Annotated in this window: 105 protein-coding genes, 2 tRNA genes and 1 riboswitch (1 of these 108 cut by a window edge); of the genes, 58 read left to right on the top strand and 49 right to left on the bottom strand. The window is 60.9% G+C overall.

Annotation, left to right across the window (positions count from 1 at the left end):
- Both UIA24_RS11545 and fhuF read left to right on the top strand, forming a co-directional pair.
- On the top strand, positions 1–1,231 hold the 3' portion of the coding sequence (locus UIA24_RS11545; RefSeq protein WP_102053256.1) for an ATP-binding protein. 383 nt of this gene lie to the left of the window's left edge; the window shows 1,231 of its 1,614 coding nt (coding positions 384–1,614); its start codon lies beyond the left edge, outside the window; the stop codon is at positions 1,229–1,231.
- Complete coding sequence (gene fhuF, locus UIA24_RS11540; protein WP_330522878.1) at positions 1,228–1,788, top strand: siderophore-iron reductase FhuF; 561 nt, start codon at positions 1,228–1,230, stop codon at positions 1,786–1,788. The genes UIA24_RS11545 and fhuF overlap by 4 nt, the downstream gene beginning before the upstream one ends.
- Before the next feature lies 1 nt (position 1,789).
- Here fhuF and UIA24_RS11535 read toward each other — a convergent pair whose 3' ends face one another.
- Positions 1,790–2,491: a 4'-phosphopantetheinyl transferase family protein gene (locus tag UIA24_RS11535; protein WP_330522877.1), complete on the bottom strand. Its 702-nt coding sequence runs from the start codon at positions 2,489–2,491 to the stop codon at positions 1,790–1,792.
- A gap of 84 nt (positions 2,492–2,575) precedes the next feature.
- On the bottom strand, positions 2,576–3,373 hold the full coding sequence (locus UIA24_RS11530) for a dienelactone hydrolase family protein (protein WP_330522876.1): 798 nt from the start codon (positions 3,371–3,373) through the stop codon (positions 2,576–2,578).
- Between the two features lie 415 nt (positions 3,374–3,788).
- Here UIA24_RS11530 and UIA24_RS11525 point away from each other — a divergent pair, with 415 nt between their 5' ends.
- The gene (locus UIA24_RS11525; RefSeq protein ID WP_102053260.1) at positions 3,789–5,111 is read left to right on the top strand and encodes a dicarboxylate/amino acid:cation symporter; all 1,323 of its coding nucleotides are present in this window, start codon (positions 3,789–3,791) and stop codon (positions 5,109–5,111) included.
- Between the two features lie 72 nt (positions 5,112–5,183).
- Here UIA24_RS11525 and UIA24_RS11520 read toward each other — a convergent pair whose 3' ends face one another.
- Positions 5,184–5,678 (bottom strand): SprT family zinc-dependent metalloprotease, encoded by a 495-nt coding sequence (locus UIA24_RS11520; protein ID WP_330522875.1) that lies wholly within the window; start codon positions 5,676–5,678, stop codon positions 5,184–5,186.
- Positions 5,679–5,806: 128 nt separating this feature from the next.
- Positions 5,807–6,406, bottom strand: a complete 600-nt coding sequence (locus tag UIA24_RS11515) for a Yip1 family protein (protein ID WP_330522874.1) — start codon at positions 6,404–6,406, stop codon at positions 5,807–5,809.
- Between the two features lie 269 nt (positions 6,407–6,675).
- Between UIA24_RS11515 and ttcA the strand changes: the two genes are divergently transcribed.
- A complete protein-coding gene (gene ttcA / locus UIA24_RS11510) occupies positions 6,676–7,500 on the top strand; it encodes a tRNA 2-thiocytidine(32) synthetase TtcA (protein ID WP_065761337.1) in 825 nt (274 codons plus the stop codon).
- Between the two features lie 24 nt (positions 7,501–7,524).
- Positions 7,525–8,196, top strand: a complete 672-nt coding sequence (locus UIA24_RS11505) for a DNA-3-methyladenine glycosylase I (RefSeq protein ID WP_099775571.1) — start codon at positions 7,525–7,527, stop codon at positions 8,194–8,196.
- Positions 8,197–8,224: 28 nt separating this feature from the next.
- Here UIA24_RS11505 and UIA24_RS11500 read toward each other — a convergent pair whose 3' ends face one another.
- From UIA24_RS11500 to arsC, 3 genes are read right to left on the bottom strand one after another with little or no spacing between them, the layout of a single operon-like run.
- Complete coding sequence (locus UIA24_RS11500) at positions 8,225–8,647, bottom strand: DUF2069 domain-containing protein (RefSeq protein WP_330522873.1); 423 nt, start codon at positions 8,645–8,647, stop codon at positions 8,225–8,227.
- Positions 8,640–9,245, bottom strand: a complete 606-nt coding sequence (gene wrbA, locus UIA24_RS11495; protein WP_065761847.1) for an NAD(P)H:quinone oxidoreductase — start codon at positions 9,243–9,245, stop codon at positions 8,640–8,642. The genes UIA24_RS11500 and wrbA overlap by 8 nt, the downstream gene beginning before the upstream one ends.
- Positions 9,242–9,595 (bottom strand): arsenate reductase (glutaredoxin), encoded by a 354-nt coding sequence (arsC, locus tag UIA24_RS11490; protein WP_102053264.1) that lies wholly within the window; start codon positions 9,593–9,595, stop codon positions 9,242–9,244. The genes wrbA and arsC overlap by 4 nt, the downstream gene beginning before the upstream one ends.
- Before the next feature lie 86 nt (positions 9,596–9,681).
- On the opposite strand from arsC, the gene UIA24_RS11485 reads away from it, so the two are divergent.
- On the top strand, positions 9,682–10,146 hold the full coding sequence (locus UIA24_RS11485) for a TlpA disulfide reductase family protein (protein ID WP_099775570.1): 465 nt from the start codon (positions 9,682–9,684) through the stop codon (positions 10,144–10,146).
- 87 nt (positions 10,147–10,233) lie between these two features.
- Here the strand turns inward: UIA24_RS11485 and UIA24_RS11480 are convergent, their stop codons facing one another.
- From UIA24_RS11480 to UIA24_RS11465, 4 genes are all read right to left on the bottom strand, one after another.
- Entirely contained in the window at positions 10,234–10,638 is a 405-nt protein-coding gene (locus UIA24_RS11480) for an META domain-containing protein (protein ID WP_065761446.1), read from the bottom strand.
- A complete protein-coding gene (locus UIA24_RS11475) occupies positions 10,635–11,072 on the bottom strand; it encodes a hypothetical protein (protein WP_099775569.1) in 438 nt (145 codons plus the stop codon). Before UIA24_RS11475 ends, UIA24_RS11480 begins: the two co-directional genes overlap by 4 nt.
- A gap of 31 nt (positions 11,073–11,103) precedes the next feature.
- A complete protein-coding gene (locus tag UIA24_RS11470; RefSeq protein WP_330522872.1) occupies positions 11,104–12,093 on the bottom strand; it encodes a 2-hydroxyacid dehydrogenase in 990 nt (329 codons plus the stop codon).
- Between the two features lie 67 nt (positions 12,094–12,160).
- Positions 12,161–14,926 (bottom strand): response regulator, encoded by a 2,766-nt coding sequence (locus tag UIA24_RS11465; protein ID WP_330522871.1) that lies wholly within the window; start codon positions 14,924–14,926, stop codon positions 12,161–12,163.
- Positions 14,927–15,141: 215 nt separating this feature from the next.
- On the opposite strand from UIA24_RS11465, the gene UIA24_RS11460 reads away from it, so the two are divergent.
- The 7 genes from UIA24_RS11460 to UIA24_RS11430 all read left to right on the top strand — a co-directional run bounded on the left by UIA24_RS11460 (position 15,142) and on the right by UIA24_RS11430 (position 23,387).
- Positions 15,142–15,858, top strand: coding sequence for a response regulator transcription factor (locus UIA24_RS11460; RefSeq protein ID WP_102053267.1), 717 nt, complete (start codon positions 15,142–15,144; stop codon positions 15,856–15,858).
- A complete protein-coding gene (locus tag UIA24_RS11455; RefSeq protein ID WP_330522870.1) occupies positions 15,859–17,271 on the top strand; it encodes a sensor histidine kinase in 1,413 nt (470 codons plus the stop codon).
- A 34-nt stretch (positions 17,272–17,305) separates the two neighbouring features.
- Entirely contained in the window at positions 17,306–18,208 is a 903-nt protein-coding gene (cysM, locus tag UIA24_RS11450) for a cysteine synthase CysM (protein ID WP_330522869.1), read from the top strand.
- Positions 18,208–19,566 (top strand): 23S rRNA (uracil(1939)-C(5))-methyltransferase RlmD, encoded by a 1,359-nt coding sequence (gene rlmD / locus UIA24_RS11445; protein WP_330522868.1) that lies wholly within the window; start codon positions 18,208–18,210, stop codon positions 19,564–19,566. Before cysM ends, rlmD begins: the two co-directional genes overlap by 1 nt.
- A gap of 100 nt (positions 19,567–19,666) precedes the next feature.
- Positions 19,667–21,907, top strand: a complete 2,241-nt coding sequence (gene relA, locus UIA24_RS11440) for a GTP diphosphokinase (RefSeq protein ID WP_065761442.1) — start codon at positions 19,667–19,669, stop codon at positions 21,905–21,907.
- Between the two features lie 83 nt (positions 21,908–21,990).
- Positions 21,991–22,821: a nucleoside triphosphate pyrophosphohydrolase gene (mazG, locus tag UIA24_RS11435; RefSeq protein WP_065761443.1), complete on the top strand. Its 831-nt coding sequence runs from the start codon at positions 21,991–21,993 to the stop codon at positions 22,819–22,821.
- A gap of 26 nt (positions 22,822–22,847) precedes the next feature.
- Positions 22,848–23,387: a DUF2058 domain-containing protein gene (locus UIA24_RS11430; RefSeq protein WP_065761444.1), complete on the top strand. Its 540-nt coding sequence runs from the start codon at positions 22,848–22,850 to the stop codon at positions 23,385–23,387.
- A 93-nt stretch (positions 23,388–23,480) separates the two neighbouring features.
- Here UIA24_RS11430 and UIA24_RS11425 read toward each other — a convergent pair whose 3' ends face one another.
- From UIA24_RS11425 to purM, 3 genes are read right to left on the bottom strand one after another with little or no spacing between them, the layout of a single operon-like run.
- A complete protein-coding gene (locus UIA24_RS11425; protein ID WP_065761445.1) occupies positions 23,481–24,191 on the bottom strand; it encodes a DUF3108 domain-containing protein in 711 nt (236 codons plus the stop codon).
- An 8-nt stretch (positions 24,192–24,199) separates the two neighbouring features.
- Positions 24,200–24,853, bottom strand: coding sequence for a phosphoribosylglycinamide formyltransferase (gene purN, locus UIA24_RS11420; RefSeq protein ID WP_099775565.1), 654 nt, complete (start codon positions 24,851–24,853; stop codon positions 24,200–24,202).
- The gene (gene purM / locus UIA24_RS11415) at positions 24,853–25,911 is read right to left on the bottom strand and encodes a phosphoribosylformylglycinamidine cyclo-ligase (RefSeq protein WP_099775564.1); all 1,059 of its coding nucleotides are present in this window, start codon (positions 25,909–25,911) and stop codon (positions 24,853–24,855) included. Before purM ends, purN begins: the two co-directional genes overlap by 1 nt.
- Positions 25,912–26,254: 343 nt before the next feature.
- On the opposite strand from purM, the gene UIA24_RS11410 reads away from it, so the two are divergent.
- The 20 genes from UIA24_RS11410 to UIA24_RS11315 all read left to right on the top strand — a co-directional run bounded on the left by UIA24_RS11410 (position 26,255) and on the right by UIA24_RS11315 (position 43,060).
- Complete coding sequence (locus UIA24_RS11410) at positions 26,255–27,307, top strand: DUF2066 domain-containing protein (RefSeq protein WP_065760511.1); 1,053 nt, start codon at positions 26,255–26,257, stop codon at positions 27,305–27,307.
- A 12-nt stretch (positions 27,308–27,319) separates the two neighbouring features.
- Positions 27,320–28,393 carry an AI-2E family transporter gene (locus UIA24_RS11405; RefSeq protein ID WP_099775563.1) on the top strand — a complete coding sequence of 358 codons (1,074 nt, stop codon included), beginning with the start codon at positions 27,320–27,322 and terminating at the stop codon, positions 28,391–28,393.
- 156 nt (positions 28,394–28,549) lie between these two features.
- Positions 28,550–29,254, top strand: a complete 705-nt coding sequence (gene hda, locus UIA24_RS11400) for a DnaA regulatory inactivator Hda (RefSeq protein ID WP_065760513.1) — start codon at positions 28,550–28,552, stop codon at positions 29,252–29,254.
- Between the two features lie 114 nt (positions 29,255–29,368).
- A complete protein-coding gene (locus UIA24_RS11395; protein WP_065760514.1) occupies positions 29,369–30,004 on the top strand; it encodes a C40 family peptidase in 636 nt (211 codons plus the stop codon).
- A 132-nt stretch (positions 30,005–30,136) separates the two neighbouring features.
- Positions 30,137–30,673: a C40 family peptidase gene (locus UIA24_RS11390; protein ID WP_099775561.1), complete on the top strand. Its 537-nt coding sequence runs from the start codon at positions 30,137–30,139 to the stop codon at positions 30,671–30,673.
- Positions 30,674–30,691: 18 nt separating this feature from the next.
- Entirely contained in the window at positions 30,692–31,339 is a 648-nt protein-coding gene (locus tag UIA24_RS11385) for an O-methyltransferase (RefSeq protein WP_330522867.1), read from the top strand.
- An 85-nt stretch (positions 31,340–31,424) separates the two neighbouring features.
- Positions 31,425–31,645: riboswitch (cobalamin riboswitch) on the top strand.
- Between the two features lie 179 nt (positions 31,646–31,824).
- Positions 31,825–32,436 (top strand): cob(I)yrinic acid a,c-diamide adenosyltransferase, encoded by a 612-nt coding sequence (gene cobO, locus UIA24_RS11380; protein ID WP_102053271.1) that lies wholly within the window; start codon positions 31,825–31,827, stop codon positions 32,434–32,436.
- Complete coding sequence (locus UIA24_RS11375; RefSeq protein WP_099775558.1) at positions 32,433–33,728, top strand: cobyrinate a,c-diamide synthase; 1,296 nt, start codon at positions 32,433–32,435, stop codon at positions 33,726–33,728. Before cobO ends, UIA24_RS11375 begins: the two co-directional genes overlap by 4 nt.
- Positions 33,725–34,372 carry a 5,6-dimethylbenzimidazole synthase gene (gene bluB, locus UIA24_RS11370; RefSeq protein ID WP_065760519.1) on the top strand — a complete coding sequence of 216 codons (648 nt, stop codon included), beginning with the start codon at positions 33,725–33,727 and terminating at the stop codon, positions 34,370–34,372. The genes UIA24_RS11375 and bluB overlap by 4 nt, the downstream gene beginning before the upstream one ends.
- On the top strand, positions 34,372–35,280 hold the full coding sequence (gene cbiB / locus UIA24_RS11365) for an adenosylcobinamide-phosphate synthase CbiB (protein WP_065760520.1): 909 nt from the start codon (positions 34,372–34,374) through the stop codon (positions 35,278–35,280). The genes bluB and cbiB overlap by 1 nt, the downstream gene beginning before the upstream one ends.
- The gene (gene cobD / locus UIA24_RS11360; protein WP_102053273.1) at positions 35,273–36,265 is read left to right on the top strand and encodes a threonine-phosphate decarboxylase CobD; all 993 of its coding nucleotides are present in this window, start codon (positions 35,273–35,275) and stop codon (positions 36,263–36,265) included. The genes cbiB and cobD overlap by 8 nt, the downstream gene beginning before the upstream one ends.
- Complete coding sequence (locus tag UIA24_RS11355; protein ID WP_065760522.1) at positions 36,262–37,716, top strand: cobyric acid synthase; 1,455 nt, start codon at positions 36,262–36,264, stop codon at positions 37,714–37,716. Before cobD ends, UIA24_RS11355 begins: the two co-directional genes overlap by 4 nt.
- 1 nt (position 37,717) lies before the next feature.
- The gene (gene cobU / locus UIA24_RS11350) at positions 37,718–38,239 is read left to right on the top strand and encodes a bifunctional adenosylcobinamide kinase/adenosylcobinamide-phosphate guanylyltransferase (protein WP_330522866.1); all 522 of its coding nucleotides are present in this window, start codon (positions 37,718–37,720) and stop codon (positions 38,237–38,239) included.
- A complete protein-coding gene (cobT, locus tag UIA24_RS11345; RefSeq protein ID WP_330522865.1) occupies positions 38,236–39,291 on the top strand; it encodes a nicotinate-nucleotide--dimethylbenzimidazole phosphoribosyltransferase in 1,056 nt (351 codons plus the stop codon). Before cobU ends, cobT begins: the two co-directional genes overlap by 4 nt.
- Positions 39,288–39,857, top strand: coding sequence for an alpha-ribazole phosphatase (gene cobC, locus UIA24_RS11340; protein ID WP_099775553.1), 570 nt, complete (start codon positions 39,288–39,290; stop codon positions 39,855–39,857). Before cobT ends, cobC begins: the two co-directional genes overlap by 4 nt.
- Positions 39,857–40,585, top strand: a complete 729-nt coding sequence (locus UIA24_RS11335; RefSeq protein ID WP_102053276.1) for an adenosylcobinamide-GDP ribazoletransferase — start codon at positions 39,857–39,859, stop codon at positions 40,583–40,585. Before cobC ends, UIA24_RS11335 begins: the two co-directional genes overlap by 1 nt.
- 86 nt (positions 40,586–40,671) lie before the next feature.
- Complete coding sequence (locus UIA24_RS11330) at positions 40,672–41,076, top strand: MarR family winged helix-turn-helix transcriptional regulator (protein WP_065760537.1); 405 nt, start codon at positions 40,672–40,674, stop codon at positions 41,074–41,076.
- A gap of 62 nt (positions 41,077–41,138) precedes the next feature.
- Positions 41,139–42,347, top strand: coding sequence for an MFS transporter (locus UIA24_RS11325; protein ID WP_099775551.1), 1,209 nt, complete (start codon positions 41,139–41,141; stop codon positions 42,345–42,347).
- A complete protein-coding gene (locus UIA24_RS11320; protein ID WP_256587517.1) occupies positions 42,344–42,466 on the top strand; it encodes a hypothetical protein in 123 nt (40 codons plus the stop codon). The genes UIA24_RS11325 and UIA24_RS11320 overlap by 4 nt, the downstream gene beginning before the upstream one ends.
- Positions 42,467–42,508: 42 nt before the next feature.
- Positions 42,509–43,060, top strand: a complete 552-nt coding sequence (locus UIA24_RS11315; protein ID WP_177442446.1) for a glutathione peroxidase — start codon at positions 42,509–42,511, stop codon at positions 43,058–43,060.
- 5 nt (positions 43,061–43,065) lie between these two features.
- Here the strand turns inward: UIA24_RS11315 and UIA24_RS11310 are convergent, their stop codons facing one another.
- Positions 43,066–43,326 (bottom strand): DUF2798 domain-containing protein, encoded by a 261-nt coding sequence (locus tag UIA24_RS11310; protein ID WP_099775549.1) that lies wholly within the window; start codon positions 43,324–43,326, stop codon positions 43,066–43,068.
- Positions 43,327–43,437: 111 nt separating this feature from the next.
- Here UIA24_RS11310 and UIA24_RS11305 point away from each other — a divergent pair, with 111 nt between their 5' ends.
- Positions 43,438–44,373, top strand: a complete 936-nt coding sequence (locus UIA24_RS11305; RefSeq protein WP_099775548.1) for a LysR family transcriptional regulator — start codon at positions 43,438–43,440, stop codon at positions 44,371–44,373.
- Positions 44,374–44,445: 72 nt separating this feature from the next.
- Here the strand turns inward: UIA24_RS11305 and UIA24_RS11300 are convergent, their stop codons facing one another.
- The 3 genes from UIA24_RS11300 to UIA24_RS11290 all read right to left on the bottom strand — a co-directional run bounded on the left by UIA24_RS11300 (position 44,446) and on the right by UIA24_RS11290 (position 46,824).
- Entirely contained in the window at positions 44,446–45,705 is a 1,260-nt protein-coding gene (locus UIA24_RS11300) for an OmpP1/FadL family transporter (protein WP_065760529.1), read from the bottom strand.
- 143 nt (positions 45,706–45,848) lie between these two features.
- Positions 45,849–46,331 carry a hypothetical protein gene (locus tag UIA24_RS11295; protein ID WP_065760530.1) on the bottom strand — a complete coding sequence of 161 codons (483 nt, stop codon included), beginning with the start codon at positions 46,329–46,331 and terminating at the stop codon, positions 45,849–45,851.
- 268 nt (positions 46,332–46,599) lie between these two features.
- A complete protein-coding gene (locus UIA24_RS11290; RefSeq protein ID WP_099776760.1) occupies positions 46,600–46,824 on the bottom strand; it encodes a hypothetical protein in 225 nt (74 codons plus the stop codon).
- A gap of 945 nt (positions 46,825–47,769) precedes the next feature.
- On the opposite strand from UIA24_RS11290, the gene UIA24_RS11285 reads away from it, so the two are divergent.
- Both UIA24_RS11285 and rmuC read left to right on the top strand, forming a co-directional pair.
- Entirely contained in the window at positions 47,770–48,198 is a 429-nt protein-coding gene (locus UIA24_RS11285; protein ID WP_065760531.1) for a tetratricopeptide repeat protein, read from the top strand.
- Positions 48,199–48,369: 171 nt separating this feature from the next.
- Complete coding sequence (gene rmuC, locus UIA24_RS11280; protein WP_177442445.1) at positions 48,370–49,758, top strand: DNA recombination protein RmuC; 1,389 nt, start codon at positions 48,370–48,372, stop codon at positions 49,756–49,758.
- Here rmuC and UIA24_RS11275 read toward each other — a convergent pair.
- Positions 49,730–53,206 (bottom strand): PAS domain-containing hybrid sensor histidine kinase/response regulator, encoded by a 3,477-nt coding sequence (locus UIA24_RS11275; RefSeq protein WP_099775546.1) that lies wholly within the window; start codon positions 53,204–53,206, stop codon positions 49,730–49,732. The genes rmuC and UIA24_RS11275 overlap by 29 nt on opposite strands.
- Positions 53,207–53,527: 321 nt before the next feature.
- Here UIA24_RS11275 and UIA24_RS11270 point away from each other — a divergent pair, with 321 nt between their 5' ends.
- Complete coding sequence (locus UIA24_RS11270; RefSeq protein WP_330522864.1) at positions 53,528–54,670, top strand: TDT family transporter; 1,143 nt, start codon at positions 53,528–53,530, stop codon at positions 54,668–54,670.
- A 137-nt stretch (positions 54,671–54,807) separates the two neighbouring features.
- On the top strand, positions 54,808–56,682 hold the full coding sequence (locus tag UIA24_RS11265; RefSeq protein WP_099775544.1) for an MFS transporter: 1,875 nt from the start codon (positions 54,808–54,810) through the stop codon (positions 56,680–56,682).
- A 15-nt stretch (positions 56,683–56,697) separates the two neighbouring features.
- Here the strand turns inward: UIA24_RS11265 and sugE are convergent, their stop codons facing one another.
- Both sugE and rdgC read right to left on the bottom strand, forming a co-directional pair.
- Complete coding sequence (sugE, locus tag UIA24_RS11260) at positions 56,698–57,015, bottom strand: quaternary ammonium compound efflux SMR transporter SugE (protein ID WP_065760536.1); 318 nt, start codon at positions 57,013–57,015, stop codon at positions 56,698–56,700.
- A gap of 1,066 nt (positions 57,016–58,081) precedes the next feature.
- On the bottom strand, positions 58,082–59,002 hold the full coding sequence (gene rdgC, locus UIA24_RS11255; protein ID WP_102053282.1) for a recombination-associated protein RdgC: 921 nt from the start codon (positions 59,000–59,002) through the stop codon (positions 58,082–58,084).
- 159 nt (positions 59,003–59,161) lie between these two features.
- On the opposite strand from rdgC, the gene UIA24_RS11250 reads away from it, so the two are divergent.
- The 3 genes from UIA24_RS11250 (at position 59,162) to UIA24_RS11240 (ending at position 61,123) form a co-directional block, all read left to right on the top strand.
- Positions 59,162–59,237: transfer RNA gene (locus UIA24_RS11250), tRNA-Val, on the top strand.
- 15 nt (positions 59,238–59,252) lie between these two features.
- A tRNA-Asp gene (locus UIA24_RS11245) sits at positions 59,253–59,329 on the top strand.
- A 105-nt stretch (positions 59,330–59,434) separates the two neighbouring features.
- Complete coding sequence (locus UIA24_RS11240) at positions 59,435–61,123, top strand: molecular chaperone HscC (protein WP_330522882.1); 1,689 nt, start codon at positions 59,435–59,437, stop codon at positions 61,121–61,123.
- A gap of 4 nt (positions 61,124–61,127) precedes the next feature.
- Here UIA24_RS11240 and UIA24_RS11235 read toward each other — a convergent pair whose 3' ends face one another.
- Together UIA24_RS11235 and UIA24_RS11230 are read right to left on the bottom strand one after the other, a co-directional pair.
- On the bottom strand, positions 61,128–63,794 hold the full coding sequence (locus UIA24_RS11235) for a J domain-containing protein (RefSeq protein WP_330522863.1): 2,667 nt from the start codon (positions 63,792–63,794) through the stop codon (positions 61,128–61,130).
- Positions 63,791–64,471: a DUF1266 domain-containing protein gene (locus UIA24_RS11230; RefSeq protein WP_099775541.1), complete on the bottom strand. Its 681-nt coding sequence runs from the start codon at positions 64,469–64,471 to the stop codon at positions 63,791–63,793. The genes UIA24_RS11235 and UIA24_RS11230 overlap by 4 nt, the downstream gene beginning before the upstream one ends.
- A gap of 338 nt (positions 64,472–64,809) precedes the next feature.
- Between UIA24_RS11230 and UIA24_RS11225 the strand changes: the two genes are divergently transcribed.
- From UIA24_RS11225 to UIA24_RS11190, 8 genes are all read left to right on the top strand, one after another.
- Complete coding sequence (locus UIA24_RS11225; RefSeq protein ID WP_330522862.1) at positions 64,810–68,874, top strand: sulfite reductase subunit alpha; 4,065 nt, start codon at positions 64,810–64,812, stop codon at positions 68,872–68,874.
- A gap of 267 nt (positions 68,875–69,141) precedes the next feature.
- Positions 69,142–71,700: a nitrite reductase large subunit NirB gene (nirB, locus tag UIA24_RS11220; protein ID WP_330522861.1), complete on the top strand. Its 2,559-nt coding sequence runs from the start codon at positions 69,142–69,144 to the stop codon at positions 71,698–71,700.
- The gene (gene nirD, locus UIA24_RS11215) at positions 71,700–72,065 is read left to right on the top strand and encodes a nitrite reductase small subunit NirD (protein ID WP_099775538.1); all 366 of its coding nucleotides are present in this window, start codon (positions 71,700–71,702) and stop codon (positions 72,063–72,065) included. Before nirB ends, nirD begins: the two co-directional genes overlap by 1 nt.
- A gap of 89 nt (positions 72,066–72,154) precedes the next feature.
- A complete protein-coding gene (gene pcaQ / locus UIA24_RS11210; protein WP_330522860.1) occupies positions 72,155–73,081 on the top strand; it encodes a pca operon transcription factor PcaQ in 927 nt (308 codons plus the stop codon).
- A gap of 153 nt (positions 73,082–73,234) precedes the next feature.
- Positions 73,235–73,957, top strand: a complete 723-nt coding sequence (locus UIA24_RS11205; protein ID WP_065761451.1) for an FKBP-type peptidyl-prolyl cis-trans isomerase — start codon at positions 73,235–73,237, stop codon at positions 73,955–73,957.
- A 285-nt stretch (positions 73,958–74,242) separates the two neighbouring features.
- On the top strand, positions 74,243–74,683 hold the full coding sequence (locus UIA24_RS11200; RefSeq protein WP_065761452.1) for a YkvA family protein: 441 nt from the start codon (positions 74,243–74,245) through the stop codon (positions 74,681–74,683).
- An 88-nt stretch (positions 74,684–74,771) separates the two neighbouring features.
- The gene (locus UIA24_RS11195) at positions 74,772–75,122 is read left to right on the top strand and encodes a helix-turn-helix domain-containing protein (protein WP_102053507.1); all 351 of its coding nucleotides are present in this window, start codon (positions 74,772–74,774) and stop codon (positions 75,120–75,122) included.
- The gene (locus UIA24_RS11190; protein ID WP_065761454.1) at positions 75,119–75,493 is read left to right on the top strand and encodes a hypothetical protein; all 375 of its coding nucleotides are present in this window, start codon (positions 75,119–75,121) and stop codon (positions 75,491–75,493) included. The genes UIA24_RS11195 and UIA24_RS11190 overlap by 4 nt, the downstream gene beginning before the upstream one ends.
- Here the strand turns inward: UIA24_RS11190 and UIA24_RS11185 are convergent.
- Together UIA24_RS11185 and UIA24_RS11180 are read right to left on the bottom strand one after the other, a co-directional pair.
- Positions 75,469–77,247, bottom strand: a complete 1,779-nt coding sequence (locus tag UIA24_RS11185) for a bifunctional diguanylate cyclase/phosphodiesterase (protein WP_065761455.1) — start codon at positions 77,245–77,247, stop codon at positions 75,469–75,471. The genes UIA24_RS11190 and UIA24_RS11185 overlap by 25 nt on opposite strands.
- Before the next feature lie 123 nt (positions 77,248–77,370).
- Complete coding sequence (locus UIA24_RS11180; protein ID WP_176717470.1) at positions 77,371–79,452, bottom strand: carboxy terminal-processing peptidase; 2,082 nt, start codon at positions 79,450–79,452, stop codon at positions 77,371–77,373.
- Between the two features lie 139 nt (positions 79,453–79,591).
- On the opposite strand from UIA24_RS11180, the gene UIA24_RS11175 reads away from it, so the two are divergent.
- Complete coding sequence (locus tag UIA24_RS11175; RefSeq protein ID WP_102053509.1) at positions 79,592–80,554, top strand: NAD(P)H-quinone oxidoreductase; 963 nt, start codon at positions 79,592–79,594, stop codon at positions 80,552–80,554.
- An 865-nt stretch (positions 80,555–81,419) separates the two neighbouring features.
- Here the strand turns inward: UIA24_RS11175 and UIA24_RS11170 are convergent.
- The 6 genes from UIA24_RS11170 to UIA24_RS11145 all read right to left on the bottom strand — a co-directional run bounded on the left by UIA24_RS11170 (position 81,420) and on the right by UIA24_RS11145 (position 86,702).
- Positions 81,420–82,073 carry an HAD family hydrolase gene (locus UIA24_RS11170; protein WP_065760423.1) on the bottom strand — a complete coding sequence of 218 codons (654 nt, stop codon included), beginning with the start codon at positions 82,071–82,073 and terminating at the stop codon, positions 81,420–81,422.
- Positions 82,074–82,097: 24 nt separating this feature from the next.
- Positions 82,098–83,087 carry an ABC transporter ATP-binding protein gene (locus tag UIA24_RS11165; RefSeq protein ID WP_065760422.1) on the bottom strand — a complete coding sequence of 330 codons (990 nt, stop codon included), beginning with the start codon at positions 83,085–83,087 and terminating at the stop codon, positions 82,098–82,100.
- A 1-nt stretch (position 83,088) separates the two neighbouring features.
- Positions 83,089–83,886 carry an ABC transporter permease gene (locus UIA24_RS11160; protein ID WP_065760421.1) on the bottom strand — a complete coding sequence of 266 codons (798 nt, stop codon included), beginning with the start codon at positions 83,884–83,886 and terminating at the stop codon, positions 83,089–83,091.
- A complete protein-coding gene (locus UIA24_RS11155; protein ID WP_330522859.1) occupies positions 83,873–84,715 on the bottom strand; it encodes an ABC transporter permease in 843 nt (280 codons plus the stop codon). Before UIA24_RS11155 ends, UIA24_RS11160 begins: the two co-directional genes overlap by 14 nt.
- Complete coding sequence (locus UIA24_RS11150; protein ID WP_065760419.1) at positions 84,712–85,518, bottom strand: alkaline phosphatase family protein; 807 nt, start codon at positions 85,516–85,518, stop codon at positions 84,712–84,714. Before UIA24_RS11150 ends, UIA24_RS11155 begins: the two co-directional genes overlap by 4 nt.
- Positions 85,519–85,637: 119 nt before the next feature.
- Positions 85,638–86,702: an ABC transporter substrate-binding protein gene (locus UIA24_RS11145; RefSeq protein WP_065760418.1), complete on the bottom strand. Its 1,065-nt coding sequence runs from the start codon at positions 86,700–86,702 to the stop codon at positions 85,638–85,640.
- 356 nt (positions 86,703–87,058) lie between these two features.
- Here UIA24_RS11145 and phnR point away from each other — a divergent pair, with 356 nt between their 5' ends.
- Entirely contained in the window at positions 87,059–87,772 is a 714-nt protein-coding gene (gene phnR, locus UIA24_RS11140) for a phosphonate utilization transcriptional regulator PhnR (protein WP_099775534.1), read from the top strand.
- Here the strand turns inward: phnR and UIA24_RS11135 are convergent.
- Positions 87,769–89,880, bottom strand: coding sequence for a mechanosensitive ion channel family protein (locus UIA24_RS11135; RefSeq protein ID WP_442963022.1), 2,112 nt, complete (start codon positions 89,878–89,880; stop codon positions 87,769–87,771). The two genes, phnR and UIA24_RS11135, sit on opposite strands and share 4 nt — an antisense overlap.
- Before the next feature lie 83 nt (positions 89,881–89,963).
- Positions 89,964–90,128, bottom strand: coding sequence for a hypothetical protein (locus UIA24_RS11130; protein WP_167524074.1), 165 nt, complete (start codon positions 90,126–90,128; stop codon positions 89,964–89,966).
- Positions 90,129–90,395: 267 nt separating this feature from the next.
- Between UIA24_RS11130 and UIA24_RS11125 the strand changes: the two genes are divergently transcribed.
- The 3 genes from UIA24_RS11125 (at position 90,396) to UIA24_RS11115 (ending at position 92,429) form a co-directional block, all read left to right on the top strand.
- A complete protein-coding gene (locus tag UIA24_RS11125) occupies positions 90,396–90,833 on the top strand; it encodes a hypothetical protein (RefSeq protein ID WP_330522857.1) in 438 nt (145 codons plus the stop codon).
- Between the two features lie 60 nt (positions 90,834–90,893).
- Positions 90,894–91,631 carry a hypothetical protein gene (locus UIA24_RS11120; protein ID WP_330522856.1) on the top strand — a complete coding sequence of 246 codons (738 nt, stop codon included), beginning with the start codon at positions 90,894–90,896 and terminating at the stop codon, positions 91,629–91,631.
- Between the two features lie 234 nt (positions 91,632–91,865).
- Positions 91,866–92,429 carry a hypothetical protein gene (locus UIA24_RS11115; protein ID WP_330522855.1) on the top strand — a complete coding sequence of 188 codons (564 nt, stop codon included), beginning with the start codon at positions 91,866–91,868 and terminating at the stop codon, positions 92,427–92,429.
- A 218-nt stretch (positions 92,430–92,647) separates the two neighbouring features.
- Here the strand turns inward: UIA24_RS11115 and UIA24_RS11110 are convergent, their stop codons facing one another.
- The 5 genes from UIA24_RS11110 to minC form a co-directional block, all read right to left on the bottom strand.
- Entirely contained in the window at positions 92,648–93,937 is a 1,290-nt protein-coding gene (locus tag UIA24_RS11110; protein ID WP_065760414.1) for a M18 family aminopeptidase, read from the bottom strand.
- 133 nt (positions 93,938–94,070) lie between these two features.
- Positions 94,071–94,706, bottom strand: coding sequence for an RluA family pseudouridine synthase (locus UIA24_RS11105; RefSeq protein WP_065760413.1), 636 nt, complete (start codon positions 94,704–94,706; stop codon positions 94,071–94,073).
- Between the two features lie 90 nt (positions 94,707–94,796).
- Positions 94,797–95,051 carry a cell division topological specificity factor MinE gene (gene minE, locus UIA24_RS11100; RefSeq protein ID WP_065760412.1) on the bottom strand — a complete coding sequence of 85 codons (255 nt, stop codon included), beginning with the start codon at positions 95,049–95,051 and terminating at the stop codon, positions 94,797–94,799.
- A 3-nt stretch (positions 95,052–95,054) separates the two neighbouring features.
- Positions 95,055–95,867, bottom strand: coding sequence for a septum site-determining protein MinD (gene minD, locus UIA24_RS11095; protein ID WP_065760411.1), 813 nt, complete (start codon positions 95,865–95,867; stop codon positions 95,055–95,057).
- Positions 95,868–95,963: 96 nt separating this feature from the next.
- A complete protein-coding gene (minC, locus tag UIA24_RS11090) occupies positions 95,964–96,704 on the bottom strand; it encodes a septum site-determining protein MinC (protein ID WP_065760424.1) in 741 nt (246 codons plus the stop codon).
- Positions 96,705–96,824: 120 nt separating this feature from the next.
- On the opposite strand from minC, the gene UIA24_RS11085 reads away from it, so the two are divergent.
- Both UIA24_RS11085 and UIA24_RS11080 read left to right on the top strand, forming a co-directional pair.
- A complete protein-coding gene (locus tag UIA24_RS11085) occupies positions 96,825–97,757 on the top strand; it encodes a lipid A biosynthesis lauroyl acyltransferase (RefSeq protein ID WP_099775532.1) in 933 nt (310 codons plus the stop codon).
- A gap of 42 nt (positions 97,758–97,799) precedes the next feature.
- Complete coding sequence (locus UIA24_RS11080) at positions 97,800–98,951, top strand: patatin-like phospholipase family protein (protein WP_330522854.1); 1,152 nt, start codon at positions 97,800–97,802, stop codon at positions 98,949–98,951.
- On the opposite strand, the gene UIA24_RS11075 is transcribed toward UIA24_RS11080, so the two are convergent.
- Entirely contained in the window at positions 98,952–99,737 is a 786-nt protein-coding gene (locus UIA24_RS11075) for an MlaA family lipoprotein (protein ID WP_065760408.1), read from the bottom strand. It abuts the gene before it with no gap.
- Positions 99,730–101,028, bottom strand: a complete 1,299-nt coding sequence (locus UIA24_RS11070) for a serine/threonine protein kinase (protein WP_065760407.1) — start codon at positions 101,026–101,028, stop codon at positions 99,730–99,732. Before UIA24_RS11070 ends, UIA24_RS11075 begins: the two co-directional genes overlap by 8 nt.
- Positions 101,029–101,264: 236 nt before the next feature.
- Between UIA24_RS11070 and UIA24_RS11065 the strand changes: the two genes are divergently transcribed.
- Positions 101,265–101,636, top strand: coding sequence for a hypothetical protein (locus UIA24_RS11065; RefSeq protein ID WP_330522853.1), 372 nt, complete (start codon positions 101,265–101,267; stop codon positions 101,634–101,636).
- 1,173 nt (positions 101,637–102,809) lie between these two features.
- Here UIA24_RS11065 and creD read toward each other — a convergent pair.
- From creD to rloA2, 4 genes are all read right to left on the bottom strand, one after another.
- Positions 102,810–104,150: a cell envelope integrity protein CreD gene (gene creD / locus UIA24_RS11060; RefSeq protein WP_102052205.1), complete on the bottom strand. Its 1,341-nt coding sequence runs from the start codon at positions 104,148–104,150 to the stop codon at positions 102,810–102,812.
- 96 nt (positions 104,151–104,246) lie between these two features.
- Positions 104,247–105,680, bottom strand: coding sequence for a two-component system sensor histidine kinase CreC (creC, locus tag UIA24_RS11055; protein WP_330522852.1), 1,434 nt, complete (start codon positions 105,678–105,680; stop codon positions 104,247–104,249).
- Complete coding sequence (gene creB / locus UIA24_RS11050; RefSeq protein ID WP_099776048.1) at positions 105,680–106,360, bottom strand: two-component system response regulator CreB; 681 nt, start codon at positions 106,358–106,360, stop codon at positions 105,680–105,682. Before creB ends, creC begins: the two co-directional genes overlap by 1 nt.
- 180 nt (positions 106,361–106,540) lie before the next feature.
- Entirely contained in the window at positions 106,541–107,044 is a 504-nt protein-coding gene (gene rloA2 / locus UIA24_RS11045; RefSeq protein WP_099776050.1) for a retropepsin-like aspartic peptidase RloA2, read from the bottom strand.
- Positions 107,045–107,223: 179 nt separating this feature from the next.
- Here rloA2 and UIA24_RS11040 point away from each other — a divergent pair, with 179 nt between their 5' ends.
- A complete protein-coding gene (locus UIA24_RS11040) occupies positions 107,224–108,111 on the top strand; it encodes an acyltransferase (protein WP_330522851.1) in 888 nt (295 codons plus the stop codon).
- Position 108,112: 1 nt separating this feature from the next.
- On the opposite strand, the gene UIA24_RS11035 is transcribed toward UIA24_RS11040, so the two are convergent.
- The 5 genes from UIA24_RS11035 to UIA24_RS11015 all read right to left on the bottom strand — a co-directional run bounded on the left by UIA24_RS11035 (position 108,113) and on the right by UIA24_RS11015 (position 111,484).
- Positions 108,113–109,270 (bottom strand): glutathionylspermidine synthase family protein, encoded by a 1,158-nt coding sequence (locus UIA24_RS11035; RefSeq protein ID WP_330522850.1) that lies wholly within the window; start codon positions 109,268–109,270, stop codon positions 108,113–108,115.
- Positions 109,271–109,279: 9 nt separating this feature from the next.
- On the bottom strand, positions 109,280–109,984 hold the full coding sequence (locus tag UIA24_RS11030; RefSeq protein WP_330522849.1) for a DUF1190 domain-containing protein: 705 nt from the start codon (positions 109,982–109,984) through the stop codon (positions 109,280–109,282).
- Positions 109,985–109,999: 15 nt separating this feature from the next.
- Positions 110,000–110,428 (bottom strand): DUF350 domain-containing protein, encoded by a 429-nt coding sequence (locus UIA24_RS11025; RefSeq protein WP_102052209.1) that lies wholly within the window; start codon positions 110,426–110,428, stop codon positions 110,000–110,002.
- Between the two features lie 74 nt (positions 110,429–110,502).
- Positions 110,503–111,072 (bottom strand): DUF2780 domain-containing protein, encoded by a 570-nt coding sequence (locus UIA24_RS11020; RefSeq protein WP_099776059.1) that lies wholly within the window; start codon positions 111,070–111,072, stop codon positions 110,503–110,505.
- Between the two features lie 97 nt (positions 111,073–111,169).
- Entirely contained in the window at positions 111,170–111,484 is a 315-nt protein-coding gene (locus tag UIA24_RS11015; RefSeq protein WP_330522848.1) for a DUF3077 domain-containing protein, read from the bottom strand.
- Between the last annotated feature and the right edge of the window lie 1,271 nt (positions 111,485–112,755).

The following is a 112,755-nucleotide window of genomic DNA, read 5'->3' as shown; positions in this document are numbered from 1 at the left end:
GCAGATCAGTGAGCAGTTGGCCCGCGCCACGATTTACCTGCTGGCGGATGAGTTGGTGCGTTATCCGGTTGCGGAGCAGCCTGGACGGCTTGCGCAATTGAAGGAAGCCAAGGGGTTTGGCTTTGACCTGCGCTTGCTTTCGATGACCAAGGCTGACCTGGATGACGACCAGCGTCGACGGGTCGAGGAGGGCGACACGGTGATGGCCCTTGGCAAGGACGGTGACTCGATTCGTGTATTTTCCGGCCTTGCCGGTACGCCCTGGGTGCTGGAGCTCGGCCCGCTGTATCAGATGAATGCCTACCCACCCCAGTTGCTGGCAGTGATTGCCGTGCTGGGCTTGTGCCTGATTGGTTTGATCGTCTATTTGCTGGTGCGTCAGCTGGAGCGTCGCCTGTCGACCCTGGAGTTTGCTGCCACACGCATCGCCCAGGGTAGCCTGGAAACCCGTGTGACGGCCGATGATGATGACTCGGTTGGACGCTTGGCTGCGGCTTTCAATGGCATGGCGGAGCATTTGCAACGGTCGTTGAGTATTCAGCGTGAGCTGGTGCGTGCCGTGTCCCATGAGCTGCGCACGCCAGTGGCCCGTTTACGTTTCGGCCTGGAGATGATCGCCGGGGCCAGCAACGATCAGGCTCGGGAAAAGTACCTGGAGGGCATGGATGGTGACATTCAGGACCTCGATAAACTGGTCGACGAGATGCTCACCTATGCCCGTCTGGAGCAGGGCTCACCGGCGTTGCATTTTCAGTTGATCGACCTGGATGCGCTGCTCGACCAGGTGATCGCAGAGCTGGCGCCATTGCGTCGCGAGGTGAGCGTGGTTCGCGGCCCCTGCCAGAGGGCCGAAGAGGCTGACGGCGCATGGGTGGAGGCGGAGCCACGCTACTTGCACCGGGCTTTGCAGAACCTGGTGAGCAACGCCATGCGCCATGCTGAGTCACAGGTCTGTCTGAGCTATCAATTAGGTGCCCAGCGCTGCCGGATTGATGTGGAAGATGATGGTCCTGGCATCCCCGAGCCTGCCTGGGACCGAATCTTTACCCCCTTTACTCGCCTCGACGACAGCCGCGCCCGGGCTTCCGGTGGGCACGGTCTGGGCTTGTCCATCGTACGCAGGATTATCTATTGGCATGCAGGGCGGGCCTCGGTCAGCCGTAGCGAGCGCCTGGGTGGGGCGTGTTTCAGCCTGAGTTGGCCGCGTAGCCAGGCCTCTGGTGCATCATGAAGCAGACCGTGACGCTGAGTGAGCTGCTACGTCCGGCGTACTTTCACAGGCTGCTGCTGGCGCTCTATGGGCCTGAGTTGATGCCAGCCCAGTTGCCTGTGCTGGTGTCGCAGTGGTCCAAGTATTATTTCGCGCTGTTCTGGCGCGAGGCCGTGTCAGCCCGGTGTGCCGGGCGAGGGCTGACGCTGCCGAACAATGTCGGCGTGAGCCTGGACGATCGTGGTCTGCCGTTGGCGTTTGAGCCCCTGGCCGCAGGCAGCGATAGCTTGCAGGCCCTGTTGGAGCACCACCTGACGCCATTGGTTCAGCAACTGGCAGCCTTGGGCTCGGTGCCGGTTGCCGTGCTCTGGGGGAATGCTGGCGATTGCCTGGAGCAGTGCCTGCAGGCCCTGGAAGTCGACCTCGTTGAGGCGCGTGACCTGCTGGATCGCCCTGGCGGCCCGTTGTTTGCGGCAGTCAGCTACGATGCGCACGGCCTGCGGCGTCGGCGAACCTGTTGCCTGAGTTACAAGGTGGCGTGGGTGGGGCACTGTACGCACTGCCCGCTCAACCCCTGACTCAGAGGCTGATCAAGGTCAGTACCTGGTCATTCTGTATGCTGAACTGGCCTTCCAGCTCGTGGCCCTGGCGCCAGTCAGTGGACAGGTCTTTCAACAGGCGCAGGCGTGCATGGCCATCGGTGGACCATTCCAGTACCTCCGCGTGTTCAAAGTAGAAGCGCTGCTGCACGATAGGGTAGAGGGCCTTGAACAGGCTTTCCTTCAGGGAAAAGGTCAGGGTGACCGCCAAGGCAGCCAGGTCCGGGTCCATTCGATGAAGTTCATCGGTTGTGAGGATCTCTGCGGCCAGGCGCTGAGCGCGTTCGTGGCTGAGCAGGGTTTCCTGATCCAGGCCAATGCCCGCGCACTGGTGACTAGGGGCAACCACCGCAGCGGCCCAGCCGTGGCTATGGGTGATGGATCCGCTAATATCGCTTGGCCAGATCGGCGCACGGTCTTCGCCGGTACCGGGGATGTACTCCCGACCATCCAGCGCTTGCAGTGCTGCGCGGGCGCAGACCCGGCCAGCGAGGTACTCGGCCTGACGCTTGGCCACTGAGCGTTGCAGGCTGCTGGTGTGTTCTATACCCGCCAGGACGAAGTCATCGGCAGCCAGTTGAGCGGGGTCGAACGAGCAGCTGACCAGTGCTGCGCCGGGTACTGCGCGAGGCAGGGGCCAGTGGTACTGGAGTGGTGCGCAGCAAGATGGGAGTCGTTTCATGGCCGTATTGTGCCGCGATCCATGGCGTCAGGCCAGCGCCCCTTCCAGCCCATCGTTTCTGCCAAAGCACCGTCCCTCAGCACTTCAGTTCAGCGTAAACACCTTCTTCAAGAAAACCTGCAGGTCTGCCCAAGCGCTTTCGTCGGCGCTTTTGTTGTAGGCAATGTCTGGTCCGCCGTGCTCGCCGTGGCTGAGGCGGTCAGCATCCGGGTTGGTGAAGCCATGCTTGGCGCCCTGGATGCTCACGAATTCATAGGATGCACCGGCCGCATTCATCTCGTCCTTGAATTTATCCACCTGTTCTTGGGGGACCATGCTGTCTGCTGCACCGTGCTCCACCAGAATCTTGCTCTTTACGCTACCGGGTGTTGCCGGGTTGCTGGTTGCCAGCGGGCCATGGAAGCTGACGACTCCGAGCAGAGGCTCGCCTCGGCGGGCGGCATCGAGCACCACTTTTCCGCCGAAGCAGTAGCCGATGGCGGCAATTCGATTGTTGTCGGTTTGCGGTTGGATTTTTAACAGCTCTACACCGGCATCGAAGCGTTTGGCTGCAGCGTCAGGGTCTTTCATGGCCGCCTGCATGAAGGTCATGGCGTCTGCCGGGTGCTCGGTGTGCTTGCCATCGCCGTACATGTCGATGGCCAGTGCGCTGTAGCCTAGCCCCGCCAACTCGCGCGCACGGCGTTTGGCATAGTCATTCAGGCCCCACCACTCGTGCACCACCACCACGCCTGGGCGCTTTTCCTCGACGCTGTCGTCATAGGCGTAATAGCCAACCAGGCGCTTGCCGTCGGCATCCTGATAGGCAATTTCGCGGGTCTGTACAGCGGCCTGGGCCAGGCTTGTGGCGCCGATCAAGGCAAGTGCGAGCAGGTAACGCATGGCGGGTACTCCTCGTTTGAGTCGATCCATCGTGTTCAGCCGCTGTTTGGACAGCGCTCAGCGACGGTTCAGGATGTCCTGCTTACTCTAGCTTCCGCACTCCATCCTGCAACGGGGTGAGGGCGAACCCTGGCTGCGTGGGCGGATTACCGCCATTGGTTAGGTTTTTTCGCCGGTTGCGTGCGGAAATCCGCCAATGCACAGCGTTTTTTATGCCACCTCCTAGTGCATGCAAGCCCCGAGAAACGGCGGTTCGCACCCAGAAAGCGCACGTTGGCATCGTGATTGCTAAATAGCCTTCAGAGTCCTGCCAGGCAGCTCGACAAAACAAATCCCTCCAGTGCAGGAGGGTTCGCGCTTTTGGTACCACCGCATCCTGGGAAGGATGATGGTCGGTACGCTTGAGGAATTAGCCATGACGACGCGTCAGCCGCTGTACAAATCGTTGTATGTCCAGGTGATCGTAGCGATCACCATCGGTATCCTGCTGGGTCACTTCTATCCTGAGACCGGCGTGGCGCTCAAGCCACTGGGTGACGGGTTCGTGAAGCTGATCAAGATGGTCATCGCCCCCATCATCTTCTGCACCGTGGTCAGCGGCATTGCGGGTATGCAGAACATGAAGTCGGTTGGCAAGACCGGCGGCTACGCGCTGTTGTACTTCGAGATTGTCTCCACCATCGCACTGATCATTGGCCTGGTTGTGGTCAACGTGGTCAAGCCGGGTGTTGGCATGCACATTGACGTGTCGACCCTGAACGCCAGCAGCATCGCGGCCTATGCCGCAGCGGGCGCACAGCAGACCACCGTTGGCTTCCTGCTCAACATCATCCCGAACACGGTCGTCGGTGCCTTCGCCAACGGCGACATCCTGCAAGTGCTGATGTTCTCGGTGATCTTCGGTTTCGCCCTGCATCGCCTGGGCGCTTATGGCAAGCCACTGCTGGACCTGATCGACCGCTTCGCCCATGTGATGTTCAACATCATCAATATGATCATGAAGCTGGCACCGGTCGGTGCGTTCGGTGCCATGGCCTTCACGATCGGCCAGTACGGCGTGGGCTCGCTGGTTCAACTGGGCCAGTTGATGGTCTGCTTCTACATCACCTGTGTGGTGTTCATTCTGGTGGTGCTTGGCGGTATCGCCCGTGCCCACGGCTTCAGCGTGGTCAAACTGATCCGCTACATCCGTGAGGAACTGATGATCGTGCTGGGTACTTCGTCTTCCGAGTCGGCCCTGCCACGCATGCTGATCAAGATGGAGCGCCTGGGTGCGAAGAAGTCGGTTGTCGGCCTGGTGATCCCAACCGGTTACTCGTTCAACCTTGACGGTACTTCGATCTACCTGACCATGGCTGCCGTGTTCATTGCTCAGGCCACCGACACCACCATGGACATCACGCACCAGATCACCCTGTTGCTGGTGCTGCTGGTTGCCTCTAAAGGTGCTGCTGGCGTGACCGGTAGCGGCTTCATCGTTCTGGCCGCTACCCTGTCGGCCGTTGGCCACCTGCCGGTTGCCGGTCTGGCGCTGATCCTGGGTATTGACCGCTTCATGTCCGAAGCCCGTGCTCTGACCAACCTGATTGGCAACGCCGTGGCGACAGTGGTAGTGGCCAAGTGGGTCAATGAACTGGACGAAGACAAGCTGCAGGCCGAGTTGGCCTCTGGTGGCACGTCGATCATCGACACCCGTCCAGTCGATGACCTGGGTGTGGCTGAAGGCGCTGCCCGCTAAGCATTCTGGGGTGTGCTCATCGCCGGCAAGGGCGGCTCCTCATGCAGGAGCCAGCCTTGCCGGCGATGTCGTTTATTCCACCCGTGTTTCCCCACTGAACACCAAGGTCTGCCGACAGCGTCTGCACAGATAGCGCCGCCCTTGGCGTACCAGGCCATGGCGCTGGGCAGAGAAGGGGAATTCGCTACCTGCGCAGGGGCAGCGGTAGATATAGCGGGTCATGCTACGGCGCTTTATCGCGTAGTTGTGACAGCGATTCGGCGGCAGTTCGTAAACCCCGCGCATGATCAACTGCCACTCTTCGCCATGGGGCTGAATGCTGCCTCCGAACAGTTGGTGGGCAACCAGGTGGGCCACTTCATGGGCGACAGTCTGTTTCAGGAAGTCTTCACGGTTTTCCATGTACAGCTGCAGGTTGAAGCGCAGCAGGTTCTCATGCAGATGTGCCACGCCGGCCTTCTGCCCACGCAGCTTGAAACTGACTTCGGGGCGCTGGAAGGGGCGTTTGAAAAAGGCTTCAGCCTGCTGGAAACAAGTTTCGACGCGGGATTTGAGTTGCTCGGGCATATCGGGGAACACTCCTGACCGGCGATTATGCCGCAACCTGAGCATTACTGCCGAGACCGCCGGTCCATGCACGGCATCAGGCCGCCTTGCGGCGGCCTGAGGTTTGTTGCACCTATGTTGCTGTGTTTCTAGTTGGTATAGACGGGGCCCACGCCCAGTCCCCAGACGATTACCGTGAAGGCCATGATGGCTACCAGCACCACCAGTCCCACCGCCAACACTGAACTCGAAAACAGGAAGCCTTCGTCCGAGGGTATGTTCATGAAGGTCGGCAGGCCTACATAGAGCAGGTAGACCGTGTAGCAGATGGCTGCCGTACCGACAATCATCCCCAGCCACAGGTGTGGGTAAAGCGCCGCCAGACCCCCGACGAATAGTGGGGTGGCGGTGTAGGTTGCAAACGCGATGCATTGCGCCAGGCTGGGGTTGGCATCATAGGTGCGGGCCATCCAGTGGACGAACGCGCCCATGACGGCAACACCGCCAAGCATGGCCAGGTACGACATGATGCTCATCCAGAGCGCGCTTTCCATGGTCAGCATGACGGGCGCACGCTCGCCGATGACCCAGCCTACTTGGGTAGTGCCGATAAATGCCGATACGGCGGGAATGGCCGCCAGTATCAACGTGTGGGTCAAGTACATGTGGCTGATGCTTTCCTCTTCGCCACGAATCTCTCGCCATTCCTGATCGGGATGGGTAAACAGCCCCAGAACGTGATGGATCATGCCAGTCACTCCTTTCGTTGTTGCCATCGCCCCCCAGAGGAGCGCTTGCTGGCCCGAGGTTCGGGCCATACGACCAGGTCACATACACGGTGGCCCTATGTGGCAGTATAGGAAGGAGTTCGCTGCATAAAACCGGGTTTTTTAGAGCAAATTGCGCTGTCAGGCGATGTATTAATCACGATGCAGTCTTTATCGGATTGGCCTACGCCGCCAGTCGGTTTATGCGTAAAATAGCCGGCTTTTGTCATACCTCGCGGATTCCAAGCGCTATGGGCACCCTTTCGGTCAATCAGAACAAACTGCAAAAACGCCTTCGCCGCCTGGCGGGTGAGGCTGTCACCGACTTCAACATGATCGAAGACGGTGACAAGGTCATGGTCTGCCTGTCGGGCGGCAAAGACAGCTACACCATGCTCGATGTTCTGCTGCACCTGCAGAAGGTGGCACCGATCAAGTTCGAGATCGTTGCGGTGAACATGGACCAGAAACAACCGGGGTTCCCCGAGGACGTGCTGCCGGCCTACCTCAAGACCTTGGGTATCGAGTACCACATTGTCGAGAAGGACACCTACTCGGTGGTCAAGGAATTGATCCCGGAAGGCAAGACCACCTGCTCGCTGTGCTCGCGCCTGCGTCGTGGCACCCTGTACACCTTCGCTGACGAAATCGGCGCGACCAAGATGGCCCTGGGTCATCACCGTGATGACATTGTCGAGACATTCTTCCTCAACATGTTCTTCAATGGCACGCTCAAGGCCATGCCGCCAAAACTGCTGGCCGACGATGGCCGCAACGTGGTCATCCGGCCGTTGGCCTACTGCAGCGAGAAGGACATTCAGGCCTACTCGGACATGAAAGAATTCCCGATCATCCCGTGCAACCTCTGTGGTTCGCAGGAAAACCTGCAGCGTCAGGTCGTCAAGGACATGCTTCAGGAGTGGGAGCGCAAGTCGCCGGGGCGTACCGAGAGTATCTTCCGTGGCCTGCAGAACGTGGTGCCGTCGCAACTGGCCGACCGCAACCTGTTCGATTTCGTCAATCTGCGCATCGACGACACCGCGACGCCGCGTTTCCTCGACGTGCTGAACATCTGACGAACCACTCGGCAAGGAACCGCCATGCGTGATTATCAATGGCTGCATGAGTACTGCCTGAACCGATTCGGCTCTGCCGCTGCACTGGAGGCGTATCTGCCGGTGCCGCGCACCCCGGCGCAGTTGCGTGCGATCAGTGACGACCGTTATCTGTCGACCCTGGCCCTGCGCGTGTTTCGTGCCGGGCTCAAGCACAGCCTGGTCGATGCCAAGTGGCCGGCGTTTGAGCAGGTGTTCTTCGGTTTCGACCCGGAAAAGGTCGTGCTGATGGGCGCTGAGCATCTGGAACGGTTGATGCAGGACACCCGCATCATCCGTCACCTGGGCAAGCTCAAGAGCGTGCCTCGCAATGCGCAGATGGTGTTGGATGTGGCAAAGGAGAGGGGGAGCTTTGGCGCCTTGATCGCCGACTGGCCAGTGACTGACATCGTCGGTTTGTGGAAGTACCTGGCCAAGCATGGCAACCAGCTTGGTGGCTTGTCGGCACCCCGTTTTCTGCGCATGGTCGGCAAGGATACGTTTATCCCTACCGACGACATGGTTGCGGCCCTTGTAGCTCAGGACATCATCGACAAGGCGCCGACCAGCCTGCGGGATCTGGCGCGGGTGCAGGCGGCGTTCAATCAGTGGCACGCCGAAAGCGGGCGGCCACTGTGTCAGCTCTCAGTGATGCTGGCGCATACCGTTAACCATTGAGGTCAAGGCGGGTGGGGGATCGCTGGGCTCAGTGTTGCGCCGAGCCTTCACCCGCCAGTTTGCGGTCATACTGAAACCGCCAGCGCACATACAGCAAGGCGCTGATGAACAGCGCCAGGCTCAGCAGCACTTCCAGCCAGCCGAACAGTGCCCGGTCCGGGACGAAGGTGGCCTGTACACCGCTGATGAAATACAGGTTTACCACGAAGCAGATCCAGGCATGAGCGCGCGCACTGCCCAGCAGTATGCCCGGCATCAGTATCAGCAACGGTACCAGTTCGACGCCGAGAATCACCCAGGAGCGCGCGCCATGCAGCTCGGCGAACAGCAGGGTGTTGACGCTCAACAGAGCGATCAAGCCGACGAATGTCGCCAGGCTCAGCGCCCGGCTGATACGCACACGTGGAGCCAACCACTCCAGTGGGGGCAGTATTTTCGGCTTCTTAGCCACGGCCGTTCTCCAGTAGCGTAGCGGTGCTCGCCAAGCGTTGGCCGAGCGCCCGGCACAGGGCGATTTCATCGGCGTCCAGGGCGCGCTTGCCGTCAGCTCCGGCGTGGTGGCTGGCGCCATAAGGGGTGCCACCTCCACGGGTTTCCAGCAGCGCCGACTCGCTGTAGGGCAGGCCCATGATCAACATGCCATGGTGCATCAGCGGCAGCAGCATGGACAGCAGCGTCGATTCCTGGCCGCCATGCAGGCTGGCAGTGGAGGTGAACACCGCGGCGGGTTTGCCGACCAGGCCGCCGCTCAGCCAGAGGCTGCTGGTGCTGTCGATGAAGTACTTGAGAGGTGCGGCCATGTTGCCGAAGCGAGTCGGGCTGCCCAGTGCCAGGCCGGCACAATTACGCAGGTCGTCAAGGCTGGCATACAACGCACCGTTTTCCGGGATGCTCGGGGCAACGGCTTCGCACTCGCTGGAAATGGCCGGTACGGTGCGAATACGGGCTTCCAGGCCGCCCAGTTCAACGCCACGGGCAATCTGCCGGGCCATCTCACTGGTGGAGCCATGGCGGCTGTAATACAGAATGAGGATGTAGGGCGTGCTCACGAAAGGATCTCCAGCACCTTTTCGGGTGGCCGGCCAATCACGGCGTTGTCGCCCGCGACCAGAATCGGTCGCTCGATCAGTTTCGGGTGGCTGACCATGGCGGCAATCAGTTCATCTTCGGATAGGGCAGGGTTTGCCAGGTCGAGGCTCTTGTACTCGTCTTCGCCACTGCGCAGCAGTTCACGGGCTGTCATTCCCAGTTTGCCGAGCAGGCTGCGCAGCGTCGCCGCGTCGGGTGGTGTTTCCAGGTAGCGTACTACGGTTGGCGCCAGGCCGCGGGCCTCGAGCAGTTCCAGCGCACCACGGGATTTGGAGCAGCGTGGGTTATGGTAAAGCGTCAAGTCGGTCATGTTCGGGTCGCATCCAGCATGAAGTGGCGGCTATTCTAACCGCAGCGACTTCGCATTTTGCTTGAATATTCAATAAGGATTGACCCATGACAAGGCGATTGGCAGCAGTACTGGCGATCACTACGAGCCTGTTGCTCGGCGGTTGCGGCGCAGACTATGGGCTGGATCAAAATGGCCGCAAAGTGGCGGCCGAACACGTGGATGGGCGTTGGCTGGTGCTCAACTATTGGGCTGAATGGTGTGGCCCGTGCCGTACGGAGATTCCGGAGCTCAATGCAGTGGCCAAAGACCTGCAGGCCAAGGGCGTGACGGTGCTCGGGGTGAATTTCGACGGCCTGCGCGGTGATGAGCTGAAAAAGGCCAGTGATGCGCTGGGGATCGGGTTCACCGTGCTTGCTGACGACCCGGCCGAGCGCTTTGAGTTGCCGCGCAGTGAGGGTTTGCCGGTCACTTACATCATTGACGACAAGGGCAAGGTGCGCGAGCAGTTGCTGGGTGAGCAGACCGCAGCGGGCATTACCGAGAAGCTGACCGCACTCAAGGGCGCCTGATCCGTCGGTATCCCGCGCAGCCAGGCAGTGGTTTGCGCGTCCCTGCAGGGGCCAGCAATGCCGGCCCCTGCAGAACATGACGGGTACTTAGCCTTCTTCAGGCCAAAAACGCAGTGGCTTGCCTTGTGCTGGCCAGAACCGTACCTGTTCGATTGGCGAGATGTCCCAGCGTTCGACCTCTCCCAATGCCTGCAGGAAACGTTGCTCCTGTTCCATCAGTGCCGGTGCGCAGCGCTTGCGGGTGCTGCCAATTTTACCGAAGCTCAGTTTGTTTCCGTCCAGCTGATACGGCGCGAACCAGTGGTTGCAGCCCGCATTGCCATACGCCCGGCCATCGGCTGCCAAGGTCAGCGTCAGGTGGCTGTAGTCCATCAGTGGCCGTTCGCCAATCCATTCCAGTATGTAGCTTTGCTCCTGCTCAAGCTTCATTGGCTCGGCAGCGCAGCCGACCAGGCCTGCGGCTGCCAGGGCCGATAACAGAAGTTGTTTCACTGCGCCTGCCCCCGGCATTTCGGGCACGTATGTTTGTCGCCCTGGGTGGTCCAACCCAGTTCGGCAATACGCGCCACGGCGGCGGGTTGTTGGGCCTTGTTGCCCAGCTTGGCGTCTACCGCGAACTCGAAGTCGAGGCTGGCTTGGCAGCTGTCGCAGTTGACTTGCCACTGATGGATCGCCAGTTCGCCGAAGACCGGGCCACTGGCCACGGCTACCCATTGACCGGGCGGGTTGATCAGGTGGCGTACTTTTTCCACGGTAAGGCGCATTGACAGGGTCTTGCTGCCCTTGAGGGTCACCAGCAAGACATCGTCATTGTGGATTGAGCCACCATTGCCAGTGACCTGGTAGCGACCTGGTGCCAGAGAGCGGCATTCGATCAGGGTGTGTTGCGGATTAAACAGGTTGTAGCGGAAATCGTGTTCGACCATGGGTCCTCCAAATCTGCCGCGTATCCTAGCATCAACCTTCGACCAGATTCTGCGGATTCCCGACCGCCCAGCGGGCAATGTTTTCCAAGGTGGTCTGGGCAATGGCGGCCAGGGCTTCATGAGTAAGGAACGCCTGGTGGGCGGTGATGATCACGTTGGGGTAGGTCAGCAGCCGCGCCAGCACATCATCCTGTAGAGGTTGGTCGGAGCGATCTTCAAAGAACAGCTGTGCTTCTTCCTCGTAGACGTCCAGGCCCAGGTAGCCGAGTTGGCCGCTTTTCAGGGCATCACTCAGAGCTGGGGTGTCCACCAGCGCGCCACGGCCGGTGTTGATCAACATCGACCCGCGTTGCATCAACGCCAGGCTCTGCTGATTGATCAGGTGGCGGGTTTGCTCGGTCAAGGGGCAATGCAGGCTGACGATGCGTGCCTGAGCCAACAACTCCGGCAACGGTAGGTAGCGTGCGCCAAGATCCTGCATTTGAGGGTTGGGGAAGGGGTCGTAGGCCAGTAGCTGGCAGCCGAAGCCGGCCATGATTCGTGCAAAGGCCAAGCCTATCTGGCCGGTACCGATCACCCCGACGGTTTTGCCGTAGAGGTCGAAGCCTGTCAGCCCATGCAGGCTGAAGTCGCCTTCGCGGGTGCGGTTATAGGCCCGGTGCAGGCGTCGATTGAGGGCCAGAATCAATGCCACGGCGTGTTCGGCGACGGCGTGCGGTGAATAGGCTGGCACGCGCACCACGCTCAGCCCCAGGCGTTTGGCGGCCTTCAGGTCAATATGGTTATAGCCGGCCGAGCGCAAGGCGATCAGCTGCGTGCCTCCGGCCGCCAGATGCTCCAGCACCGGTGCTGACAAATCATCGTTGATGAAGGCGCAGACAATCTCATGGCCTGCCGCCAGCATGGCGGTAGCCTCGGTCAGGCGCGCAGCCTGGAAGTTCAGGGTCAGCCCTTCCATGGCGGGCGCGGCACGGAAACTCTCCTGGTCGTATGTCTGGCTGCTGAAAAATAGTGCGCGCATGGCAAAGCTCCTTGGCATCGAATGCCGCCAGTTTAAACAACAGCCACGCCGCTGGCTTTGTCTCAGGTCAGACGCTCAGCCGCGCCTGGGCGCTGAGCCGGGCAAGGGCGCGATCCAGTTCGTCGAGGGCCTGTTGGGCTTGCGGCGCATTTTGTTTAAGTAACGTCTCGCAGCGCTGGCAGGCGGCGCGCAGTTGCGGCACACCACAATAGCGGGTGGCGCCATTGAGACGGTGAACCCGTTCGATCAGCGCGGTGCGGTCACTCGCATGGCGTGCGGTACGGATGGCATCGCGGTCGGCGTCCAGTGAGGCCAGCAGCATTGCCAGCATGTCAGCCGCCAGGTCCGGTTTACCTGCGGCCAGACGCAGGCCTTCTTCCGGGTCGAGTACTTTGAGTTCGGCACTGTCGACCGGGCGCTCGCTGAAACGTTCTACAGGCGGCTTGGCCAGTGAGAGCCCCGTCCATTTCAGCAGGACCTGGGCCAATTGCCGCTCACTGACTGGCTTGGTCAGGTAGTCGTCCATACCGCTGTGCAGCAAGGCGAGTTTTTCGTTGGCCATCGCGTGGGCGGTCAGTGCCACGATCGGCAGCGCTGCGCTATCGTTTTCGGTTTCCCAGAGACGTATTTGTTCGGTGCATTCGCGCCCGTCCATGCCCGGCATCTGTACGTCCATCAGAACGAGGTCGAAGCAGTCCTCCTGTACCGCCTTGATCGCCGCGCTGCCGCTATCGACGGCCTCTACCGAGGCGCCAAGGTCTTCCAACAGTGTTTGTACCAGGAGCAGGTTGGCAGGGTTGTCGTCGACACACAGCACTTTGGGTTGGCGCTGCCCCGGCACTTGACGCGTCAGTTCTGCCTCACTGCGTCGTGGTTCGGTCAAATCCAGCAGGGCGCGGCGCAGTTTGCGGGTACAGGTTGGTTTGACCTGCAATTGGCTGTGCGGGTTCGGCAGGCAGGCTTGAAACGCGCGTTGCTCGGTGGTCGGGCACAGCACCATGGTCTGGCAACCCTGTTTTTCGAGGGTTTGCACGTGCTGACCAAGTCGCTCAGGGGACAGGTTGGCAAGGCTTACGCCGAGCACCGCCAACTCAAATGGCTGGCCGGCCAGGCGAGCCGCATCAATGCCATTGAGCAACTGATCGAGCGTGTTGAACACCGTAATGCTCAGCCCGCAGTCCTGCAGTTGGTGCTGCAGGGCCTGGCACGCCAGGGGGTGCGGGTCGATTATGGCGGTGCGGCGTCCCTGCAGCGACGATGGCGGCAGGTCTTCAGCATCATCCAGGGCTTTAGGCAAGCGTAGGCTGACCCAGAACTGAGAGCCTTCGCCCGGGGTACTGTCGACACCAATTTCGCCGCCCATCTGTTCAATCAGTCGCTTGGATATCACCAGCCCTAGCCCCGTTCCACCTGGCTGGCGGGAGAGGGAGTTATCGGCTTGGCTGAATGCCTGGAACAGGGCACGCACGTCTTGCGGCGACAGCCCGATGCCTGTGTCCTGAACGCTGATGCGCAGGTGGACACTGTCCTCCTGATCATCGTCGTCATCCTCTAGCATCACACGTGCGACGATGGTGCCCTCACGCGTGAACTTGATGGCGTTGCTGACCAGGTTAGTGATGATCTGCTTCAGTCGCAGCGGGTCGCCAACCAGCGACAACGGGGTGTCGCGGTAAATCACGCTGACCAGTTCAAGCTGCTTGGCGTGGGCCGAAGGGGCGAGAATGGTCAGGGTTTCCTGAATGACGTCGCGCAGGTTGAACGGAATGCTGTCGAGCACCAGTTTCCCAGCCTCGATTTTCGAGAAGTCGAGAATCTCGTTGATGATGCCCAGCAGGTTGTCGGCAGACTTCTCAATGGTGCCCAGGTACTCAAGCTGGCGCGGGCTCAGCTCGCTTTTCTGCAGCAGGTGGGTAAAACCGAGGATGCCATTGAGCGGGGTGCGGATCTCATGGCTCATGTTGGCCAGAAACTCTGACTTGATCCGGCTGGCTTCCAGGGCTTCCTTGCGCGCCATATCCAGTTCGATGTTCTGGATCTCGATGGTTTCCAGGTTCTGACGAACATCCTCTGTTGCCTGGTCGATGCTGTGCTGCAGTTCTTCATGGGCGTTTTGCAGGGTTTGGGCCATGCGGTTGATGCCGTCGGCCAGCTCATCCAGTTCGTAACTCCCCAGCCTAGGTAGGCGTTGCTCCAGGTTGCCGTCCTTGAGCTGGTTCACCGCATGCTTGATCTGCCCTAGAGGGCCGTTAATGGTCCGGCTTATGCGCAAGGCAACCAGGGCGGTTACAACCAGGCCGATGAAAATCAGCAGCATGCTGGCAAAGAGGCTGCGGTAGCCCCGTAGGAGTGTGCCGTCATGGGACAGTTCGACTTCCACCCAGCCGAGCAGGCGGTGGGATTCGCCGGGAATCAATTCGCCCGCCAGATCGCGATGGCGGCCAAATACCGGTAGCAGATAGCGCGTCGCGTCGCTGCCGCTGCGCTGCAACAACTGGGTTGTGTCGCCATTGGGTGCCTGGTTGAGCATGCTCGGTCCGGCATGGGCAAGGCTGCTGCGGTCGGGCGCAAGAAAACCTACCGCACGTACATCGGCTTGTTCCAGTGCCTGAGCGGCGATGCGCTCCAGTTGTGCGGGGTTGTTGCTGACCAGTGCCGGTGCCACCAGAGGGGCCAGTTGCTCCGCAATCATCTTGCCGCGTTGCAGCAGTTGGGACTGCAACTCGTTTTGCTGCAGCCAGGTGAAATAGCCACCCAGTACCAGCGCCATCAGGCTGGTCGGCAAGAGCGCGAGCAACAGCACACGGCTTCTGATACCCAATCTATTCAGCACGCCACTCTCCTGTGCTCAGGCAATTGCTGTAAGACGCCGTAAGATCCAAGTGGCGGCCCAAGTCGGAAAATTACCGCGACTATCGAAGCAATGCACTCATTTGTATCTACTTTTATCTTTTTGTGGGAATTTTCCTAGATGTTTGTCGGTAATTGGTTGCTTGATGCGTGTGTAATCTGAATAATCATGTTATTGAGAATTACTAGCGTCTACCAATGAGTCCCGTAATTACGCCTGTCCCCAACATTCTTGCAATCGAAGACGACCCGATCCTGGGTAGCTACGTGCATGAACAGATGCAACGCAGTGGCTTTCGGGTGACCTGGTGCCGGGATGGCGGTGAGGGGTTGGCGCTGGCAACGCGTGAGCCTTTCGATGTCGTGTTGATGGATATCCTGCTGCCGGGATTGAATGGCCTGGATGCCTTGTCGCAGTTGCGTGCGTGCAGTTCGACACCGGTCATTCTGATGTCCGCCCTGGGCGCGGAGGCCGACCGTATCAGTGGCTTTCAGCGAGGCGCGGACGATTACTTGCCCAAGCCTTTCAGCATTGCTGAGTTACGGGTGCGGGTCGAAGCGATCCTGCGCCGGGTTGCACTGGAGCGACGCCACCAGCAACCCGAGCCGATGCTTTCAGGCGGGCTGCTGTTCGATGAGCGGATCACTGATGTGTGTTTCGAGCAGCGCTGGGCCGGGCTGACCCCCAGTGAATATCGCCTGCTGGAAACCCTTCAGCGCAATGTCGAAGAGGTACTGAGCAAGCCGTTCCTCTACCAGCAGGTACTGCAGCGCGGTTACTCCCGGCACGACCGTAGCCTGGATATGCATGTGAGCCAGATTCGCCGGAAACTGAAGCGCATTGGTTACCTGGAGCGGCAAGTGCTGACTGTTTGGGGCAAAGGCTACCGGCTCAGCGCTGTCGAGGCCGGTTAAGTGCCCGGTCGTTATTCACTGTTCTGGAAGCTGGCCGTTCTGCTGGTGGGCTTCTGCCTGCTGATGATCGCGTTGAGCTGGACCTGGGGCCGTCAAATGGAGACCCGTACAGCCTTTCTCTCAAGCACCGCACGAGCAACGCTCGAGGCGTATGCAGCAGACGCCGAACAGGCCTGGCGACGCGGCTCAGAGGCGGCGGTCGACGATTGGCTGGAAGGTGTGCGTCGCCGTGAAGGTGTCTGGGTCGGGGTCATTGGCCGTGATTTGCAATCCCTTGGCAGCCTGCCTTTGAGTGACGCCGAAAGCCAGCGCCTGACCGCCCTGCGCGGGGTTGATTGGCCGATCAGTCGCCGCGCCACGCAGCCCCCCTGGATCAAGCTGCCTTTTCCCCTGGACGCCACTCAGGGCAGTCTGGTCATCGAGTTGCCGCAGCGATTGATGCCCCAGCGCCATGTCACGTTGCTCTGGGCCGTGGTTATCAACGGGCTGATTCCTGGTCTGTTGACGTTACTGTTCTGTGTCGGGCTCTACCGCATGTTGATCATGCCGTTGAACCAACTGCGTCACCAGGCCAACGCCTGGCGGGCCAATCAGCTTTCAGCGCGGGTAGCCAGTACGACCACCAGCCGGCGTGATGAACTTGGCGAGCTGGGGCGTGCATTCGATGATATGGCCCAACGGCTACAACGCACCGTTACTCTGCAGCAGCAGTTGCTGCGAGACTTGTCTCATGAGTTGCGTACGCCCCTCAGTCGGTTGCGTGTTGCCTGTGACTCGGAGGTTGATGAGCGGGGCTTGCGTGAGCGCTTGAGCCGCGAGGTCGACGGCATGCAGCGGCTGGTTGAAGATGCGCTGCAACTGGCATGGCTTGATGCTGAGCAAAGCCCTCTGACCAGAGAGCCGATCCAGGTACAGGCACTGTGGGAGATGCTGGTCGAGGATGCCTGTTTTGAAAGTGGCTGGTCGGCGGATCAACTGCAGTGCTCGCTGGACGGCTCCTGCTGGGTGCTGGGTAACCTCAACAGCCTGGCCCAGGCATTGGAAAACATTCTGCGCAATGCCATCCGGCATTCACCTGCCGAAGGTGTGATTCGCCTGAGTGGACGCCATAGCGGCAGCCTGTGGGTCCTCTGGATAGACGATCAGGGGGGCGGCGTGGCCAAGGGCGAACTGGAACGTATTTTCGATCCTTTCGCCCGGTTGGATGGTTCACGCCCCGGTGATGGCGGCTTTGGCCTGGGGTTGAGCATCGCCCGCAATGCGCTGACGCGCCAAGGCGGGCAGCTATGGGCGCAGAATACTGATGAAGGTCTGCGGCTGCTGATGCAATTGCCTGCTGCAACCGAGCTTATAGCTCAAGGCTATAAGGAGCATACATTGCGTGATATGGGCGCACGCCGTTTGCCGGTATGATGAATACCCCCGCAGTCTGGATTGCGAATACGCCATGACCTTGCAGTACCCTACGATCGCCGATTGCGTCGGCAACACGCCCTTGGTTCGCCTGCAGCGCATTGCTGGCGATACGAGCAACACCCTCCTGCTCAAGCTTGAAGGCAATAACCCGGCAGGTTCGGTCAAGGACCGGCCAGCGTTGTCGATGATTACCCGTGCCGAACTGCGCGGGCAGATCAAGCCGGGTGACACCCTGATCGAAGCGACCTCGGGTAATACCGGGATTGCCCTGGCCATGGCAGCGGCGATCAAGGGCTACAAGATGATTCTGATCATGCCGGACAACTCCAGCGCCGAGCGCAAGGCGGCCATGACCGCCTACGGTGCCGAGCTGATCCTGGTCAGTAAGGAAGAGGGCATGGAAGGTGCCCGCGATCTGGCCGGGCGGCTGCAGGCCGAAGGCCGTGGCCAGGTGCTCGACCAGTTCGGCAATGGTGATAACCCTGAAGCCCATTACGTCAGCACTGGCCCGGAAATCTGGCGCCAGACCCAGGGCACCATTACCCATTTCATCAGCTCCATGGGTACCACCGGTACCATCATGGGCTGCTCGCGCTACCTGAAGGAGCAGAACCCGGCGGTGCAGATCGTCGGCCTGCAGCCGATGGAAGGCTCTGCTATTCCTGGCATTCGCCGTTGGCCGCACGAGTACCTGCCGAAAATCTTCGAGGCCGAGCGCGTTGACCGTGTGGTCGATATGGCCCAGGCCGAGGCAGAAGACACCACCCGCCGTCTGGCCCGTGAAGAAGGTATTTTCTGTGGCGTGTCCTCTGGCGGTGCCGTGGCGGCCATGTTGCGCCTGTCTCGCGAGGTAGAGAACGCGGTCATGGTGGCGATCATTTGCGACCGTGGCGACCGTTACCTGTCGACCGGCATTTTTGACGCTGGTAACTGATGTCCAAGAATAAACGTAATAGCGGCCTGCGCTTTCAGCCGGCCGGCGGCAGCCGTACCCCACAGGTTCCTGTTGGCAAGAAGCAGCGCCTGACACTCGAACGCTTGTCCGGCGACGGCCGTGGCATCGCATTTGTTGAGGGGCGTACCTGGTTTGTCAGCGGTGCGCTGGCGGGTGAAGAGGTCGAAGCGCGGGTGCTCAGCGCCCATGGCAAGGTGGTCGAGGCACGTCTGGAGCGTGTATTCAGCGCCAGCCCGCTGCGGCGTACGGCCCCTTGCGCGCATGCGGCCCGTTGCGGTGGCTGCAACCTGCAGCACCTGCCCCATGCCGAGCAGTTGGCGCTCAAGCAGCGCCTGCTCGCCGAACAGTTGCAGCGTGTAGCGGGCGTTGAGCCTGAGCACTGGGCACCGCCGCTGAGTGGGCCTGAGTTCGGCTACCGGCGGCGTGCGCGCGTTGCAGTGCGTTGGGATGCCCGCGCCAAACACCTGGAGGTTGGTTTCCGTGCCGAGGCCAGTCAGGATATCGTTGCGATCGATGAATGTCCGGTGCTGGTCGACGCCCTGCAGCCGATCATGCAGCAGTTGCCTGCCGTGTTGCGCGGCTTGCGCAAACCTCAAGTGATCGGCCATGTCGAATTGTTCAGCGGTACGGCGCTGGCGCTGTTGCTGCGCCATACCGCTCCGCTGGCGGAGGGCGATCTACAGCAACTGCAGGCGTTCTGTAACGACGCTGGCGTGCAACTCTGGTTGCAGGGAGAGGGTGAGCCGACCGCGGTTGATCCGAGCCAGGCGTTGGGTTTTGTTCTTGAGCCGTGGGGCCTGGAGCTGGCTTACCGCCCAGGTGACTTCGTTCAGGTCAATGCCCAGGTCAATACCGCGATGATCGAACAGGCACTGGCCTGGTTGGCACCGCAGAATGACGAGCGTGTGCTTGACCTGTTCTGCGGCCTGGGTAACTTCGCTTTGCCACTCGCCCGACAAGCCCGCGAAGTCGTGGCGGTGGAAGGGGTGCAGACCATGGTCGAGCGTGCCGCGGAAAACGCCCGCAGTAATAATTTGCATAACGTGCGCTTTTTTCAGGCCGATTTGTCCCAACCTCTGGCAGGCATGGAGTGGGCCGGTGAGGGCTTTTCTGCGGTACTCTTGGATCCACCACGGGACGGTGCGCTTGAGGTGGTCAGAAATATTGCGAACCTGGGTGCCAAGCGTCTGGTCTATGTTTCGTGTAACCCGGCCACTCTGGCGCGCGATACCCAAGCGTTGCTCGGGCAGGGTTACCGGTTAAAGTGTGCCGGGATACTCGACATGTTTCCTCAGACGGCCCATGTCGAGGCCATGGCGTTATTCGAGGCGGGCTAGCGTAGCAAGCCCGTTCGGCGGTTGCCCCTTGGATCCGGCAGGGGCAACGCCTGTGATTTCAAGCGCATTACGTATGCGCGGTAGGGAAAGGTAAACAAAGATGGTACAGGTGAGAGTGCACCAGCCGGTCAACACCGACGGTAGTATCAATCTCGAGGCATGGCTGGATCATGTGGTCAGCGTCGATACGGCGCTGGACCGGGAAGCCCTCAAGGCCGCCTGTGAGTTCACCCAGGATGTCGAGAAAAAGGGCAACCCGGCCAAGCATTCCTGGGCCGACGGTACGTCGAGTTTTCAGGCCGGGCTTGAGATCGCGGAAATTCTCGCTGATCTGAAGCTTGATCAGGATTCTCTGGTGGCCGCGGTCATCTATCGCTCTGTGCGCGAAGGCAAGGTAACCCTGGCCGAGGTGGGCCAGCGCTTTGGTCAGGTCGTGTCCAAGCTGATCGATGGTGTGCTGCGTATGGCGGCCATCACCGATAGCCTCAATCCGCGTCATTCCTTGGTACTTGGCTCTCAGGCGCAGGTTGAAAACCTGCGCAGGATGCTCGTGGCCATGGTCGACGATGTGCGCGTGGCCCTGATCAAGCTGGCTGAGCGCACGTGTGCGATCCGTGCGGTGAAGAGTGCCGACGACGAGAAGCGCCACCGGGTCGCCCGCGAAGTGTTCGATATCTACGCGCCGTTGGCGCATCGCCTGGGTATCGGGCATATCAAGTGGGAGCTGGAAGACCTGTCCTTCCGCTACCTGGAGCCTGAACAGTACAAGCAGATCGCCAAGTTGCTGCATGAGCGCCGGCTGGATCGCGAGCGCTTCATTTCTGATGTCATGAATCAGCTGCAGAACGAACTGCTGGCTACCGGGGTCAAGGCTGACATCAGTGGCCGTGCCAAGCATATCTATTCGATCTGGCGCAAAATGCAGCGCAAGGGCCTGGAGTTCAGCCAGATCTACGACGTGCGGGCGGTGCGCGTGCTGGTTCCGGAAATGCGCGACTGTTATACCGCGCTGGGTATCGTGCATACCCTTTGGCGGCACATTCCCAAGGAGTTCGACGACTACATCGCCAACCCCAAGGAGAATGGTTACCGCTCCCTGCATACTGCGGTTATCGGCCCAGAGGGCAAGGTACTGGAGGTTCAGATCCGTACCCACGCCATGCATGAAGAGGCCGAGCTCGGCGTCTGTGCGCATTGGCGCTACAAGGGCACGGATGTCAAATCCAGCTCCAACCACTATGAAGAGAAAATTTCCTGGCTGCGTCAGGTCCTCGAGTGGCATGAAGAGCTGGGCGATATTGGTGGCCTGGCTGAACAGTTGCGGGTCGACATCGAGCCGGATCGGGTCTATGTCTTTACCCCGGACGGGCATGCCATTGACCTGCCCAAGGGCGCGACCCCGCTCGACTTCGCCTACCGCGTGCATACCGAAATTGGCCACAACTGCCGCGGCGCCAAGATCAATGGGCGGATCGTACCCCTCAACTACAGCCTGCAGACCGGTGAGCAGGTCGAAATCATCACCAGCAAGCACGGTAATCCGAGCCGTGACTGGCTGAACACGAACCTGGGCTATGTCACCACCTCGCGGGCACGGGCCAAGATCGTACACTGGTTCAAGCTGCAGGCCCGTGATCAGAACGTTGCCGCAGGCAAGACCTTGCTTGAGCGTGAACTCACGCGGCTGGGCCTGCCTCAGGTGGACTTTGAGCGCCTGGCGGAAAAAGCCAACGTCAAGACCGCCGAGGATATGTTTGCTTCGTTGGGCGCCGGCGACTTGCGCCTGGCCCATTTGGTCAACGCCGCACAGCAACTGGTGGAACCGGAGCGTGTTGAGCAACTGGAGTTCATCACCCGCAAGGCGACCGGTATCAAACCGGGCAAGCGCGGTGATATCCAGATCCAGGGCGTGGGTAACCTGCTGACGCAGATGGCGGGTTGCTGCCAGCCGCTGCCGGGGGATGCCATCGTTGGCTATATCACCCAGGGCCGCGGCGTGACCATCCACCGTCAGGATTGCGCTTCGGCGTTGCAGTTGGCCGGGCGTGAGCCGGAGCGGATCATCCAGGTAAGCTGGGGGCCGGTACCGGTGCAGACGTATCCGGTGGATATCGTCATCCGTGCCTACGACCGTCCGGGCTTGCTGCGTGACGTCTCTCAAGTGCTGCTTAACGAGAAGATCAACGTGCTGGCGGTCAACACCCGCTCGAACAAGGAAGACAACACTGCGCTGATGTCGCTGACCATCGAAATTCCGGGGCTTGATGCACTAGGACGCTTGTTGGGGCGTATTTCGCAATTGCCGAACATCATCGAGACGCGGCGTAATCGTACTTCCTGAGGTGCTTTCGCCTGCACTGCCAGTTTCCCCGGGAGCTGCAGTGCGGGCGATGATGCCAGGCCCTCCGACACAGAGAACCCAAGATGTACACCCTAGACGACTTGCTTCATCTCATGGCGCGCCTGCGTGATCCGCAGTACGGTTGCCCGTGGGACCTCAAGCAGACCTACGCGAGCATTGTTCCCTACACGCTTGAAGAAGCCTACGAGGTGGCTGATGCCATCGAACGCAGTGATTTCGAGCACCTGCAAGGTGAGTTGGGCGATCTGCTGTTTCAGGTGGTGTATTACAGCCAATTGGCCCGGGAGGAGGGGCGCTTCGAGTTTGAGGCTGTAGTCGATAGCATCACTCGCAAACTGATTCGTCGTCATCCCCATGTGTTTCCAACGGGGGAGCTGTATGCGCCGCTGGATACGCCGCGCCTCGATGAAGGCCAGGTCAAGCAGCGCTGGGAAGAAATCAAGGCTCAGGAGCGCGCCGAGAAGGCCGAGCCTGAGCAGTTGTCGCTGCTCGATGACGTGCCGGCAGCCTTGCCGGCCTTGTCGCGAGCGGCCAAGCTGCAAAAACGTGCGGCTCAGGTCGGCTTTGACTGGCCTGATGCCTTGCCTGTGTTGGACAAGGTCCGTGAGGAGCTCGATGAAGTGCTCCAGGCCATGGCCGACAATGACCCGGCGGCATTGGCCGACGAGGTGGGCGACTTGTTGTTTGCCGCCGTCAATCTGGCGCGGCATGTGAAAGTCGATCCGGAAACCGCGCTGCGTGGCGCCAATGGCAAGTTCGAAAGACGCTTCCGTTTTATCGAACAGGCATTGCGCGATATGGGCCGTCCGATCGAAGATTGCACCCTCGAAGACTTGGACGCGCTCTGGGGCGAGGCCAAACGTCAGGAAAAGAACCTGTCCAGCTGCGGCTGAACTGTTGCATAAGTGAGTAAGCATCCATGAGTCTTTCCCTTCGTGACCAATTGCTCAAGGCCGGTCTGGTCAACCAGAAGCAGGTCAAGCAGGTCACCAAAGAGCAGAAGAAGCAAAAACGCCTGGAGCATAAAGGCCAGGTAGAAGTTGATGACACCCAGCAGCGTCTGGCCAAGGAAGCCATGGCCGAGAAGGCCAAGCGCGACCAGGAGCTGAACCGTCAGCAGCAGGAGAAGGCCGAGCAGAAGGCCCGTGCTGCTCAGGTCAAGCAACTGATTGAAGTGTCGCGCTTGCCCAAGCTGAACACTGAGGACTACTACAACTTCGTGGACGACAAGAAGGTCAAGCGCCTGTCGGTCAACGCCCTGATGCGGAGCAAGCTGAGCAGTGGCTCGTTGGCTATCGTTCATCACGGTGGAGGTTACGAAGTGATTCCACGTGAAGCTGCGCTGAAGATCCAGGAGCGTGATCCCAAGCGTATCGTCCTGCTCAACACTCAGGTTGAGGAGCCGGATGCCGATGATCCGTACGCGGCCTATCAGATCCCTGATGATCTGATGTGGTAAAGCGACAAACCCCGCTTCGGCGGGGTTTGTCGTTATTGGCGCTGATACTAAAAACCCCGCACAGCGCGGGGTTTTCAGGTGTGCTGTCGGGCTTCAGTTGCCTTTGACAGGTTTTCCGTCGACCGTACCGTCCTGCAGTATGATCACGTATTCCTTGCCGTCGGTTTCAACCTGGCGCAGTTGTACCAGCAGGTAGTCCCAGTCCTTGGCGAACCACAGTTCAGTGATGCGCTTGCTCTGGCTTGGGTCGCGTACGCGCTCGACCTTGATGGCGTCAACCTGGCCGGCCTTGGTCGAGACTTTCTCTGTGCCCAGGACGCGGAAGTCGTAGGTGTCGATCTCGTCGCCATCGACCACTTGGTAGCTGATGCTTTTCTTGCCAGCGGCAACGTCATGTTGCAGTGCAAGCTGATACGAGGACTTGTCCAGCACGCCACGGTTGAGTGGCAGCTTTACGGCATCTCCACGGTCGGTGCCGGTGATCATGTTGCTTGACCAGTCGAAGTCCAGATCAACTTTTTTCGCCTTGCCCAAGCCGCCACGTTCGAAGTGGTAGGTTTGTGGCAGCAGGGTGTCCTTGTCCATGCGCAAGGTGCTTTGCTCGGTCAGGCTGGCGATCATCATCGCGGCCTTGAAGTTGAGGCTCCAGGTACCGTTGGCATTCTTGACCAGGCTGCGCTCGGCGGTGCCGCTCATGGGCAGCTGTTTCCAGTCGGCGGTGTAGCTGGCCGAGTAGGGCTTCAGCTCGGCTGCCTGAAGCGGTAACGCAAGCACGGCGAGGGCGAAAAGCAGGGCGCGACGCATAAAATCTCCTAGGGTCGAATCAAGTGGCCGCTGGCCGCCAGAGGCTGGCCATCCATTAACGCACCGGTTTCGCCCAAGCGTAAACGACCTTCAGCGAACCAGCGAACAGCCAGCGGGTAAATCTGATGTTCCTGGCGGTGAACCCTTTGTGCCAGGCTTTCTGGCGTGTCGTCCAACTCTACCGGTATTACTGCTTGTACGACCAGTGGTCCGCCGTCGAGTTCCTCGGTGACGAAGTGGACACTGCAGCCATGTTCGCGATCGCCGGCTTCCAGCGCGCGTTGATGGGTGTGCAGGCCCTTGTACTTGGGCAGTAGGGAGGGGTGGATGTTCAACAGCCGGCCCTGATAGTGGCGGACGAATCCGGCACTGAGAATGCGCATGAACCCGGCCAGTACGACCAGTTGCGGTGAGTAGCCGTCGATCAGCTCGATCAACGCCGCATCGAACGCCTCGCGGCCATCGAAGGCCTTGTGGTCGAGTACGGCGGTGTCGATGCCTGCATCGCGGGCGCGTTGCAGGCCGTAGGCATCGGCGCGGTTGGAAATCACCGCGCGGATCCGCACCGGGTTGCCCTCGGTGCGGGTGCTGTCGATCAGCGCTTGCAGGTTGCTGCCGGAACCCGACAGCAGTACCACTACATCACAGAGCGTGCTCGGCATTAGTGCGCCTTGAGGTTTTTCAGCTCGACCTGGGCAGCGCCCTCGGCAGCGGCGGCGATCTGGCCGATCACCCATGGCTGCTCGCCGGCTTCACGCAGCACGTCCAGCGCGCGCTGGACATCGTCCTGAGCCACGCAGATGACCATGCCGACGCCGCAGTTCAGTACGCGGTGCATTTCGGTCTCGTTGACGTTGCCTTGCTCTTGCAGCCAGTTGAACACGGCTGGACGCTCCCAGCTGGCGACATCGACAACCGCCTGTGCGCCTTTTGGCAGTACACGCGGGATGTTGTCGAGCAGGCCGCCGCCGGTGATGTGCGCCATGGCCTTGACCGCGCCAGTCTCCTTGATCAGCTTGAGCAGTGGCTTGACGTAGATGCGGGTCGGGGCCATCAGCAGGTCGGTCAGCGGTTTGCCGTCGAGCTGGATGTTCTCGATGTCCGCGCCAGCGACTTCGATGATCTTGCGGATCAGCGAGTAGCCGTTGGAGTGCGGGCCGGACGATGGCAGGGCGATCAGCGCGTCGCCGTTGGCAACACGGGAGCCGTCGATGATGTCGGCTTTCTCGACCACGCCGACGCAGAAGCCTGCCAGGTCGTAGTCTTCGCCTTCGTACATGCCCGGCATTTCGGCGGTTTCACCACCGACCAGCGAGCAGCCAGCCAGTTCGCAACCCGCGCCAATACCGGTAACCACCTGGGCTGCGGTGTCGACGTTGAGCTTGCCAGTGGCATAGTAGTCAAGGAAGAACAGTGGCTCGGCGCCACAGACCACCAGGTCGTTCACGCACATGGCGACCAGGTCGATGCCGATGCTGTCGTGCTTGTTCAGGTTCAGCGCCAGACGCAGCTTGGTGCCGACACCGTCGGTACCCGAGACCAGAACCGGCTGTTTGTAGCCGGCCGGGATTTCGCAGAGGGCGCCAAAACCGCCCAGGCCGCCCATGACTTCCGGGCGCGCCGTGCGCTTGGCCACGCCTTTGATGCGTTCGACCAATGCTTCACCGGCGTCGATGTCTACACCGGCGTCCTTGTAGCTCAGGGAGGGTTGCTTGCTCATGATCCAGGCCTTTAGGGGGGAGGGATTCGGGGGAATCGACCGTGACCTGCCAGGCAAAGCGGAGGTTTTCCTGCTGCCTGACCGTCGCCGGTCTGCGAAGGCGCGCGATTTTATCAGGGTTACCGGGTAGCGGCCATCCTCAGGCCGACGGGTAGAGCCTCAATCGACAGAAAAATGATGATTAACCACCTGCGACTGGTTGCCGCGCCATGGGCTGTATAAGGTATAGCCATGGTGTACTGATGAAAATGCCGTGACGATTGAATGTTTTACCGGGGCCTGTGGTCTCAACCCCGGGCGCGGTCAAGCGGTGCCTCTATTTATGAATGGACGGGAGTCCCACATGCGTTTGTGCTCATATCTGGTCCTCGGCTGTGTCGCGCTGTTTGGCCTGACCGCTCAGGCCGAAACCCTCTCCGGTTTGTACCAGGTGCGTCAACCGGTCAGCGGCCAAGGCGCCGAGGCACGCACCCAGGCTACCGAACAGGCGCTCAATACCCTGGTGTTGCGCCTGACCGGTGACAGTAAAGCCCTGCAGAACCCCGCCGTCGTGGCCCTTCGCAAAGACCCGCAACAGATCATCAGTCAGTTTGGCTATGAAGCCGGCCCGCCCGAAACCCTGTTGGTGGACTTCGACCCGGGCACAACTGATCGGGCGCTGCGCCAGGCGGGCTTGGCCCTGTGGGGGAATAATCGTCCGGCGATTCTCGGTTGGTGGTTGAACGATAGCGCTGAAGGTTCGAACCTGGTCGGCGACGGGCAAAGCAGTGCCGTGGCGTTGCGTCGTGCGGCCCAGCACCGTGGTCTGCCTCTGCGCTTGCCGCTGGGGGATCTGGGCGAGCAGTTGGTCGCTACCGCGAAAAACCTGGAAGGTACCGACCCGGCGCCGTTGCGCGATGCCTCCGAGCGTTATGGTGCCGATGCGTTGTTGGCAGTGCATGCCACCGAGGCCGACGGCAAATGGCAGGGTACCTGGCGCCTCTGGCAGGGCGACCAGCGTGAGCAGGGCAAGGTTGAGGGTGCGGACCCAGCAGCCCTGGCCGATGCGGTCATGCTGGCAGTGAGCAGTCGTTTGGCGTCGCGATTCGTTGCGCGCCCGGGAGCCAGCAGTGAAATGCAGCTACAGGTGCAAGGTGCGAATCTGGAGCGTTATGCCGAGTTGGGCCGTGTGCTGGAGCCATTTGGTGCACGCTTGGTCAGTGCCGAGAAGGACGTACTGACCTACTCGGTCACCGGTAGCAGTGAGCAACTGCGTGCCCAGCTTGGCCTGGCCAGGTTGCAGGAGGTGCCTGCAAGCACGCCGATCGCGACTGCGCCGGTCAGCGCTGATCCGGCGGTTGCCGGTACAAGCGCTGCGTCTGTTCAGCCGTTCAATGGCCTGCGTTTTCGCTGGTAAAGGGAGTTACTGATGACGGGTACGCGCCGCTGGGTGTGGTTGGGCATGGCGTTGCTCTGTGCAGCCCTGGTGTATTGGTTGCACGCGATTCTCTCGCCATTCCTGGTCGGGATCATGCTGGCGTACCTGGCCGACCCGCTGGTTGATCGGCTGGAACGTGCAGGGCTGTCACGCACCTGGGGTGTGGTAGTGGTCTTCAGTCTGTTCGGACTGGTGTTGCTGGCCCTGTTGCTGGTGTTGATTCCCATGCTGGCCAAGCAACTGGTGCGGCTCTATGAGCTGACACCGCAGATGCTGGATTGGTTGCAACACGTAGCATTGCCCTGGGTGCAGGCGCGCCTGGGGCTGGCGGACGGTTTCTGGCGTTTCGACAAGGTCAAGGCCGCGATCAGTGCGCATATGGGGCAAACCAGCGACATCGTCGGTGTGGTGTTGTCTCAGGCGACGGCATCGGGCCTGGCGTTGCTCGGCTGGTTGGCCAACCTGGTCTTGATTCCAGTGGTGGGTTTCTACCTGCTGCGCGATTGGGACCTGATGATGGCCCGGTTGCGCAGCCTGTTGCCGCGTCAGCGTGAGGCCCAAGTGGTCGTGCTGGCTGGCGAGTGTCACGAAGTGCTGGGGGCGTTCGTTCGTGGCCAGTTGCTGGTAATGCTGGCGCTGGGCGTGATCTATGCGGCCGGGTTGATGCTGGTCGGGCTTGAGCTCGGCTTGTTGATCGGTGTGCTGGCCGGGCTGGCCGCCATCGTGCCGTACATGGGGTTTATCATCGGCATTGGCGCGGCAATAGTCGCCGGGCTGTTCCAGTTTGGCGGCGAGTTGTATCCGCTGCTCGGCATTGTCGCCGTGTTCATGATTGGCCAGATGCTCGAAGGGATGGTGTTGACGCCCATGCTGGTCGGCGATCGCATTGGCCTGCACCCGGTGGCGGTGATTTTCGCCATACTTGCCGGCGGTGAGTTGTTCGGCTTTACCGGTGTGTTGCTGGCCTTGCCCGTTGCGGCGGTGATCATGGTTTTGGTGCGGCATGTCCATGACCTTTATAAAGAATCCGATATTTATGCGGGCCAGATCGATCCTGATCTTTAGGCTGATATCAGAAGGCTTGCACTCGTGTCAGGCATCTAATGCAAGCCTTTGATTTTGCTTATGGTCTTCTGCGATTGTGCGAGTGACCTCACGGGTATAAACTTTGCAGACTTTTCAAGAAAGGCCCTTTGCGGCTTCCCAAGCCGCCCAGCCAGCATGAAACCGATCCAGTTGCCCCTGGGTGTGCGTCTACGTGATGACGCCACCTTCATCAACTACTATCCGGGTGCCAACGCCGCAGCATTGGGCTACGTCGAGCGACTCTGCGAAGCCGACGCCGGCTGGACCGAAAGCCTTATCTATCTGTGGGGCAAACAGGGCGTGGGTCGCACTCACCTGTTGCAAGCGGCCTGCCTGCGTTTTGAGCAGATGGGCGAGCCGGCGGTCTATCTGCCGCTGGCGCAGTTGCTCGACCGTGGCATAGAACTGCTGGATAACCTCGAACAGTACGAGCTGGTCTGCCTCGACGACTTGCAGGCCATTGCCGGCAAGCCAGAGTGGGAAGAGGCGATGTTTCACCTGTTCAACCGCCTGCGTGACAGCGGTCGACGGTTGTTGATTGCCGCGTCCAGTTCGCCTCGCGAGCTGCCGATCAAGCTGGCTGACCTCAAGTCGCGCCTGACCATGGCGCTGATCTTCCAGATGCGTGCATTGTCCGATGAAGACAAGCTGCGCGCCCTGCAACTGCGTGCTTCGCGCCGTGGCCTGCACCTGACCGATGAGGTTGGGCACTTCATTCTTACCCGTGGCACCCGCAGCATGAGTGCGCTGTTCGATCTGCTCGAACGCCTCGATCAGGCGTCGCTGCAAGCGCAGCGCAAGCTTACGATCCCCTTTTTAAAGGAAACCCTGGGCTGGTAGCGGCGATCTAGAGCCTCGGCACATAAAAGTCACATTTTTTTCGATTGAATTTGCAAATCGACTCGATAGAGGGCATAGTTTCCCCCTCATTGAACTCTAGACACGGTCGTGCCCATGCTAAATCGCTTCGCACCCCTCGTGCCCCTCGCACTTGTAACCCTGCTTTTTGGCTGCGCGGCGCATAGCCCTGTATCGCAGCAGCAGGAGCAGCAATCCATCGCTGCTCATCACGGTTCGGTCAAATCCTCTGGCACCTCTTCGGTGTTTGATGAAGAACTGGCTACTGAAGAAGAGCTGAGCGAGTTCGGCAGCAGCAAGCCTTACCAGCTGCCTGCGCTGGCCGATAACATTCTTGAGCGCGGTATGTCCCTGATCGGTACCCGTTACCGTTTCGGCGGTACTTCCGAGGCCTCGGGCTTCGATTGCAGCGGTTTCATCGGTTATCTGTTTCGTGAAGAAGCTGGCATGAAGCTGCCTCGCTCTACCCGCGAGATGATCAACGTCAAGGCACCACAGGTTGCGCGTAACAACCTCAAGCCTGGCGATTTGCTGTTCTTCAGCACCAATGGTCGCGGCCGTGTCAGCCACGCCGGTATCTACCTGGGCGACGATCAGTTCATTCACTCCAGCAGCCGTCGTAGCGGTGGTGTGCGAATCGACAGCCTTGGCGATCGCTACTGGAGCAAAACCTTCATCGAAGCCAAGCGCGCGCTGGCAATGGCGGGTCCGACCACCATTTCGCGTAACTGAGCCTCGATCAGGTTTGACACGGCGACGTAGCCCTCGGGTGCGTCGCCGTACTTGTTTTTAGAAAGCGTCTAATCTTCACTACCACTATTTTCTGGCCAAGTGCCAGCCGGCTTCAGACAGGATGCTCTGACTATGTCGATGATGGCGCGTTTCGCTGTACTTGCCCTGGCAGCCCTGCTGGGCGCCTGCTCAACCCAGGCTCCGGCCCCGCGAGTGGTCGAGCCTGCGGTCATGGCACCGCAAGTCTATTTCTCCCCGGTTGCCGAAGATGTACTGTTCCGCGCCTTGGGCCTGGTGGGTACGCCGTATCGTTGGGGTGGCAACACGCCGGACTCCGGATTCGATTGCAGCGGCCTGATCGGCTATGTTTATCGTGATGCCGCAGGTATTTCCCTGCCGCGTTCTACCCGCGAGATGATCGGCATTCGTGCGCCGAACATCGAACGTAATGCGCTGCAGTCTGGCGATCTGGTGTTTTTTGCCACCAATGGTGGCTCCGAGGTCAGCCATGCCGGTATCTATGTGGGCGAAGGGCGTTTTGTCCATGCGCCTCGTACCGGTGGTACGGTGCGACTGGACTACCTCGCGAACAGCTATTGGCAAAAGGCTTACCTGAACGCCAAGCGTGTGCTGCAACCGCCGCAGCCGAACCTGGCACGTAACCCCTGATCTGAATCGAGGTGGGCGATGACCGGTCAGACGCTCTACCTCGACGATGCCCTCTATCACTACCTGCAAGGTGTTTCACTGCGTGAGACGCCGCTGTTGGCGCGTCTGCGTGCTGAAACCCAGGCGTTGCCAGAGGCGCGCTGGCAGGTTGCGCCCGAACAGGGGCAGTTGCTCGCCTTGCTGATACGGTTGATCGGTGCCCGTCGAGTCATCGAGGTGGGTACCTTCACTGGCTACAGCGCCCTGTGCATGGCGCAAGCCATGGATGCGGGGCATTTGCTGTGTTGCGACCTGCCAGGCGATTACAACGCCACGGCACAGCGCTACTGGCAAGAGGCCGGTGTTGCCGAGCGTATCGAGTTGCGCCTGGGGCCGGCGCTGCAAACCCTGGCAACACTCGATGCAGAATCCTTCGACTTGATCTTCATTGATGCCGATAAGGCCAATTACCCGCGTTACCTGGAGGAAGCCTTGCGCGTGCTGCGTCCGGGTGGCCTGCTGGTGTTCGACAACACCCTGTGGAGTGGGCGCGTGCTTCAGGTCGTACCGGACAGTGAAGACACCCGTGCAATCCAGGCGCTGAACGCGGCATTGAAGGACGACCTGCGGGTGGATTTGTCGTTGCTGCCGCTGGGGGATGGGCTGACCTTATGCCGCAAGCGCTGAACGTGTCTGTCGTGCCTCGCGCATGGCACGGCGTCAGCAGATCGTTCTGACAGCTTTAATTGACGCTCCCGGCCCAACCCTCTAACCTTCGCGACTTGTTTCAGGTGCTCTGCAGCCGTGGCGGTTGGCAGGGTGAAACAGGGAAGCCGGTGGGCGCTTGCAGCGCGATTCCGGCGCTGCCCCCGCAACGGTAGGTGAGTCAAGGTTACGCAGGGCCACGGGGTCTACGACCCGGGAAGGCGCGTCGCCAGGGTGTGCATGACCCCGCTCACAAGCCCGGAGACCGGCCTGTTACAGCCAACGGCATCACGGAGGGTGATGCGCGGTACGCCGGCCTCTGGCCGCAGCCCTGCGCGTTTTTCGTGTGCTTTGTCCATTCATCTGTCGCGCCGCCCAGTGGCCTTTCCAAACCCCAGCCCGTGCCGGTCGTCGTTGCTGACGATGGCCTGTGGTGCCCGGCCGACAGTTGCCTGCGGAGACTAGCGATGACTGAATCCACCGAGCGTGACGAACGCCACTTGGCGCGCATGCTGCGTAAAAAAGCGGTGATCGACGAGCGTATTGCCAATTCCCCGAACGAGTGCGGCTTGCTGCTGGTATTGAGCGGCAATGGCAAGGGCAAGAGCAGTTCGGCGTTCGGCATGCTTGCCCGCGCCATGGGCCACGGCATGCAGTGCGGCGTGGTGCAGTTCATCAAGGGCCGCAATAGCACCGGAGAAGAACTGTTCTTCCGGCGTTTTCCCGAGCAGGTGCGTTATCACGTGATGGGCGAGGGGTTTACCTGGGAAACCCAGGACCGGCAGCGTGACATTGCCGCGGCTGAAGCCGCCTGGGTGGTGACGCGCGAGTTGCTGCAGGATCCGACCATCAGCCTGGTGGTGCTCGATGAACTGAACATCGCACTCAAACATGGCTACCTCGACCTGGATCAGGTGCTCACCGACCTGCAGGCCCGGCCACCGATGCAGCATGTGATCGTTACCGGTCGCGGTGCCAAGCCGGAGCTGATCGAACTGGCCGATACCGTCACTGAGATGGGCATGATCAAGCATGCGTTTCAGGCCGGTATTCGTGCCCAGAAAGGCGTCGAGCTATGAGTGAAACCCGGCATTGCCCGGCAGTATTGATTGCGGCGCCGGCGTCCGGTCAGGGCAAGACCACGGTCACTGCGGCGCTGGCGCGGCTGCACCGCAACCAGGGTCGCAAGGTGCGGGTGTTCAAATGTGGCCCGGACTTTCTCGATCCGATGATCCTTGAGCGTGCAAGCGGCGCCCCGGTCTACCAGCTGGACCTGTGGATGATTGGCGCCGAGCAGAGCCGACGCTTGCTGTGGGAAGCAGCGGCTGAAGCCGACGTGATTCTCATCGAGGGCGTCATGGGCCTGTTTGACGGTACGCCATCCAGTGCCGATCTGGCTCGGCACTTTGGTGTGCCGGTGCTGGCGGTGATCGACGGTACAGCCATGGCGCAAACCTTCGGTGCGCTGGCGTTGGGCCTGGCACGCTATCAGCCAGACCTGCCATTTGCTGGCGTACTGGCCAACCGCGTCGGTTCATTGCGCCACGCACAACTGCTGGAGGGTAGCCTCACCGAGGGGCTGCGCTGGTATGGCGGCCTGTCACGGGAAACCGCCATCGAGTTGCCAAGCCGTCACCTGGGGCTGGTTCAGGCCAGTGAACTGAACGACCTCGACCTTCGCCTTGATGCGGCCGCCGCGGCGCTGGGGGGAAGTTGCGAATCGGCGTTGCCACCAAGCGTGGCATTTTCAGCCCCCCAACCGCACACGGTTGAGCCTTTGTTGGCCGGTGTCCGCATCGCAGTGGCCCGTGATGAGGCGTTTGCCTTTACCTATGGCGCCAACCTCGATGTGCTCCGCGACATGGGCGCGCAACTGAGCTTTTTCTCGCCGCTGCATGACGAACAGTTACCGGAGGCCGACAGCCTCTATTTGCCGGGCGGCTACCCCGAACTGCACCATCAGGCCCTGGCGGCCAACAGGCCCATGCTGACGGCCATTCGCACCCATCATCAATTGGGCAAGCCGCTGCTGGCCGAGTGCGGTGGCATGCTCTACCTGCTGGATGCCCTCACTGATGTGGCGGGTGAGCGTGCCGAGTTGCTCGGCCTGTTGCCCGGTGAAGCCGTCATGCAAAAGCGCTTGGCCGCGCTGGCGTTGCAAGCGGTGGCATTGCCGGAAGGCACCTTGCGCGGGCACACCTACCACCATTCGTTGACCCAGACCGAGTTGACCCCGATTGCTCGCGGGCAGAGCCCCAATGGTGGGCGTGGAGCCGAAGCGGTCTATCGCTGTGGGCGGCTGACCGCCTCCTATGTGCATTTCTATTTTCCTTCCAACCCCCACGCGTCGGCGGCGCTACTGGCACCATGAGCGAACACGATTTCAGCGCGGACGAGCGGGCGGCGGTGTACCGCGTGATTGCCGAGCGCCGTGACATGCGTCACTTCATCGGCGGCAAGGTGGCACCTGAGCTTCTGGCGCGCCTGCTTCAGGCTGCGCACCAGGCCCCCAGCGTTGGCTTGATGCAACCCTGGCGCTTTATCCGTATTACTGACCGCAGCTTGCGTCAGCGTATCCAGGTGGTCGTGGAGCAGGAGCGGGTGCGCACGGCCGAAGCGCTTGGCGAGCGTGCCGACGACTTCATGAAACTCAAGGTCGAAGGCATCAGCGACTGTGCCGAGGTGTTGGTGGCGGCATTGATGGATAAGCGCGAGGGGCATATTTTCGGTCGCCGTACGCTGCCGGAAATGGACCTGGCGTCACTCTCCTGCGCTATCCAGAACCTCTGGTTGGCGGCGCGGGCCGAAGGGCTGGGGATGGGCTGGGTATCGTTGTTCGAGCCACAGGCACTGGCGGATTTGCTGGGGATGCCCGAAGGGGCCAAGCCATTGGCCGTGCTCTGCCTGGGGCCGGTGGCGGCATTTTATCCTGCGCCAATGCTTGAACTGGAAGGCTGGACCAAGGCGCGTCCGCTCGATGACATGCTGTATGAAAACCATTGGGGAGAGCGTTGATGAGTGTGGCTTTGCTGAGCGTGGCCGGTGTGGCGCTGGATGCGCTGCTGGGTGAGCCAAAGCGTCGCCATCCGCTGGTCGCTTTCGGGCGCTTCGCCTCGCGCCTGGAACAGCGTTTCAATGCGGGTGGGCGTGGCTGGCGCAGCCATGGTGTCACGGCCTGGTTTCTTGCTGTGGTACCACTGACCCTGGCGGCTACGCTGTTGTCCTGGTTGCCCTACATCGGATGGGGGGTGGAGATCCTCGCCCTCTATTGTGCCTTGGGGCTGCGCAGTCTCGGCGAGCATGTCATGCCAGTGGCCGATGCCTTGCGCCAAGGCAACCTTGACGAGGCACGGCGTCGGGTCGGTTTTCTGGTCAGTCGCGAGACCCGTGAGCTGGACGAGACGGCCGTCGCCCGGGCGGCTACCGAGTCGGTGTTGGAAAATGGCAGCGATGCCGTGTTTGCCGCCTTGTTCTGGTTTGTCGTCGCCGGTGCGCCGGGAGTGGTGCTCTATCGGCTGAGCAACACCCTGGATGCCATGTGGGGCTATCGCAACGAGCGTTTTGAGCGCTTCGGTTGGGCGGCGGCGCGCATTGACGATGTACTCAATTATATTCCTGCGCGGTTGGTGGCCCTGACCTATGCCGTGCTGGGCAAGACTCGCCTGGCCTTGCGCTGCTGGCGTCGCCAGGCGCCGCAATGGGACAGCCCGAACGCCGGGCCGGTGATGGCATCCGGGGCCGGCGCGCTGGGTGTCGAGTTGGGTGGCGCGGCGGTCTACCATGGCGAACTGCATGAGCGAGCTCAGTTGGGCGAGGGCCCTGCAGCCGATGCCGACGCTATCGAGCGTGGCTGGCAACTGGTGTGCCGTGGTGTCTGGTTGTGGTTGCTGGTGTTGTGCCTGGGAGCAGAATTCTATGCTTGAACACGGAGGGCGCCTGCAGCGGGCGATCCAGCAGTACGGTATTGCTCAGGAGTGCTGGCTTGACCTGTCCAGTGGCATCGCGCCCTGGCCATTCAGTGTCCCGCCGATTCCGTTGCGGGCCTGGGCACGGCTGCCGGAGACCGACGATGGCTTGGAGCAGGCTGCCGCCGAATACTATGGCGTCAAGCGCCTGCTGCCGGTCGCGGGTTCCCAGGCGGCTATTCAGGCGCTGCCGCGCCTGCGGCGTACTGGCAAGGTCGGCGTGCTGTCGCCGTGTTACGCCGAACATGCCGAGGGCTGGCGGCGTGCCGGGCACCGGGTGCGTGAGCTGGACGAGACGCAGATCGAACACTACCTCGACAGCCTTGATGTACTGGTGGTGGTCAACCCCAACAACCCGACCGGACGCGTCGTGTCACCAGAGCAACTGCTGAACTGGCATGCGCGCCTGGCCCAGCATGGTGGCTGGTTGCTGGTTGACGAGGCGTTCATGGACAACACCCCCGCGCAGAGCATTGCGGCTTACGCGGATCGCCCCGGCCTGATTGTGTTGCGTTCGTTCGGCAAGTTCTTCGGGCTTGCCGGGGTGCGTTTGGGGTTTGTCGTGGCCGAGCGGCAAATGCTGCAACTGCTGGCTGAGCAGCTCGGGCCGTGGGCGGTCAGTGGGCCAACCCGTGTGCTGGGGCAGGCCTGCCTGCAGGACCGGGCCGCTCATCAATTGCAGATCAAGCGTTGTGCCGATGCGAGCCGGCGCCTGGCCCTTTTGCTGGAGGCGGTCGGCTTGCCGCCCAGTGGTGGCTGTGACCTGTTCCAGTACCTGGTGACTGAGCGGGCGGCCCACATCCATGAGTTCATGGCACGACGCGGTATTTTGCTGCGCGTGTTCGAGCAACCGGCCAGCTTGCGGTTTGGTTTGCCCGATACGGAAGACGATTGGCAGCGCTTGAGCCTCGCGTTGAATGACTACTGCAAGGAGCAGCCATGACGACCCTGATGGTGCAAGGCACCACCTCGGATGCTGGCAAGAGCACCCTGGTGACCGCGTTATGCCGCTGGCTGGTACGCCAGGGGGTTGGCGTCGTACCGTTCAAGCCGCAGAACATGGCGCTCAACAGCGCGGTAACCGCCGACGGTGGCGAGATTGGTCGAGCCCAGGCTGTACAGGCCCAGGCTGCAGGCCTGGCGCCGCACACCGACATGAACCCGGTGCTGCTCAAACCGAACAGTGATACCGGTGCCCAGGTCATCGTCCATGGGCGTGCTGTCACCAACATGAACGCCGTGGCGTATCACGACTACAAGGCCATCGCCATGCAGGCGGTGTTGGCATCGCATCGGCGGCTCAGCGAGACGTATCCCGTGGTGATGGTCGAGGGGGCGGGCTCGCCGGCGGAAATCAACCTGCGTGCCGGCGATATTGCCAATATGGGCTTTGCCGAGGCGGTGGATTGCCCGGTGATCCTGATCGCCGACATCAACCGGGGTGGGGTATTTGCGCACCTGGTCGGCACCCTGGAACTGCTGTCGCCAACGGAGCAGGCGCGAGTCAAAGGCTTTGTGATCAACCGTTTTCGTGGTGACATCGCCCTGCTTCAGCCTGGCCTCGATTGGCTGGAAGCGCGCACCGGCAAGCCGGTGTTGGGTGTGTTGCCCTATGTGATGGACCTGCACCTGGAGGCCGAGGACGGTCTCGATCAGCGTCAGGGCGACAAGGTCGCGCAGGTACTCAAGGTGATTGTCCCGGTGTTGCCGCGTATCAGTAACCACACCGATTTCGACCCGTTGCGCCTGCACCCGCAGGTTGACCTGCAGTTCATCGGCCCCGGCCAGGCGATTCCGCCTGCCGACCTGATTATCCTGCCGGGCTCCAAGAGCGTGCGCGGCGACCTGGCGCAATTGCGTGAGCGTGGCTGGGAAGCGGCTATCGCGCGTCATTTGCGCTACGGCGGGAAAGTGTTGGGCATCTGTGGCGGCTTGCAGATGCTCGGTCAGCGGGTGGACGACCCGCTGGGCCTGGAAGGTACCGCCGGTTCCAGCCCGGGCCTGGGCTTGCTGGACTTTGTCACCGAACTGGAAGCTGAGAAGCAGTTGCGCAATGTCGCCGGTCAGTTGTCGCTGGAAGCCGCGGCGATCAGCGGCTACGAAATCCATGCCGGGGTCAGCCGTGGCCCTGCTCTGGAGCAGCCCGCCGTGTACTTGAGCGATGGTCGCCATGACGGTGCGATCAGTGCCGACGGGCAGATCCTCTGTACCTACCTGCACGGCTTGTTCGAGTCGCCCGCTTCCTGCAGCGCACTGTTGCGCTGGGCAGGCTTGGACGACGTTGAACAGGTCGACTATCACGCCCTGCGTGAATTGGACATCGAGCGCCTGGCCGACCTGGTCGACAGGCATCTGGATACCTCTCGGTTACGACAATTGTGTGGGCTTGACTGACATGCTCAATCTGATCCTCGGTGGTGCCCGCTCTGGCAAGAGCCGCCTGGCTGAACAGCAGGCGCAGCACAGCGCCTTGCCGGTGACCTACATTGCCACCAGCGAGCCGCTGGATGGCGAAATGAATGCTCGGGTGCAACTGCACCGCGAGCGTCGGCCTGCTGAATGGGGGCTGATTGAAGAGCCTCTGGCACTGGCCCGAACCTTGATCGACAACGCAGCGCCCGGGCGTTGTCTGTTGGTGGACTGCCTGACCCTCTGGCTGACCAACCTACTCATGCTTGAAGACACGCAGCGCTTGAACGATGAGCGCAACGCGTTGCTTGACTGTCTGCCCAACCTGCCGGGCGAGATCATTCTGGTGAGTAATGAGACCGGCCTGGGCGTTGTGCCCATGGGCGAACTGACCCGCCGTTATGTCGATGAAGCCGGCTGGCTGCATCAAGCCATTGCCGAGCGCTGTCAGCGTGTGGTGCTGACTGTTGCCGGCTTGCCCCTCATTTTGAAAGGACCTGCACTATGAGTCAGAACTGGTGGCAGAACCCCTGCCAGGCACCGGATGAAGCGATCCACCAGCAAGCACTGGAACGACAGCAACAATTGACCAAACCGGCGGGTTCGCTGGGCCGTCTGGAGGCATTTGCGGTGCAGTTGGCCAGCCTGCAAGGGCGGCTCAAGCCTGACTTGGCAAAGGTCTGGATCACGATCTTCGCGGGGGATCATGGCGTTGTCGCGGAAGGCATCTCTGCGTATCCGCAGGCCGTCACTGCCCAAATGTTGCAGAACTTCGTCAGCGGTGGTGCGGCGATCAGCGTTCTGGCGCGCCAGCTGGACGCGCGTCTGGAGGTGGTCGACCTCGGTACAGCCACCCTGCAAGACGACTTGCCGGGCGTGCGACATGTGCGTATTGGCGCGGGGACTGCCAACTTCGCCAAGGCGCCGGCGATGACGCTTGAGCAGGGCTTGCAGGCCTTGCAGGCTGGGCGTGAAAGCGTTTTGCGGGCTGCTGCGAACGGCGCGCAGTTGTTTATTGGCGGTGAAATGGGCATTGGCAACACCACCGCCGCGAGTGCCCTGGCATGTGCGTTGCTCGGGTGTGCGGCCAGCGACCTCAGCGGCCCAGGAACTGGTCTGGATGCGGCAGGTGTGCGGCACAAGGCCGAAGTGATTGAGCGGGCCCTGAAACAGCATGCCGTTTCCGGTGATGACCCTCTGCAGGTTCTGCTTTGCTTCGGCGGTTTTGAGATCGCCGCGTTGGTGGGTGCTTACCTGGCCTGCGCTCAGGAAGGTATCGCCGTGCTGGTCGATGGATTCATCTGCACAGTCGCCGCATTGCTGGCGGTTCGTCTGAACCCGCAGGCACACTGCTGGCTGCTGTTCGGGCACCGTGGTGCCGAGCCAGGTCATCGCCTGGTATTGGCGCAGCTGGATGCCGAACCGGTGCTGGAGCTCGGTTTGCGGTTGGGAGAGGGCAGTGGTGCTGCGTTGGCGGTGCCGCTGCTGCGTCTTGCCTGTGAGCTGCATGGGCAGATGGCGACCTTTGTCGAGGCCGCCGTTGCGGATCGTCCGGCATGATCATTGACCTGCTGCGTCATGGCGAAACCGAACAGGGGGGCGGCTTGCGTGGCAGCCTTGATGACGCCCTGACAGATCAGGGATGGGCACAGATGCGCGCGGCGACCGCCAGCCGCGCACCGTGGCAACGGCTGATCAGTTCGCCACTGCAGCGTTGTGCACGCTTTGCCGAGGCCCTGTCCGGGCAACTGGGCGTGCCATGTGAGCTGGAGCCAGAGTTGCAGGAGCTGCACTTTGGTGAGTGGGAGGGGCGCAGCGCGGCTGCGTTGATGGAAACCCATGCGCAGGAACTGGGTCAGTTCTGGGCTGATCCCTATGCGTTTACCCCACCCGGTGGCGAGCCGGTTGCAGGGTTTGAGGCCCGAGTGCTGCGTGCCTTGGCGCGCTTGCAGCAGCGATATCTGGGCGAGCACCTGTTGCTGGTCACCCACGGTGGGGTGATGCGGCTGTTGCTGGCGCGTGCCAGAGGGTTACCACGTGAGCAGTTGTTGCAGGTCGAGGTCGGGCACGGGGCGCTGGTGCGACTGGTGCTGGATGCCGATGGACAATGGCAAGAGGCCCGCTGATGTTGCCCTTCTGGATTGCCTTGCAGTTCCTCAGCAGCCTGCCTGTGCGTCTGCCGGGCATGCCGGCTGCCGAGCAGATGGGGCGTTCGTTGCTGTTCTACCCCGTGGTGGGGCTATTGTTCGGCGTGCTGCTGTGGGCCTTTGACAGCCTGCTGGCCGCAAGCCCGTTGCTGCTGCATGCTGCGCTGCTGCTGACGCTCTGGGTGTTGCTCAGTGGCGCGTTGCATCTGGACGGGTTGGCTGACAGTGCTGACGCCTGGCTGGGTGGCTTTGGTGATCGTGAACGAACCCTGACGATCATGAAAGACCCGCGCAGCGGGCCAATTGCCGTGGTTACCCTGGTTCTGGTGTTGTTGTTGAAGTTCACGGCGTTGCTGGCGCTGGTTCAGGCCGGGCAGAGCATGGCGTTGCTGCTGGCGCCTCTGATCGGGCGTGCGGCCATGCTTGGGTTGTTCCTCTGTACGCCTTATGTACGCGCTGGCGGGCTGGGTCAGGCTTTGGCCGAGCACCTGCCGCGGCGCAGCGGTCACATAGTCTTGGTGCTCAGTGGCGTGGCCTGTGTGCTACTCGCTGGCTGGCAAGGCGTGCAGGCACTGTTGCTGGCATGTGTTGTGTTCTTTTGGCTGCGCAGCCTGATGGTGCGCCGATTGGGCGGCACCACGGGTGACACGGCTGGCGCCTTGCTGGAGCTGCTTGAGTTGGCGGTACTGGTCGGCTTGGCGTTGTAGCGATTGCCGCCTGCCGTTGGCCTGTGATCGCGCGATGTTCTGCGTTAATGCTTGTGTTGAAGCCGATGCGGGTATATACACGTACCATGTTGACCAGCCAATGCCTCTGTACCCACTTGCGTCGCGCTGCCCGAGGGGTGAGCCGCCGTTATGACGAAGCCCTTGAAGGCTTCGGCATCAATGTTGCCCAATTTTCCTTGTTGCGGCACTTGCAGCGCCTCGACCGTCCGAGCATCTCCAGCCTGGCCGAAGCCATGGGCCTGGACCGCAGCACCTTGGGGCGCAACCTGCGGGTGCTGGAGGCCGATGGCCTGGTGGCGCTGGCTGAGGGTGATGACTTGCGTAATCGCCTGGTACTGCTCACCGAGCAGGGCAAGGCGCGGCTGTCGGCTGCTGAGCCTGCCTGGGAGCAGGCGCAGTTGAAGATGCTGGCGGCGTTGGGCGAAGCGCAGCGTGACGAACTGGTGCGCTTGCTGAAGCAATTGGCGTGAAACATGACCCTAAACGCGGGTATATACCCGCGTAACCTTGCGGCAGTCAGGAGACAATAATAATGACCACGGTATGGCGAACGAGCGGCTGGATACTCTTGGGCGCAGCCCTGATTTTGGCGTTATCGCTCGGTGTGCGACACGGTTTTGGCCTGTTTCTGGCGCCAATGAGCGCCGAGTTCGGCTGGGGGCGCGAGGTGTTTGCCTTTGCCATCGCCCTGCAGAACCTCATCTGGGGCCTGGCGCAGCCCTTTGCCGGCGCCCTGGCTGACCGCCTGGGCGCCGCTCGAGTAGTGATTATCGGCGGGGTTCTGTATGCCGTCGGCCTGCTCATGATGGGGATGGCCGATTCGCCCCTGTCGTTATCACTCAGCGCTGGTCTGTTGATTGGCATTGGCCTGTCAGGCACCTCGTTCTCAGTGATCCTTGGGGTCGTGGGCCGTGCGGTACCCGCAGAGAAGCGCAGTGTGGCCATGGGTATTGCCAGTGCTGCTGGCTCGTTTGGCCAGTTTGCGATGCTGCCAGGAACGCTGAGCCTGATTGGCTGGCTCGGTTGGTCAGCGGCATTGCTGGTACTGGGGCTGCTGGTCGCATTGATCGTGCCGCTGGTGGGCATGCTGCGCGACCGTCCATTGCCGAGCCACGCAGATGAGCAGACCTTGAGCGAAGCCTTGCGCGAGGCCTGTTCGCACTCAGGGTTCTGGCTGTTGGCGCTGGGCTTCTTTGTCTGCGGTTTTCAGGTGGTGTTTATCGGGGTGCACTTGCCGGCGTACCTGGTTGACCAGCACCTGCCTGCCACCATCGGCACTACGGTGCTGGCGCTGGTTGGCCTGTTCAATATTTTCGGTACCTACACGGCCGGCTGGCTTGGTGGCCGGATGTCCAAGCCGCGCCTGCTGACGGCACTCTACCTGTTGCGTGCCGTCGTGATTGTGCTGTTCATCTGGGTGCCCGTATCGGCCGTCAGTGCCTATTTGTTTGGTATCGCCATGGGCTTGCTCTGGCTGTCCACGGTGCCCTTGACCAATGGCACCGTCGCCACCTTGTTCGGTGTGCGTAACCTGTCGATGCTGGGTGGGATTGTCTTCCTGTTCCACCAGTTGGGTGCGTTTCTGGGGGGCTGGCTGGGCGGTGTGGTGTATGACCGTACGGGGAATTATGACCTGGTCTGGCAGATCTCGATCCTGCTCAGCCTATTGGCTGCGGCGCTCAACTGGCCTGTGCGCGAACGTCCGGTTGCGCGGCTGCAAGCGCAAGTGGGGGCGGCGTGAGCCCCCAGGCGTTGCGCTGGCTTGCGCTGGCAGGCGGCCTGTTGGTGCTTGGGCTTGCCTGGTGGGGCTGGCATCAGGGCGGGTTGGCGTTGATGCAATTGGGCATGGGCGCTTGCTAGGCGTATTCTGAACCCTCGGACTGCATTCACAGGAGAGGCATGATGCGTACACGCTGGTTGTGGATTCCGTTGTTAACGCTTGTTTCCGGGGCATCGGCTGTTGCCGGCCAATGCCCTGAACTGTTGCGAGGTGAGCTGCCCAAGTTGCGCGCCAAGGAGCAGATCAACCTGTGTGAACAGTTTGCCGGCAAGCCGCTGGTGGTGGTCAATACCGCCAGCTACTGCGGCTTTGCGCCACAGTTTGAAGGCCTTGAGGCGATTTACCAGGCCTATCACGAGCAAGGCCTGGAAATGCTCGGGGTGCCGTCCAATGACTTCAAGCAGGAAGCTGCCAGCAGTGTCGAGACGGCCAAGGTCTGTTATGCCAACTACGGCGTCACCTTCACCATGACCGAACCGCAGGCCGTACGTGGCGACGATGCTACGCACCTGTTCCAGGAGCTGGCACGCCAGAGCAGTGCGCCGAAGTGGAACTTCTATAAATATGTTGTGGACCGTCAGGGTAAGGTCGTCGCCAGTTTCTCCAGCCTGACCAAGCCGGATGACCCGCAATTCAAGGCGGCCATCGACAAGGCCATCGCTTCACAGCCCTGAGGGTCTCAGTGCGGAGCATGAACCGTCAGGGCTACCAACTTGATCACGATCGGGCGTACCACCAGTACGCAGGCGAATGCGACCGGCATTGCCAGTTGGTAGGCCTTGAGCACATGGCCGAGGTAGTCGTCATGAATACCGCTGTTGGCGGCGGTAATGACGAAGCACATCAGCAGGGCCATGATGCCTGACATGTAGAACGCAAATACATAAGGGGTGGCGCGCACGCCGAGCTTCAGGCGGCGGGTGGTGTTGACTGGGTTCATGGTGGCTCCTTGTGGGGGATGGATGGCAGCCTAACAAGCCTGAACAGCGTGAGGTAGACGCCTTCTGCTTAGGTCTTTATAAAGAAAAAATTACGAATAGCGGACGCAAGCATGAACCTGTTGGGCTCCATCAAGAGCTTTATCAAAGTGGTCGAGGCCGGCAGCATCGCAGCAGGGGCTCGTGCCTTGGGGCTCAGTGCTGCAGCGGTCAGCCAGAACATTGCGCGGCTGGAGAAGCACTTGCAGGTGCGCCTGTTGTCGCGCACCACACGCAGTATGGCGTTGACCGCAGCCGGAAGTGTTTATTACGAGAAGGTCAAACACATCGAGCGTGACCTTGAGCATGCTCAGGTGGCGATTACTGCGCCGGATGCCGAGCCGCACGGGCGTTTGTGTATCGCCTCATCCTCAGCCTTTGCCCGCCATGTGCTAGCCCGCCTGATTCCCGCGTTCAGTGCCCGTTATCCCAGGCTTTCGATAGAGATTGTCACCAGCGACAGGCGCGTCAACCATGCCCAGGAAGGGGTGGATGTCAGTGTTCGCATCACCCCACAACTGGAAGACGGCCTGCTCGCGCGGCATATCGCTCGGGTGCCCTTCATCTGTTGTGCGTCACCGGCGTACCTGGCGGAGGTCGGGTGGCCAAGTGCACCGGAAGAGCTCAAGCAGCACCGTTGCCTGGTATTCCGCTATCCGGTCGAGGGGCGCTTCCTGCCTTGGGGTTTTGTGCGTGAGGGGCTGCGCTTTGATGCCGAGTTCGGCAACGTGTTGATCAGTGACGATATTGATGTGCTGGCGCAGATGGCGGCGCAAGGAGGCGGCATCACACGTTTAGCCGAGTTTGTGGCGCGTCCCTACCTGGCGCGTGGCGAGTTGGTGCCGTTGTTCAAATATTCTCAAGCGAGCCGGGCCTACGCGCAGACCGAGCCGATGGACGTCTACCTGTGCGTAGCCGACCGCTTTGCCTTGACGCCCAAGGTCCGTGCCTTCATGGACTATGTGCAGCAGGCCCTGGAAGACTACCGGGTGCCGGCAGGGCAGGCCTAGAAACACAAACGCCCCGAACTCGTCGGGGCGTTTGTTTTGCACGGGCGGCAGAAGCCCGCCGCGCGCATGACATCAGAAGCGGTAGGTGAGCGATGCACCCACGCCGTGTGCGCTGTTCTCGTACTTGGCGTTGTAGGTGCCTTTGGTTGGGTTGTTCAAGTTGATATTGACGTCCTCCTCCCACAGGTAGGAGTAAGCCACGTCGATGGTCATGTCGTCGTTCGGGCTCCAGCCGGCGCCCAGGCTGAACACTTTGCGGTCGCCGGTCGGGATGCGCGGCGAGCGGTCGGTGTTGTTGGTTGGCGACTGGTCGACGGTAAAGCCGGTTCGCAGTGTCCACTCCTTGTTCAGCTTGTACGCAGCACCAATGGCGTATGCCCAGGTGTCGTGCCAGTTCTGCTCTTCGGTGATGGTTCCGAAGCGAGCGGTCAGCGGCGCAGGAACATCGCTGTTAATGATGATGGATTCAAGGCGGCTCCAGCGAGTCCAGGTGCTACCGGCGTAGAGGGTCCACTGATCGTTCAGCTCATGGGTGAGCGAGAAGTCGAGTGATTCTGGTGTCTTGATCTTCAGTTCGGCGTCGTATTTGTTGCCGCTGAAAGGGCCAATCAAGGCATTGTTGATCTTGGTGTCGCCTTCAAGCTTGTAATCGACCATCGAGTGGTAGGTCAGGCCGAGGCGCGTGTTGTCGGTAGCCTGAACCAGGACACCGATGTTGTAGCCGACGGCGGTGTCGTCGCCCTTGACCTTGACTTCACCATCGTTGCTGCCCGGCGTGAACGGGTTGACCGTGTTGGAGCTCAGCTCGCCTTTGATCTTGTTGATCGTCGGGCCGAAACCGATAGAAACCTTGTCGTTGAACGCATAGCTGACGGTTGGCTGGAAGGTGATGACTTCCACGTAGCTTTTCTTGCCGTAGTAGCGGCTGGCAGCGGTGCTTTCGTAGTCAGTCACCAGGCCGAACGGTACGTAGACGCCGAAGCCGACACTCCAGTGCTCGTCGATTGGCTTGACGTAGTACCCCATGGGTACGCCAACCACCGGCACCATATCGCCGTCGCTGGTGCCGCCCAGGTTGCTACGGCCGTCGATATCGGACTTGGCGATGACAGCGGCGCCGCCAACGGTCACTTGTTCGCGCTTGAGGCGCGACATGCCGGCAGGGTTACCGAATACGGTGCTGGCATCATCGGCAGAAGAAGAGCGACCCGCAAAGCCGGTTCCCATGCTGCTGATGCTTTGTTCGTTAAGAGCAAAGCCGCTGGCGAACAGTTGAGTGGACGCGAGCGTGACAGCGAGACCTAGCGACGTTTTGAGTATTGCTTTTTTCATTATTAGAACTCCTTGGGATCACCGGCTCGCAAACTACCAACATTTTGTCCGTCGCGCTATAGGGCATATCCCGGGAGATAGCGCGCTTTTGTAGGACAATCTGACCAAAATTCCTTTTTTTGCGTTTCGATGGCAAGGGGTTCTCAGCAGGCTTGAAGGTGTACCGGGTCGATGCACAGGTGCCATGCCTGGGTGAAGTCGCGCAGGCGGCCCTGGGGCTGGAAGATCTGGCGCCAGATACGTGCCAGGCCCAGTAGGTCATCGGCGTCTGGCAATTGTGGGCGTTGTTCTTCGATCAACATCCAGGCGATAGCGGTGGCATAGCGTAAGTTGACTGTCAGTTCCAGGTGAGGTCCGGCGAGGAATGCATGCTGGCTGGCAAGGCCGCGGATCAGGCTGGCCAGTTCGGGGTCGCGGGCGAGGAAGCGGTCCCAGAGCGATTGGTGGCGCGGCTCGGAAATTCGATACAGGCCGTGGCCGCGACGATCGTGAAGGGCGTCGCCAAGCCTGGATTGGCTGGCCGCTATGCCCAGTAACAGTGCCTCTGCGCTGGCGCAATGGCGATTCAGATAGAGCAGCGTGGGGCGGATCACGTGCTGGCTTAACTCGCTCGCGGCGATACCCATAATGCCCTCGCACTTGAAAGTGGCCGGCGGAGCGCTGGTGCTTGGCAGCTGGTGAATCGGTCAGGCCCGCCGGAAGCGGTCTGTACCGCTTGAGTTGAAGTGTAGTGTCATATTCGTGGTGTAAAGGGCTGTTTTTAAATCGTTTCTGGTGCCTGGTTATAGCGCATATGCACTTGGGTGCTTAGCGGGTGATCGTTGGTGTATGCGCAGCGAGCAAAAAAAAGCCCCGCTGCAAGGGCGGGGCTTGGGGGTATTGCGTAACGTCGGGTTACGCAACCAGCGACTGGCGTGCGCGGTCGATGACCGCTTGCAGCGGTTTGGCGCCGGTGTACTGGTCTGGGTACAGTCGCTCGGTGTGTTGAGCGATACCGTGTTCATTGACCAGGGTGAAGCTGAAGCTGCCCTTGCGTGAAGCAAGGATCAAGCAGTTCAGGGGGGCAAATGCCTGGCTTAGGGTGCGAATCGCAGCCTGAGTATGGGTGCTATGTTTCATCATTATTGGAAGTTCCTGCAAAAGACACGGCAACGGAGCCGTGTACGCTTTAAACGTTCCAGTAACGCCTGGCTTTAGGCCGGTGCGAAGAACCTGACTGGAACAGGGCAGCCAGTTTGGAGCGCATTATCATGTGGCGCTTGGGCTGACTGGTAGGTACTCAGAGGGCAGGCAACACGCCAGAGTCAAGGTTCTTGGACGCTGGGTGAGAGAAATACTGCTCAATCTGCAGGTTGGTTCATGCGAACAAAGAGACTTGTGTGCAAACCATCAGGTGGCCGGTCCTGGTTTCAGCAGCGCGCGCTATCGTTTGAGATGAGCATCGCCTGCAAGGACCGCTTTGGCCAGAATTGAATTTCAGCTTGGTACTAACGGTGGCAAGACTACCGTGCCGGCTTCGGTTTGGCAAGCGCTATTGGTTTGTTTCTGGCGAGCCGGCCAGTATCTCTGCTTTTGGGCCTCCTGTGAAGCCTCTGTGCCAGGCGTTGTGCCAAATCCGTGCAGGGGGTCGCCTTTCTTTAGGGCGGTTGTACACACATGGAGCACGCACTGTCGCAGCGATGCAACAGGTGTTCGGTGGCCGGCCAATGACTCGCTCTCAGGGACAAGTCAATGAAAAAAAACACTTTTTTTAGCTGGTGAAAAAATCGACAGTTTGACTGAAGCCCACATTCTATGGGGCTTTGCGGGGTGTGAAGGGGGGTTGTCCACCGAGTTATCCACAGCTTCTGTGGATTGTCCCGAGCGCTTGCTCTAGGACGGGCGTTCCAGCTTTTTGCTTGCTGTCTGACAATCCGGGGTGGTGGTGGTTTGTGTGAAATGTCCCTGTGAAAGCGTCAAGAAAAAATGTGCCGAACGGACGAAAAAAACTGTCGAGTCCGGTTGAGCCATTACTGAAGAAAAGGAGTAGAGTGGCGCGCCTCTCGAGTTACCTCCATCGTTTTTATGAAGTTTCGCAGTAAAGTCCCCGCGTCCAGCCTTGTCCAAATGCCGCTTCCCGAACCACGGCGCCTGTCGCTGAAGGTTGCCCTGTGGTTGCTCGACAGCCCGCGTCTGGGTGATAACCGCAACATCAAGCACATTGCGGGTCGTCTGCTCAAACAGCCCGCTCGCCAAGGCGTAGTGGTTGCTCAAAGTCGCTTGGGGCAAATGCTCTGCCGCGATTGTGGTAATGCCCGCGACCGACGAATCGGTCATGAACTTTTGCGCCAGGCCGCCCGTGCCGGTGATCGCCGTGCTCAGTTGGAATATGGCCGACTCTGCGCCCAGCCTCAGTTCAACGCGCCTGAGCAGGCCCGTCACTGGCTGGAGCAGGCCGCAGGCCAGGGCTCGCAGGAGGCCGCACGCCTGCTCAAGCAATTGCTCGAGCGCTAGATACAGCGCGCTGTCCGGGGCTGTTAAGCTGGGGCAGTTTTTCCTTGGGAGATAGCTATGGCGGTGGATCTGACCAGTATTTTGCTGGGCGTATTGGCGGCTGCGTTGCCCTGTTTGGGCCTGGTCCTGCAGTTGCAGCGTCGTTTGGCTGCTCGTCAGGCTGAAAGTGCGCTGCTTGAGGAGCGGCTGGGCAATGCTCAGCTGGCTCAAGAGGGCTTGGTTGCGCAGTTGGATGCCTGCCGTGATGAGGTCAGTGACCTGGGGCAGGCCAATGCCGCCAAGCAGGCGACTCTGGCCGCACAGGCACGCGAGCTCGAACTGCTGCAGATCGAACGTGACAACGCCAGCGATGCCGCTCATGCCTGGCAACTTGAGCGCGCCGCCAAGGAGGCTGAGCTACGCCGGCTGGATGCCCACTGTGCCGCGCTGGCTGCCGAGCTGCGTGAGCAGCAGGACAGCCATCAGCAGCGCCTGCAGGACTTGCAGGGCTCGCGTGATGAACTGCGCGCCCAGTTTGCCGAGATGGCCACGAAGATCTTCGACGAGCGTGAGCAGCGTTTCGCACAGACCAGCCAGCAGCACCTGGGGCAACTGCTCGACCCGCTCAAGGAGCGAATCCAGGCCTTTGAGAAGCGTGTTGAAGACAGCTACCAACAGGAGGCCCGCGAGCGCTTTTCCCTGGCAAAAGAGCTGGAGCGTTTGCAGCAGTTGAACCTGCGCCTGAGTGACGAAGCTACCAACCTGACGCAGGCGCTCAAGGGGCAGAAAACCCAGGGTAACTGGGGCGAGTTGATTCTTGAACGGGTACTTGAGCACGCAGGGTTGGAAAAAGGGCGTGAGTACCAGACCCAGGTCAGCCTCAAGAGTGCTGACGGCGAGCGTTTCCAGCCCGATGTGTTGATCATGTTGCCGGGCGACAAACAAGTGGTCGTCGACTCCAAGGTCAGCCTCACGGCCTACCAGCAATATGTGGCAGCGGCTGACAACGAGATCGCTCAAGCGGCGCTCAAGCAGCATGTGCTGTCCTTGCGCAACCACGTCAAAGGGTTATCCGGTAAGGATTACAACCGCCTTGAGGGGTTGCACAGTCTCGACTTTGTGCTGTTGTTCGTCCCCATTGAAGCGGCGTTTTCGGCGGCGCTGCAGGCTGAACCCAATTTGTTCCAGGAAGCCTTTGATCGGCAGATCGTGATCGTCAGCCCGACCACCTTGCTGGCGACCCTGCGCGTAATCGACAGCCTCTGGAAGCAGGAGCGGCAAAGCCAGAACGCACGGGAAATTGCCGAGCGTGCAGGCTGGCTCTACGACAAGTTTGTGCTGTTCATCCAGGACCTGGACGAGCTCGGTAGTCGTCTGCAGCAGGTCGACAAGGCGTATGCGGCGGCGCGCAACAAGCTGTGCGAGGGGCGCGGCAACCTGATCAGTCGCAGCGAGCAGCTCAAGCTGCTCGGTGCCCGGGCCAGCAAGAGCCTGCCCGCCGACCTGCTTGAACGGGCACTGAGCGACAACGATGGCCTGGCTGCCGAGGTGCTTACTGGACCAGGCTCAGATGTCGATTGAGCAAGGCGCGCAACGCTGCCGGCTTGACCGGCTTGGCCAGGTAGTCGAGGCCGGCGGCATGCACTTGGGCAACCATTTCGCTCCGACCGTCGGCACTGATCACCACGCCCGGTACCGGTTCGCCGAGGCGTGTACGTAACCAGGCCATCAGTTCGGTACCGGTTTCGCCATCATCCAGGTGGTAGTCCACCAGTGCCAAGTGCGGGCGCAGCCCTTTGGTCAGCAGTGCCTCGCATTCGTCGCGGTTGCGCGCAGTCCAGACCTGGCAACCCCAGCGGCTGAGCAGGCTGTTCATGCCGATGAGGATGCTGTCCTCGTTGTCGACACACAGCACCTGCATCCCCGCCAGGGGTTGTCCGGCTTGTTCGGCAACAGGCGCGGGTGGTGCGACTGGCGTCGTGGCCAGTGGTACGCAGACCCGAAATACGCTGCCTTTGCCGGGCCATGAGTGCACTTGCAGCGGATGGCCTAATACGCGGCAGAGACCGTCAGCGATCGCCAAGCCCAGGCCGAGGCCTTTTTCTGCGCGGGTCTGGTGGCTGTCCAGGCGTTTGAATTCCTCGAAAATCACCTGCAGCTTGTCGTTGGCGATGCCCGGGCCGCGGTCCCAGACTTCCAGCCACAGGTTGTCCTGGCTACGCCTTACGCCAAGCAGGATCGGGCTCTTGCCGTAGCGGAAGGCGTTGGTCAGGAAATTCTGCAGAATCCGCCGCAGCAGTTTCATGTCGCTTTGCACCCGTAAACGACTACTGCGCACGCGGAAGTCCAGGCCCTGTTCCCGGGCCAGTACCTTGAACTCGGCGCCCAGGGTATCGAACAACTCGTTCAGGGCGAACGGCTTGGCGTCGGGGGTGATCTTGCCGTTTTCCAGGCGGGAGATGTCCAGCAAGTCGCTGATCAATTCTTCGGCGGAGCGCAGCGAACTGTCCAGATGCTGAACCAGTTGCTGTGCCTCGGTGGACAGCCCGTCGCCTTGGTGGGAGAGCGCGGCGGAGAACAGCCGGGCGGCGTTCAGTGGCTGCATCAGGTCGTGGCTGACCGCCGCGAGGAAACGGGTCTTGGACTGGTTGGCGGCTTCGGCGTGGCTTTTCGCTTCGGTCAGGGCCAGGTTCAGTTGCGACAGTTCGTGGGTTCGCGCAGCAACCCGCTGCTCGAGGCCCTCGTTGGCATCCTTCAGGGCTTGTTCGGCTTCGCGGAACGGCGTGATGTCGGTAAAACTCATGACGAACCCGCCACCCGGCATCGGGTTGCCGATCAGTTCGATGACCCGGCCATTTGGGAACAAGCGCTCGGACGTGTGGGCGCGGCCCTGGCGCATCCAGTGCAGGCGTCGGGCAACATGGACCTGAGCCTCGCCGGGGCCGCACAGGCCGCGTTCGGCGTTGTAGCGAATGATGTCGGCAATTGGTCGGCCGACACTGATCAAGCCGTCCGGGTAATTGAACAGTTCCAGATAACGGCGGTTCCAGGCCACCAGGCGCAGTGACTGGTCGACCACACTGATGCCCTGGCTGATGTTTTCGATGGCGCCCTGCAAGAGTGCCCGGTTGAACTGCAGCACCTCGGAAGCCTCGTCGGCGATACGCACGACATCTTCGAGTTGCATGTCGCGGCCTTCGATGGCCGCCTTGACCACGGCCCGGGTCGAAGAGGTTCCGAGCACGCCTGCGAGCAGTCGTTCGGTATGCTCGATCCAGTCACCGTCGGCGTTCTGATTAGGGTTGAAGCCCTTGCCCTGGCGGTAGGCGAAGCGGATGAAACTTTGGCGCGCACGCTCTTCGCCGACAAACCGTGCTGCCAGGTTCAGCAGGTCGTTGATCTGTACCGCCAGCAGCGAGCGGTTGCTCGGGCGGGCGTTGGTTTCCTGGCCGATGAAGCGGCCTGCCTGCCAGTGCTCCGATACCCGTGTGCGGGAGAGGATCGACACCCAGGCGAACAGGGTGAAGTTACCGGCCAGCGACAACACCACACCCTGCGTCAGCGGGGTTATCGGCAGGTTCAGTGGGTTGCTGTGCAGCCACGCCAAGCCAGGCAGCAGGTTGAGCGACCAGCCGAGGCTGTGAGCGGCGATGGGCAGAACCAGGGTGTAGAACCAGATGAAAATACCGGCTGCAAGGCCGGCAAAAACGCCACGGCGGTTGGCCTGTTTCCAGTACAGCGCACCAAACATGGCTGGGGTCAGTTGGGTGATGGCGGCAAAAGCAATCTGGCCGATGGTTGCCAGGCTTGCCGTGGAACCGAGCAGGCGGTAGCTGACATAGGCCAGCAGCAGGATCGCAACGATCGATACCCGGCGAACCGAGAGCATCCAGTGGCGGAATACTTCAAAGGGGCGCTCGGCGTTGTTACGCCGTAGCAGCCACGGCAGCAGCATGTCGTTGGAGACCATGGTCGACAGCGCCACGCTGGCGACGATCACCATGCCGGTAGCCGCCGATGCGCCACCGATAAATGCCAGCAACGCCAGGGCCGGGTGGGCTTCGGCCAGCGGCAGGCTGATCACGAATGAGTCGGGGATGACCGAGTCGGGCAGCATCATCTGCCCGGCCAGGGCTATCGGGACTACGAACAGTGCGGCGAGGATCAGGTAGGCCGGAAAAACCCAGCGCGCCAGGCGCAGGTCCTGAGGGTCGATGTTTTCCACCACGGTGACATGGAACTGCCGCGGCAGGCAGATGATCGCCATCATTGCCACACCGGTCTGGACCACCATCGACGGCCAATTGATGGTTTCCTGCCAGTAGGTTTCCAGGCGGGGCGCCAATCGTGCCTGGCTGAACAGGTCGTCGAAGCCGTCATACAGGTTGAAGGTGACGAAGGCGCCGACGGCGAGAAACGCCAGCAGTTTGACCAGCGACTCAAAGGCAATGGCCAGCACCATGCCACGGTGGTGTTCGGTGACATCCAGGCTGCGAGTACCGAAGACGATGGTGAACAGTGCCAGCACCAGCGAGACCACCAGGGCGGTGTCCTGCACTCGGCTGCCAGTGGCGTCGGCGCCTGCGCCTATCAGCAGGTTGACCCCCAATACGATGCCTTTGAGTTGCAAGGCGATGTACGGCAGCACACCCACCAGGCAGATCAGTGCGACCACCACGGCCAGTGCCTGCGACTTGCCGTAACGGGCGGCGATGAAGTCGGCAATCGAGGTGATGTTTTCCTGCTTGCTGATCAGCACCATCTTCTGCAGCACCCAGGGTGCAAACAGCATCAGCAGCACCGGGCCGAGGTAGATAGGCAGGAATGCCCAGAGTTGTTCGGCGGCCTGGCCGACCGAACCGAAGAATGTCCAACTGCTGCAGTACACGGCCAGCGAAAGGCTGTACACCCAGGCACGCAGGCGCGGGGGCAGCGGCTTGCTGCGGCGGTCGCCGTAGAAAGCGATGGCGAACATGATGGCCATATAGGCCAGGGCGACCAAGGCGATCAGCCCACTGGACAGCGACATGACAACTCCGAAGAAAAGGGGGAGTACACCTCCAGCCTAACGGTATACCTCGATCTATCAGTCTGGCATGCCGTTCGTGCTTAGTCAGTGCCGACCATGGTAGCAGTGGCGCAGCGTCGCAGGGGCATCACGGAGGGTCATCCATTGCACCGTGATCAGCAGCCGATTGAAGGCCATCGCAATGCCGGGGTCTGAAGCACACCACGAATTATCAGGTTGTATCGGCAAAATAGATAACAGTTAGAGAAATTACCCGTTTTATAGATATTAAAGGTGCCTCTACCATGGGCTCTACCTCACCAGAGGACAGGAGTGCAAACCATGCCATGCCCGACCAGCAGCGCCGTATCGCTGCGTCCGTTCCATCAACTGGCCCATCCACGCGAAGTGATTCGCCAGTTCACGCCTAACTGGTTCGCCGTCACCATGGGGACCGGTGTTCTTGCCTTGGCGCTCAAGCAGGCGATGCCAGCGCTGAGTGGCGTGGCCGAGGCCTTGTGGCTGCTGACGATCGCTTTATTCATTCTATTCAGCGGCGTCTATGCGGCGCGTTGGGTGTTGTACTTTCATGAGGCACGCAGGATCTTTGCCCACTCTACGGTTTCCATGTTCTTTGGGACGATTCCGATGGGCCTGGCAACGATTCTCAATGGTGCCCTGCTGTTCGGCCTTGAACGCTGGGGGCAGGGAATCTTGCCGTGGGTCGAGGCGCTGTGGTGGTTCGACGTGGCACTGGCCGTGCTCTGCGGCGTGGCCATTCCGTACCTGATGTTCACCCGTCAGGAGCACAGCATCGATCAGATGACCGCCGTCTGGTTATTGCCGGTGGTGGCTGCCGAGGTGGCGGCGGCCAGCGGTGGCCTGTTGGCGCCGCATCTGGCGGATCCGCATCAGCAGTTCCAGGTGTTGATCGTCAGCTATGTGTTGTGGGCGGTCTCGCTGCCGGTGGCGTTCAGCATCCTGACCATCCTCTTGTTACGCATGGCCCTGCACAAGTTGCCCCATGCCAGCATGGCGGCTTCAAGCTGGCTGGCCTTGGGGCCGATTGGTACCGGCGCCTTGGGCATGTTGTTGCTGGGCAGCGATGCACCTGCCGTGTTTGCCGCCAACGGCCTGGGCGGGCTCGGCGAGATTGCCCGGGGTATTGGCCTGATCGCCGGCATCGTGCTGTGGGGCTGCGGCTTGTGGTGGTTGCTGACAGCGGTGCTGATTACCCTGCGATACATGCGCCACGGCATGCCGTTCAACCTTGGTTGGTGGGGCTTTACCTTTCCGTTGGGGGTGTATGCCCTGGCAACGCTGAAGCTCGCCGCCTGGCTTGAATTGGGCTTCTTTCAGATCATCGGCAGTGTGTTGGTGCTGGCGCTGATCGGCCTCTGGCTGCTGGTGGCCAGCCGGACGCTGCGTGGCGCCTGGCGTGGTGAGCTGTTCGTGTCGCCGTGTATTGCGGATCTTCGGGCCTGAGTGCTCTGTAGGTGCTGGTCTTGCAGGTGGCTCGGTTGCTGGCAAGACCGGCTCCTGCAAGGGCGTTTGTGCTACAACTGTGGCTTTTACGGCACAGCTGACCTCCAATAACAAAGCCCCATGCAGGTACACGGACGATGAGTCACCCCTCGCAATTCACATTGCTCGGCAAGCGCCGATTTCTGCCGTTTTTCATTACCCAGTCGCTGGGTGCCTTCAATGACAACATCTTCAAGCAGTCGTTGATTCTCGCCATTCTCTACAAGCTCAGCATCGAGGGTGACCGGTCGATCTGGGTCAACCTGTGTGCGCTGCTGTTTATCCTGCCGTTCTTTCTGTTCTCTGCACTGGCCGGGCAGTTTGGCGAAAAGTTCGCCAAGGACGCATTGATCCGTGTGATCAAGCTGGCCGAGATCGGCATCATGGCGGTCGGTGCCATTGGTTTTCTCACCAATCACCTGGCGCTGATGCTGTTGGCGTTGTTTGCCATGGGCACCCATTCGGCGTTGTTCGGCCCGGTCAAGTACTCGATCTTGCCGCAGGCGCTGCATGAGGAAGAGTTGGTGGGGGGTAACGGCCTGGTTGAGATGGGCACCTTTCTCGCCATCCTGGCGGGCACCATTGGCGCGGGTGTGATGATGTCCAGTGGTCACTATGCCCCTGTGGTTGCGACCGCCGTGGTATCGGTGGCTGCGCTCGGTTACCTGTCCAGTCAATGGATTCCGCGTGCCGCTGCTGCTGCGCCGCAGATGAAACTGGACTGGAACATCTTCACCCAGTCCTGGGCGACCCTGCGCCTGGGCTTGAATCAGACCCCGGCGGTGTCGCGTTCGATCGTCGGCAACTCCTGGTTCTGGTTTGTCGGGGCGATCTACCTCACCCAGATTCCTGCCTACGCCAAAGACTGGCTGCACGGCGACGAGACCGTGGTCACCTTGGTATTGACCCTGTTCTCAGTGGGTATCGCGCTCGGTTCGCTGTTGTGTGAGCGCCTTAGCGGACGCAAGGTAGAGATCGGCCTGGTGCCGTTCGGCTCCTTTGGCCTGACCCTGTTTGGCCTGCTCTGGTGGTGGCATTCGGGCGATGTCGTGGCCGGGGCGCAGCCGCACGACTGGCTGACCCTGCTGGGTATGAGTCAGGCCTGGTGGATCATGCTGTCGATCCTCGGGCTGGGCGTATTCGGCGGCTTCTACATCGTGCCGCTGTATGCCTTGATCCAGTCGCGTACCGCCGAGAATGAGCGGGCCCGGGTCATTGCTGCGAACAACATCCTCAACGCACTGTTCATGGTGGTCTCGGCCATCGTCACCATTGTGCTGTTGAGTGTGGCCAAGCTGAGCATTCCACAGCTGTTCCTGGTGGTCTCGCTGCTGAACATCGCGGTCAACACCTACATCTTCAAGATCGTCCCCGAATTCACCATGCGTTTCATGATCTGGCTGCTCAGCCACTCCATGTACCGTGTCGAACACCGCGACCTTGAGTTGATTCCCGATGATGGTGCAGCCCTGCTGGTGTGCAACCACGTGTCCTTCGTCGATGCATTGTTGATCGGTGGTGCGGTGCGGCGGCCGATCCGTTTCGTGATGTATTACAAGATCTACCGCCTGCCGGTGCTCAACTTCATCTTCCGCACCGCTGGGGCCATCCCGATTGCCGGGCGCAAGGAAGACCCGCACATTTATGAACGGGCTTTCGAGAAAATAGCCGAGTGCCTGCGGCAGGGTGAGTTGGTGTGCATCTTTCCGGAAGGCAAACTGACCTCGGACGGTGAAATCGATGAGTTCAAAGGCGGTGTACGCCTGATCATCGAGCAGACACCCGTGCCGGTGATCCCGATGGCCTTGCAGGGCTTGTGGGGGAGTTTCTTCAGCCGGGATCCGGCCAAGGGCTTCTTCCGTCGCTTGTGGTCGCGGGTGACCCTGGTGGCCGGTACCGCCGTCCCGGTTGAGGCGGCAGAGCCGGCCGTATTGCGCGAGCGGGTCAGCGCGTTGCGTGGCACGGTGCGCTGACCCGGGTAGGGCAGGTCAGCTGGCGCTGACCTTCAGCCCGACCAGGCCGGTGACGATCAGGGCAACGCTGGCCAGGCGCATCAGGGCCATGGATTCGCCGAACAGGATAACCCCGGCGATCACCGTGCCCACTGCGCCGACGCCGGTCCAGATGGCATAGGCCGTGCCGAGCGGCAGCTCCTTCATGGCCAGGCCAAGCAAACCCAGGCTGACCAGCATGGCTGCAATGGTCAGCAGGGTGGGCAATGGGCGGGTAAAGCCGTCGGTGTACTTCAGGCCGACAGCCCAGCCGACTTCGAACAGGCCGGCACAAAACAGAATGATCCAGGACATGCAGTGTCTCCATCAGGTGATGGGGCCGTCCCCGGATTGATCACGCGATGCGTCGTGAGGTCGTCCTCACTGTGGGCATATAGAGTGCACAAACTCGAGGGGTAGGGCAATACGCCGGCGAGTACCGTAATAAGGCTGAGGCGCCATGTAGCGCCGTAAAGGCGGAACGGGGTATCGGGCCCGACATCGCGAATGGATATGCCTGCTTTCATCAGGGGTTAGGCATGTTTGTGGCGGGTGGCACTCGCCTTCGCGAACATATCCATTCCCTGCAGTGGCACCACCGGCTGGTTTCGCCTTTTACGGCGACCCACTTTTGAACGGCACAAAAGTGGGCAAAACGCCCTGTCCCGACATCCGGCCCTACGCTGCGCTTCGGGTGCCTTCCTTACGCCATCGCTCCCGTGTGGACGCGCCGACGGGCCATCCATGGCCCATCAGCACTTGCGAGGCATCCCTGCCTCGCACCCCACTACGCGACGGCTCCACTCAGCCTCCTGAAGGGACACCCTGCAGCGCCTGCCACTGCGCGCACTGACAAACAAAGCCCACGCAGGAAATCGACGCTATCCATCAAGGCGCCAACCTTGGCGCCGATGCTTTTCCATACGCTGACCTCGCGGGCGCCGCCAAATTGTCCCTTCAGGAGGTCGAACGCAGGCAGTGCGTAGTCGAGTGCCAGGCAGGGATGCCTGGCAAGGGCTGAGGGCCAGGAAGGCCCTTCAGCGCGGTCCCGGCGGGAGCACTGCCGGAGTGAGAGAACCCGCAGCGCAGCGGAGGGCCGGATGTTGGGACGAGGGTTTTGGTTACTTTTGTCCGACAAAAGTGACCCGCCGTAAAGGCGGAACGGGGTATCAGGCCCGACATCGCGAATGGATATGCCTGCTTGCATCAGCGGCGATAAAGGCTTGTGATTTGTGGCACTCGCCTCACGCGGTTATGAGCAGGCGTGCCTGCGATGGCATCGGTGAGGTGCCAGTGAGTGCGTGGTACCTCTATCACGGGCAAGACCAGCCACCCGCTCTCATGCAGGTGAACTGGCTTGCTCGCGATCTAGACGTTGCGCTTAGATCCCCTGGGGGATCTCTTCGCCACCCAGCGCTTCAAACAGGGCCGGCAGGAACTCACCGAAAGTGAGCATCATCAGGGTGAAGCTGGCATCGAGTTGGCCCAGGGCCTCATCACCACCGTCTTCCTCGGCCTGATCCTGCAGCAGCTCTTCGAACTTCAGGCGTTTGATCACCATCTTGTCGTCGAGCACGAAGGACAGCTTGTCCTGCCAGGCCAGCGACAATTGGGTGACTTGCTTGCCAGTGCCCAGGTGCATCTGGATCTCGTCGCTGGTCAGGTCCTGACGTTTGCAGCGAACGATACCGCCGTCTTCATGGGTGTCACGCAGCTCGCACTCATCCAGGACATAGAAGTCCGGGGCGGCTTGTTGGGTTTTCACCCACTCGGTCATGGTCGCGCTTGGGGCGATCTTCACGCTCAGTGGTCGTACGGGAAGCGAGCCCATCACTTCGCGCAGGGTGGAGAGCAGGTCTTCGGCACGCTTGGCGCTGGAGGCATTGACCAGAATCAGGCCCTGCTTGGGGGCGATGGCGGCGAAGGTTGCCGAGCGACGGATAAAGGCACGTGGCAGGAACGCCTGGATGATTTCATCCTTGATCTGATCACGTTCCTTTTTATAGACCTTGCGCATTTGCTCGGCCTCGATCTCGTCGATCTTCTCTTTAACCGCATCGCGCACGACACTGCCAGGCAGGATACGTTCTTCTTTACGTGCGGCGATCAGCAGGAAGTCCTGACTGACATGCACCAGTGGAGCGTCTTCACCCTTGCCAAATGGCGCGACGAAGCCGTAGGTGGTCAATTCCTGGCTGGCACAAGGGCGCGCTGGCTTGCTGGCCAGAGCGGTTTCCAGCGCCTCGGGGTCAAACGGGATGTCCTGGGTCAGGCGATAGATCAGCAGGTTTTTGAACCACATGGGGTGCATCTCTCCTTAACACATAAGGGGGGCATTATTCTCCGAGCAGCCGTCTCAGGCCAAGTCTGCTAAGTCGTTGGAAGGCTTGAAAAATTTTTTTAAAAAAGTGCTTGCCAGACTCTAAGGTGCTCCGTAGAATGCGCACCACACCGAGACGATGGGTGATTAGCTCAGCCGGGAGAGCATCTGCCTTACAAGCAGAGGGTCGGCGGTTCGATCCCGTCATCACCCACCACTTCTCAGTGTTAGCGCAGCGGTAGTTCAGTCGGTTAGAATACCGGCCTGTCACGCCGGGGGTCGCGGGTTCGAGTCCCGTCCGCTGCGCCATATTCAAGCTTCCAGGGCCCACTGAACACCCGGAAGCCACAAAGAAAGCGACCTTAGGGTCGCTTTTTTTGTTTCTCATTCCCGCTACTCAGGAAGAGTCCCATGATGCAGGATGCAAGCACCCCCCGTACGCCCTTGCTGGGTATCGACCTGGGTACCACCAACAGCCTGATTGCCGTCTGGCAGGACGGGCGAGCGCAGTTGATCCCCAACGCCCTTGGCGAATGGCTTACCCCGTCCGCAGTCAGCATCGATGAGGATGGCAGTATTCTGGTCGGTCAGGCGGCTCGCTCACGGCTGACCACGCACCCGGAACGTAGCGCAGCAGCGTTCAAACGCTTTATGGGCAGTGAAAAACGTCTGGAGCTTGCCGGCCAGACCTTCAGCCCTGAAGAGTTGTCTGCACTGGTGCTCGGTGCGCTCAAACAGGACGCGGAAGCCTGGCTGGGTTGCCCGGTAAGCGAGGCGGTGATTTCGGTGCCGGCTTACTTCAGCGATGAACAGCGTAAACGCACCTGTTTTGCTGCCGAGCTGGCCGGGCTCAAGGTACAGCGCCTGATCAACGAGCCTACCGCTGCCGCCATGGCCTACGGTCTGCATGAGCAGAAATTCGAGCGCACGCTGATTTTCGACCTGGGTGGCGGCACCTTCGATGTGACCGTACTGGAGTACGCCTTGCCGCTGATCGAGGTGCATGCCTCTACTGGCGACAACTACCTGGGGGGCGAGGATTTTACCCATGCACTGCTGCAGGCTTGTCTCAAGGACCTGCAACTGGCGACCGACAGCGTTGAGCCGCAAGCCCTGGCTTCGCTGTACGACGCTCTGGAGCAGATCAAGCGCAAGCTCAGCGAAGGTCCGCAGCACGTGCAGTGGCGTTGTGCCGGTGAGCTGCGCGAGTGGTCGTTGGATGAAGCGCGTGCGCAAAAGATCTGGGAACCCTTGCTGACGCGCCTGCGCGCCCCGGTGGAGCAGGCGTTGCGTGATGCCCGGCTGAACCCGCGCGACCTCGATAGCCTGGTGCTGGTGGGAGGCGCCACGCGTATGCCGGTGGTCCAGCAGATGGTTGCCACCTTGTTTGGGCGTTTGCCTTACCGGCATCTTGACCCCGACACCATCGTTGCCTTGGGGGCGGCCAGCCAGGCCGCGTGCAGGGCACGTGACCAGGCCATCGAAGAGCTGATCCTGACCGATGTGTGCCCCTATACACTGGGTGTTGCAGCCATGCGCGGTGAAAGCCGGCGCCAAGCATTTGTGCCGATCATCGAGCGTAATACAGTCATTCCAACCTCGCGGGTCGAGCGCTTTCAGAGTACTCATCCCGAACAGAAAACCGTGCGCATCGAGGTCTATCAGGGGGAGCGACCCTGGGTGAGCGACAACATCTTCATCGATGCATTCGATATCGAGTTGCCGCAGGCCGGCCGGATTCAGTCCATGGATGTGCGTTTCAGTTACGACATCAATGGCCTGTTGGAAGTGGATGTTGCCCTGGAGGACGGCGAGCGCCACAGTCATGTGATCGACCGCAGCCCCGCAGGGCTCGACGACGCGGCCCGGGCGGCCAGCCATGGTCGCCTGGCGGCGTTGAAGATTCACCCGCGCGATGCGCTGCCCAACCGTGCACTGCTGGCGCGTCTGGAGCGTGCCTGGATGCAATGCCTGGGTGAGCAGCGTGATCAGGTCGGTCAGTGGCTTGAAGCCTTTACTGCAGTGCTGGGTAACCAGCATGCGCAGGACATCAACAGCACTCGCCAGCGCCTGAATACAGCGCTGGACGAGCAGGGCCTCTGAGCCGCTAAGCGTTCAGGCGCCGCAGGGCGGCTTGCAGGCCGCCTTCCAGTGCATGCTTTTCGCCACCGGGTGGTACACCGTAACGGTTCGGCAGGCTGTCGCCGGGCAAGACCAGCAGCACCAACGGCAGGAACGGCAGCACGATGGTCAGGGCCATGCCAATCAGCAGCATGGCTACGCCAAACCCGATGTCATGCAGCCGCCGCAGGATGATGCTCAGTTGCACCAGCACGGTAACGGCCACGATCCCTAGCGCCACCTGCGCGTTGCCGCTGGCGAGGCTCAGAAAAACAGCCAATCCCTGGCACATCAGGCTCTGTTGGGCGCAGGCAACACGCCCCAGGCGGCTGTTCAGGCTCAGCATGTTCCATTCTGATACCGGTTGGCTGCCCGATCTGGCCAGCATCAGGCGCTCGCTCCAGGACAACAGCGCCGCCAAGGCCAGGCGCAGGCCTGGTCCATGGCGCGGATCATCCTTGGCCTGCTGCAGTTGGCGCAGAACCTTGGTGCGCGGCACGCCGGTACGGTTCTCCACCAGCACCAGCCTGCGCAGGGTATCGACGCCGAGATAGAAGGCGCTGCTGTCGATGCCTTGCTGCTCTTCGAGGATCTCCCGGGGTGGGCGTACCGGTTCGCCCTTGATCAAGCCATCCCGGAATGACTCGAACCAGGCATCGGAGCAGGCGATCCCGGCGATATTGTTCAGCAGTACACGGTGCTGCTCGGCATCCAGGGTCGGGTCCTGATAGAGCACGCCACAGAGCAACATCAAGCCCAGCAGATCATCGCTGAAGGTGTCGTAATCGCTCACGACGCAGTCGTACAGGCGTGTGTTGCTCAGCAGCCTGGCACTGCCCAACGCCTGAGGCACGGTGAGCAGGTTCAGTGCGACGTCGTTCTGCACAGGCTCCTCTTCTGACAGCCAGCCCAGCAAGCCATTGAAGTGGCCTTCCTGTTGATGCACGCGCTGCAACAGCGGCAGTACGCGCGACAGTGGATGCCCGGTGTCGGCACGCATGCTGTGAAGCAGTGCAGGGGAAATCAGTGTCAGCCAGCGCAGCGGGTCGGACATCAGGGCAATGAAGAACAGCGCTTGCCGGTGCCATTCCCACAGCTGTTCACCGTCAGGTTGGGGCGGCAATACAACGCCCTCGCGATTGAGGACTGCGAGCATCTTTACCCCAAACGGTAGCGAGGCAATGAGCTCCTGTTCAAAGGCGCTGTCCAGGCGCGTCCATTGCGCTGCAGTAAAGGCCTTGAGCCGGCGCAGCCAATGTTGGGTGACGTCCAGTGCCAGGTCCTGACCCAACAGCGGGTTCAGTTGCACGCTGTCATCCGGTGCGTTGATAAAGGCTGTCAACGCCTGTGGAATGGGGGCGTGCTGCAGCCAGTACAGGTGTTGTTCGGCCTGGTACTTGAGGCCTTCCAGCACCAGTGCATCGAGCACATCGTTGCTGTCGGGTTCGGCCAGCAGGCGTTCCAGCAGGGCGGTGTCGCCACGGTGCAATGCCCAGGCCTGTCGATACAGGTTCGTTAACCCCGCATCGTCAGGCTCATCGAGCAGTAACGCCAGCAATGGCAGTTCATCACCGTCCAGGCGCCAGTTCACATAAGCCCCCGCAAGGCCTCCGAGGTTCTGGCGACCGGCGTTGAGCCAGCGGGTCAACGTCTCCGGGCGCTGCGCCGGGCTGCCCCAGGCCTGGGCTGGCTCACTCAGGTTGTTCGGCCAGTCGCGGAAATGCTCGCGGCGGTCGAACGCTTGAATCAGCAGCGGCAGGCGCTGTGGCTGGTGTTTGCCGCACAGTTCGAGCAGCCACTGTGCAGCCTGCGGATGCTGGTGCTCGCGCCACAAGCGCACCCAGCCGCTCAGGGCTTGCTCTTCCAGGCCAAGGGCACTGCACTGACGGGCCAGCAGGTACAGCCAGTCGACATCATCCGGTGCGTGCCGATGTTTTTCCGCACACAGTGCGTAGAGGGTCTTGCTTGCAACATCGGCCTGGGTGAGTTGTACCAGCAGACGCTGCAGCCAGGCGTCGTCGTTCGGCAGCGGCAGGCAGGTAGGCTGGTTGACGAAGTCGCGGAGCTCGTCCAGCGGCCGTTCCTGATAGAGGTGTTCCAGGGTGTTCAGGTACCAGAGGGTTTCGATCTGTGCCGGTGGTGGCCAGGACGAGATCGTTGCGGTATCGAAGAGGTCTGGCTGTGCGATGCGTTCGATAAACGCTTCGACCTGCTCGACGTTATCGATACGCAGCAGGTTGCCCTGCCAGTCCAGCCGCTCGGCCAACAGGCGTGCGCAATTGTTGGAGATCGGCCCGCTGTCGATCAGCCGCTCCAGCAGGCTCCAGCGCAGCGCTTCGACAACCTCAAGTGAGACGCTGTCGAAGCGTTCGATATAGCTCCGCCAGGCGGCCGGGTCGAAACGTCGTGCGCCGTCGCTGAACAGTTCGTCGAATGCGTCCAGCAGCTCGCGGGTCGGGCTTTGCTCATCGTCGGCGTCTGCGGTTTCGACGCTACGGGCTTCCTTCAGTGCGGCCTCGTAGGCTTCACGCAAGGCCTGAAAACCTTGTGGGTCGGTTTCCGGATGATGCTCTGGCAGGCGCGTACGGTAGGCGCTGCGGATGGCGTCCTGATCGCGGGTAGGCTCGATGCCCAGGGATATCCAGCAGCTCATGACCAGTTGAACTCCGCAAGCGAGTCAGGTTTTTGTGGCAGGTTCAGGGGCAGGTCCCAAGGCAGTTCGGCAAACAGTTCGGCGGCGTCCTGAGCGAGGGCCCGAGCGCTGCAGCGGCTCCAGTAGGCGTAGCCTTCGCGGTCAAGGGCGTGGCCGAGCTCGTCGTCTGCGCTGTCCAGGCAGCACCAGTACATGCGGCCGGTCATGTAGCCGCCCAGGTAGGTGCTCCAGCTGTTGTAGTAATGACGTGCCCTCAAGGCCAGTCGGCTGTGTAGCCAGAGGCTTTCATCAAGGTTGATCCAGCCGCTGCGCAGGCCGTTGCGCAGCAGGAAACCCATGCGCCCCAGGTCCCAGGCACGAATGCCGCCGTGGCCGCATTCGCTGAAGGTCCGACTGGCAAACTCATGCAGCGCGCGTTGCCGTGGCGCCAGGCCGTCGAGCAGGGCCGACCATTCACTGGGCAGGCAGCGCTGCCAGTTCCAGTAAGCCTCGAGCATCCCGCTGGCATGGCCACGGTCGGCCATGTAGAGCATCTCGAGCAACTGCTCGCGATTGCTGATGCCCCAGCCGTCCTGCAGGTCCATCTCGATGTAGTCCGGGGCGGTGTAACTGGAACCGTTGAGGGCTGCCATGGGGGCAGAAAGGGCGTACAGCCAGCGCTGTTCTATTTCTTCCATGAAAAATGCTCCTGAGCCGGCGGGGGAGTGGAGAGCGCCGGCACTAATTGGCGCGAATTGTAGAGACCTGGCTGGTTAGCAGCAAACTGCAGTCTTCAGCACCTGCCTCGCACTGGTGCGGGTTGTTCCGCAATGGTGCGTTGCTACCCCTGTGGTGTTGGTTTGACGCCGCAGATAACGGGGTATTGCAGTTTGGCGCGGCCCTTGCTTTGGCTTGTTCATCAGGCAATCAACGCAGATTGCTCTATTCACGACAAAGGCGCCGTGTCGCTCCCGCTTGCAACGCAAGCAGGAGCGGCAGGGCGCCTTTTTGTTTTGCCTAAGCAGGAGACCGGGTAATGACCCAGACAACCGTGCGCAGCGTCTGCCCCTATTGCGGCGTCGGCTGCGGCATTGTCATGACCGTGGCCGAAAACCGGGTAATCAAGGTCAGTGGTGACAAACAGCACCCAAGCAATTTCGGGCGACTCTGCACCAAAGGGCAGACCTGCCATCAGCCGCTGCGCGAGTCGGGGCGCATGGAGCAGGCCTTTGTCCGTCACTCGCGTCAGCGCGACCCGGTGCAGACCGCAATTGATCAGGCGATCGACGAGGCGGCCCGGCGCCTGAAGACCCTCCTCGTCGAGCATGGCCCGGATGCCCTGGCGTTTTACGTTTCCGGGCAGCTGTCGCTGGAGGCCCAGTACTTGATCAACAAGCTGGCCAAAGGCTTCGTGCGCAGCCGGCATATCGAGTCCAACTCCCGGCTGTGCATGGCCAGCGCGAGCAGTGGCTACAAACTCTCGCTGGGCGCGGATGGCCCGCCTGGCAGCTATGAGGACTTCGACCACAGCGAGCTGTTCTTTGTCATTGGCGCCAACATGGCGGACTGTCATCCGATCCTATTTCTGCGCCTGCTTGACCGGCGCAAGGCCGGTGCCCGGCTGATTGTGGTCGACCCCAGGCGCACCGCGACAGCGGAAAAGGCCGACCTGTTCTTGCAGATCAAACCCGGCACCGACCTGGCACTGCTCAATGGTCTGTTGCACCTGTTGTTGATCAACGGCGCGGTGGATACGGCGTTCGTTGAGCGCTTTACCGAGGGCTGGGAGGCCATGCCGGACTTCCTGCAGGACTATGCGCCGGCGCAGGTGGCGCAGATTACTGGCCTGGCCGAAGCCGATATCCGCAAGGCCGCCGAGTGGATCGGCCAAGCACCCGCGTGGCTCAGCTGCTGGACCATGGGCCTGAACCAGAGTATTCACGGCACCTGGCAGACCAATGCGCTGTGCAACCTGCACCTGGCCACCGGGGCGATCTGCCGCCCCGGCTGCGGACCGTTTTCGCTGACGGGCCAGCCCAATGCCATGGGCGGACGTGAGATGGGCTACATGGGGCCGGGGTTGCCCGGCCAGCGTTCGGCGCTGGTAAAGGCTGACCGTCATTTCGTTGAGGACCTCTGGCAGGTGCCGCGTGGCAGCCTGAGGGCCGAGGCCGGAGACGGCACCGTCGCCATGTTCGAGGGCATGGCTGCAGGGCGGATCAAGGCCTGCTGGATCATCTGCAGTAACCCAGTGGCCAGTGTCGCCAACCGTCAGCAGGTGATCGAGGGCCTGCAAACGGCCGAGCTGGTCATCACCCAGGACGCCTTTCTCGATACCGAAACCAATCGCTATGCCGATATCCTCCTGCCGGCAGCGCTCTGGGCTGAAGCCGATGGGGTAATGGTCAACTCCGAGCGCAACCTGACCCTCACGGCGCAGGCCGTCGAGCCACCGGGCGCGAGCCTGGCGGACTGGCAACTCATCGCCCGAGTGGCCTGTGCGATGGGCTATGAGGCTGCGTTCAGCTACACCTGTGCCGAACAGATTTTCGATGAACTGCGCCAGGCCTGGAACCCCGACACAGGTTACGACCTGCGCGGTATCAGTTACCCCTTGTTGCGCCAGGCGCCACGGCAATGGCCCTGTGCACCCGATCAGGCTGATACACGGCACCCGCAACGCTACCTGAATGACGGTATCAGTCAGCGGCTGCACGAGGACGCCCAAGGCCAGCGGCCGTCACTCGCCTTTGCTACGGTCAGTGGCAAAGCACGCTTTTTTGCCCGGCCCTACCTGCCTCCAGCGGAGCTACCGGACGAAGCTTACCCGCTGGTGCTCAATACCGGGCGGGTACAGCACCATTGGCACACCCTGACCAAGACCGGCAAGGTCAGCGCGTTGAATGCGCTGGAGCCTGGCCCGTACCTGGAAATTCACCCCGAAGATGCACGGCAATTGGGTATCGCTGAGCACGATCAGGTGCAGGTTCGCTCCCGGCGTGGTGAGGCGTTATTGCCGGCGCGCCTGAGTGAGCGGGTACTGCCTGGCAACTGCTTCGCCCCCTTTCACTGGAATGATGTCTATGGCGAGCGTTTGGCGATCAATGCACTGACCAGCGATGCCATCGACCCGGTTTCCCTGCAACCTGCGTTCAAGTACTGCGCCGTGGCCCTCAGCCGGGTTGCCGGTGAACGTATTGCCGCTGTTGAACTGCCGGTCCACACGCTTCAGGAGTCTGCGACCATGCCGATCGAAACCCTCAGCCAACTGCTCGGCCTGAACAACCGCGTTGAACTGGCTTTGGCCGAGGATGAACAACTGTATATGCAGGGTTATGTGCTGGGTCTGCGTAACAGCCCTCAGCAGGGCGTACCGAGCTTGCCGGTCAATGCACCACTGGCGCCGGCGCGGCGTCTGTTGGTGGAAGGGTTGCTGGCGGGGTTGTTTTCGCGCAGTACCTCGGTACAGGCCCCTGCAATCCAGGCCCCGGAGCCTGCCGAAGCCACTAGCCATTGGCTGCTCTGGGCTTCGCAGACCGGCAACGGCCAGGCTCTGGCGCAACACTGTGCGCAGCGTTTGCGGGAGGCCGGTCTGGCTGTTCAGGTGAGCAGCATGGAGCAGGTCAGCCTTGAGCAGGTGAGCAACGCCGCCAGCCTGCTGCTGGTGGCGAGCACGTTTGGCGATGGTGAGGCACCGGATTGCGCCAAGGCCTTTTGGCAGGCCCTGCAGGCCGCGTCCGCCAACCACTGCACCGGGCTGCGCTACGCGGTACTGGCCCTGGGAGACTCCAGCTACGCAGAGTTCTGTGGTTTCGGCCGCAAGCTGGACCAGCGTCTGGCGGAGCTTGGCGCTGTGCGCCTGCTGGAGCGGGTCGAGTGCGAGCCGGACTTCGACGAGCCGGCCGAGCAGTGGCTGGGCACGCTGGTGACGGCCCTTGGGCAGGCGCCAAGTGCAGCGGCGCCAGCGGTCACGTCCTCGGCGGCGACAGCGCCAACCTTCAGCAAGCAGCAGCCGTTGCCGGTAAGGGTGGTGGAAAACCGCCTGCTCAATGCGCCCGGTGCCGCCAAGGAAACCCGGCACGTGGTGTTCGATCTTGCGAGCAGCGGCCTGACGTATCAGGCGGGCGACGCCTTGGGCGTCTGGCCGCGCAACTGCCCGGCACTGGTCGAAGAGCTGCTGAGTGCCATGAAACTTGACGGGGAGGCGAGTGTCAGCCTCAAGGGCCAGCCACCCATGCCGTTGCGTAGCGCACTGCGCGATCGACTGGAGATTGCCCGTATCACGCCTGCGCTGCTCGAACAGGTCGCCCGCTGCAGTGCTGATCCTGAGTTGCAAGGCCTGCTGGAGCCGGCGCACAACGCCGCGTTGCAGGACTGGCTATGGGGGCGGCAACTGGTCGATCTGCTGCAGCAGTTTCCCGTAAGCATGCCGCTCGACACCTGGCTGAGCCTGCTCAAACCCCTGCAGCCGCGTTTGTACTCCATCAGTTCAAGCCCGTTGTTGCACCCGCAGCAGGTTCACCTGACGGTTTCGACGGTGCGCTACCGCCAGCGTAAAGGTGTGTGTTCGACCTTCCTCGCTGATCGTGCCGAAGCCGGGCAGGTTGGGATCTTTGTGCAGCCCTCGGCTCATTTCCGCGTACCGAGCGATGATACGGCGCCGCTGATCATGGTCGGGCCGGGGACCGGGATCGCACCGTTCCGGGCGTTTCTCCAGGAGCGTCAGGCGCGCGGCGCCCGAGGGCGCAACTGGCTGCTGTTCGGCGAGCAGCGCGCTGACAGTGATTTTTACTACCGCGACGAGTTGCTGGCCTGGCAACGCGATGGCCACCTGACTCGGCTCGACACGGCGTTCTCCCGTGACCAGGCAGAGAAGGTCTATGTACAGCAGCGCATGCTGGAGCAGGGCGCCGAGCTGTGGCGCTGGCTGGAGGCGGGCGCGTACTTCTATGTCTGTGGCGATGCCGGACGCATGGCGCGGGATGTGGAGGCCGCGCTGCAGCAGGTGGTGGCCGAGCACGGTGGGATGAGCACCGAGCAGGCCGGCGAATATGTTGCGGCGTTAGGCCGGGCCAAACGCTACCGGCGAGATGTGTACTGAAATGCCCCAGAACGGGTAGCACTGCACCAGGATGGCGCCGCGGGAGGCCTAGAGTTTGCGGCGATGCCCTTGAATAGGCGGGGTTGGCGCAGTTGGCACGGTATCTGCTGAAGACACATTACAACGTCCAGGGGTGATCAACGGCGATCCGCCCCACGGACCACGACTATGAACGACCAGGCAAAGGCGCCTGGAGCTTCGGCTCCAGGCGCCTTTTTTTGTGGGTGTTTTTCCGGCCGCCGTGATCGGCCAGTGTGAGGAAACGCTATGAACGCTCAAGCGACCATCGAGCAACGGGAACGTCTGATCATCGTCGGCAACGGCATGGTGGGCCATCATTGCGTCGAACAACTGATCGAACGCGGCGCCTTGGCCCGCTTCGACCTGCGGGTGTTCGGCGAGGAGCGTCAGCGTGCCTACGACCGCGTGCACCTGTCGGAGTACTTCAGTGGCAGCGATGCTGAAACCCTGGCGTTGGGTGATGCGCAATTGTATGCCGAGCATGGCGTGCGGCTGCACTTGGGGGAGGCGGTCGTCGAGATCGACCGCGAGGCCGGTGAAGTGGTGACGGCGCAGGGCCGCTACCCGTTTGATCGGTTGATCCTGGCCACCGGTTCCTATCCCTTCGTGCCGCCGATTCCCGGGCCGGACGGTGCGGCGCGACTGGTCTATCGAACCCTGGACGACCTGGATGCGATTCGCGCGGCGGCCTATGGCGCACAGCGTGGCGTGGTCATCGGTGGTGGCCTGCTGGGCCTGGAGGCAGCCAACGCCCTCAAATCCCTGGGGCTTGAAGCCCATGTGGTGGAATTCGCGCCGCGCCTGATGCCGGTGCAACTGGATGCTGAAGGCGGTGCGGCCCTGCGCGCCCAGATTGAGGCGTTGGGTGTCGGCGTACACCTGTCTCGCGCCACCCAGAGCATTGTTGAAGGCAGTGACTTCCGTTATCGGATGAATTTCGATGGCGACCAGTTCCTGGAAACCGACCTGATTGTGTTTTCGGCTGGCATTCGCCCGCAGGACAGCCTGGGCCGTGGCTGCGGGCTGGAAATCGCGCCACGGGGCGGGGTCGTGATCGATGGTGAATGCCGCACCAGCGACCCACGGATTTTTGCCATCGGCGAGTGTGCTTCCTGGAACGGCAGCGTCTTTGGCCTGGTGGCCCCGGGTTACAGCATGGCCCGCAACCTGGCGTCAGCCTTGGCGGGTGAGCCATTCGAGGCCTTTGCCGGTGCCGACATGTCGACCAAGCTCAAGCTGTTGGGGGTGGATGTCGGTTCCATTGGCGATGCACACGCGGCGACCCCCGGTGCGCGCAGCTACCGCTTTATCGACGAGGCTGGCAGCGCCTACCGGCGCTTGGTGATCGACGCCGAGGGCAAGCGCGTTCTGGGGGCGGTGCTGGTCGGTGATAACCGTTACTACGACACTCTGTTGCAGTACGTGCAGAATGCTATTGCCCTGCCAGCGGACCCCGCCGGCTTGATCCTGCCAATGGGCAGCGCCACGCCAGCACTGGGTGCAGATGCCTTGCCAGACGCCGCCACCATCTGCTCGTGCCATAACGTCAGCAAGGGCGCGATCTGTGCTGCCATCGACGGGGGGTGTAGCGATCTGGCGCAACTCAAGGGCCAGACCAAGGCCTGCACCGGTTGCGGTGGCTGCGCAGCCTTGCTCAAGCAGGTCTTCGAGCACGAGTTGAGCGCCCGCGGTGTTGCGGTGGACAAGAGCCTTTGCGAGCACTTTGCCTTCACCCGTCAGGAGCTCTATGCGCTGGTGCGGGTCGAGGGCATTACGACGTTCGAAGACCTGCACGCCCGTCATGGTCGTGGCCACCTGGGCTGCGATATCTGCAAGCCGACGGTAGGCTCGATTCTAGCGTCCTGCTGGAACCAGCCGATCATGGACGCCGCGCTGGTGCCGCTGCAGGACACCAACGACACCTTCATGGCCAACATGCAGAAAAACGGCACGTACTCGGTGGTGCCGCGTATTCCGGGTGGGGAAATCACACCGGACAAGTTGATCGTGATTGGTCAGGTGGCCAAGAAGTACGACCTCTACACCAAGATCACCGGCGGCCAACGCATCGACCTGTTCGGCGCGCAGTTGCATGAGTTACCCGAGATCTGGGCCGAGTTGATCGCCGCTGGCTTTGAGACCGGGCATGCCTATGGCAAATCAACCCGCACGGTGAAGTCCTGCGTCGGCAGCACATGGTGCCGCTACGGCGTGCAGGACAGCGTGGCCATGGCGCTTACCCTGGAGGACCGCTACAAGGGCCTGCGTTCGCCACACAAGCTCAAGTTCGCCGTATCTGGCTGTACCCGCGAATGCGCCGAGGCGCAAAGCAAGGACATCGGCGTGATTGCCACCGAGAAGGGCTGGAACCTTTATGTCTGCGGTAACGGTGGCATGCGTCCACGGCACGCCGAGCTGTTCGCCACGGACCTGGACGATGCCGGCCTGATTCGCACCATCGACCGCGTATTGATGTTCTACATCCGTACCGCTGACAAACTGCAGCGCACGTCGGTCTGGCGCGAGCGCCTTGAGGGCGGGCTGGATTACCTCAAGGCGGTGATTCTCGACGACAGCTTGGGCTTGGGCGCCGAGCTGGAAGCGCAGATGCAGCAGGTAGTCGATCGCTACGAGTGTGAATGGGCCAATGCCCTGAAAGACCCCGAGAAGCTCAAGCGCTTCCGTACTTTCGTCAATGACCACCGTGCAGATCCGGCGATTCATTTCGTCAAGGAGCGCGGCCAGCGCCGGCCGGTGGGCAAGGCCGAGCTTCACCTGATCCCTACCACTGAAGAGGTGCTGTGATGAACCCGTCGAATCAAGCGGTACGTGTTGACCTGCAAGACTGGCAGGCGGTGTGCAGCCGCCATGACCTGGTACCCAATTCAGGGGTGGTGGCCCGCTTGGGTGACGCCCAGGTGGCCCTGTTCTACTTGCCGGAGGCCGCGCAGGCACTGTATGCCGTGGACAACCATGACCCGCAGTCCGGCGCCAATGTGATCGGACGTGGAATCATTGGCAGCCTCAACGGGCAGCCGGTCGTGGCGGCGCCGTTGTACAAACAGCATTTCAGTCTGCTGGACGGGCGCTGTCTGGAAGACCCGCAGCAGGTACTGCGAGTATGGGCTGTGCGCTTCAATGGCGACTGCGTCGAGGTGGCTGCCCCTTAGCACACGTCGGCCACGGCGGCTTTTGAGCGGGCGGTGGTGGCTGTTCAAAGCAGTCGCCGCCTGCGCGGCAGGCCGTTACACTGCCTGGCATGAACCTCGACACCCGTATCAAATACCGCCATCTGCTGTGCTTTCTCGAAATCGCCCGGCAGGGCAGTTTCGCCAAGGCTGCCGATGTCCTGGCAATCAGCCAGCCTGCAACCTCCAAAACCCTCAAGGAGCTGGAGGACTTGCTGCAGGCGCGCTTGTTCGAGCGAGGCAAACAGGGCGTTGAGCTGACCCCGGCCGGATTTCGCTTCATGCGTTATGCAGGCCCTAGCGTGCAGGCCTTGCGTGAGGGCGTGAGCAGCGTGCGCGGTGAGGAGCACGCACCGCCGCAGGTGCGGGTCGGGGTGTTGTCCACGGTCGAAAGCCTGTTGATGCCCGAGGCGCTCTGCCGTTTGCACCAGCGTCATGAGGCGCTGGTGGTCAGTGTCGCCACCGGCCCCGGTGCCTATCTGTTGGCGCAGTTGCATGTCGGCGAGCTGGATCTGGTCATTGGCCGAATGACCGACAGCCCGCAAATCCAGGGCCTGATTTTCGAGCACCTGTACAGCGAGTCGATGGCCCTGGTGGTGCGTCCGGGCCATCCGTTGTTGCAGCGTCAACCGTTGGAGCGCAACCGTGTCGGCGACTACCCCTTGGTGTTACCGTTGGCCGGGACCACCATCCGCAAACATGCCGACAGTTTGTTCGTGCAGTGCGCGATCGAGCCGTCGTTGCAACGCCTGGAAACCCTTTCCCCGGCCTTGAGCCGCCGGTATGTCTTGGGCAGTGATGCGGTCTGGGTCGCGCCACGCGATGCCGTACGGGTCGATCTTGATGCGGGTGAGCTGTGCGAACTGGACCTGGGCGTGCGTGAGCCGGGCGGTTCGGTTGGTATTTGCAGCAATGCCGCCTTGCCCCCGTCACTGCCTGCACAGTGGTTGTGCGAGGTGCTGCGCGAGGTTGCCGGAGCGTATCGCGCTGAGCGATAGCGGCCATTGGCTGTCATCTGGATGAAGAAGGTTTTATCTGTCTGAACTTATCCCCGTTTTCTCGCTCTCATGCCGGTAGCCATTGGTCGTGGCGGCCTGATAAGCTCGCGGCTTTACTCGATTGCCCTATTGGCGCATGAACAAGGAAATAGCATGAAACAGCATCGGTTGGCGGCTGCGGTTGCCCTGGTTGGCCTGGTACTGGCGGGTTGCGATTCGCAGACCAGCGTCGAGCTGAAAACTCCGGCACAGAAAGCCTCCTACGGTATCGGCCTGAACATGGGCAAGAGCCTGGCTCAGGAAGGCATGGACGACCTCGACTCCAAGGCGGTCGCCCAAGGCATCGAAGATGCTGTCGGCAAGAAAGAGCAGAAAATCAAGGACGAGGAACTGGTCGAAGCCTTCGCCGCACTGCAGAAGCGTGCCGAAGAACGTCTGGTCAAGATGAGCGAAGAGTCGGCCGCTGCCGGCAAGAAGTTCCTCGAAGAAAACGGCAAGAAGGCGGGTGTTGTCACCACCGCTTCCGGCCTGCAGTACGAAGTCGTGAAGAAGGCCGATGGCGCTCAGCCCAAGCCGACCGACGTGGTCACTGTTCATTACGAAGGCAAGCTGATCGACGGCAAGGTCTTCGACAGCTCGGTTGAGCGTGGTAGCCCGATTGACCTGCCGGTCAGCGGCGTGATCCCGGGTTGGGTCGAAGGCCTGCAACTGATGCACGTTGGCGAGAAGTACAAGCTGTACATCCCGTCCGATCTGGCATACGGCGCACAGAGCCCAAGCCCGATGATCCCGGCCAACTCCGTGCTGGTATTCGAGCTGGAACTGCTGGGCATCAAGGATCAGCCGAAGCCAGAAGCCGAAGCTGACGCCAAGTAAGTTTACGCCTGTACTGACAACGCCCCGTACTCACGGGGCGTTGTCGTTTCTGGGGCAGGGCGACATTTCCCTGTACCATCAGGCCCATGCAGGGCGAGGTCTGAATCGCCCAACCTGTTGACGCTGCAGCCGAACGATTGCGTATTTAAACAGGTGTGTAAAAAACGCCCGATTTGAGTAAGGCCCTTGTGCTACGGGCACCCTGAGCCTCAAAAGCGGGTCTGTTCACAAGGTTATCCACAATAATTGTGGATAACCTTCCCTGAGGTATTGCTTGGAGGCTCCATGAAAGCTCCGTGGAATTTCACTCGTTTTCTGCCTTTGGCCGAGCGTTTGCTCAGCCGTGGGCGGCTCCCTGCGCTGATTTTTGCCGTGGCCCGCAAAGGGCCGCAGCTGGGCAAGCTGAAAGATGATGTACGCCTGTTGCAGGCGTTGTGCCTGGCCTGGTGGCGCGGCGAGTATCGGGCAATCAGCCCCAAGGCCATGGTCACGGTAGTGGCGGGCCTGTTGTACTTTGTCAGCCCTTTGGATGCCATCCCAGACTGGTTGCTGGGGGTGGGCTTGCTCGATGACATCGCGGTACTGGCCTGGGTGCTCAAGGCGGTGGGCGATGAAATGGCGGCTTTTCGCGCCTGGCGTGATCGGCAGGCACCGGAGAAGCTGCGCGTTGTAGAGCGTTTGCCTGATTCGCCTGAGGCATTGTCCCTGGAGCATAAAAAAAGCTGACGCCGCACGCTTCCGTTGGCTGGTAATATAATTGGCATAAGGATTATGCCTACCGATTACATGCGAGTTGTCCTACGAGGGGGTTGTAATGGGTATTCAGGTCATCAGCCGGGACGGCCAACCGGAATATGCGGTCGTACCCTGGGAGCACTACCAGGCCCTGCTCAAGGCCGCCGGCCAGCCTGCGGTTGATTCAAGCGGCCAGCAGGTTACCTGCGAGCCGGTTGTCGAGCCGGCACCGGCCCGTGTTCCGAGCTTGAGTGAGTTGGCTCAGTTGCGTCAGGCCAAGGGCCTGGCCCCGGAGCAACTGGCACGAACCGTGGGTATCAGCCCGGCCTACCTGGGCATGATTGAGCGTGGCGAGCGCCAGCCCGATGCCGCCATTCGCCGTAGCCTGGCGTGGGAACTTGGTGTGCCTGGCTGGAGTGATCCATCGTGAGCAGCGTGCGGATCAGCCGCCAGCAGTGGGAAAGCCTGCTGGGCGAGCTGGACGTCGCGCGTCGGCAGCGCCATCTACTGACCTATCGCGCCTTGCTTGAGCGCCTGCAGCTGCCGAGCCCGGCCATGCAGACCCTCACCGCAGCGCTGGAGTACCTGGCCGTGCTGGATGCCCGTGCCGAGCAGCCGCTGCGCAGTTCGCTGGTGATCAGCCAAGGCGCCAGTCGCTTGCCACGCACCGGCTTTTTCGAGTGTGTCGAGCGCCTGGGGCGTTTTTCCGGGCCGTCCGATGGCATGGCTGCTGCGTCCTGGCATGCGTCAGAAGTGGTTCGGGTGTTCGAGTACAGTTACCCGGCCGAGGCTGAGGCCTGAGCCAGTTCGGCGGTTTCGATCACGTAGAGGCTGTAGCCCTTGACGTCCTTGGCATGGTGCTTGGCCTTGGAGGCCAACTCTGCCAGTTGCCCGGCATTGAGCTGCAGGCCCGCTTGTGCGTGTAGCTGTACCACGCCGATAGACAGCGACAACAGTTCAAAGGACTGACGCTGCCCTTGACGGTCATGGCCGACGAAACATCCTGCCTCCAGGTGTTCGGCGCGGTAGAAGCGTCTGCACTGTTTCTGAAAGTCTTCCAGCAATTGCTTCAAGCGTGTGTGCCAGTCACTGGCACTGAGCACCAGCATGAAGTCATCGCCGCCGATATGCCCGACGAAGTCGCGGCTGGGGTCTACCCGTTCACTCAGGCACTGCGCCAGGCACAGTAGAACCTCATCACCACGGGCATAGCCGTAGATGTCATTGAACGGCTTGAAGTTATCGATATCCACATAGCAGATGGCTGCCTCACGTTGCTGCTGCAGCAGGTGCGTCAGGCATTGCTGGATCGGCACGTTGCCCGGCAGCAAGGTCAGGGGATTGGCGTAGCGGGCCTGCTGGATTTTTTGTTCGGTGATCAACTTGAGCACGTCGATGACCCGCCCCAGGCCCAGGTACTGCCCGTTCTGCGTGATGATGAAGTCTTCCTCGATGCGCTGGCGTGCCCGGCTGGTCAGCAGTCGGCTGACCTGCTGCAGTGACTGGCTAAGCTCCACGGCAAGAAAGTCCTCGCTCATTAGCCGGCTGATCGGCTTGCGCGCGAACAGGTCGGTCGCGAAGGGCTTGAGCAGGGCGTCGGAGAACGCATGCCGGTGAACGATGCCGCAGGGGCGCTGGTTGGCATCCAGCACGGCCAGTGAGTTCAGGTTGGCCTGGCGGCGGAACGATTCCAGTACCAGTGCGGTAGGGGTATCGCCCATCACCGCCGGCTGATCGATCAACAGCGCCTCGAGGTCGCTACTCTCCTCGCTGAGGGTTTGACTGACGTTCGTCTGGCTTGGCAGCACGTTCTGGATACTGCGCGGCGGCTGTTCCTGAGGGCGGCCCAGCAGGTAGCCCTGAACCAGGTCCACCCCCATTTCGGTGAGCACGCTGAGCTCTTCGGCCAACTCGATGCCTTCGGCAATCACTTGCGCCCGTGAGGCTTTGGCAATTTGCAGGATAGAGCCGACGAACTCTCGTTTGACCGCGTCCAGGTGAATGCCATCGATAAAGTGGCGGTCGATCTTCACGTAGTCCGGACGCAGTTCCGACCACAACCGCAGGCTCGAGTAACCGGCACCGAGGTCGTCCAGGGCGATGGAAAAACCCATGTCGCGGTAGTGGTGCAGGGCATTGAACAACAGTTGGAAATCATCTGTGGGGGTCTGTTCAGTCAACTCAATGACCACCCGGCTTGGTGACAGGCCCATGTCTTCCAGCATTTTCAGGGTGCGCCCCGACTGATACTGCGGCTCCAGCAACGACTCCGGCGAGACGTTGAGGAACAGCTTGCCCTCCAGTTTTTGCTGGCTGAAGCGACGACAGGCACTTTCTCGGCAGGCCACTTCCAGCTCAGTCAGCCGACCCGCCTGACGGGCCACCGCGAACAGGTTGATGGGGGAGTGCAGCGGGCTGTTGGAAGGGCCGCGGCTTAAGGCTTCATAACCGAGAATACGCCGTTCTGATAGGCAGACGATGGGTTGGAACAGGCTGTGCAAGCCGCTTTGAGCCAGGATGGAGCTCAGCGCGCTAAGCTGTTCGGTCACGGTCATGTCAGGCGTTCCTTACGAAAAAAGGGCTGCGTACCCGTGGTACGCAGCCCCTTATTTCACGACAGATAAATGACTGTTTGATGACGCGCCAGCGTCCAGCCATATTATTTTGCCATTAGTGCTTCAATGCTTGGCCACCGCTGAGTTCAGGCTCAGGTAATCCAGCAGGATGCGCCCGGTTTCAGCCAGGTAGGCGTCATCCTCGGGTTTGGTGTCATCCGGCTCGGCCGGCAGAGCATCCTCGTCTTCTTTTTTCAGTTCCTTGAGCGGTTCCTCGCCCTTGGCTTTACGCCGGGTGTTCTCCAGCGCCAGTTGTTTGCCTTCGATCGTGGCGTGTCGGGCACGACGTTCGGTTTCGTTCAGGCTCACGGATTTTTCGTTCATCAGCTTCTGGGTCAGGGCCAGGCGATCGCGGATGTAGACGAACTCTGGATCCTTGGCGCTGCGTTCGTCATGACGTGCCTTGAGCTGAGCCAGGAACGGCTTGAACGGATCGCTTGCAGGCTTGATCGCCGGGCGAATGGTGTCCCATGGCATCGCCTCGGGCAGGGCGCTCTCGCCGATTTCCTTGGTGTCGATCACCGACGGGTAGTCGATGTCTGGCAGTACGCCCTGATGCTGGGTGCTCTGGCCAGAAACACGGTAGAACTTGGCCAGGGTCAGCTTCAGTTCGCCATGGTTCAACGGCTGAATGGTCTGCACCGTGCCTTTACCGAAGGTCTGGCCACCGATGATCAGTGCGCGGTGGTAGTCCTGCATGGCGCCAGCGAAAATCTCCGAGGCGGAAGCCGACAGGCGGTTGACCAGCAAGGCCATCGGGCCTTTATAGAAGGCACCGTTGTTTTCGTCCTCAAGCACATCGACTCGACCATCGCTGTTGCGCACCAGCACGGTCGGGCCGTTGTCGATGAACAGGCTGGTCAATTCGGTGGCTTCCTGCAGGGAGCCACCGCCGTTGTTGCGCAGGTCGATGACCACGCCGTCGACTTTTTCCTTCTGCAGCTCGGTCAGCAGCTTTTTCACGTCACGGGTGGTGCTCTTGTACTCTGGATCGCCGGCACGGAAGGCTTTGAAGTCCAGGTAGAAGGCCGGGATCTCGATGATGCCCAGCTTGTAGTCACGGCCATCCTGCTTGAGCTTGAGCACCGATTTTTTCGCGGCCTGCTCTTCCAGCTTCACCGCTTCACGGGTGATGGAGACGATCTTGCTGGTCTGGTCGTTAGGCGCATTGCTGGCTGGAATCACTTCCAGGCGCACCACCGAGCCTTTCGGGCCGCGGATCAGCTTGACCACTTCGTCCAGGCGCCAGCCGATCACGTCGACCATTTCCTTGTCGCCCTGGGCCACGCCGACGATCTTGTCGGCTGGCGCGACTTGCTTGGTCTTGGCGGCAGGGCCAGCCGGCACCAGGCGGACGATCTTGACCTGATCGTTGTCGCTTTGCAGGACTGCGCCGATACCTTCGAGCGACAGGCTCATGTTGATATCGAAGTTTTCTGCGTTGTCGGGCGACAAATAGTTGGTGTGCGGGTCGTAGGATTGGGCGAACGTGTTGATGTAGGCCTGGAAAATATCCTCGGCACGGGTCTGGTCCAGGCGCGACAGCTGGTTCTTGTAGCGCTTGGTCAACAGTTCCTGAATGGCCTTGGGTTCCTTGCCGGCGATCTTCAGGCGCAACACTTCGTCCTTCAGGCGCTTGCGCCAGAGGTCGTCAAGCTCGGCTTCGTTTTTCAGCCATGGGGCGTCCTTGCGGTCGACCAGCAAGGTTTCCTGGGTGTTGAAATCGATGCTGTCGACGCCCTTGTCCAATTGCGCGAGGGTGAAGTCCAGGCGCGATTTGACGCGGTCCAGGTAGCGCTTGTAGATCGTGAAACCAGGATCGAGATTGCCACTTTTGAGGAAGTCATCGAACTGAGTCTTCCACTTGTCGAATTCGGCGATGTCACTGGCCAGGAAATAGCTGCGCGCCGGGTCGAGCAGCTTCAGGTAGCTGTCATAGATGATGACTGAGCGAGCGTCATTGAGCGGCGGTTTGCTGTAATGATGGCGCTTGAGCAGCTCGACCACGTTCAGGCTTGCGACCACTTCGTCACGGTCGGGTTGCAGTTTGTCCCAACTGTTGGCGGCATAAGCATTGCCCACCAGCGGTAGGCTGCCAAGGCCGATCAACAATGCGAGGGCGGTACTGGGCAGAAAATGCTTCATGCTGATTCGACGTAAGGGCAATTGATCACGCATATTAGGCCGTCTTTGAATTCGCCGGTTCCATAAAAACCGGACGCATACTGCAAAAAGCCCGACGCATTCGCACTCGGGCTCGTGATAACACAACTATGGAGGCACTGTGAAGGCATTGCAAGGCGTTGACGGACATGTGGAGTGGGTTACGACGACAAGTCCAACCTGCGATGTAGGTCAAGTACGAATCCGTGTTGCGGCTGCGGGTCTCAATCGGGCCGATCTACTGCAAAAAGCCGGGCTTTATCCGCCACCTCCGGGCGCGAGCGAGTACCTGGGCCTGGAATGTTCCGGGGTGATCGTCGAAGTCGGCCCTGGCGCGTCCTGGCAGGTCGGTGATCGGGTCTGCGCGTTATTGTCCGGTGGCGGCATGGCCGAGGAAGTGGTGGTCGATGCCCGCCACGTGCTCCCCGTGCCTGAAGGCCTGAGCCTGCACGAAGCGGCAGCGATCCCTGAAGTGTATGCCACTGCCTGGCTCAACCTGTTCCAGCTGGGGGCGCTCAAGCCGGGCGAGAAGGTGCTGTTGCACGCGGGCGCCAGTGGTGTCGGCTCGGCGGCAATCCAGCTGTGCAAGGCGTTTGGTAGCCCATGCTGGGTCAGCGTGGGCTCAGCCGATCGGCTGGCTTACTGCCAGGGCCTCGGCGCCACGGGCGGTGTAGTGCGTGGTGACGACCTGGAAAGCCTGAACGATTTCGCTCCGTTTGACGTGATTCTCGATCCGGTTGGGGCCAATTACGCGGCATTGAACCTCAAGTTGCTGGCGCGTGATGGGCGTTGGGTGATCATTGGCCTGATGGGCGGTCGCAAAGCCGAGCTGGACCTGGCTCAGGTGCTGGCCAAGCGCGTGCAGGTGACCGGTTCGACCTTGCGTAACCGTGATGACCAGTTCAAGGCCGACCTGCTCAGTGACCTGAGCCAGCAGGTGTGGCCGTTGTTCACTGAAGGGCGGCTCAAGCCGCAATTGGTCGGTCGTTACCCGATCAAGGATGCCGAGGCTGCCTTTGCCGAACTGGCGGGTAACCAGGTGTCGGGCAAGCTGGTGCTGGTGATTGACGAAAGCCTTGTGTAATTCGTTGCGCAAGGAAACGGCATAGCCTGGTATCAGGCCCGACATCGCGAATGGATATGCCTGCTTGCATCAGCGGCGATACAGGTTTGTGATTTGTGGCACTTGTCTCGCGGACATATCCATTCCCGGCAGCGGCACCACCGGCTGGTTTCGCCTTTTACGGCGACCCACTTTTGAAAGGCACAAAAGTGGGCAAAACGCCCTGTCCCGACATCCGGCCCTACGCTGCGCTTCGGGTTCCTTCCTTACGCCATCGCTCCCGCGGGGGCGCGCCGACGGGCCATCCATGGCCCATCAGCGCTTGCGAGGCATCCCTGCCTCGCACCCCACTACGCGACGGCTCCACTCAGCCTCCTGAAGGGACACCCTGCAGCGCCTGCCACTGCGCGTACTGACAAACAAAGCCCACGCAGGAAATCGACGCTATCCATCAAGGCGCCAACCTTGGCGCCAATGCTTTTCCATACGCTGACCTCGCAGGCGCCGCCAAATTGTCCCTTCAGGAGGTCGAACGCAGGCAGTGCGTAGTCGGGTGCCAGGCAAGGATGCCTGGCAAGTGCTGAGGGCCAGGAAGGCCCTTCAGCGCGGTCCCGGCGGGAGCACTGCTGGAGTGAGAGAACCCGCAGCGCAGCGGAGGGCCGGATGTTGGGACGAGGGGTTTTGGTTACTTTTGTCCCGCACAAAAGTGACCCGCCGTAAAGGCGGAACGGGGTATCAGGCCCAACATCGCAAACGGATATGCCTGCCGCCATCAGGGGGCAACGCATGTTTGTGGCTATTGGCACTCACTTCGTGAACATATCCATTCATTGATGTGGTTGATTGACGTATCAAGCACTCCAAGGGCTCAAGTGAACAGCCCTGGTCAGCTCCAGCTCAGGATTGGCCAGCCGTGTTGCTCGGCGTGCCCGCGCAGTACCGGGTCGGGGTTCACCACGACGGGGTGGTCCACCTTGAGCAGCAGCGGCAAGTCGTTGCGCGAGTCCGAGTAGAAACTGGCACCCTCAAGGTTCTCTTCTTCCTGATCCAGCCACTCCAGCAGGCGGGTGATCTTGCCTTCGCGGTAAGTCAGCACGCCCCGGGTCTTGCCGGTGTACACGCCGTTCACGACCTCAAGATCAATGGCGAGAAATTCGTCGATACCCAGCCGCGCCGCAATCGGTGCCACCAGGTGGGTGCCGGAGGCCGATATCACCAGCACCCGGTCGCCACGCTTGCGGTGCTCGGCGATCCGTTTGCAGGCTTCGCTGAAGATGATCGGCTCAATGATGTTCTCGACCCAAGGCTCCACCAGGTGCTGCAGTTCTTCCTGGGTACGCCCGGCAATGGGCTCCAGGCTGAACGCCATGTAGTCCTCCATGGCCAGGTGGCCACGGCCATATGCATCCATCAACTCACGGTCGCGGCGCAGAAAAGACTCACCATCGACCCAACCCAGGCGGGCCATTTCTTCACTCCACAGCGAAGCGCAGTCACCGTGGATCAAGGTTTCGTCCAGATCGAAAATCGCTAAAGCCATTTCACTCAAACTCCTGTGCAACCCTCAGGCAACTTCGCAGAGGGCGGTGGGATCGATGGACAAGGATACCCGTTGACCATTGGGATGCAGATCGGCAGACGAGCGATTCAGTACATCGACCAGTAACTCGACACCCCGGGCCTCGACCCGGTAACGGATCACGTTGCCCAGCAGACTATGACTGCGTACCTGGCCTTCCAGTTCGCCGTTCAGGCTCAGGACGATGGCTTCCGGGCGAATGGCCAGGCGACTGCTGATCGGTCGTTGCAGCAAGCGGCTGGCGCTGTCGGCATCGAGCAGGTTGTAGTTGCCGATAAAACCGGCGGCGAAGGCATCGGCGGGGGCGGTGTAGAGGGTTTCGGCATCGCCGCTTTGGACGATACGCCCCTGGTTCATCAGGAAAATGCGATCCGACAGGATCAGTGCTTCCTCCTGGTCATGGGTCACAAAGATGGTCGTCAGGCCCAACTCACGCTGGATATTTCGGATCTGTTCGCGCAGGTGCTTGCGGATCCGCGCATCCAGGGCCGACAGCGGCTCGTCGAGCAGCAGCAGGCGTGGCCGGGTCACCAGTGAGCGGGCCAGGGCCACACGTTGGCACTGGCCTCCGGAAAGCTGGTGCGGATATCGGCTGGCGAAGTCTTGCAGCTCGACCAGTTGCAGTACCTCAAGCACGCGGCTGCGGCTTTCTTCGGGGGCAACCTTCTGCATACGCAGGCCAAAGGCGACGTTCTGCTCCACGGTCATGTTGGGGAACAGGGCATAGCTCTGAAAGACCATGCCGATTCCGCGTTTCTGCGGGCTCAGAGGCACCAGGTCCTGGCCGTCCAGAAGAATCTTGCCGCTGTCCACTGCCGTTAGCCCGGCGATGCAGCGCAGCAGGGTGGATTTGCCGCAGCCGGAAGGGCCGAGCAGGGTGACGAACTCACCGCGTTCGATGTGGCAGTTGATGTCATTGAACACCGGGTTGCCGGCATAACGTTTCTGCAGATTTTGCACACTGACGAAGCTCATATCACGACTTGTCCTTGTTCAGGCGGTTGGCTGCCCAGGTCAGCACCAGCACGAAGAGGAAATAGGAAATCACCAGGGCGCTGTTGAAATGGCCGCTGCTGTTACGCATGTTGTTGAGGTACACCTGCAGGGTTTCATAGCGCGTGCCGACCAACAGGTTGGCGAAGACGAACTCGCCAAACAGGAACGAGAACGACAAAAGCAGCGCGACCATCAGGCCCTTGCGCAGGTTGGGCAGTACCACCAGCAGCGCGGCCTGAAAGGTACTGGCGCCGAGTAATTGGGCGGCGTCCATCAGGTCACGCAGGTTAATGGCTTGCAGGTTGTTGGTGATTGCCCGGTACATGAAGGGCAAGGCCACGGTGAAATAGCAACCGATCAGGATCCATGGCGTACCGACCATCGCCAGCGGCCCCGAGCCATAGAGCTGCAGCAGGCCCACCGAGGACACCACCGGCGGTACCGCGAAGGGCAGCAGGATGAGGATGTTCATCAGCGCGTCGAGCCGGGGGAAGTGGTAATGCACCACGAACAGCAACGGCAGAATCAGCAGTACCGAGAGAATCAACGCCCCCACGCATACCAGCAGCGATTGGCCGAATGCGGCAAGAAAGCGCGGGTCGCTCCACAAGGCCAGGTACCACTTGAGGGTCAGCCCACTGGGCAGAATGCTCGCTGACCAACTGGTGGCCAGGGAGTAGAGCAAGGTGCCGGCCAGGGGCAACAGCAACAGCAGAAACAGGGCGTAGACCACCAACCGATGATAGAGGTGGGTCGAAGCGGGTTCAGCGCGCGACATGGTAGCTCCTCTTCAGCATCCATTGGTGAACCAGGGTAACCAGCGTCATCAAGCCGACCAGGATCATGGCCAGTGCACTGGCCAGGTTCGGGTCCAGGGAGATGTCGCCCGCGACTAGCGCGGCGATGCGGATCGGTAACACGTTGAAATTGCCGGTGGTCAAGGCGTACACCGTGGCGTAAGCCCCCAGCGCGTTGGCCAGCAGGATCACGAAGGTGCCGAGCAGGGCCGGGGTCAGCACCGGCAGGCCGATGTGCCGCCAGTACTGCCAGGCGTTGGCACCGAGCAACTCGGCGGACTCACGCCAGTCTTCACGCAGGGCGTCGAATGCCGGATAGAGCAGCAGCACTCCCAGTGGGATCTGGAAGTAGGTGTAGAGGATGATCAACCCGCTTTTGGAGTACAGGTTGAAGTCTTCGATGATCCCGGCCTGCTTGAGCAGCATGGTCAGGGCACCGTTGAAACCGAGCAGGATGATGAAGGCGAAGGCCAGTGGCACCCCGGCGAAATTGCTGGTCATGTTGGCGAAGGCGTTGACGAAGTCGCGCAGCCGCGAATCGACCCGGCGCAGCGAGTAGCTGCCGAGGATGGCGATCAGGATGCCGAACAGGCTCGACCAGAAACTGATCTCCAGGCTGTGCTGGATAGCCTGGCGGTAGAACTTCGAGTTGAACACCTTGCTGAAGTTGTCCAGGCCCCAGCCACTTTCGGCCTGAACACTGTGTATGGCGACCCACGCCAGCGGGGCAATTTGAAAGACCAGGAAAAACACCGCAAAGGGCAGCAGGCAGAGCAGCGCCAGGTATTTACCGCGAGTGAGCGCGTTCACGTGAGTAGCTCCCGGCACACCGGCTTGTCATGGGCAATGCCCATCAGCTCGCAAATCGTGCCACACAACTCGGTCTGCAAGGGTTTGGCGGCAGGGTCGAGGCTGAAGGCATCGCCAAACACGAACAGCGGCACTTCGCGCTCTTCAGGCAGCAGGCCATTGTGCGAGTGGTCGTTGTTCATGCCGTGGTCAGAGGTGACGAGTACCTGATAGCCACTGTCGAGCCAGCCTTGCAGATAGTCGGCCAGCAGGATGTCGGCGCCGCGTGCACTGTTACGGTACTGACGGCTGTCCAGCCCGTGGCGATGGCCTGCGTCGTCAATGTTCATCGGATGCACGAGCAGGAAGTTCGGGGCATGCCGGCGTCGCAGGTACTCGGCATCGGCAAACAGGTGCGAGTCCGGGTAGTGATCGACGTAATAAAACAGGCCGTGTTGAATCGGCAGTTTCGGCGAGTGCGTGTGGCGATCACGCAACGGGTCGAACGGTGAGCGGTTGTACAGTTCGCTGACCCAGTGGTAGGCCGCTGCCGCTGTGCTCAGGCCTGCTTCGTGGGCGTAATGAAAGATGCTGCGCTGCGTGGACAGGCGCGTGACGTTGTTGTGAACAATACCGCTGTCGATGGGGGCTACGCCGGTAAGGATGCACTCATACAGCGGGCGGGACAGTGCCGGCAGCTCGCATTCGAGGCGGTACAGGGCTGCGCGGTCTGCTTCGACATAGGCATGCAGGTGGCCCATGGCGTGATGTGCGACCTGATAGTTGAGGCCATCAAGCAGGACCAGAATGACGTTGTGTTTCATGATTTCTCCGAAGTACGCGGGAGGGCTTCATCGCTGGCAAGCCAGCGCCCACATGAGCCTTGTGGGAACTGGTTTGCCGGCGATCGGGGCGACACGGTTTCCCGGTTGCGCCCACAGCCTCACTCCATCTCGATGATCACTTGCTCCTGCCACATCTGCGGCAGTTTCTTCGAGGTGGCTTCCCAGGCCGCGGCATCCTTGATCGGCTGAGCGGCCTTGTACTGCTCATTGGGCAGCAGCTTGGCCTGTACATCGGCGGGCAGTTTCAGGTGCTCGGCACGAATCGGCCGGGCGTTGCCGCGGGCGAGGTTGGTCTGCCCGGCATCGCTGAAAATGTATTCGCGGGTCAGTTTGGCGGCGTTGGGGTTCTTGGCGTACTTGTTGATGATGGTGGTGTAGCCCGAGATCACCGAGCCATCTGCCGGGATCAAGACCTCAAAGCGCTTCGGATCGATCTGTTCGCGGTAGCTCAGGCCGTTGAAGTCCCAGACCACGCCCACTTCCACTTCACCCTTTTCCAGGGTCTGGATGGTGGGGTTGGCCAGCGACAGACGCTTCTGCTGCGCCAGCTTGGTGAACAGTTGCAGGCCCGGCTCGAGATTCTTCTCGTCACCCTTGTAAGCGATGGCGGCAGCCAGTACACCGTTGGCCGCCTGGGCGGCGGTGCCGACATCACCGATGGCGACCTTGTACTTGCCCTTTTCCAGGTCATGCCAGGTTTTTGGCATGTCGGCTTCCTTCACCAACTGCTTGTTGATGATGAAGGCGATGGTGCCGGTATAGGCCAGCGCCCAATGGCCATCCTTGTCCTTGGCCCACGCAGGCACTTGATCCCAGGTGCTGGGCTTGTAGGGTTGGGTCACGCCCTTGGCTGCGGCAATCGGGCCGAAGGCGGCGCCAACGTCGCCGATATCAGCGCTGGCGTTATCTTTTTCTGCCTCGAACTTGGCCACCTCCTGAGCCGAACTCATGTCGGTGTCCATATGCTTGAGGCCATACTTGCTGGCCAGGTCTTCCCAGGTTCCTTTCCAGTTGGCCCAGGCGTCGGGCATGCCGACGCTGTTGACCGCGCCCTCTTTACGGGCAGCGTCCTCCAGGGCTTTCAGGTCGGTACCGGCGGCCATCGCCGAGGTGCACAGGGCAATGGTAGAACCTAACAGTGACGCCAGGAAAAGCTGTTTCATCCGAAGCTCCTTATTGGGTGCCTTGCAAAACGCATGGGGTGTTGGACGTTGTTGCGATTCGGTTGGTCTAGGTCAGCAATACCTGAGCCAAGGTAGGCCGGGTGCATGACATTTTGATGTCGATGCGGGTTGTTCCGGCATGGCAGCTGGCTCTGAAAATACAGCGTAGACCAGATTCAAGTGCTTGATCCGCAACGCCTGAAGGCCTTGTTCGAGAGGGTTTTGATGACCGTTGAGCGGTAATGTCATCTGGCGTTCATCTGCATTGCCTAGTCTTGAAGTATTCCCGTGCGCCCCTTTCTGAGCGTTTTACTGCTCAGTATTGGCGCTGGACTAGTCCAGATAGGTAACCTTTGATGCGTCCACTGCCACCACGCGCAGTAACAGCCATATGCCAGGCGTTGCAGGAACAGATCGAGCACGGCCTGCTGGCCGCCGGTTGCAAGTTACCGGCCGAGCGCAAGCTCAGCGAAGTGTTCGACACGACGCGTATTACCCTGCGTGAAGCGCTGGTGCAGCTTGAAGCCCTTGGAGTGATCTACCGTGAGGAGCGTCGTGGCTGGTTCGTTGCACCCGAGCGATTGACCTATGACCTGATCGAGCGTAGCCACTTTCACGCCATGGTGCGCGCCCAGGGACGGGTGCCGGCTACCGAGTTGTTGTCGGCACGTCTGCAACCTGCGCCCGCCGCGATTTGTGCGCGCTTGCAACTGTCGCCGCTGTCCAGCGTGATTCAGATCTGTCGGTTACGGCGTATCGACGGGCGTGCGGTGCTGTATGCCGAGCACTACCTGAACCCCGAGTACTTTCCGGATATCCTCAGCTTCGACCTGGGCCAGTCATTGACTGAGTTGTACGCCGAGCACTACGGGATCCAGTACGGCCGGGTGTGTTTTGAAATTCTGCCTACGGCATTGCCCGTCGCCGCGGGTATGGCCCTGAAAGTATCGTCGGGCAGCCCCGGGCTGCAGATCACTCGGGTCAACAGCGATCAGCACGGGCGCTTGATCGACTGCGACCTGGAGTATTGGCGGCATGATGCGATCCGCATTCGAGCCGATGCCGGTTAAGTGTTGTTGCCCTCGGCGCCGCCACCGGCGGTGATCACCTGCACCGACAGGCGCGGAGTGGCCAGGTCCAGGCCGGCTTCATCAAGCTCGCGCTTGAGCGCCAGGTTGAACGCCCGTGAAACCTCCCACTGTTTGATCGGTGCGGTCTTGAACCGCGCCCGCAGGATGGCCGAGCCAGACTCGAAGCTCTCCACGCCTTGCAACTCCAGCGGTGACCAGATGCTGCGGCGTTGCAGCGGGTCGTTGCGCAGCTTCTGGCCAACATCGCGAACCAGGCTGATGGCCTGATCGATGTTCATGCTGTGGGGAATCGCGATGCGGAAGATCGCGTAACCAAATTCCCGCGAGTAGTTCTTGATACTTTTGATCTCGCTGAACGGAATGGTATGGACGATACCGTCGATATCGCGCAGGCGTACGGTACGGATAGTCAGGCCTTCGACGGTTCCCAGGTGGCCGCCGACATCGACATAGTCGTCAATGGCCAGGGAGTCCTCGATGATGATGAACAGGCCGGTGATCAAATCGGCCACCAGCGACTGCGCGCCGAAACCGATCGCCAGGCCGATGACCCCTGCACCCGCCAGCAGCGGCGTGACGTTCATGCCCATGTTGGCCAGGGCGACGATCACCGCAATGATGAAAATGGCCACGAACAGCACGTTGCGGATCAGCGGCATCATGGTTTGTGCACGGGCATTGGCCGCGCCTTTGCGTGAACGCGTCAGGGCATGGTGCACGGCGGTATCGCTGAGTATCCACACCAGCCACGCGGCGAGCAGCGTGCCGCCCAGGCCAAGCAGGCGCATGGCAGCGTCATGGCCGTCGCCCTCGGCAAAACCGATCAGCGAGAAGCCCCAGACCCGAAGCCCCAATTCGATGAACAGCAGCCAGATCGTCAGGTGTACCAAGGTGTAGCCAAAACTTTTGAGCCGCTCGTAGTAGAGCGGTTGGCGGCGGTTGCTCCGGTGCGGTTTTGCAGCATGGCGACGGACCAGGCCGTTGATCACCATGCACAGCACCAGCAGTACGGCGCACATCAGCGACTGACGCAGCGCGGTACTGGTGTCGCCTGCGGAAACAAAGGTGGCAAACAATGAGATGGCCACCAGCACCAACGCCGGCAGGTACCAGAAACTGCCGAGAATCTCGATGGTGTCGCTCAGGGCGCGGCGGGTCAGGCGACGCGACAGCGGTTGGTTGCGGATCAGGTGAGCGATAGGGCGCCGGAAACGCAGGATGAACAGCCCGCTGGAAAGGGCCGCCAGCACATTCGCCAGCGTTGCCAGGCTATGCGCCAGGTGGGTGCCCAGCGCAGTGGCCAGGCGCGGATCGTTCATCGCCTCACCGAACGCGGCAAAACTGCCGATCAGCCACAGCGGGCGGAACGCGCGGCGCCGTAAAATGTGCAGCGCATGATGGCGGTGCGGGCCGTCGAGCAGGGAAAAGGCAATCACGCAAATGGCCGAGAAACAGGTACCGACCACCAGTGCATAGGCCAGCACCATGGCCATTGACTTGCCCAGTGACGAGGGCAGGGCAAAACTCAGGTACAGGGTGATGATGAGCGCCACCAGCCAAGGGCCAAGCTTACGCAAGGCGAAGCGCACCATGTCCCAGGTTTTGGGGTGGTGGGGGAGTTCCTCGGTCAGGCCGAAGCGTAGCCGCACCCGATGCCCGACCCAGATAAAACCGTAAGCCAACAGGCTCCATAGGGCGATGACCGCGGCAAAGCCGAACAGCATGGCGGGCAACTCTTTCACCGGCACCATCAGGGCGGCCAGCTCCTCCTGAGCCTGGTCCAACTCCTGCGACCACCGCGTGAAGGGGCTGGCGTCACCACTGAATTGCTTCTCGAGGCTGGCCACGGTGTTGCCAATCACCCCCAGTACGCCTTGCTCTACCGACGGCTGCGCCTGTTTGGTGCTGTCGCGCAGCTTCTTCAGATCAGCCAGCAAGCTGGCACGTTGCTGATCGTTTTCCAGGCGCTTGATGACCTCGTCCAGGGACTGGCTCAGCGGCTCAGTGGCCTCGGGCTGGGCTTTGCTACTGCCGAGCAAACCCGGCAAACCTGCCGCCTGTGCCAGGCTGACAGGCGCCAGCAGCATCAGAAACAGCACGAAAAAGCGGAAAAAGGCAGGCACTGGCAAATCGACCTCAGGCAATCAATCGCCCGAGTGTAGTGTATTTGTCAGTTCAGTTTCTCAAGGATCTTCCAGGCCATGATGCCAATCATGCCCAAGGTTCCGATCCACATCATCAACACCCCGATATTGCGCTCACGCATGTTGAAACCGACGGTCAACAGGATCAGGCCGGCGATCACCGGGAGGAACATCATCTGGAACTCTGACATGCGCAAGGACCTTCTCAACGCGTGGAAATTCATGGGGCAAGCATAGGCCGGAATCGCTGGGCCGGGGTTGATGGAGGTCAGCGTGGGCACGGCTCGTGCTGATTCTAACAGCAGAGAAATTTCCTACATCGATATCAGACCGCGTCTGATACAGCGCCCAAGGCTTCCTGCCGACTGGTTAAAAGCGTCATGAGCGATCGATGAATCGCCCTGGCGCGGACATGTAGCAACAGCTACGTGTCGTTAACCTTTGAGGGGATGTCGCGAATGATAAATGTCAAGAAAGTGTTGCTGGGTTCTTTGGTTGTGTTGGGGGGCTCGGTGGGTGGGGCGGTACAGGCGGCTAATCTTGCGACTGTGACAGTTGTAAATGAAACCAGTGCAGAAGCTGTGTACGGCTATGAGTATTTTTCTGGCAGTTTAAATACTCCGCCGACAAATATCGTACAAAATTCCAGTATTGGGTTTATTCATACCAGTGGAAGTGATATTGCGTCCGGTATGCGATTTACTTATGCAGTGGGCTCGAAAAAATGCCGGTTCTCGGCATCGCACCTGGTTGAAATGCATCTGGGTGGATACCTGCCTAGCTGGAAGAAGGATGCAGTGTCCATTGGTTCGAGCCGTGCGACCTGTACAGCGATACTGGTAAAGGCAGACTCGAATCTTCCCTTCAATTACACCGTGCAGTTCTCTATTAAGTAGTCGTTCAGCGAGGCACTTGAATAAGTGCCTCGCTGTATTGGAGCGGTTGGAGGGAGCAACATGAAAATAGGCACAATTCCATCATCGGTAGCCATTGTTAGAACACCACCAAAACCAGAGCAGACAGAAAACCTTTCAACCTCAAATACGAAGGAGAGCGTAAGCCTCTCGGCGGAGGGATTGAAGTTGAGCGCCAGCATGGCGCAGGTCGATGCCCAGAATGATCAGGCCAGGGATAAATACGAAAGAATTTACGGTGCCCATGGCCTTGGTAAAACGGCCTTTTTACGGGTAAGGATGTATGGCGCAGAGGCTTTCAAACAGTCCGAGGTGTCGGCAGATTGTTCGCCTGAACAACTGTCTCGAAAGCAGAGGTCCTTTGATTTTCTGCTATCCATTCATGAGGAAAAGGGTAAGCCGGCTAACCCGTTTGCAGGGCTGTCCCGTCCGGAGCTTGCGGCGATCGTGGAGGACGAAAGCGGTGAGTATACGGATGAAGAGCGTTATGTGGCGCTTCACGCAAAAAGTGACTTGGACTTCGAGTGTTTTCAGGTAGTAGCCAGCTTTATTTCCTCTGGCGGTGATGCGCGCCCTGCCTATCGCAGCTACATAGAGTTACTGGACAGCCTCAGCCCCGTTGAGCGTTTTCGATATCCGGCGGGTGATCGTGAGATTGCTGAACGCCTGCTTGCCCAAGAAGAACAACGCCTCGGCAAACTCCCTACCGAGTTCTCCATTTGGGAACTTATGGCGCAGGAGGGGCATCGTCTGGACAAGGAAATACCAACAGAGGGTTGATGCGTTTAAGTGGTTGACACTGTATGCATCGCTTGGATTACGGTAGTTCGTGGCTGCCGACTGCGTAATGGTATTCGCTAGGTTAGGGAAAACAATATGAAAATAGGCACAACTCCATCATCGGTAGCTATTGTTAGAGCACCACCAAAACCAGCACCCACAGAAGACCTTTCAACCTCAAATACGAAGGAGAGCGTAAGCCTCTCGGCTGAGGGGTTGAAGTTGAGCGCCAGCATGGCGCAGGTCGATGGCCAGAATGATCAAGCCAGGGATAAATACGAAAGAATTTACGGTACCCATGGCCTTGGTAAAACGGCTTGGTTGCGGGTGAGGATGTATGGCGCAGAGGCTTTCAAACAGTCAGAGGTATCGACAGAGAGCTCGCCTGAGCAGCTGTCTCGAAAGCAGAAGTCCTTTGAGTTCCTACTGTCCATTCATGAAGGAAGGGGTAGGCCGGATAATCCATTTGCAGGGCTATCCCGTTCGGAGCTCGCGGCGATCGTAGAAGACGAAAGCGGTGAATATACGGATGAAGAGCGCTATGTAGCGGATTATGTAAAGGATGGGCTGGATTTCGAGTGTTTTCAGGCAGCAGCCAGCTTTATTTTTTCTGCGGGTGATGCGCGCCCGGTTTATCGCGGCTACATGGAGTTACTGGACAACCTCAGCCCTGTAGAGCGTTTGCGATATCCGGCGGATGATCGTGAAAAAGTTGAACGCCTGCTTGCCCAGGAAGAACAACGCCTTGGCAAACTCCCTGCCGAGTTCTCCATTTGGGAACTGATGGCGCAGGGTTGATGCATTTCAGTGGTTGGCCCGGCAAAGGGCAGCATCGCAGGCAAGCCTTGCTACCACAGAAAATGCAGTGTTCTGCGCAGTTCCCTGTGGGAGTAGGCTTGCCTACGATGGGATCAACGGCCTGCCAGCCAGTGCGCGATATGCGCATCGCTGGCAAAGCTTGATCCCACACGGCCCGGTTCAACTACCCAGCAAGGCCTGCTTCTGCAGGCCGGGTGTTACGGCAGGTCGCGGCTGCGGTAGAACGCCGTCAGTACTTTCACCAGATGCGCCAGGTCATGGCTGCCGCACAGCTCGCGAATGGAGTGCATGGCAAAGGTCGGCAGGCCGATGTCGACGGTACGCACGCCCAGGTGGCTGGCGGTGATCGGGCCGATGGTCGAGCCGCAACCCATGTCGCTGCGTACCACGAAGCTCTGCACCGGCACTTCCTCGGCCATGCACAGATGGCGGAAGAAACCCGCGGTTTCGCTGTTGGTGGCGTAACGCTGGTTGTTGTTGACCTTGATCACCGGGCCGGCGTTGAGCTTGGGGCCGTGGTTGCCGTCATGCTTGTCGGCGTAGTTCGGATGAACGCCGTGGGCGTTGTCGGCCGAGACCAGCAGCGAGCGCTGAATGGTCCGGACGAAATCATCGCCGTCAGGCAGCAGGCGACGCAGGGTTTGTTCCAGCATCGGGCCATCGGCACCACAGGCCGAGGAAGAGCCGACTTCCTCGTGGTCATTGCACACCAGCACACAGGTTTCGTCACTGTCGGCGGCGAGCAGGGCTTGCAGGCCGGCGTAGCAGGACAGCAGGTTGTCCAGCCGCGCCCCGGCGATGAAGTCGCCGTTCAGGCCAACCAGCGCGGCGGTCTGGGTGTCGTAGAAACTCAGTTCGTAGTCCAGCACCACGTCGGCGTTCAGGCCGTGCTCACGCGCCAGTTGATCGGTGAGCAGGGCGCGGAAGTCAACGCGCTCATCGCCGGCCACCTGCGCCAAAATAGGCGGCAGCTCGGTCTGGGCGTTGATTGCCCAGCCCTCATTGGCGGCGCGGTTGAGGTGGATCGCCAGGTTGGGGATCACCGCAATCGGCAACTTGAAGTCGATCAGTTGGCTTTCAACCTTGCCGTCACGGCGGAAGGTTACCCGCCCGGCCAGGGACAGGTCGCGGTCGAACCACGGCGCCAGCAGCGCGCCGCCGTAAACTTCCACGCCCAATTGCAAGAAGCCCTGGCGTTGCAGTTCCGGCTGTGGCTTGACCCGCAGGCACGGGCTGTCGGTATGGGCGCCGACCAGACGGATACCGTCGATCAAGGGCGAGTGTCGACCGAGCTTGAACGCGATGATCGAGGAGTCGTTTCGGGTCAGGTAGTAGCGACCGCCAGCGGTGGTGGCCCAACTGTCGCGCTCGTCAAGGCGCTGGAAACCCGCCGCTTCAAGGCGTAAAGCAAGGCCGGTGGTGGCATGGAACGGCGTGGGGGAGGCCTTCAGAAAATCGATCAGGCCTTGATTCAGAGCATCGCGCATAAGTCACTCCAGACAGCAGTGGCGCGAGTTTAACGTATTGCTTGGGGATTGGGGCGGCCCGAATCGCCAGTAAGGCCGGCTCCAGCAAGGGTGCTGGAGCCGGCCTTACCAGCGATAGAGGCGATGCAATCGATCAGAACGGCGCCGGGCACTCGAAGCGCAACCGCTCGCCGGTTACCGGATGGGTAAAACTCAACATGCTTGCATGCAGGCACAGCCGTTCATGGGCAGCCAATGCTTCGGGGTTGGCGTACAGGCGATCGCCCAGCAGCGGATGGCCGATGGAGAGCATGTGCACGCGCAACTGATGTGAGCGGCCGGTAATCGGCGTCAGCTCAACTCGGCAATGGTCACCGCAACGCTCGACGATACGCCAGAAGGTCAGTGCATGTTTGCCCTGTTCATGGTCCACCACATGGCGTGGCTTGGTTGGCGGGTCGTAGCGCAGGGGCAGGTCGATACTGCCGCTGTCCAGTTCCGGTTGCCCCCAGCACAGTGCGGTGTAGGCCTTCTCGGTTTCCCGGTCATGGAACTGTCGTGACAGCTCGCGGTGGCTGTCGGCATCACGTGCCAGCAGGATGATCCCGGAGGTTTCCCAGTCCAGGCGATGGACGATACGGGCTTCCGGGTAGCCGTTTTCCTGCAGGCGGGTAATCAGGCAGTCGCGGTTGTCCTCGGCGCGGCCCGGGACGGACAGCAGCAGGGTCGGTTTATTGACCACCAGGACAGCGGCATCCTGGTGCAGGATGTGGACGTTGGACAGCGGCATTGCGTGCTCTCTGTAAACACCAACGGCGACCGTCGAGCCCTCGCAGTGCGAAGGCCCGGCGGCCGCCGTGGTGGCTTGCCCGGCTGCCTGTTAGCGGTCGGGCAGGGTGATGTTGAGTTCCAGGATCGAGCAGCTGCCCTGGTTTTCCAGAGCGACCTGCACATCATCGTTGCCGATGTTGACGTACTTGCGGATCACCTCCACCAGCTCCTTCTGCAAGGCTGGCAGGTAGTCCGGGGTACTGCGCTGACCGCGCTCGTGCGCCACGATGATCTGTAGACGCTCTTTCGCAACCGAGGCGGTACTTACTTTTTTGCTGGCACGAAAGAAGTCAAAAAGGTTCATTGATTAGTTGCCTCCAAACAGGCGCTCGAAGAATCCCTTCTTCTGTACATCGAGGAAACGATGCTCCACGGTTTTGCCCAGCAAGCGGTCAACGGTATCGCTGTACGCCTGGCCAGCGTCGCTCTGGTCATCGAGGATGACGGGAACGCCCTGGTTGGATGCCTTGAGCACCGCCTGGGATTCAGGGATAACGCCCAGCAGCGCCACGGCGAGAATTTCCTTCACGTCTTCAACGCCGAGCATTTCGCCCTTGCTCACGCGCTCTGGATGGTAGCGGGTGATCAGCAGGTGTTCCTTGATTGGGTCTTCGCCGTTTTCGGCGCGGCGCGACTTGCTCGCCAACAGGCCGAGCATACGGTCGGAGTCACGTACCGAGGAGACTTCCGGGTTGGTCACGACGATCGCTTCATCCGCGAAGTACATGGCCAGGTGGGCACCTTTCTCGATACCGGCCGGCGAGTCGCAGACCACGTAGTCGAACGAGTCCTTGAGTTCCATCAGGACTTTTTCGACGCCTTCCTGGGTCAGCGCGTCCTTGTCACGGGTCTGGCTGGCAGCCAGTACGTACAGGTTTTCAAGGCGCTTGTCTTTGATCAGGGCTTGTTGCAGGTTGGCTTCGCCGTTCACGACGTTGACGAAGTCATACACCACGCGGCGCTCACAGCCCATGATCAGGTCAAGATTACGCAGGCCAACGTCGAAGTCGACGATGACTGTCTTGTGGCCACGCAGAGCGAGGCCGGTACCGATAGCGGCGCTGGTGGTGGTCTTACCCACACCACCCTTGCCGGATGTAACCACGAGAATCTTGGCCAAGGTGTATCACCCCTAAAGAAAAAAGGACGTTCAGTCCCAAAAAATACAAAACGGCAACGTCGAAAAAAGTTGCGCGGAAAATGGCGGCAGTATCCGTTAAAGACGGGTGATGTTCAACACGTCGCCGGACAGGCTGACCTGTACCCCGGCCCCCCACAGCGGATCGCGGCGCAGGTCTTCGGAGACCTTGTATTGCCCGGCGATCGAGACCAGTTCAGCGGTCATTTGCTGGCAGAAAATCCGTGCCTTGGTGTTCCCCTTGATCCCTGCCAGGGCGCGTCCACGCATTGCCCCGTACACATGGATATTACCGTCGGCAAGAAGTTCCGCCCCCGGGCTGACCGATGAAATCACCACCAGGTCGCCGCCCTGAGCATAGATCTGTTGGCCGCCGCGTACAGGCGAAGTGATGATTTTGGTCGGTTTTACCGCAGGTTCTGCCGGTGGTTCGGGCTTTTTCTTCTCGACCACCGGCTCTGGCAGCTCCACGGGCCGCTCACGGGCGCCGGAAGGCGGCAGCACGGGCAGGTCGATGGCTATCGCGGCAGCAATGTCCTCGATACGGCTGGCGCGAATCGCCAGGGTGCGCAGGCCGTGCTGACGGCAGACGCGCATCAGCCCCGGCAGGTCTACGGCGCCCTCGCTGGCGGGCAACTTGTCCAGGGCCAGTACCAGCGGCGTATTGCTGAAGAAATTGGGGGCCTGGGCAACCTTGGCGGCCAATTGCCGATCCAGGCCCTCAAGGTTGTTTTGCGCAAGCTCAAGCACAGTAATGGCGAGCATGCTGCCCTTGAGCTGGAACACGGGTTCTTGGTCGGGCGTCTGAGTTTGGCTCATGGTCTGCATCGGGCGACTTGTTACGAAAAAGTGCCCAGACTTATAACGAGATCGTTCGTTAGCCGCAACCCGCACCGAACCGTTGTAGAATGCGCGGCCTTTGTCTTTCCGGAATCTTGAATGGATCGCCCGCGTTTTCGTCCGTATTTTTTGCACCCGCGCTTCTGGCCTTTGTGGCTGGGCCTGGGCCTGCTCTGGTTGATCGTACAGTTGCCTTACCGGGTATTGCTGGCTATCGGCCGTGGCCTCGGGCTAGCCATGTACCGCGTCGCTGGCGAGCGTCGGCGTATTGCCGCACGCAATCTCGAGTTGTGTTTCCCCGAGCTGTCGTCCGACGAGCGGACTCGCCTGCTCAAGGAAAATTTCGCCTCCACCGGTATCGCATTCTTCGAGATGGCCATGAGCTGGTGGTGGCCAAAAGCCCGCCTGGCACGCCTGGCGCACATCGAAGGGCTGGAACACCTGCAGGCCGCGCAGCGTGATGGCCAGGGCGCCATCCTGATGGCGTTGCATTTCACCACGCTGGAGATCGGTGCGGCCTTGCTTGGCCAGAAACACACCATCGACGGCATGTACCGCGAACACAAGAACCCGCTGTTCGACTTTGTTCAGCGCCAGGGGCGCGAGCGGCACAACCTCGACTCGCTGGCGGTGGAGCGTGAAGACGTGCGCGGCATGCTCAAACTGCTCCGTGCCGGCCGGGCGATCTGGTACGCGCCAGACCAGGACTACGGCGCCAAGCAGAGCCTGTTTGTGCCGCTGTTCGGCATTCAGGCTGCGACCGTGACGGCAACCACCAAGTTCGCCCGCCTGGGCAAGGCCAGGGTGATCCCCTTTACCCAGCAGCGCCTGGCCGATGGTAGCGGCTACCGGTTGGTGATCCATCCGCCGCTGGCTGACTTCCCGGGTGAGACCGAAGAAGCCGATTGCCTGCGCATCAACCAGTGGGTTGAGGCCTCGGTCCGTGAATGCCCTGAGCAGTATCTCTGGGCGCATCGACGCTTCAAATCGCGGCCACCAGGGGCGCCGAAGCTTTACGAAAAACGGCGTTAGTCCATGTACGGACTTTCCAGCGAGTTCTCAGGGAGCAACAGCATGGCAGCAGCAGAACCGGTCACCGGTCTGATCCTTTCCGGCGGCGGTGCCCGTGCCGCTTATCAAGTCGGGGTGCTGGCCGGGATTGCCGATCTATTGCCAGCGGGTGCTGCCAATCCCTTCCCGGTGATTGTCGGTACCTCGGCCGGCGCCATCAATGCCGTCACCCTGGCCAGCGGCGCCATGCAGTTTTCCGAGACGATTCACAAGCTCACCGAGCTTTGGCAAGGCTTTCGCAGCAGTCAGGTGCTGCGCAGTGATTGGCCAGGCGTGGTGCGCCAGGCTGCGCGCTTTGTCTTTCACAGCCTGTTGGGGCTGGGTAGGCCAGTACCGGTTGCGTTGCTCGACAGCTCCCCGTTGCGCGGTCTGCTCAATACGCATTTGAACCTGAATGGCATTACCACGGCGATCGAGCAAAAACACCTGCACGCCGTGGCGGTGACCGCCTTCGGTTACGAGTCGGGGCAGGCCGTGACCTTCTATCAGGGGCGTGGTGCTATCGACCCTTGGTTGCGCCACCGACGCATCGGCATGCCCACGCGCTTGACCATCGAGCACCTGCTGGCCAGCTCGGCGATCCCCTTGCTTTTTGCGCCGGTCATGTTGGGCCAGGAGTTCTATGGTGATGGTGCAGTGCGCCAGTCGGCGCCGATCAGCCCAGCACTGCACCTGGGTGCGAACCGGGTACTGGTGGTCGGGGTCAGTGGTAACCCCCAGCAGCCATCGGTACCTCACCCGCATCAGCGCAGCTTCAGAGGCCAGCACCCGAGCTTGGCGCAAATTGGCGGGCACATGCTCAACAGCACCTTCATTGACAGCCTGGAAGACGACCTGGAGTTACTGCAGCGGCTTAACCACCTGAGCCACCTGTTGCCGTCCGAGCGACGCCCCAAGCACTTGGGGTTGACGCCAGTGGAAGTGCTGGTGGTCGCGCCCAGCCAGCCGCTGGATGAAATCGCAGCCCGTCACCGGCGCGAGTTGCCAGCGGCTTTGCGCCTGTTCCTGCGTGGGCCGGGGGCGACCAGGACCAGCGGCGCCGGAGTGCTCAGCTACCTGCTGTTCGAGGCCAGCTACTGCAGTGAGCTGATTGAACTGGGGCGGCGCGATGCCCTGGCCAAGCGTTCGCAGCTCAGCCGGTTTCTCGGGCTCTGATCACTCATTGATCTGCAGTTGCCGTGCTGCCGTGTAAACGTAGCGCACCTTCTCATATTCGAATGGCGAGTTCGTCTGGCCATAGCGGAAGCTGGTGGTGTAGCGCTTGTCGACCGCGCGTAGCACGACCAGTTCCGGGTGATTGCTGCTGACCTCGGCAACGTTGAGGAAGTTGATCTGCGTCTCGCCGCTATAGTCCACCACCAGCCCGCCGGTATCACGCAGGTTGGACGGGCCGAGGATCGGTAGCATCAGGTAGGGGCCTTCGGGCACACCATAGAAGCCCAGTGTTTGGCCGAAGTCTTCGCTTTGGTGCGGAATGCCCATTTTGGTGGCCGGATCCCACAACCCTGCGACCCCAATCGTGGTGTTCAGCAACAGGCGCGCGGTGACCTCCATCGAGCGCTTGCCCTTGAGCTGCAACAGGCTGTTGAACAGGTTAGGTACATCGCCCAGGTTGCTGAAGAAGTTGCTCACGCCGCTACGGACGAAGCCCGGCGTAATCGCCTGATAGCCATTGACCACGGGCAGGAACACCCACTGATCGAAGCGGTAGTTGAAGTGGTACACCCGGCGATTCCAGGACTCCCATGGGTCGTAGACGTTCAGGGCGGTGAGCGTCGAACGCTCAAATTCGCGCTGGTCCAGGCCTGGGTTGAACTTCAGGGTCTTGAGCGGCTGGGTAAAACCATCCGCGTCCGCCGTACGCGTCTGGTTCGAAGGGCCGTCGGCCTGGGCCAGGCCGGCGGTGAACAGCGCCGATAGGAATAGAAGTTTTTTAACCACGGAAAAACTCCAGCATGGCGTCGCTGTTGACGCGGTAATTGATGTTGCCGCAATGGCCTCCATGTGGGTAAAGCGTCAGGCGGTCACCAAAGGTGCTACGCAGAAAACCGATATCGCCGGGGCCGAGGATCACGTCGTCGGCGTTGTGCATCACGGCGATTTTCGAGCTGCCCTTGAGGTAGTCCTTCAAGGCATACAGGCTGACCTGATCGATCAGTTGCAGCAGGCTGCCGCCATCGGTACGGGCACGCCACATCGGGATGACCTGCTCAGTCAGGTAGCAGTCGAAGTCGCACTGCAGGGCGCGCTTGAAGAAGAGCGTCAGGCTACTGCCTTCGGTGATCGGGTACTTGGGCGGGGTGATCAGGCCGCGGCGGTTGATCAGGTCCGAAGTGAAGGCAATATCGGCCGCGGAAAAGCGGAACGAGGTACCAATCACCATGGCCATCTGCTCGTTGGACAAATGCTGGCGCGACTGCTGGAAGTCGTAGAGCAAGGCATCGTTGAGGTCGATGTAGCCCTTTTGCTGGAAGTAACGGGTCAGCTTGCCCAGCACCAGCTCGTAGAACGTGGTGCTGTTGTTGATGCCCTTGACCTGCGTCTGCACCAACTTGTCGAGGTTACTGACGGAGGTATAGAGGTTCACGGGTGGGTTGAGCAGCAGTACGCGCTTGAAGTTGAAACTGCGTCGGGTCTCATCCAGATGGCTGACAAACGCCGCGTCGAGGGCGCCGAGGCTGTAGCCGGTGAGGTAGAAGTCGGTGATGGGCAAATGTGAGTGCTGAGCCCTTACTGCTTGCATCACGCGGTACATGTCTTCGGCGTCGTCCTTGGAAACCCCGGGGGTGGCGAAGCGCGAAGCCGAGGTCATGAAGTCGAAACTCGTGGGCGACGACAACTGCACCACATGGTAACCGGCCTTGTAGTAGAGCTTCTTCAGGTACTCGTTGAGGCTGCTGTTGTAAGGCGCACCGGTGCCGGCAATGAGGAAAATCAGCGGTGCGGGGTGGTCCTGACGGGCCATTCGATAGCGCAGTTTTTTCACGGGCCAAAAGTTGTCGGGCAGGCTGAACGCCCGCTCAGGCCTGAGATTCAGGCTGTAATCGGACTGACGGATATCCTCATCACTGGGCAGCTCCGGGCGCAGCTCGGGCGGGGTCGAGGCGATGGTCGCTTCAAAGGGATTGGTCAGTGGGTAACCGTAGCTGGCGGCATCGATATCGGCCGCCAAGGCGCACGCACTCAGCAGGAGGCCACCCAACAAAGTGGCAAGGTGCAGTGATCGAAGCATGACGAGTCCCCGGAAAATACAAGCGAAATGCGCAGGTTAGGACAACCCTGAGGCTGGCAAAGTTGCCAAGCGGTGTTGCATTCATCGCAGCCGATAGTGCCGTTGCGGCATCTGTTGCTGCAACAACAGGTTTGATTGGTCATACGGGTAAAGTAGCCCAGGCTGGCGCTTTCGCCTTGCATAGACCGTTTGGACGATTATGCTGGGTGCCGATTTTCAGGATTTTGGAGTTGCGCATGCCCCGCTTGTTACCGTTTGTCGCTTTGCTGGTTTTGCTGCCGTTGTGGCTGGCCGCAAGCTACGGGGTGCGTTACGTGTTGATGGAAGACCCACAGTGGGTTGGCCTTTGCCTGGAACAGGCGACGACCTGGTCGTGTCAGGTGCGTTCGACGTTGGGTTTGATGATCCACTGGCGGGTACTGGCCTGGACGGCGTTGAGCCTGGCACTGCTGGCGATGCTGATCCCGGGGCGTGCCGGCTGGCGTATGGCGGTGTTGGCATTACTGTTCGGGATTCCGGCCTTGGTCTTGTACACCGCCAGTATGGCCGTGTTTGCCGTGGTGCTTGCGGCGTTGCGCCTGGTTAGGCAGGCGCCGCGTACCCCCTGAGACCGTGTTGAGCCTATCGCAGGTAAGCCTGCTGTGGCAGCCAAACGCCGCGAACTCAAGGACACCCCACCGACGCCATCGCAGGCAAGCCAGCTCCAACAGAGCCCGCGCAGCCTGTAGGAGCCGGGCTTGCCCGCGATGCAGCCACCGCGTACTCACTGACACCCCACCGACGCCATCGCAGGCAAGCCAGCTCCAACAGCGCCCGCGCAACCTGTAGGAGCCGGGCTTGCCCGCGATACAAACGCCGCGCACTCACGGACACCCCACCGACGCCATCGCAGGCAAGCCAGCTCCAACAGAACCCGCGCAGCCTGTAGGAGCGGGTCTTGCCCGCGATGCAAACGCCGCGAACTCACGGACACCCCACCGATGCCATCGCAGGCAAGCCAGCTCCAACAGCGCCCGCGCAACCTGTAGGAGCCGGGCTTGCCCGCGATACAAACACCGCGAACTCAAGGACCCCCCACCGAAGCCATCGCAGGCAAGCCAGCTCCAACAGCGCCCGCGTAACCTGTAGGAGCGGGTCTTGCCCGCGATGCAGCCACCGCGTACTCACGGACACCCCACCGACGCCATCGCAGGCAAGCCAGCTCCAACAGAGCCCGCACAACCTGTAGGAGCCGGGCTTGCCCGCGATGCAAACGCCGCGCACTCACGGGCACCCCACCGACGCCATCGCAGGCAAGCCAGCTCCAACAGATCCCGCGCCAGCCTGTAGGAGCCGGGCTTGCCCGCGATGCAAACGCCGCGAACTCTCGATCACCCCACCGACGCCATCGCAGGCAAGCCAGCTCCAACAAAGCCCGCGCCAGCCTGTAGGAGCCGGGCTTTCCCGCGATGCAGACACCGCGAGCTCACTGACACCCCACCGACGCCATCGCAGGCAAGCCAGCTCCAACAGAGCACGCGCCAGCCTGTAGGAGCCGGGCTTGCCCGCGATGCAAACGCCGCGAGCTCACTGACACCCCACCGATCCCATCGCAGGCAAGCCTGCTCCAACAGATCCCGCGCCAGCCTGTAGGAGCCGGGCTTGCCCGCGATGCAAACGCCGCGAACTCACGGACACCCCACCGACGCCATCGCAGGCAAGCCAGCTCCAACAAGGGCTGAACAGCCTGGCGATATTTATCGCCAGCGCCGCCCCGGCACAACGCTCCTCGCGTAAACCGCTCATTGCAGCTTGCCCTGCCCTACCCGGTACCAGTCCAGGCGCCGGGTCAGGATCATGAATACACCCAGCAGGCCGAACAGCAGCAACGATCCCATCAGCAAGGCGTAGTCCTCTGCGCTGAGCAAGCCATAGAGCATGCCGTACAGTACCGCCAGTCCCCCGCTGAAGCTCAGCGCTCGGCCCAGGCTGTGCAACACATGACTCAGGTAGAAACCAATCAGCAACACGCAAGCACTGGCCGAAATCGCATAGGCCGGGCCGAAGCCCACGTGCTCGGACAGCGACAGCAACAGCAGGTAGAAAAACGCCAGGGCAACACCCACCAGCAAGTACTGGATCGGGTGAACACTGAGGCTTTTCAACACTTCGAAGAGGAAGAAGCCGGCAAAGGTCAGGGCAATGAACAACAACGCATATTTGATCGCCCGCTCACTCTTGAGGTACTGATCCACCGGGTCGATAAAGCTCACGCCAAAGGCGCGTTCCTTGAACTCCAGGCAAGACTCGTTGTTCACGCACTGGCTCAAGGCGTCTTCCATGTTGGTGGAGAAGAACGAGGTCTTCCAATTGGCAGTGAAGCTCTGGCTGTCGATCAGGCGACTGCTCGGCAGGTAGTTACCGACAAAACTGGGGTGAGGCCAATTGGCCGCCATGGTCACATTGCTGCTACGCCCCACCGGCAACACTTGCAGTTTCCCGGTACCTTGCAGGCTGACATCAAAGGCGTAATCCAGAACGGTCTCGTTGCGGCTGTCCAGCGCGGGCAGTGCCACATGCACCCCGGCACCCAACCAGCTCAGGCCCGTGCCCGGCTGGAAATCCATCGACTGGCCGTTCAGGTCCAGCTTCAGGCCTTTCTCGATGCCGCGGATGTCGCTGATCGCCACCGCCAGGAACGGCGCATCGAAGGTGTAGTCCTCAAAATCATTGCCTAAACCCAGCTTCACCGGAATCTGGAACTGGCCGTTGATGCGGTTTTCGGCGTGGTACAGGCGCGCTTCGTAGATGCCGCGTGAACGCAGCTCAGTGTCGATCCTGGCGTTCAGATCGAAGGTCTCCGGCAGGAAATACAAGTGGCCGTTGACCGTTTTCACGTCCTGATAGAGTGCGCCACCCCCTTCCGGGGTTTTCCACTGCCGCTCAATCTTGCGGTACGGCACCACCAGCAATGGGCCGCTGAGCGTCTGGCTGAAGCTGGAGCTCTGGGCGATGTCCTGCACCACGCCGTCGCGCAGCGACTGGCGCTCCTGGATCAGCCCACCAATCATCAGCAACGGTACCAGCAACAACACAATCAAAAAGGCGATAGCGCCCAGTTTCAGGCTTAGGTTTCGGTTCATGCTCAAGGCTCCGGTTTCGATGCCACAGAGTGTGTGTCAGCGTTATGGAGCCTTGAGGGAGCGAATATGGAGACTTTGTGTAGATGCGGTGAAGCCTCAGTTGAATCGGTTGGCCGGTAGCCACAGGCGAACCCGCACACCACCCTCGACATTGCCGACGTCCAGCGAACCGCCGTGCAGTTGCAGCACCTCTTCGACAAAGTTCAGCCCAAGCCCGGTGCTCTTGCGCCCTGTACGCGGGCGCGGCAAGGAATAGAAGCGTTCACTGAGCCGCCCCAGCGCATAGTCGGGAATCGCCTCGCCCTGGTTGAACAGGCTCAGCGCAACACGCTGCCCGTCCCGTTCCAGCTCGAACAGCAGCATCCCGTCTGGAGGGGTGAAGTCCAGCGCGTTATCCAGCAAGTTGGCAATCGCCTGGTGCATCAGGAACGGCTCGCAGAGCAGCTGGAGTTCATGCGGCAAACGCTGCCGCACCTGCAGGCCGGCACTTTCGATACGGGCACTGTGGGCCAGCAACAGGTCGTCGACCATCCGCGCCAGTGGCACCCACTCTTGCGCATCAAGGCTCTGCAACTGCTCCACCTGCGCGAGGTTGAGCAGGCGCTCGATCAGTTGCTGCATCCGCGCGCTTTCGCTTTCTATGTTGCCGGCAAAGCGTTGCCGCTGAGCCTCCGGCATTGGCCCCTGAAGCAACTCGCTGGCACCGCGAATGGCCGCCAGCGGGCTTTTCAGCTCATGGGTCAGGGTGTGCACATAGCGCTCGACATAGGCTTTGCCTTCAAGCTGGGTACGCATTCGCTCCACAGCCCCGGCCAACTGTGCCAACTCGCCACCACGGTAATGTGGCAGTTCCGCACGCTCGCCCTCACTGACTGCCAGGGCATAACGGGTCAGGCGCTGCAATGAGGTCGCCAACCACCAGGACAACCCGGCCCCCACCAGCAACCCGAGGGCGATCAGACCGACACCGAGGTACAGCAAACGGCGTTCGGAGCGGTCGATATAGGGCTGCAGCGAGCTGTTGGGCTTGGCCACCGTGACCACACCGATGATCGTGCCGTTATCCAGAATCGGCGCACCGACATGCATCACCGAGGACGCCGGATCGTCAGGGTCGCTGCGGGTCGAGCGGGCGCCGTACTGCCCACGCAGGGTCAGGTAGACGTCGTTCCAGCGCGAGTAGTCCTGGCCCACTGCCAGGTCGCTGGAATCAAGCAGAACGATACCCTTGGCATCGGTCACGTAGATGCGGTGGTTGACCTCGGTCTTGGGCAGCCCCCAGATCTGCGCTCGCGGCTGCCGCTGGCCATAGGCCTGGAGCACCTGCGGCAACTGGCTCTGGCCCAAGGTGCCGGCCTTGACGTCCGCGCGCAGGATCTCGGCCAGCAGGTTGGCGGTGTCCACCAGGGTTTCCTCGGCAGACTGACGCACACCAGGGCGAATTTCCTCGCGCACGGTGTTGATCAGAAAGTAGCCCGTCAGGCCGACAAACAGGAAGTAGACCAGAAAAATCCGTATCCCCAGGCGCATCAGCTATGGCTCGGGCTATAGCTGTAGCCCAGCCCGCGGTGGGTCTGGATGGGCTCTGCCTCGCCGGCCACCTGACGCAGCTTGGCGCGCACGCTCTTGATATGGGTATCGATACTGCGCTCATACCCGGCATCGGCCGGCACCCCGACCGCATCGAGCAACTGCTCACGGCTGAACACCCGCTCCGGTTGCTCCAGCAGGCACTGCAACAGACGAAACTCGTGCCGGGTCAGGCCCAACGGCTGACCACGGTAATTGATCTGCATACGCACGGTGTCGAGCACAAAGGGCTCAAGGCTGCCCAACGCCTCGGTACGCGGCGCCATGCGCTTGAGAATCGCCCGAACCCGGGCCGCGACTTCACGCGGGCTGAAGGGCTTGACCACATAATCGTCGGCACCGATCTCCAGGCCCACCACACGGTCGATCTCACCGTCACGGGCACTGAGGAACATCACCGGCACCTCGCTGAAGCGACGTAACTGGCGGCAGGTTTCAAAGCCACTGATATCCGGCAGGCCGATATCGAGAATCACCAGATCAGCCGGACGCAGACGCTGCTGCTCCAGTGCCGCGTTCCCCAGCGTCACCCACTCAGTGCTGTGGCCTTCACCCTGCAGGGCGTAGATCAGGGTATCGGCAATGGCCGCTTCGTCTTCGACAATCAAGATATGGGGCATGGCATCCAGGCCTGGCGGTAATCGGTCGCCACTTGTAAGAGATTCAGGTGTGGCTGACAAGGCCCAGAAACTCTATACCTCCACAAAGGCCAGCGTTGCCGGCGATAGGGTCGCGGTGGTGTCAGCCATTAACCCGGCGCTCCTATCGTCGGCAAGGCCGACCTGTACAAGGCTAGACCATCAGCATGCAGGCTTACCCGCCGTGAAGCGTCGCGCCGGGTTCACGGCCGCGCCAAACTCGCGCAGAGCCTTGGCGCCGATCAGCAATGGGTAGTTGAAACTGCTGCGGTCGGCCAGGTTCACTTCAACGGTGCGCTTGGTATCGCCAAGGCACAGCTCCAGATCAATCACCGGGCGCTTGGTCACGTCGGCACCTTCGCCTCCATCATCCTCTTCATCCGCACGGTTCTTGATCTTGCTGATACGCGCCAGCTTGTGCTCGTAGACCTTACCGTCTGAATCCTTGGTGGCCAGGCGAAAACGCACCCAATCTTCACCGTCGCGCTGGAAACGCTCGATGTCCTTGGCCGACAACGACGCCGTCAATGCCCCGGTGTCCATCTTGGCCTTGAGGGTTTCGCCGATCTCCGGCAAGGCGATGTATTCATAACGGCCATACAGGGTCGGCTCGGCGGCCATCACCGGCAGGGCCAACAGGGAAAGCAATGCGAGTAAGGGTTTCACCGGGTTGGCTTCCTTGAGAAAAGACAGTGATTAGACTACAGAGGCAGCATAGGTTCGGTGTCACAGGGTATTAAAGACAATGTGAAACATTTGTCTGCCAAGAGCGGGCCGCCATATTTGGCGTAAACCCCGCCGCTGCTTATCATTACTGACCGCTTACCCAAGAATAAGAGTTCTTTATGCGCCGCCTGCTGACCGGCAGTCTCGTGACCTTGCTGCTATTGCTCAACACCCTGGCACTGATTGGCCCGCTCACCGTATTTGCCCTGCTCAAGCTGGTGCTCCCCGGCCACTACCGCGACTACGCCTCCACGGCGGTGAAGTGGATTGCCGAAACCTGGGCCGAAATCGACAAACTGATCTTCGCGCTGTGCATCCCCACCCAATGGGACGTGCGAGGTGCCGCCGACTTGCGCCTGGACACCTCGTACCTGGCCGTCAGCAACCATCAGACCTGGGTCGATATTCCGGCGTTGATCCAGGCCTTGAACCGGCGCATTCCGTTCTTCAAGTTCTTCCTGAAGAAGGAGCTGATCTGGGTGCCACTGCTGGGCCTGGCCTGGTGGGCGCTGGACTACCCGTTCATGAAGCGCTACAGCAAGGCCTTTCTGGCCAAGCACCCGCACCTCAAGGGGCATGACCTGGAAATCACCAAGGCCGCCTGCGAGCTGTTCAAGCGCCAGCCGGTCACCGTGGTCAACTACCTGGAAGGTACCCGCTTCAGCGAGGCCAAGCGCCTCGAACAGCACTCCCCCTACCGCCACTTGCTCAAGCCCAAGGCCGGTGGTGTTGCGTTCGTGCTGGCTGCACTGGGCGAGCAACTCGACGCCCTGCTCGACGTCACGCTGGTCTACCCCGGTAACAAAGCGCCAGGCTTCTGGGACCTGCTTAGCGGTTCAGTGCCCAAGGTGATCATTGATATCCAGGTGCGCGAACTCGACCCGGCCCTGTGGGCTGGCGACTACGAGAGCGACCCAGCGTTCCGTCAGACCGTGCAGGACTGGGTCAACCAGCTCTGGCACGACAAGGACGCCCGCATCGAGGCCCTGCGCGCCGAGCTGCGCTGATTCAACCGATAATCGCATGGGGCAGGAAGCGGCTACTGTCCTTGGTGATCAGCGAATTGTCCTCGCGAATACCGATACCGGCCGGTAGATCACCGACCATCCAGCTGCCGATTACCGTGTAGTTGTCGCCAAAGCGTGGCAACGCCTGGAACTGCTGGATGATGCTTGGCCCACCGCCGTAAGGGCCGTCTTCGACGATACGCTGCCCCTGGCCGGTATGAATCTCCACGTTCGCCCCCTCACGGGAAAAAAACGGTTTGCGCACCCAGCCCTTTTCCAGGGGCTGGGCGGGTGTCGGCTCGATAAACGCCGGCAACAGGTTCGGATGACCCTCGTGACGCTCCCAGAGCAACGCCAGCATGCCCTTGTTGGAGAGGATCGCTTTCCAGGGCGGCTCAACGAACAAGGTGCCGCTGCCAGCAATCGCCGGGCCGAACGGGTCGTTGAAGATCTCTTCCCAAGGGTAGAGCTTGAACAGGCTTGGAATCGGCGCACCGACCGGATCGACAAACTGCCCGCCCCGGCTCAGGCCGATGTCTTCCATGTCAACCAGGCGCGCATCGAGCCCGGCACCCGCGGCGATGTCGCGCAGGTATTCCACCGTGCCACGGTCTTCCACCGAGCCCTTCACCGAAGCGAAATAGAACGGTGTAGCAAAGCGGTTGGCCGTCATGACCTGGGTCAGCTTCTCTTCCAGGCTGTTGAATTGGTCGGCATCGCCCGGCAACACACCACGGCGCATCTGCTCTTCCAACCAGAGGTACTGGAAGAAACTCGCTTCGTACAATGAGGTGGGCGTGTCGTAGTTGGCCTCCAGCAATTTGGCCGGGCCAGAACCGTCATAGCAGAGGTCCATGCGCCCGTAGAAATGCGGGTGCCCGTCGCGCCAGGAACGGCGAATCAACTCATGGTAAGCCGTCGGGATCGCCAGGCGGTCGAGCAAGGCGTCGCTCTCCACCACCTCAGCCACCAGCGCCATGCACAGCTCATGCAGCACGCGGGTCGGCTCCTCCAGGTCATCCTCGATCTGTCGCAGGCTGAACTGGTAATAGGCGCTTTCATCCCAATACGGTTCGCCATCGAAGGTATGGAAGTTGAAACCGAAATGCTCGGCGGTGGCTTTCCAGCCCGGGCGCGGGGCAACCGCTATACGTTTCATCTGCGCACCTCAGGAGCTAAAGCCACCACGCGCCGAGGCACGCGATACAAAGCCATTGTGACTGCCGATGGCGAATGGCCGGGGCGATTGCGCCAATGCTGTCGGGTGCAGCGCGCTGCCAGCCGGCACCGTCGCGGGGTGAGTACCGTCCAGCGCATGCGGCAAGGAACTGAAGGGCGTCGACGTCGGGTGGTTCGGATCAAGCCCGGCGTACTGGTTGCCTGCGGCGACCTGCTCGGTCAACGAAGTAACCTTGAACGCATTGCGGCCATCACGCTCGTGGTAGATCGCCTCAGTGGAATAATGCGGCTCGGTGTCGGTGTAGTCGTAGAACCGGGTGCCGCCCGTCGACGTCGACCCAGCTCCTGAGGTGTCGTCACTACCATCGGCATACACCTGCCGGTCGACGGTCAAGGCGAAGCCTTCCATCCGTGGCACGAAATTGCCGGCAAAGTTGCGCGTATCGCATTCCTGGAAAACCTCCTCGCAAGCCTCAAGGCTCACGAAGCGCGGCGCATTGGCGTAATGGTGCTGTTGCGCGCCCAACCAGGCCTGCAGACAGACCTGACGGTTGATCCCGGTCATGGCGCAATGGTCGACGTCCTGAAAGCGCTTCACCTCGCTGACCACGCGGGTCGGTCGTTCACCACAGGCAGACAGCACCAGCGGCAGACTGCCCAGCGCAATCAGCCGTACTCGTTTACTGCGTTTCATCGCGGTGCTCCCTGATCAGGCGGCGGGTGTCATGCAGGCAGCATTGAGCAACCCGATACTGATCGAGACCGCAGCCAACAGGATGGCCGAGGCCATCTCCTGACGAGCGATGCGCTCGGCCATGCCTTTGACACAGCGGTTCACCACCACGAATGCCAACAGTTGCACCACCGCCGCGATCACCGCCCAGAGCAGGAAGTCCAGCAGCGAAATGGAATGAGAGACAGCACTGGCCACCGGAATGGCAAAGCCCACCAGCGCACCGGCCAGGGCAACAGCGGCAGGCGTGTTGCCTTCGCGAATCAGGCGCAGTTCGTTATAGGGCGTAAGACGGGTATAGATCAGCGCATAGAGCGCGAACAGCGCAGCGGCGCCACCCATGTAGACGACGAAACCGAGCACGGCCTCAGCCGGCAAGGACATCTTCAGAGCATCCATGAACATTGCAGTTACCTATCCTTGTAAAACGGCTCGGGAGGCTACCACAGCCCCCCTCACGCGCAAACCGCGCCCGCCGGTCAGGCTGAAGGCAGTGCTGCCTGGCTACCCCAGATGGTGCCCAGGTTCTGCAACAACGAATTGGCCACGCCTTGCTGGCCAAGGAACTGCAGCAACAGCGGGGCAAATTGGCCAATGAGGCCGGTGTCCATGCCCAACAGGCTGAAGGCGTTGTTCAGGTCGTTGGTGTCTTTCACATTGCCCAAGGCATTGCTCAGCGCCGATTGCTGACCGTCGCTCTTGCCCATCAGCGCGATCAAGCCATTCAAGCCACCCAGCGCGTTATCACCGGTGAGCAGGTTAAGCCCTGGGACCGCTTGGGTCAGCTGCGAGAACTCGTCACCACTCAGTTGGTTCTTCGCCAGGCCAAGCAACGCGCCCGTGCCACCCACGGCTTGTTCGGGGGTGATGTTCAACTGGCTGCCCAAAGTGTTTAGTAGGTTCGCCGACGCAGGCGCAGCAATGACGGCAGGGCCTTCGCTGTCTGTGCCTTGCATGGCCGAGACGGCATTGGCGGCATCGCTGAGGTTAAAGGCAAAGACCGGGCTGGCGGCCAGGGTCATCAGGGTTACCAGGGCAAAGCGCTTCATCAAATGACCTCTTGAGCCTTAACGGCGGGAAACGGTCATTTGACTGGCCTGCCTCAGGATTGTTCCGTGCTGACTGACCGCCAGTGGTCGGGTGTTTTCAGCCTGAGCGTTCGCTTAGGGCGCGCACCTCGATCCCGTCGAGCAAGGCGTCGACCAGGCCCTTGGCCATTTCTACCGAATGCATCGTGGACCAGAGAAAGCCCTTGGCCGACTCGTCGGCGGTGTCGCTGGCCTGATGAGCCGTGTCGTAGGCGCCGCGCAAGAACAGAGAGACATGCACCAGCGCGTCATGGGGTTCGATACCGGGGCGCACGAGAAACATAGGGTCGTGGCCGGCACCACAGAGGCCGAAGAGCGTGCTGGCGGTTGGGGCAAGGGTTTCGTGGGGTGGATCTGGAACGATTTTCTTCATGGAAAGCTCCCATTACGGTTGAGCTGGACACATCCCGTTTCCACACGAAGAGGTGGCAGCTGTACGCGGGGTGGAAAACCAGGGTAATGGGTAACCCGGCAGACCCGAAGGTCTCCCACGTACAGCCGCCATAACGACAGCCACCACATTACCGGTCCGGGTTTCCACGCCCGTTCGCCGAATTGTCAGCGACACGAGCAGCGTAGGTGGGCAACATTTCCAAGACAAGCCAATGGGTGCCGACAGCGTTCGTAGGATATTTCCTAGAACAGGTTATCTGCCAGCAATTTCATGTCATCAGGCGCTATCGCAACGTTCATGCTGTACCTAAGGGAGGCTTGCCTGCGATGGTTTCGTGGGGTGGATCTGGAACGATTTCCTTCATGGAAAGTTCCTGATGCAGGTGTAGCTGCACCCTTCCGTTTCCACACGAAGAGGTGGCAGCTGTACGCGGGGTGGAAAACCGGATGCATCAGGTAACCCCGGCAGACCCGAAGGTCTCCCGCGCACAGCCGCCATAACGACAGCCGCCACATTACCGGTCCAGGTTTCCACGCCAGTTCGCCGAGTTGTCAGCGACTCGGGCAGCGTAGGTGGGCAACATTTCCAAGACAAGCCAATGGGTGCTGACAGCGCTCGTAGGATGTTTCCTAGAACAGGTTATCTACCAGCAATTTCATGTCTTCAGGCGCTATCGCAGGCAAGCCTGCCACAGGCTGCCCGCTCTTTGTTGGAGCTGGCTTGCCTGCGATGACGTCGGTGGGGTGATCGCGAGTTCGCGGCGTTTGCATCGCGGGCAAGCCCGGCTCCTACAGGCTGGCGCAGGCTCTGTTGGAGCTGGCTTGCCTGCGATGGCGTCGGTGGGGTGATCGCGAGTTCGCGGCGTCTGCATCGCGGGCAAGCCCGGCTCCTACAGGCTGGCGCGGGCTCTGTTGGAGCTGGCTTGCCTGCGATGGCCTCGGCGCGGTGTCAGTGCGTTAGCGGCGTTTGCATCGCGGGCAAGCCCGGCTCCTACAGGTTGCGCGGGCTATGTTGGAGCTGGCTTGCCTGCGATGGCCTCGGTGGGGGGCCCGTGAGTTCGCGGCGTCTGCATCGCGGGCAAGACCCGCTCCCACAGCCGGCGCGAGTTCTGTTGGAGCTGGCTTGCCTGCGATGACGTCGGTGGAGTGATCGCGAATTCGCGGCGTTTGCATCGCGGGCAAGCCCGGCTCCTACAGGCTGGCGCGGGCTCTGTTGGAGCTGGCTTGCCTGCGATGGCGTCGGTGGGGTGA

The organism is Pseudomonas sp. AL 58 (assembly GCF_036348395.1).
Lineage (GTDB): Bacteria > Pseudomonadota > Gammaproteobacteria > Pseudomonadales > Pseudomonadaceae > Aquipseudomonas > Aquipseudomonas defluvii.
This window is presented reverse-complemented; position numbering and strand designations above follow the sequence as displayed.

Coding starts and splice junctions, on each gene's coding strand:
- fhuF (WP_330522878.1), top strand. CDS start 1,228: ATGAAGCAGACCGTGACGCTGAGTGAGCTGCTACGTCCGGCGTACTTT.
- UIA24_RS11535 (WP_330522877.1), bottom strand. CDS start 2,491: ATGAAACGACTCCCATCTTGCTGCGCACCACTCCAGTACCACTGGCCC.
- UIA24_RS11530 (WP_330522876.1), bottom strand. CDS start 3,373: ATGCGTTACCTGCTCGCACTTGCCTTGATCGGCGCCACAAGCCTGGCC.
- UIA24_RS11525 (WP_102053260.1), top strand. CDS start 3,789: ATGACGACGCGTCAGCCGCTGTACAAATCGTTGTATGTCCAGGTGATC.
- UIA24_RS11520 (WP_330522875.1), bottom strand. CDS start 5,678: ATGCCCGAGCAACTCAAATCCCGCGTCGAAACTTGTTTCCAGCAGGCT.
- UIA24_RS11515 (WP_330522874.1), bottom strand. CDS start 6,406: ATGATCCATCACGTTCTGGGGCTGTTTACCCATCCCGATCAGGAATGG.
- ttcA (WP_065761337.1), top strand. CDS start 6,676: ATGGGCACCCTTTCGGTCAATCAGAACAAACTGCAAAAACGCCTTCGC.
- UIA24_RS11505 (WP_099775571.1), top strand. CDS start 7,525: ATGCGTGATTATCAATGGCTGCATGAGTACTGCCTGAACCGATTCGGC.
- arsC (WP_102053264.1), bottom strand. CDS start 9,595: ATGACCGACTTGACGCTTTACCATAACCCACGCTGCTCCAAATCCCGT.
- UIA24_RS11485 (WP_099775570.1), top strand. CDS start 9,682: ATGACAAGGCGATTGGCAGCAGTACTGGCGATCACTACGAGCCTGTTG.
- UIA24_RS11475 (WP_099775569.1), bottom strand. CDS start 11,072: ATGGTCGAACACGATTTCCGCTACAACCTGTTTAATCCGCAACACACC.
- UIA24_RS11470 (WP_330522872.1), bottom strand. CDS start 12,093: ATGCGCGCACTATTTTTCAGCAGCCAGACATACGACCAGGAGAGTTTC.
- UIA24_RS11460 (WP_102053267.1), top strand. CDS start 15,142: ATGAGTCCCGTAATTACGCCTGTCCCCAACATTCTTGCAATCGAAGAC.
- cysM (WP_330522869.1), top strand. CDS start 17,306: ATGACCTTGCAGTACCCTACGATCGCCGATTGCGTCGGCAACACGCCC.
- rlmD (WP_330522868.1), top strand. CDS start 18,208: ATGTCCAAGAATAAACGTAATAGCGGCCTGCGCTTTCAGCCGGCCGGC.
- relA (WP_065761442.1), top strand. CDS start 19,667: ATGGTACAGGTGAGAGTGCACCAGCCGGTCAACACCGACGGTAGTATC.
- mazG (WP_065761443.1), top strand. CDS start 21,991: ATGTACACCCTAGACGACTTGCTTCATCTCATGGCGCGCCTGCGTGAT.
- UIA24_RS11430 (WP_065761444.1), top strand. CDS start 22,848: ATGAGTCTTTCCCTTCGTGACCAATTGCTCAAGGCCGGTCTGGTCAAC.
- UIA24_RS11425 (WP_065761445.1), bottom strand. CDS start 24,191: ATGCGTCGCGCCCTGCTTTTCGCCCTCGCCGTGCTTGCGTTACCGCTT.
- purN (WP_099775565.1), bottom strand. CDS start 24,853: ATGCCGAGCACGCTCTGTGATGTAGTGGTACTGCTGTCGGGTTCCGGC.
- purM (WP_099775564.1), bottom strand. CDS start 25,911: ATGAGCAAGCAACCCTCCCTGAGCTACAAGGACGCCGGTGTAGACATC.
- UIA24_RS11410 (WP_065760511.1), top strand. CDS start 26,255: ATGCGTTTGTGCTCATATCTGGTCCTCGGCTGTGTCGCGCTGTTTGGC.
- UIA24_RS11405 (WP_099775563.1), top strand. CDS start 27,320: ATGACGGGTACGCGCCGCTGGGTGTGGTTGGGCATGGCGTTGCTCTGT.
- hda (WP_065760513.1), top strand. CDS start 28,550: ATGAAACCGATCCAGTTGCCCCTGGGTGTGCGTCTACGTGATGACGCC.
- UIA24_RS11395 (WP_065760514.1), top strand. CDS start 29,369: ATGCTAAATCGCTTCGCACCCCTCGTGCCCCTCGCACTTGTAACCCTG.
- UIA24_RS11390 (WP_099775561.1), top strand. CDS start 30,137: ATGTCGATGATGGCGCGTTTCGCTGTACTTGCCCTGGCAGCCCTGCTG.
- UIA24_RS11385 (WP_330522867.1), top strand. CDS start 30,692: ATGACCGGTCAGACGCTCTACCTCGACGATGCCCTCTATCACTACCTG.
- cobO (WP_102053271.1), top strand. CDS start 31,825: ATGACTGAATCCACCGAGCGTGACGAACGCCACTTGGCGCGCATGCTG.
- UIA24_RS11375 (WP_099775558.1), top strand. CDS start 32,433: ATGAGTGAAACCCGGCATTGCCCGGCAGTATTGATTGCGGCGCCGGCG.
- bluB (WP_065760519.1), top strand. CDS start 33,725: ATGAGCGAACACGATTTCAGCGCGGACGAGCGGGCGGCGGTGTACCGC.
- cbiB (WP_065760520.1), top strand. CDS start 34,372: ATGAGTGTGGCTTTGCTGAGCGTGGCCGGTGTGGCGCTGGATGCGCTG.
- cobD (WP_102053273.1), top strand. CDS start 35,273: ATGCTTGAACACGGAGGGCGCCTGCAGCGGGCGATCCAGCAGTACGGT.
- UIA24_RS11355 (WP_065760522.1), top strand. CDS start 36,262: ATGACGACCCTGATGGTGCAAGGCACCACCTCGGATGCTGGCAAGAGC.
- cobU (WP_330522866.1), top strand. CDS start 37,718: ATGCTCAATCTGATCCTCGGTGGTGCCCGCTCTGGCAAGAGCCGCCTG.
- cobT (WP_330522865.1), top strand. CDS start 38,236: ATGAGTCAGAACTGGTGGCAGAACCCCTGCCAGGCACCGGATGAAGCG.
- cobC (WP_099775553.1), top strand. CDS start 39,288: ATGATCATTGACCTGCTGCGTCATGGCGAAACCGAACAGGGGGGCGGC.
- UIA24_RS11335 (WP_102053276.1), top strand. CDS start 39,857: ATGTTGCCCTTCTGGATTGCCTTGCAGTTCCTCAGCAGCCTGCCTGTG.
- UIA24_RS11330 (WP_065760537.1), top strand. CDS start 40,672: ATGTTGACCAGCCAATGCCTCTGTACCCACTTGCGTCGCGCTGCCCGA.
- UIA24_RS11325 (WP_099775551.1), top strand. CDS start 41,139: ATGACCACGGTATGGCGAACGAGCGGCTGGATACTCTTGGGCGCAGCC.
- UIA24_RS11315 (WP_177442446.1), top strand. CDS start 42,509: ATGCGTACACGCTGGTTGTGGATTCCGTTGTTAACGCTTGTTTCCGGG.
- UIA24_RS11310 (WP_099775549.1), bottom strand. CDS start 43,326: ATGAACCCAGTCAACACCACCCGCCGCCTGAAGCTCGGCGTGCGCGCC.
- UIA24_RS11305 (WP_099775548.1), top strand. CDS start 43,438: ATGAACCTGTTGGGCTCCATCAAGAGCTTTATCAAAGTGGTCGAGGCC.
- UIA24_RS11300 (WP_065760529.1), bottom strand. CDS start 45,705: ATGAAAAAAGCAATACTCAAAACGTCGCTAGGTCTCGCTGTCACGCTC.
- UIA24_RS11295 (WP_065760530.1), bottom strand. CDS start 46,331: ATGGGTATCGCCGCGAGCGAGTTAAGCCAGCACGTGATCCGCCCCACG.
- UIA24_RS11290 (WP_099776760.1), bottom strand. CDS start 46,824: ATGAAACATAGCACCCATACTCAGGCTGCGATTCGCACCCTAAGCCAG.
- UIA24_RS11285 (WP_065760531.1), top strand. CDS start 47,770: ATGAAGTTTCGCAGTAAAGTCCCCGCGTCCAGCCTTGTCCAAATGCCG.
- UIA24_RS11275 (WP_099775546.1), bottom strand. CDS start 53,206: ATGTCGCTGTCCAGTGGGCTGATCGCCTTGGTCGCCCTGGCCTATATG.
- UIA24_RS11270 (WP_330522864.1), top strand. CDS start 53,528: ATGCCATGCCCGACCAGCAGCGCCGTATCGCTGCGTCCGTTCCATCAA.
- UIA24_RS11265 (WP_099775544.1), top strand. CDS start 54,808: ATGAGTCACCCCTCGCAATTCACATTGCTCGGCAAGCGCCGATTTCTG.
- sugE (WP_065760536.1), bottom strand. CDS start 57,015: ATGTCCTGGATCATTCTGTTTTGTGCCGGCCTGTTCGAAGTCGGCTGG.
- rdgC (WP_102053282.1), bottom strand. CDS start 59,002: ATGTGGTTCAAAAACCTGCTGATCTATCGCCTGACCCAGGACATCCCG.
- UIA24_RS11240 (WP_330522882.1), top strand. CDS start 59,435: ATGCAGGATGCAAGCACCCCCCGTACGCCCTTGCTGGGTATCGACCTG.
- UIA24_RS11235 (WP_330522863.1), bottom strand. CDS start 63,794: ATGAGCTGCTGGATATCCCTGGGCATCGAGCCTACCCGCGATCAGGAC.
- UIA24_RS11230 (WP_099775541.1), bottom strand. CDS start 64,471: ATGGAAGAAATAGAACAGCGCTGGCTGTACGCCCTTTCTGCCCCCATG.
- UIA24_RS11225 (WP_330522862.1), top strand. CDS start 64,810: ATGACCCAGACAACCGTGCGCAGCGTCTGCCCCTATTGCGGCGTCGGC.
- nirB (WP_330522861.1), top strand. CDS start 69,142: ATGAACGCTCAAGCGACCATCGAGCAACGGGAACGTCTGATCATCGTC.
- nirD (WP_099775538.1), top strand. CDS start 71,700: ATGAACCCGTCGAATCAAGCGGTACGTGTTGACCTGCAAGACTGGCAG.
- pcaQ (WP_330522860.1), top strand. CDS start 72,155: ATGAACCTCGACACCCGTATCAAATACCGCCATCTGCTGTGCTTTCTC.
- UIA24_RS11205 (WP_065761451.1), top strand. CDS start 73,235: ATGAAACAGCATCGGTTGGCGGCTGCGGTTGCCCTGGTTGGCCTGGTA.
- UIA24_RS11200 (WP_065761452.1), top strand. CDS start 74,243: ATGAAAGCTCCGTGGAATTTCACTCGTTTTCTGCCTTTGGCCGAGCGT.
- UIA24_RS11195 (WP_102053507.1), top strand. CDS start 74,772: ATGGGTATTCAGGTCATCAGCCGGGACGGCCAACCGGAATATGCGGTC.
- UIA24_RS11185 (WP_065761455.1), bottom strand. CDS start 77,247: ATGACCGTGACCGAACAGCTTAGCGCGCTGAGCTCCATCCTGGCTCAA.
- UIA24_RS11180 (WP_176717470.1), bottom strand. CDS start 79,452: ATGAAGCATTTTCTGCCCAGTACCGCCCTCGCATTGTTGATCGGCCTT.
- UIA24_RS11170 (WP_065760423.1), bottom strand. CDS start 82,073: ATGGCTTTAGCGATTTTCGATCTGGACGAAACCTTGATCCACGGTGAC.
- UIA24_RS11165 (WP_065760422.1), bottom strand. CDS start 83,087: ATGAGCTTCGTCAGTGTGCAAAATCTGCAGAAACGTTATGCCGGCAAC.
- UIA24_RS11160 (WP_065760421.1), bottom strand. CDS start 83,886: ATGTCGCGCGCTGAACCCGCTTCGACCCACCTCTATCATCGGTTGGTG.
- UIA24_RS11150 (WP_065760419.1), bottom strand. CDS start 85,518: ATGAAACACAACGTCATTCTGGTCCTGCTTGATGGCCTCAACTATCAG.
- UIA24_RS11145 (WP_065760418.1), bottom strand. CDS start 86,702: ATGAAACAGCTTTTCCTGGCGTCACTGTTAGGTTCTACCATTGCCCTG.
- phnR (WP_099775534.1), top strand. CDS start 87,059: ATGCGTCCACTGCCACCACGCGCAGTAACAGCCATATGCCAGGCGTTG.
- UIA24_RS11135 (WP_442963022.1), bottom strand. CDS start 89,880: ATGCTGCTGGCGCCTGTCAGCCTGGCACAGGCGGCAGGTTTGCCGGGT.
- UIA24_RS11130 (WP_167524074.1), bottom strand. CDS start 90,128: ATGTCAGAGTTCCAGATGATGTTCCTCCCGGTGATCGCCGGCCTGATC.
- UIA24_RS11125 (WP_330522857.1), top strand. CDS start 90,396: ATGATAAATGTCAAGAAAGTGTTGCTGGGTTCTTTGGTTGTGTTGGGG.
- UIA24_RS11120 (WP_330522856.1), top strand. CDS start 90,894: ATGAAAATAGGCACAATTCCATCATCGGTAGCCATTGTTAGAACACCA.
- UIA24_RS11115 (WP_330522855.1), top strand. CDS start 91,866: ATGGCGCAGGTCGATGGCCAGAATGATCAAGCCAGGGATAAATACGAA.
- UIA24_RS11110 (WP_065760414.1), bottom strand. CDS start 93,937: ATGCGCGATGCTCTGAATCAAGGCCTGATCGATTTTCTGAAGGCCTCC.
- UIA24_RS11105 (WP_065760413.1), bottom strand. CDS start 94,706: ATGCCGCTGTCCAACGTCCACATCCTGCACCAGGATGCCGCTGTCCTG.
- minE (WP_065760412.1), bottom strand. CDS start 95,051: ATGAACCTTTTTGACTTCTTTCGTGCCAGCAAAAAAGTAAGTACCGCC.
- minC (WP_065760424.1), bottom strand. CDS start 96,704: ATGAGCCAAACTCAGACGCCCGACCAAGAACCCGTGTTCCAGCTCAAG.
- UIA24_RS11085 (WP_099775532.1), top strand. CDS start 96,825: ATGGATCGCCCGCGTTTTCGTCCGTATTTTTTGCACCCGCGCTTCTGG.
- UIA24_RS11080 (WP_330522854.1), top strand. CDS start 97,800: ATGGCAGCAGCAGAACCGGTCACCGGTCTGATCCTTTCCGGCGGCGGT.
- UIA24_RS11070 (WP_065760407.1), bottom strand. CDS start 101,028: ATGCTTCGATCACTGCACCTTGCCACTTTGTTGGGTGGCCTCCTGCTG.
- UIA24_RS11065 (WP_330522853.1), top strand. CDS start 101,265: ATGCCCCGCTTGTTACCGTTTGTCGCTTTGCTGGTTTTGCTGCCGTTG.
- creD (WP_102052205.1), bottom strand. CDS start 104,150: ATGAACCGAAACCTAAGCCTGAAACTGGGCGCTATCGCCTTTTTGATT.
- creC (WP_330522852.1), bottom strand. CDS start 105,680: ATGCGCCTGGGGATACGGATTTTTCTGGTCTACTTCCTGTTTGTCGGC.
- creB (WP_099776048.1), bottom strand. CDS start 106,360: ATGCCCCATATCTTGATTGTCGAAGACGAAGCGGCCATTGCCGATACC.
- UIA24_RS11040 (WP_330522851.1), top strand. CDS start 107,224: ATGCGCCGCCTGCTGACCGGCAGTCTCGTGACCTTGCTGCTATTGCTC.
- UIA24_RS11035 (WP_330522850.1), bottom strand. CDS start 109,270: ATGAAACGTATAGCGGTTGCCCCGCGCCCGGGCTGGAAAGCCACCGCC.
- UIA24_RS11030 (WP_330522849.1), bottom strand. CDS start 109,984: ATGAAACGCAGTAAACGAGTACGGCTGATTGCGCTGGGCAGTCTGCCG.
- UIA24_RS11025 (WP_102052209.1), bottom strand. CDS start 110,428: ATGTTCATGGATGCTCTGAAGATGTCCTTGCCGGCTGAGGCCGTGCTC.
- UIA24_RS11020 (WP_099776059.1), bottom strand. CDS start 111,072: ATGAAGCGCTTTGCCCTGGTAACCCTGATGACCCTGGCCGCCAGCCCG.
- UIA24_RS11015 (WP_330522848.1), bottom strand. CDS start 111,484: ATGAAGAAAATCGTTCCAGATCCACCCCACGAAACCCTTGCCCCAACC.